The organism is Arenibacter certesii DSM 19833 (assembly GCF_000429545.1).
In the GTDB taxonomy this organism is placed as follows: Bacteria; Bacteroidota; Bacteroidia; order Flavobacteriales; family Flavobacteriaceae; genus Arenibacter; species Arenibacter certesii.
Genome location: NZ_AUCB01000019.1, coordinates 1 through 102,004, shown reverse-complemented (window position 1 = coordinate 102,004; position 102,004 = coordinate 1). Strand labels below are relative to the sequence as shown.

The window sequence follows — 102,004 nt, the reverse complement described above, 5'->3', positions numbered from 1 at the left end:
CATAAGGGCAAGTTTGCCCTTGGCGCAGAAGATGCACCTTGGGCCCTTTTTGGCTTCCTTCAGACCAAGGGCCGCTACCAGTTCGTCCCAAGGGATGGCGATATAGATCTTGCCAAGATCGCTTTCGAGAAACCGGGCGTAAAACGCATCGAACTCTTCGGTCTGGGAGGAAAATGTAAAACTGTGCTGGAAATCGTGGATTCTTCGTATCTTGGACATAGACATTAAGATAAAAACCCCGTTTTTTGAGCTAGAGACTCGTTTTCGGGGTTTTATTATATCTAAATATACGAATTAAATACCTGATAAACAAGCAGTTGCGTCAATTCTGAATGCGCCTTATTAGCTGCTCTCACTGTAAAAAAACCTATTTTGAAGACGAATTTACTGAAGTGTTACAACAACAAGGTTATACCAAAGAGAAAATCCGATTGGTCTTGAAAAATGATTCTTAAAATGAAAATATTATGATTTATTTTTTTCGATCTACCACATAATTCACCATCAAGATCAGTGAATTTTTATAGTCAGATTCAGGATAGGATTCCAATAAGGCCAATGCCTCTTCCTTATAGGCAAGCATCTTCTCTACGGCGTAATCCAAACCACCATTTTCTTTCACAAAAGTGATCACCTTTTTCACTCGTTTCTTGTCCTTATTGTGATTTTTAACGGAATTGATCAGCCATTTCCTTTCTTCCTTGGAACAATTATTAAGCACATAAATTAGGGGCAGTGTCATTTTCTGCTCTTTAATATCGATACCTGTAGGCTTTCCTATGCGCTCTTCGCCATAATCGAACAAGTCGTCCTTAATTTGGAAGGCCATTCCAATAAGTTCTCCAAATTTCCTAAAAGTCTCCACATCTGTGGAATCGGGCTTTACTGCGCATGCCCCTAAACTGCAACATGCGGCAATAAGGGTCGCTGTTTTTTGCCTAATGATCTCGTAGTAAATTTCTTCGGTAATATCTAGCCTTCTTGCCTTTTCTATCTGCAGCAGTTCTCCTTCGCTCATTTCACGAACGGCGACAGAGATAATCCTCAATAAATCAAAATCCCCATGGTCTATAGAAAGCAACAACCCTTTGGAAAGAAGGTAATCTCCTACCAATACGGCAATCTTATTTTTCCACAAGGCATTTATAGAGAAAAAACCTCTTCGCTTATTACTATCATCCACCACATCATCATGGACAAGAGTAGCAGTATGGATCAATTCTATAACCGCTGCTCCCCTATAAGTCCTTTCATTTACCTCACCACTGTTAAGCATCTTTGCGGTTAGGAATACAAACATGGGCCGCATTTGCTTTCCCTTACGGTTAACAATATAATAGGTAATCCTATTTAGCAATGCCACTTTAGAGGACATGGATTCATAGAACTTTTTTTCGAAAAGTTCCATTTCCATATTTATCGGTTCCTTTATCTGGGATACAATTTTCAAAGGGTAGATAGGGCTAATATTTTTTGGTGATTCTATAGTGTAAAATTAGGGAAAAAAAATAGCAAAAGGTAGTCCTTTACCAATAATAGAACATTAATCAGTCTTCGATGATCAAATTTCAAAACCACATTCCAAGAATACCTTTATCCCTTACGATTTATTGGCCAATTGCCCACAGGCTGCATCTATATCCTTCCCGCGAGACCTCCGAACGGTAACTGTAATACCATTTCTCTCTAAGGTATTCACATACATATCAATAGCATTGCCATTAGCTTGTCTAAAATCACCATCATCAATAGGGTTATACTCTATTAGATTAACTTTTGAAGGGGCAAATCTGCAGAACTCCACCAAGGCATCTACATCCTTTTGTTTATCGTTAATTCCTTCCCACACTACATACTCATAAGTAACCCTACTTTTGGTTTTCTGATACCAGTATTCCAATGCTGCACGAAGATCAGTTAGTGTAAAGGTGGCATTAAATGGCATTATGGATGTTCTTATCTCATCTATAGCAGAGTGCAATGATACGGCCAAATTAAATTTGACCTCTTCATCTGCCATTTTCCTAATCATTTTAGGCACTCCAGAAGTAGATACCGTTATTCTCTTGGGAGACATCCCTAATCCTTCTGGGGAAGTTATTTTATCTATAGCCTTTAGTACATTGTTATAGTTCATTAAAGGCTCGCCCATCCCCATAAAAACGATATTGGTCAAAGGCCTATCAAAGTACAATCTACTTTCATTGTCAATGGCCACAACTTGATCGTAGATTTCATCTGGATTAAGGTTTCTCATGCGTTTAAGACGAGAGGTAGCACAGAACCTACAGTCCAAACTGCATCCCACCTGACTGGATACACAGGCAGTAGTCCTTGTTTTGGTAGGAATCAATACCGACTCTACTATAAGGTCATCGTGAAGACGAACGGCATTTTTAATGGTGCCATCGCTGCTACGCTGCATCTGATCTACCTTAATGTGATTGATCACAAAATTATCTTTCAGCATCTGTCTGGTTTCTTTGGATATATTGGTCATATCCTCAAAACTATGCGCCGATTTTTGCCAAAGCCATTCATAGACCTGATTCCCCCTAAAGGGTTGATCCCCTTGCGATGTAAAGAATTCGCGAAGCTGTTCTTTGGTAAACGCTCTTATATCTCTTTTGTTCTTTGCTATTTCCACGGCACAAAGGTAATTGATTAAATAAAAGAATCCCGTCAATCCAGATTATTCTGCATTAGGACGGGATTCCAAATAATTGTAATGCCTATTATATAATTAGCATGGCATCCCCATAAGAATAAAACTTATATCCTTCAGCAATAGCCTCTTTATATGCTTCTTTCATAAGGTCGTGCCCCATAAAGGCAGACACCATCATTAAAAGTGTTGATTTTGGCAAGTGAAAATTGGTTACCATCGCATTTGCAATACTAAAATCGTAAGGTGGAAAAACAAATTTGTTAGTCCAGCCATTAAAAGTGTTTAGGGTATGTTGCGTAGAAACAGCACTTTCCAATCCTCGCATGGCGGTAGTACCTACTGCACAAATTCTACGTTTTTCAAGTTTAGCGTTGTTTACGATTTCGGTAGCCTTTTCATCTATAACTAGCTCTTCGCTATCCATTTTATGTTTAGAAAGATCTTCTACCTCTACTGGGTTAAACGTTCCCAAGCCTACATGTAGGGTCAGCTCAGCAAAATCTATACCTTTAATTTCTAATCTTTTCAACAAATGCTTGGAGAAATGCAGTCCTGCAGTTGGTGCCGCTACAGCTCCCTCATGCTTAGCATAAATGGTCTGGTATCGCTTTGCATCCTCTGGCTCCACCATTCTCTTAATATATTTTGGCAATGGGGTTTCACCCAATTCCTTTAATTTTCTTCTAAAGTCAAAATAGGAACCATCATATAAGAATCGCAATGTACGTCCTCTAGAGGTAGTATTATCGATTACCTCCGCAACCAAAGACTCATCTTCTCCAAAATACAGCTTATTACCTATCCTTATTTTACGCGCCGGATCTACTAAAACGTCCCACAGCCTTTGCTCCTCATTTAGTTCTCGCAATAGAAAAACTTCTATCCTAGCTCCAGTTTTTTCTTTGTTACCGTATAATCTCGCTGGAAATACTTTAGTGTTATTGAGCACCATTACATCGCCCTCATCAAAGTAATCTATTAGGTCTTTAAACAGCTTGTGTTCTATTTTACCAGTTTCTCTGTGTACTACCATTAATTTGGACTCGTCCCTATTCTCTGCAGGGTACTCAGCCAATAATTCATCTGGAAGTTCAAAATTGAAGTGCGATAATTTCATTTAGTATTTACCTTATTTAAAGTTAAACTTTTTGCGGTTGCAAATATACGATGTTGACATAGGGGTTGTCAAGTAAATCGGCATTTAAATAATAATCAGCTATTTTTTACTTGAAATTTTAAGCTTTCCAAATCTTTCCAAAAATCGGGGTAAGATTTAGAAACTACCTCCGCATCATTTATAAACAGGGAGGTTTTCAGTGCCAAAGGCGCAAATGCCATAGCCATTCTATGGTCATTATAAGTATCAATGGCGACATCTTTATTTATTTGATCTGATGGCTTAAGAGTCAAGGACTTGTCGGTAACGTAAATTGGCGCCCCCAATTTGCCCAACTCGGTCTTTAAAGCTTCCAACCTATCGGTTTCCTTAATTTTAAGGGTATGCAGACCTGTTAGATGACATCCAATTCCCAGACCAAAACAGCTTACCACTATAGTTTGCGCAATATCCGGAGCGTTGGCAAGATCTATTTCAATTTCTTTGTTGGTTTCTGATGCTATTTTACGAAGCAACACTTCATGCTCTCCATAGCTGGTTTCTACACCAAAATCTTTATAAATTTCCGCTAGCACACTATCCCCTTGCAGGCTATTTTTGTTATAAGAAGACAAGGTTAGTTCTGTTCCTACATCACAAAGCGAAACAATACTGTAGAAATAAGACGCAGAACTCCAATCTGACTCAACCACTTGCGTGCTACTCGGAACTGTTTCTTGCGGAAGCACCTTAATGGTATTACCCTCAAAGGAACTTTCAACTCCAATCTGGGAAAGGAGTCCCAAGGTCATTTTAATATATGGCACGGAAGTAATTTCCCCTATCAGTTCCAACTCCAGTCCGTTTTCTAGATTGGGAGCAATCAACAACAATGCTGATATATATTGGCTACTTATATTCGCAGGTAGACTTACCTTGTTTTTTACTAATTTTTTTCCTTTAACTTTTATTGGGGGGTAACCCTCATTATTTTCATAACTAATATCTGCTCCTAACTCTTTTAAAGCATCTACCAAAACTTTTATTGGCCGTTCTGTCATACGTTTAGAGCCAGTTAATATCACTTCTTTATTCTCTTGTGATGCAAAATAGGCGGTTAAAAATCGCATGGCGGTACCGGCATGGTGAATATCTACAATCCCATTTTCTATCTGTAAACCTTTTTCCATTACATCGGCATCATCCGAATTAGAAAGATTCTCTATAGCGATAGTGGGATAAAGAGCTTGTAAAAGCAATAACCGATTAGATTCACTTTTAGATCCCGTTATTTTTACTGTAGCTTTTAGCAATGAATTGGACGGGGCAGATAAATGTAGTTTCAAATTCTATGGGATTTATAATAGTATTAATTTTCTCGTTCTTTGACTATGCTTAAAAAGCACAAGCTACAAATATACTATTATTTCAGCTTTTTATTGCTGTGATGACGATCGTGATCTCTTGCTGCTTTTAGATCCAATTTTTTATCAAAAGATTCCTGAAGATTAATGCCCGTTTGATTTGCCAAACACAACACCACAAAAAGCACGTCTGCCAATTCTTCCCCGAGATCTTTATCCTTATCCGATTCTTTTTCGCTTTGCTCTCCATACCTCCTTGCGATGATACGGGCCACTTCTCCGACCTCTTCGGTGAGTTGGGCCATATTGGTAAGCTCATTAAAATATCGGACCCCATGGGCCTTAATCCAATCGTCTACCGCTAACTGTGCGTCTTTTATATTCATTATTTAGCATTTTTTACTAAAACCACTTTCTCATTTATTCCCCGACCATAATTGCAGCTCCCTATTCCTTGTTCTTTGTATCTATCTGAATGGTCACCGGCCCATCGTTTAACAAAGCTACTTTCATGTCTGCACCAAAAACTCCCGCCCCTACTTTCTTTCCAAGGTCTTTTTCTATTTGAGCTATAAAACGCTCATATAATGGGATAGCCGTATCGGGTTTGGCCGCCTTAAGATAACTAGGCCTATTCCCCTTTTTAGTAGCGGCATGAAGAGTAAACTGACTCACCACTATCAATTCTCCATCTTGCTGCAGTAAGGATTGGTTCATAATTCCTTCTGCATCATTAAAAATCCGTAAGTTTACTATTTTCTTGGAAAGCCAAACAATATCTTCCTCCCCATCTGCTTCCTCAATTCCCAAAAGCACTAAAAGCCCATTAGAAATCTCTGATATTAATTCTCCGTCTACGGTAACACTGGCTTGAGCTACCCTTTGTATTACTGCCCTCATTTTTTCTCTCCGTAAACATCTGTTCTGTAATTCTCCTCCTCTCCCGAGATCATCTGCAAATAGCTCCTATACCTGCTCCACGCCACCAGATCCTTATCTAAGGCTTCCTTCACGGCACATTGTGGCTCATCTACATGCAAACAATTATTAAACTTACATTCGCCTTGAAGTTTAAAAAATTCTGGAAAATAACCACCTATCTCTTCCTTCTCCATATCAACAATCCCAAAACCTTTAATCCCTGGAGTATCTATTATTTGCGCCCCTATATTTAGATCAAACATCTCTGCAAATGTAGTGGTATGTTGCCCTTGCAAATGCTGAACAGATATATCTTTGGTCTTTAGGTTCAACTCTGGCTCAATAGCATTAACCAACGTAGATTTACCTACCCCAGAGTGCCCAGAGAACATACTGGTCTTACCTAACATCAATTCTTTAACCTGATCTACATTTTTACCGGTAGCAGCAGATATCCCAATACACTTATATCCTATTACCCTATACAGCGATGCCAAGTATCTAATCTCATCGAGCTCTTCAGAATTATAGGTGTCAATCTTATTGAAAAGTAAAATTGCAGGGATATTATAAGCCTCTGCCGTAACCAAAAATCGATCTATAAAAGTCGTAAAAGTAGTGGGATTATTAAGCGTCACAATTAAGAAGACCTGATCTAAATTACTCGCAATAATATGGGTCTGCTTGGAAAGATTAACCGATTTCCTAATTATATAGTTCTTACGATCCTGTATGTCCGTAATTACCCCTTGCGCCTCTTCAGAAGAAGGGTCCTCATCAAAAATCACCACATCTCCTACTGCAATAGGGTTGGTACTCTTTATTCCCTTAAGCCGGAATCTTCCTTTAATCCTACAGTTATAGAACACCCCCTCTTTGGTCTTTACGGTATACCAGCTGCCAGTAGATTTGTAAACGGTTCCCTTCATGAATTCATTCGTCTTTATATTTGCAAAGAAACAACTTTAGTTTAACAAAACCACGGGTTACAGTGCAACGATCAACACCTTAAATCTAAAATACCTTATCCTTGTGAATTCTTAAAAAGATTATTAAGCTGTATCCCAAATTACCATAATGGTTAAACCCGTAAAACTTCTATCTCTTCTCTGTGGAAATAAGCTGTAAAACCTCCTTTGAAAACGCATTACGTACAAAATTAAAAACCCCAATTTCTTGGGGTTTTATTTCTTATAATTTCAAAAAGGATTTAGCACATAAGCCTAGTTCCTTTATGATTTTTAAGTTAGTTTAGTTCATCACTTTTACTCTTCCCCCAGCAAAAGTATTCTGCTTTACTTCCTTTGGGTTACCGTAAATAAGAACATCACCACCTATTCTCATGTGTACATCCACTATTTCGGAAGCATACACTTCTGCCTCCCCTGCAGCGGTGATTTTAACGTTAGCATCCTCGCTTTGCAACGACTTACCTCCAAATATACCCCCAGTAGTGAGTACAACATTTAGGTTTTTCGTTGTGCCCGAAGCTTCTATAATTCCACCAGTTACCGATCTTGAGTCTACTCTTCTAACGTCTAATCCCACTTTAATCTGCGCGCCTTCCTGTGCCTTTAAGGTTATGGAATTTTGAGTTAAGGTTTCATTTACCGTAATTTTCGCCCCTTCATTGGCATCGATCAGATCTATTTCTTTAAAATATACCTCAACAAAGGTATTCTCCCCATGGAATTTCTTATTCAATGCCATTTTTATTCTAAGCGTCCCATTTCTGTTGACCACCTGTAAATCGTCCACGTTATCACCTTTAACCAGCACTTTATTCTCATTAGATTTAATGAGGTTCACCTCAATTAAATCGTACACTTTTATTTCATTAAAATCACCAACGGCCCTCTCAGATGTCTGCTGGGACATCATTGTAAAGGATAGCAATAACGCTCCTAGAGCAACTATATTTTTCACTTTCATATTGTTCTTTTTATCCGTCATAGAAGTTAATCTAGACGGTTATTGTTCTTAATATTTTCAATAAAGATGGGGCAAAACCTAGTTTGTTACACTTGATTAAGGAAAATTTTAACTTTTCATTGGATTCAGGACTCCTTCCTCATCAGCTGTAAAACCTATTCTTTTTAACAGTTAAAGTTCAGCGCTCCTTTTAAGGCTGACGTTAAACCAATTTGCGGTCTCCCTCTTTTAGACCAGTACCATTGAAAAATAAAACCCGCGTAAAGCGGGTTTTATTTTTCAATATTTTTTTAATCAACATCTTACCCATTAATAATCTTTTCCTGATGGTTAATGGATTCTTGGTGGATTGCTTTAAACATTTTTAGAATAAATTCTTCGCTCAATCCTCTAGCTTCTCCTTCCAAGATCATATTCCCTAAAATAGCATTCCATCTATTACTTTGTAATACGGCAACGTTCTTTTGCTTTTTCAAGGCTCCGATGCTATCGGAAATCTTCATTCTTTTTCCAAGAATATCAATCACCTGATTATCTATTATGTCTATCTGAGCTCTTAGATTATTCAGGTTATTTGTGTATTCCATCTCCTCGTTGGATTCTTTTCTAATTTTAAGATCCCTCATAATCTGGATCAATTTCTCAGGGGTAACTTGCTGGGCAGCATCACTCCAAGCATTATCCGGATCATAGTGAGTTTCAATCATCAATCCATCAAAATTAAGGTCTAATGCGGTTTGAGAAACATCAAAAATCATATCTCTATTACCCGTAATATGGGAAGGATCGTTGATTATTGGCAGATCTGGAAATTTGGTCTGTAGTTCAATAGCCATTTGCCATTCCGGGATATTTCTATACTTAGATTTCTCATAAGTAGAAAACCCTCTATGAATTACCCCTAAATTTTTAATATTAGCAGTATGCAAACGCTCTACAGCACCTAACCACAATGCTAAATCTGGGTTTACAGGGTTTTTAATCAATACTATCTTATCGGTTCCTTCCAAAGCATCTGCAATTTCCTGAACGATAAATGGACTTACTGTAGAGCGTGCCCCAATCCAAAGTAAATCTATATCATGCTCCAAAGCCAATTCTACATGTGCTCTGTTAGCCACTTCGGTAGCCGTTTTTAATCCAGTTTCTTTTTTTACCTTCTGCAACCATTTTAATCCTAATGCGCCTACCCCTTCAAACATACCAGGTCTAGTCCTTGGCTTCCAGATTCCAGCCCTATAGTAATTAACATCGGTATCCTTTAACTCATTTGCAATTCGCATTACCTGCTCTTCTGTCTCCGCACTACATGGTCCGGCAATCACTAATGGATGGTCCAATTTCATATCGTCCAACCAAGTTCTCATTTGTTTTGAATTTTCCATTTCTATACTCATTATTTATTAAGTGGTATTCCGTTTAATATTCCCTTTATTTTATTGGTATTGTTCATTTCGTCATATATGCCTTCATAATCGTCTGCTTCCAGCATTTGCTTAAAAGTTTCAAGGTTCCCTATATATTCGCCTAGGGTCTCAATAACATTCTCCTTGTTCTGTTTAAAAATTGGTGTCCACATTGCCGGCGAGCTTTTTGCCAACCGCACAGTACTCTCAAATCCACTTCCCGCCATGTCAAAAATATCACGTTCATTTCTTTCTTTATCTATAACCGTCTTTCCTAACATAAAAGAGCTTATATGTGATAAATGGGAAACATAAGCAATATGTTTATCATGCGCCTCAGGATTCATATATCTAATTCTCATTCCCAACTGCTGAAACAGATCCAATGCACGCTCCTGTAATTTGAATGCTGTCTTCTCTATCTCACAAATAATATTTGTTTTGCCTTTGTACAAACCTTCAATTGCCGCAGAGGGTCCAGAGAATTCAGTTCCCGCAATGGGGTGACAAGCTAAAAAATTACGTCTTTTATCATGGTTGACCAAAGTTTTGCAGATCAATGATTTCGTTGATCCCGCATCCATTACAACTGCTTCATCATTAACAGCATCCAAAATAAGTGGCAGCTCTCGCACCATAACATCAACAGGAATACAAACAATTACAAGATCTGCTTGGGGAAGCAAACTATAATCAGCCTTCTCATCAATTATGGAAAGAGAAAGTGCTTCTTCCAAATGATTAGGATTGGCATCCACCCCAAAGATGCGAACATTGGGTTGTGTCCTTTTTATATCTCTTGCAAAAGAGCCTCCGATTAATCCTACCCCTATTATAAATACATTCATGATTACGCTACTTATATACTTATCAAATAGAACTGGAGTATCAACATTTACCTCTTTCTAAACCAGCCTTATCTATTCTTACTATATTAAAATCTATCTATTGCTTCTTTTATTTGATCGGCTTTTACGCAGAGTGAGAATCTTATATATCCCTCCCCATTACTCCCAAATATTGTACCTGGAGTAATAAATATATTTTTATCGTAGAGCACCTCATCAATAAAGTTTTCTGCCGAGATTATCCCCTCTGGTAGTTTGGCCCAAACAAACATTCCAACGGCAGTCCTATCATAAACACAGTTCAACTTATCGGCCAATTTAAATATTAACTCCCTTCGCTTGTTATACACCCTACTAAGCTCTTTAAACCAAGCATCATCACTATTCAAAGCGGCTATAGCTCCTTTTTGGATACCGTAGAACATTCCCGAATCCATATTGCTCTTCACTTTTAATATAGCATCAATATGCTGGGCATTCCCCAGCACCATACCTACTCTCCAACCAGCCATATTAAAGGTTTTACTAAGCGAATTTAATTCGAGCGCCACATCCATAGCACCGTCTATTCCTAAAATACTGATGGGGTGATCGTTCAACACAAAACTATAAGGATTGTCGTTCACTAATAGAATATCATTTCTTTTAGCAAAGGAAACCAGCTCCTCCAATTGCGCAACAGTTGCTGTAGCGCCAGTAGGCATGTGGGGATAACTAGTCCACATTACCTTTACCCTTGAAAGGTCCTGCGCCTCTAACGCCTTTACATCTGGAAACCAACCATTATCTTCTTTAAGGTCATAATATCTAGGCACCGCCTCTACCAGTTTTGTAACCGAAGTATACGTAGGATATCCTGGATTTGGAATTAATGCTTCATCCCCCTTATTTAAAAAGGCCATACTAATATGCATGATACCCTCTTTAGACCCCATTAACGGCAAAACTTCAGTTTGGGGATTAATTGTCACATTAAACTTATTCCTATAAAATGCAACAAAAGCTTCCCTCAGTTCGGGCAATCCCTGATAACTTTGATATTGATGCGCCCCATCATGGGCAATTGCCTCCGTAACGGCACTTAAAACCTCTTGGGAGGGCGCCAAATCCGGACTCCCTATTCCCATGTTGATTACAGGTCTTCCTTCTGCCATTAATCCTCTTACCTCTCTCAATTTTTTAGAGAAGTAATACTCTTCCACCGTATTTAATCTATCTGCGATTTTCATATTCTTTTGGCTTTTTTATATTCTCCCAACACTTTAAATTCCTCCGTCATAATTCCGAGCAGGGATTTTGCTTTTTCAAAGTGCTGATATTCTTCAAAAGTTACATCCACAAAAAAGGAATACTTCCAAGGCATTTCTATAACCGGCAAGGATTGAATTTTGGTAAGGTTTAAATTGCAATCGCTCATCACATTCAACACTGTAGCCAAGCTACCCCTCTTGTGATCTGTAAGAAAACGTATAGATGCTTTATTTATCTCCTCCTTGGGCCAAACTTTATTCTGTGTTTTAACAATAATAAACCGAGTGGAATTCTCCTTAATGGTTTGAATGTTACTCTGTATAATATCTAGATCATAGAGTTCTGCAGCTACTTTTGGCGCAATTGCAGCAATACCTACTAATTGGTTTTCCTGGATTCTTTTGGCTGTTTCGGCCGTATCTATATCCTCTACCAACTTTATATGACTATAATCCCTAAAAAACTCCTTGCACTGCAGCAAAGCCATGGGATGAGAATGTACCTCTTTAATATCTTCCATTGTCTGGCCTTTTAAGACCATTAAATGGTGGTGAATATTTAAATACTGCTCTCCTATAATGTGCAAATTTTTGCTGTATACCAGTGCGTAATTTGGAATAATTGATCCTGCTATGGAATTCTCAATAGCCATTACCCCTGTATCAACAGTTTTCAGCAACAATTGATCTACTAAATTATCAAAGGAGCGACATTCCACATACTGAACATCATCTCCAAAATAGTTCTTTGCTACCTGATGGTGATTAGAACCCTTTATACCTTGAATTGCTATTTTTAACCCCATTTATATTATTCTTCGAAGAGAATTTACCTTAGTTTAATCCAAAAAAAAAGTCCCTGTTTACACGGGACTTTTATCTATATATACGTTTAAAATATGTTAGAACAGCCCCATGCCTCTTTGAAAAAAGAAGTAAAAATAGAATCCGTTCCAGAAATATTGCTTTGTCATTTTCTTTTAAAACTGGGGCTAATGTAATAATTAATTCCAAAACTTTCACTAAAAATTATTATTATTTTATTTTTTACAATTTTACACCCTTCTATTTATGGAATCGCCCTTGAAAGCCTCCCCTCATTACGAATCTCACACTCGCAAAGGCTTGTAAATCACAAACTTCCCTATACCTCACGACAATGTCAATAAAAATTAATACCACTACAAGCACAAGAAAACACATATTACCTAATTTACCTTATTTTTGGTAAAAAGTAACCCATGTCCATTGTCGCAAAAAATATTATAAAATCCTTCGGTGATCAAACCGTGTTGAATGATGTTTCTTTCACCATAAACAAAGGAGAAATTGTTGGATTTTTAGGCCCTAACGGTGCTGGCAAGTCCACCATGATGAAAATATTAACCACTTATCACACCCCTGACCAAGGCAGTGCAGCGGTAAATTCCCATGATGTGCTTGAAGAACCAAAAGAGGTTCAAAAAAGCATTGGATACCTTCCCGAGCACAATCCTCTTTACCTAGATATGTATGTAAAAGAATATCTGGATTTTAATGCCTCCGTGTACAAAGTGGGCAAAGAAAGAATAGCTAAAGTAATAGAGCAGACCGGATTAACGCCAGAAGCCCATAAAAAAATAGGACAGCTCTCCAAAGGATACCGACAAAGAGTGGGCCTAGCGGCTGCCTTACTGCACGATCCCGAGGTACTAATCTTGGACGAACCTACTACAGGACTAGATCCTAATCAATTGCTAGACATAAGAAATCTAATAAGGGAAATAGGTAAGGACAAAACCATTCTATTATCTACACATATTATGAAAGAGGTAGAAGCGGTATGTGATAGAGTACTGATAATTAATAAGGGGAACATAGTGGCGGATAAAACGCTATCGGAACTGCGAAAGGAGGAAAAACAAGTGTTGATAGTAGAGTTCGACTTTAGAGTGGAAGAAGTTTTTTTAAAGAATCTGGAATACGCTACTACCGTAAAAAATATAGGTGGTTTTGTTTATGAGATTACATTTGACACCCAAAAGGATATGCGATCGTCAGTGTTCGATTTCGCTTATGATAACCAGCTAAAAACTTTGCAACTCAGCAGAAAAAACAAAAATTTAGAAAACCTTTTCTCGGAATTGACACAGGCATAAATCCGCCTAAAATTGAAACTGCTAATTCATGGTTTATCAACCAATAGAGAGGTAATATAATTGGCTACATCTAGATTAGACCTCTAATCTGGTTAGCATCCTTTCTCCTTTAAAAGTTTGCCTACTCCTACCCAAAATATGCGCAAGGTTGCCGAAGTTGTATCTGAAAGCTCGGAAAGCAGCATTAAATTTTGCTCAAAAGCCTTTATATTTTCACCATCTCTACCCTCATTAGTAGAGTCAAAATACCCCATGCACCAATCATTAAAGCTACGTTCTTCAAATTTTCCTTCCCATAACAAGCGTATATTATTATGTCTACTATCCCGTTTAATATCTTGAAACAAGGATTTCACTTGTTTCTTTTTGCCTTCTACAATTTGAATAAAACAAGAATTATGAAATACCAGACAGCCAGTAATTCCAATTTCCTTATTCCGAGCTCTAGCGGTTTGTAATATCGTTTGAATATCATCTGGAGAAATCCCATGAGTAGCCGTGGACTGATATGAAAGTTGATACATGATTGTCGTTTGCTGCAAATTACAATAAAAATAGTTAGGGATTTTGGCATTCCATTTTACTGATAAAGGAGGAACCCTTGTCTCGATCTGCCAATAATTTTTGCGTTTAACAAGTACATTGATCCTACTGTTTCAAGGAAATAATAAAAAAAAGCTTGGCAGACCCCATAATAAAGAAGTTCACCAAGCTTTTAATATTTAAAATATGCTGTCTTTTAAAAATCCCGATAAGGGGCATCTAAGAATTTATTCGCCTCTTCTTCCGAGAATTTAGCAGCTTTACTATCCCAATGCAGGGTTTTATTAGGAAAACGACCGGCAATTACACCCAGTAATATCGTTTCTGTAAGTCGGGCCGAATACTCAAAAGGGGCACTGCATTCCGCCTTGCCCAAGCAAGCATCTACAAATTCGTGATAATGCTTCTCTCCTTCTTCATCATAACTCTTAACAGGTTCGCCCAGATTATCGGATTCCTTTATAACAGACAGATCAAGTTCCTGATATTTACCATCCACAATATGCCTTGGTAGTTCCATAAAATGAGGCAACAATAGCCTTCCTTTTTCACCTATGAACATAGCTCCCTGCTCTGGTAACTTTTCGTTATTAGGCAGTAAAAGGTCCTTGTGTTTTTCGGGGGCACCTACACCGTCATACCAAACCCATTTTAAGGTTTCTGTTGTATATGGGGTTTTAGGAAAGGTATACGTAACTGTATTTTTCTCTGGGAATCCAAATCCATTAGGTTTTCTACATTTATTTGTAATAGTCATGGGAACATCTAATTGCAAGGCATTGTAAGGCGTATCAAAAATATGTACTCCCATATCTCCCAAGGTACCACAACCGTAATCCATTAACTTTCTCCAATTACCAGGGTGGTAGTACCCTTCTTTATAAGGCCGTTCTGCAGAAGTCCCCAACCAAAGGTTCCAATCCAAAGTCTCAGGAACGGGATCCGACCCTGTAGGTTCTGGACCATCATAACCCCAGTTTTTAGGTGACCAAGCTCTAACCGTACTTACTTTCCCTATTATCCCAGATTGAATTAACAAGGTTGCCAATTTATAATCGTAGAAAGAATGCACCTGGATACCCATTTGGGTTACCAAATTCTTCTCTTTTGCTTTTTTACGCATAGCTCTTGCTTCAACCACATGGTGTGTTAAGGGTTTTTGACAATAGACTGGCTTGCCCATGTCCATAGCCATCATAGAAGCTGGTGCATGGGTGTGATCTGGAGTAGATACAATAACGGCATCAATACCGCTCTTCATCTCCTTTAACATCACCCTATAGTCCTTATAAGTAGCTGCATTTGGATGTAATTTCTTAGCTTGGGCGAGAGCATTTGAATCTACATCGCACAGGGCTACTACATCTACCAATGGGTGCGAGGAGATAGCAGCCAAATCTGCTCCCCCCATACTACTCACCCCTATATGAGCTGTACGTAATCGACCGTTTTTGGACAAGGCCCAAATTGAAGTAGGCAAAAGTGCGGTTAATCCCAGTGCCGCGGTACTTTTTAGAAAGTCTCTTTTTTTCATTTCTTGTGTTTATTAGTGGTCTTCCATGATAGTCAAAACCTTGGTCTCTCACCCAACTTTAGGGAATCATTAGTCTTTCCATGAAGTGGTTATTTACCAGATTAAACTATACTGAACAACCTGAAAGTGGTGGTTATAATTTTTTAATTTTAATATTCTTGAACCAAATAGGACTGGAGTGATCTTGTAAGCCTATATAACCGGTTTTAAATCGACCATAGTTTTCGGCATCCTTCCACTTACCCGTATTTTTCTTCTCGTACCAGTCCTCTGACCATGGAACAAAAGACAATACTTTCTGACCGTTAAGCCAGTGCTCTACTTTTTCTGGAGTAAAAACTATTTTGGTAGTGTTCCATTCCCCTACTGGGTGCAACACTTTTTTTGAAGGGTCTGCAGCATGCATTGCGTAATCCGAAGCGGTCTGCTGTAGCGGCTGAAGTGCTTCTGGATTTTCTGTATTCCCCAAATTTAAGTTATAGGAAGTTAGGTCGTGAATGGACGCATAGTTCTCATCATCAATAAGCTGATATTCTGGTGAAATGGTTGCAGGCCCCTCATTGGGTATATTCTCCTTTAAGTGATAAAAAACACCACTATTCCCACCTTTTGGTAGTTTCCATTCCAAATACAATTCAAAATTGTCAAATTCTTCGGCACCGTAGATAATATCAGTTCCACCTGTATAATCTTGCTCCATGCCCAATTCGGTATCGAACGTTAATGTGCTATCTTTAATGGTCCAACCTGGTGGCAAGGCATCGCCATTATAGGCACGCCATCCTTCAGTAGAGGTTCCGTCAAAAAGATAAATCCAATCCTCGGAATCGGTTGTTGCTGTAGATTTCACTTCATCAATGGAAGCATCTACTTTCTCCGAATCTGATTTTTGATTCATTTTACATGATGTCAACGCAATGGCGAAGACAAAAAGAGCAATAGTTTTTTTCATTTCTTTTCTATTAATTTAACCAAGCTATGAAGATAAATAATTTACCCCAATTACCTAACCTATGGATGCGTTAAATTAATTCCCCAGTAAATCATACCTCCCAGTTTTTTTTAAAATAAAGAAATATTAATACCTTAAGAACGACCACCTATTAGCATAGAAACCACTTCTTCCAAGGTTTCTTGAATTCTAGGATTAGTAGAGTTGGTAAGTATAGAAAACACCATATCTTCTTCTGGATATACATAAAACACGGCATAGCCACCTACCCCATTGCCCACATGGCCAAAATACGGTCTGTTCAATTTATCTTCGCTCACCTGCCAACCCAAGCCGTAATAGGTAGCACCACCCTCAATAACAGTCGATGTAAGGAATTGGGACATATCCGGAACCACCTCTGAAGAAGAATCTAAAAATGCTTGCCCAAAATTTGCTATATCAACCGCTGTAGATAAATAGCCACCTCCGGCCAATTTATAACGATTATCTACGGGGATAGCCGCTCTAAATCCTGATCTGCTCCTAGAATAGAAACTAGACATATTGGCAATGGCTTCCTCTGGTATTTCCGGAACGGTATTCTTTAGTCCAAAGGGTTTCAATACTTTTATCTGAACATAGTCTGCAAAAGGGACACCACTAATTTCCTCTATAGCCAAAGAAATTAAAACCCAAGCAAAACTTGTATATAAATATTGTGTGCCTGGCTTAAAAACTAGTGGATCATCTTTAAATATCTTAAGGCTTTCTTTAATTCCCATGGGAAGATTCAACCCATATTCCACTCCTTTATACCCCCTAATTCCAGCGGTGTGACTTGCCAATTGACGAATGGTAAAATCATATTCCTTTTTAGGATAATAAGGCACGTATTGATAAAAGGAAGCATCTAAATCCAATTGTCCTTCCGCTACCATAACGGCCAAGGCCGTTGCTGCAATAGGCTTGGATACACTTGCTATCCTAAAAATAGTTTCTTCGGGATTTATAGGCGTCTGACGCTCCACATTGGAAAACCCATACCCTTTTTGGAAGAACACCTGGTTATTCTTACGGACGCTAATTGCCAATCCGGGAACCTTTTTATCATCTATAAGCTGTTGTAGCAAATGATCTGCCCCCACCTTTCCAGACAATTGGACATCCCGTCCCACTACCCTACGGGAAGCTAAAAAATCACGCACATACTTTAAAATAGGATTCATGGGACAACAGATGCGTTATTCATTTATCTTAAACTCATATTCCAACATTAAAGTGGCTATATTTTAAAACAGACTTCTTGGTTCCATGCAGCAGTTGTTCTAGACAACCAGCTTAAAGATAGGACTAGCCAAGGTTTACATCACATAACCAATGTCTTACTCCATAAAGATAAGCCTTCCTTTATATAATTGTTCTACGGCTACTTCGGTCGGTCTGTTAAAACTAACGACATCTCCCGTACCCCGTAAAACACCTTTTAAAGAGGCTTGGGGATTAATCCGCATATCATTGGAACCTCTATGGTTTACACTTATATTATCCGCTAAGAACAACTCCGCTTCTAAGCGCGAATCACCAGCAGCAAACATGATATTAAAACTAGTTGCTTTTCCCCGCAAATTAAAATAGGAAAGTCCGTTAGAGACAATGCTTACCTTTTCAGAATCCAACTCTAGATTAAATTCCCCACTGGTAAATTTAGCCTCAGGATCGTTAAAGCTCTCCGATATAAGATCTAGATTCGGAAAAGATAGCACACCTTCACTGTTGATGGCCAGACCTGTACTGCTTCTTATTTCTGTAATATTGGGCACAGTAACATACACATGGGTAATTCCGTATTTACGGGTGAAATTACAGGAATTGGTATCACGGAGCAGTAATCTACCTTCCTCTACGGTAATCGACACCTCATTGCGCAAATATTTTCCAGTTTCCACTTCCACCTTAGTAACTGCTCCCTCTTTAATGGTTAGTTGTACATTTTCGTAGACCGTTATTTTTGTGAAATTGGGAACCACCACTGTCTCCCTGCTAATGGTACCCGCATTCTGAAAACAATCTGGCGCATTTTCACTATTGCAGTTCCATAGTAGCAGCGGGAGGAACATTAGCAGCCCTAATTTTAAAAAATCGACCATATTTAAATTCTCCATATTATCTAAACATCACATTCTTATCCCAACTCCAAATTCTACGGCTTCGGCTTTAGCACCATGTGATTTTAACGTAATTGCGCCATAAATTTTATCTGAAAAATATCGTTTTAGCCCTATCCTATTATACACCCTACCCTCAAAATCATAGGGATAATAGACATAATAGCCTAATTGTGAAATAATCGATATTTTATTGATAAACAATTCGTGTCCCACAACTACACCAACACGCTTATAATCATCGGTAGCCTTAACATTATATTCCGGAAATGAAATGGACCTATATCGTATCAACTCCTTTAAAAAATTAGAAAAATACAGGTCAGCCCCAATTTGCAAGGCACTAATTCTTCCAAATCGTTTATCTGCATAGGCAGAAAATATATAAAATGGAAACTGACCAGAACCTACTATATCACTCTCATTTATCCCTGTCCTAAAAGCCAAATTAAACCTCACTGGCTCAGTCACTTTTTTCCTGTTTTCAATTTTTATATAGTCCTTTTCCAAGCCCCCATCTAAATCATAGGTAAGACCTACATTTAATACTAGGGTATTGGTAGAGGTGTTTGGGGCCTTTACATTGGCATTGGAATAATGAATTACAGACAAGCCCGCCTTAAACCCTAATCCATCAATAACATTCTCCTTATGGTAATTCAACATAAGATAGGTAGAACTCAATAAATGCGTACCATAGGCATTATTCCTAAAGTTCTTATTCTTATCAAATGGATTGGTGTTATAAGCTATACCCTGCCCCAGCCTAAACTGAAGATTTCTATTTAAAAAGTAAAAATTATAATGGGCATAAATTCCAAAGTTCTCCCCCAAGGTACTATTGTTCATATTTTGGTATACAAAAGAAACCCCGGTATCAGGATAATTAAAAAGTTGATGCCATTCTTCATCTCCATAAGTCTTCCTATTGAAGCTTGCTATGAGTCCTCCGGGGTGCGAAGTAATTAAATGGGAGATGTAATTATTATGCAAGAGCACAGAACCGTAAAACTGGTTAATATCCAAGGTATACTTCTCCTTGTGGTCCTGTGAAATACAAAATGCTGTCCAAAGACAGCATAATAGAAATAAACGTTGTTTCATGAACAGCAAATGTAGGGAAAATTTGAAAAGGGGTGGATTTTTATAAATGCGCTTATAAAACATACTAGTTAACCCCTGAACCCCCAGATAAGACTGGGGGCCTTTCATTAAAATAAGGGTTCAATTAGTAGTTTTTAGAAAACAGCCTTATAGCAACTCCTGTTTTATTAATTGCATCCCAATTAAACAATATTATCTTCATTTAATAAATAGTTCTCTAGAACAACTCTTTGGCGATGGCCTTTATATTGTCCGATTTCCCCATAGAATAGTAATGTAGTACGGGAACCCCGGCCTCTTTCAGCTCCTTGGATTGCTGAATAGCCCATTCAATCCCTACCTGCCTTACAGCTGCATTATTGGCGCAAGCATCCACTGCATTTACCAAGTCCTGCGGTAAATCTATTTTAAATACTTGAGGCAATATTTGCATGTGTCTTTTAACGGCAATAGGTTTTATACCAGGGATAATTGGCACCTCTATTCCCATTTCTCTAGCTGCATTTACAAACTTAAAAAATCGATTATTATCGAAAAACATTTGAGTCACCACATAATCGGCACCTGCATCTACTTTGTCTTTCAATCTTTTGAGGTCCGATTCTAAGGAAGGAGCCTCCATGTGTTTCTCGGGATAACCAGCCACCCCAATACAGAAATCACCACAATTTTCGCTCTCCACAGTTGCATGCAAATATTTACCGGAATTAAGATCACGAATCTGCCCTACCAGTTCGGAAGCATAACAATGCCCACCTAGTGTAGGCGTGTAATATTGCTCCCCTTTACGTGCATCGCCCCTTAGAGCCATTACATTATGAATTCCTAAATAATGGCAATCCACCAATAAATACTCGGTTTCCTCCTTGGTAAAGCCCCCACAAAGTACATGGGGCACCGTATCTACGCCATATTTATGCTGTAGAGAAGCACAAATACCCACCGTTCCCGGGCGCATACGAGTCAATTTTTTATCAAACAACCCATCTTTTTCCAAATACACAATCTCCTCCCTAGAGGTGGTAACATCAATAAAAGGCGGATTAAACTCCATCAACGGATCAATGTTATCATATAATTCCTGAATATTTCTCCCTTTAACCGGCGGGATTATCTCAAACGAAAACAAGGTCTTCCCCTTGGCACTCTCCAAATGTTCTGTTACTTTCATGCTCTTTCTCAATACCCTCTAGAAGGAAGGTGTTTAATTTTAAAATTCAATACTCTCTTATTCTCCATTACCCGAAAAATGAACCAATTCTTTTTTAACGCTTACAAGCTGAATATGGATTTTGGCGTTTCCCAAAAGGGACCGGGCTATCCACTTAATTTTTTTAGGTGCAAAACCTAAAAAAGATACCGTTTCTATCCCTAACGCAGTGAAAAATCATTAAAAGGAATCATTAACTTATTTAAATTATTGATGTAATTATACGTTTTCAAATTCCCACATCTCCAAACTAACTCATCTCCAAATCAACAAATCATCAATTTAATCATCTGCAATATTGGGAGCCAACCATCTACTAGCCTCTTCCACAGGGATGTTTTTTCGTGCGGCAAAATCGTCCACCTGGTCTTCTTTAATTTTCCCTAGTCCAAAATAACGCGCCTCTTCATTAGCAAAATAGTACCCACTAACACTAGCTGCAGGCCACATAGCCAGACTATCCGTTAATTGAACACCTATTTTCTCCTCTACCTGCAGCAACTCCCAAATAGTTAATTTCTCCAAATGGTCTGGACAGGCAGGGTATCCGGGTGCAGGTCTAATTCCCTTGTACGATTCTTTAATCAACTCTTCGTTAGTTAGGCCTTCATTGGAAGCATATCCCCAATGCACCATTCTCACTTCCTTATGTAAATATTCAGCAAATGCCTCCGCAAATCTGTCCGCCAAGGCTTTCACCATAATACTGTTGTAATCGTCCAAATTCTCACGGTACTTATCGGCCAGCTCATCCGTACCAAATCCGGCAGTAACACAAAAACATCCTATATAATCTTCTATGCCACTTTCTTTTGGTGCAATAAAATCGGCTAAAGCAAAATTAGGTTTACCCACATACTTTTTTGACTGTTGCCTTAGGGTTCTAAAATGGGTCTTCTCCCCATTATGGATAAGTTCAATATCGTCATCATTGACCATATTAGCAGGAAACAGACCAAAAATCCCCTTGGCTTTGAAAAGTTTTTCATCCAAAATCTTTTGCATCATCATCTTGGCATCGGCAAAGAGCTCCTTCGCTTGTGGTCCAACCACCTCATCCTCCAATATATCTGGATATCTACCATGCAATTCCCAACTCCTAAAGAAAGGAGACCAGTCAATATAAGGTTCCAAATCTCTTAGATCTATATTCTCAATAATCTGAATCCCTAATTGATTAGGTTTCACAATAGCGGAGTTTTCCCAATCTACTTGATACTTGTTTGCCCTGGCATCTTCCAGTTTTATATATTCCCTATGTCTGCCTCTTTTTAGGAATTTCTCTCTAAAATCGGCATAATCTAGTTTAATATTTTCCTTGTATTTAGTAGATCCATCCTTTTGCAATAAATCCCCTACTACGGTCACTGCGCGAGAAGCGTCGTTCACATGCACCACCGCACTATTATACTGTGGATCTATCTTAACGGCAGTATGCGCCTTACTGGTGGTAGCTCCACCAATAAGCAGGGGCACTGTAAAGTTTTGCCGTTCCATTTCTTTTGCTAGGAAGACCATTTCATCCAATGAAGGTGTTATTAATCCACTTAAACCAATAATATCTACATTTTCTTCTTTGGCAGTTGCAATTATTTTTTCTGGCGGCACCATAACTCCAAGATCCACAATTTCGTAGTTGTTACAAGCCAAGACTACACTTACAATATTCTTACCAATATCGTGTACATCCCCTTTTACGGTTGCCATTAATATTTTTCCAGCAGAGGAGCTACTACCTTCCTGGACAGGATTCTTAAGCTTTTCTTCTTCAATAAACGGCAATAAATAGGCCACTGCCTTTTTCATTACTCGGGCAGATTTAACCACTTGCGGCAAAAACATTTTACCGCTCTGGAACAAATCCCCAACCACGTTCATTCCAATCATCAAATGACCCTCAATTACTTGAATAGGCGCATCTACACTTAATCTGGCTTCTTCTACATCCTCTACAATAAATTGATCTATTCCCTTTACTAAAGCCCTCGTAATCCTATTTTGTATAGGGTCTTCCCTCCAAGTCAGGTCTATCTTATTCTCTTTAGCTTTCCCTACTACCGATTCGGCAAAATCCAGTAACCTTTCTGTAGCATCTTCTCTTCGGTTAAGCATTACATCCTCCACATGCTCCAAAAGGTCTTTGGGAATATCGTCGTATATTTCTAGCATACTAGGGTTTACGATTCCCATATTCATACCTGCTTTTATGGCATGGTATAGAAAAACCGAATGCATAGCCTCCCGAACGGGGTTGTTGCCCCTAAAACTAAAAGACACATTACTCACCCCTCCACTAACGCTACAATAGGGCAAGTTTTTCTTCACCCAAGCCGTCGCCTTAATAAAATCTAGCGCATTTAGTTTATGCTCGTCCATCCCAGTTGCCACGGGAAAAACATTAAGGTCAAAAATAATATCCTCAGGGGGGAAGCCCACTTTGTTCACCAATATATCATAGGAACGCTTGGAAATCTCTATCCGTCTCTCATAATTATCGGCCTGGCCCACTTCATCAAAAGCCATCACGATAACAGCGGCACCATAACGTCTAATTAGTTTTGCATGACGGATAAACTCATCCTCTCCTTCTTTAAGACTTATAGAGTTTACCACACATTTTCCCTGCACCACCTGTAGACCAGCTTCTATAATATCCCATTTAGAACTGTCTATCATTATGGGGACTCTAGCAATATCGGGCTCGGAAACAATTAGGTGTAAAAATTTCACCATGGCTTCCTTACCATCAAGAAGACCATCGTCCATATTTACGTCTAAGATCTGCGCTCCATTTTCTACCTGTTCTCGAGCAATATCCAACGCTTCCTCAAATTTCTCTTCTTTAATGAGCCTAAGAAATTTTTTAGAACCAGCCACATTGGTGCGCTCCCCTACATTAACAAAATTGCTGTCCGGAGTAACCACTAATGGCTCCAACCCGGAGAGCTTTAAATATCTTTCTGCATTTTTCTGCTCAGTATAGCCCATGTATTTTTATATAATGTATTCTTTAAAATGCCCCTAGCGTTTAAAAAATGATAATTTTAATAAATCCACATTCCCTCCAGAGAGGATAATGCCAATATGTTTGTTTTTAAATTGTTCCTTCTCCCGTAAGACTGCTGCAAATGGAACAGCACTAGAGGGTTCTATTATAATTTTCATTCGTTCCCAAATCAGCCTCATAGCCTCAATAATCTCTTCCTCATCCACTCTTATAATCTCCGAGACCAGGGATTGTATAATAGGAAAATTAATATCGCCCAAATGGGTTCTTAAACCGTCGGCTATGGTATGGGTAGTTGTATTATCCACAATCTTCCCGCTCTTTAAAGACCTGTACGCATCATCTACTGCAAAAGGCTCCCCGCCAATCACCTTGCATTCTATCCCAAAATAATGGGCTGCTAGTGCGGTACCGGCAATAAGTCCACCTCCACCTACAGGAGTCATAATACAATCCAAATTTGGATAGTCTTCTAGCAACTCCAAAGCTGCGGTACCCTGACCAACAATTACATTTACGTCATTAGAGGGATGTAAAAACACCGCACCCATTTCCTTTACAATCTTGTTTGCCTCCCGCTCCCTAGCTTTCAAAGTGGGTTCAGAAATCACCACCTTCCCTCCATAGGCCTTAACGGCTTCTATTTTCACTGCCGGTGCACTGCTTGGCATAACAATATGCGCGGTAACCCCTAAATTATTCGCTGCCAATGCCAGAGCTTGACCGAAATTCCCTGAGGAATGGGTAACCACTCCCACTTTTCTTTCCTCCTCTGTTAATTGCATAATAGCATTTATGGCACCTCTCATTTTAAAGGCTCCCATTTTCTGAAGGTTCTCACATTTGAAATATAATCTTGCCCCAGAAATATCATCCAACAATCGGGACGTTAGTACCGGTGTCCTATGAACATATGGTGCTACACGCTTACCAGCCTCTAACACAATTTCTTTAGTGGGTATCATTAATTTAGTGCAATCAAAGTATTAAGCGTTCTAGGACTATAATCCTTAACTATTTCTGACATTGCCTTAATATGCTCCGGAGTTGTTCCACAGCATCCCCCAACAATATTCACCAATTTCTTTTCTGCATATTCCTTAATCTGAGCAGCCATTTGCTCTGGAGTTTCATCGTATTCCCCAAAAGCATTTGGCAATCCCGCATTGGGATGTGCAGATACGGCATGTTCCGTTTTTACAGACAGTACCTCTAAATGTGGCACTAACTGACTTGCTCCCAAAGCACAATTGAACCCCACCGATAAAATCGGAATGTGGCTAATGGAAATTAAAAATGCTTCTGCAGTTTGCCCGGACAACGTACGCCCAGAAGCATCTGTAATGGTCCCACTGACCATTATTGGAATATCTATATCCCGTTCTTCCTTAACTTCCTCTATGGCAAACAATGCTGCTTTGGCATTTAGGGTATCAAATATAGTTTCGACTAATAATATATCACAGCCACCGTCTATTAACGCTTCTACCTGCTGTTTGTAGGCCACTCGCAGTGCGTCAAATGTTATTGCCCTAAAACCAGGGTCGTTTACATCTGGAGACATACTTGCAGTTTTTGTAGTAGGCCCTATACTGCCTGCAACAAATCTTGGCTTATGAGGTTCTTTAGCTGTAAATTCATCGGCTACCTCCTTAGCTAATTTGGCCGACTCGTAATTAAGATCATATACGATCTCTTGCATCCCATAATCTGCCATACCAATGGTGGTACTGGAAAAGGTATTAGTTTCTACAATATCGGCTCCCGCTGCAAAATATTGACGGTGTATATCGGCAATAGTATCAGGTTGGGTTAGGGACAAAAGGTCATTATTCCCCTGCACTGGACTAGGCCAATCCTTAAAGCGATCTCCCCTAAAATCCTCCTCCGTAAACTTATGGCGCTGTATCATAGTACCCATTGCACCATCCAACACCAAAATCCGTTCTTTTAATACTTCCTGAATATTCTTCATCTACTTTATAAATATAATCGGCCCAAATGGGATCTAACTTAAATTGAAAACTCCCCATTTTCTTAGGAACTAAGAATGTATTCCACCTTCTATTCACCACAGTCTACACCATGATAAAAATGCATTGGAATAGTACGTAATCAAGTAAGGAGGAGTTTAGGGCGAAGGCCTTTCTTTCCGTTATCTATTCCGAATTTAAAACGGATACTATCGTCTTTCGTACGGATTAGAACGTAGCACCTTCTTTATACTTCCAAAAAGATTGGGAAAAAACAAAGGGTTGCTAAGGCTTCATTGGGTCTAGTCCCTCCGCCTTTCTTGATAACGTTTTCAAATTGATAATGAACAAAGTACAAAGTAACATAACAGTATCTGCAAAAACAAGGAAAGGTCTACTTTTTTTGAGCTATATGTGTATCTATAGAACTATAAAATCCCGTTGAATTTTAATATTCCAACGGGATTTATTTTGGTCCTCTAAAACCCTCTTTATTCAAGGGAATTATTGGTTTAAGCCAATATACTTTGCACCACTTCTTTTTTGGCCTCCTTTTTACTCCCGTCAAAGCCTTCCACTCCACCTACGGTAGTGTATTTCATTACATAACGTTTCCCTGGATTGATCAATTGGTAGGCACTTTGACACATAACCGCAGCTTCGTGAAAACCAGATAAAATCAATTTTAGTTTACCAGGGTAGGTATTTACATCTCCTATGGCATACACTCCAGGAATATTGGTCTGATAATCATAGGCGTTGTTTACCTTAATGGCGTTCTTTTCAATTTCTAACCCCCAATCTCCAATAGGACCTAATTTAGGCGACAATCCGAACAGAGGAATAAAGAAATCTGTTTCTACATAGGTTTCCCCTTTCCCCTCATCATTGTGCTTTACCACAACTGCTTCCAAATGATCATCACCATAAAGGCGGACCACTTCGGCTTGGGTAAATAATTTTATTTTTCCCAATTTTGCCAATTCTGCTGCTTTTTCTACAGAATCCAGCGCCCCCCTAAATTCGTCCCTCCTATGCACTAGGGAAACTTCGGAAGCTACATCCGCAAGAAAAATAGCCCAATCCAGTGCAGAATCGCCTCCCCCAGAAATCACTACTTTTTTATCACGATATACCTCTGGATCTTTTATCATATAGACTACGCCCTTATCCTCAAAATCAACCAAAGAGGGAATTAATGGTTTCCTAGGCTCAAAAGAACCTAATCCTCCAGCAATAACCACTACAGGAGCATGATGCTTAGTTCCTTTGTTGGTCGTAACAATAAAGGAACCATCATCCAATTTATCCAAAGTTTGTGCTCTTTCGCCCAGAGTAAAACCTGGCTCGAAAGGAGCTATCTGTTGCATAAGATTTTTCACAAGATCTCCTGCTAAAATCTCTGGGAAAGCGGGGATATCATAAATGGGTTTTTTGGGATATATTTCTGAGCATTGTCCACCGGGTTGTGGCAATGCGTCTATTAGATGCGTTTTTAATTTTAATAGTCCTGCTTCAAAAACGGTGAATAAACCTGTTGGTCCAGCTCCTATTATTAGTATATCTGTCGTTATCATCCTTTTTTGTTTAAATTTAGTTTTAGATTAAGCCAAAAGTGCTGCATAATCCAATGCATCTTTTGCCGAGTCTTGTTGGTGTTGCGAGTTACTTATTATGTTTTGGGCATGTTCCATTACTATGGACCGGTGTCTTACCACCTCACCTATAATAATGATTGCCGGATTGCTCAATTCTTTTTTGGCAACTATATCTTTAATCGTCCCTATGGTGCCCATTCCAACCTTTTCATTTTTACAGGTACCGTTTTGAATTATGGCTATCGGGAGTTCTATTTTACCCTCTTCTTTAAACAAATCCACAATCTCAGACAACTTACTCATTCCCATCAAAATAACTACAGTAGCGCTAGATTTGGCTGCCAAAGCCACTTCTGCGGACAACTTATGATCTTTGGTAGTCCCTGTGATTACCCAAAAGCTTTCCGAAGCCCCTCTTTTAGTCACCGGAATATTTTGGGAAGCTGGCACAGCCATTGAAGAGGAGATTCCTGGAACCATAGCTACCTTGAGTCCTTTACTGGCCGCGTATTCCATTTCTTCGGCACCTCTTCCAAAAACAAAAGGGTCACCACCTTTTAGCCTCACCACATGTCCATGTGTTAAAGCCCTGCTTACAATAAGTTCATTAATTTGATCTTGCTGATAAGCATAACACCCTTTTCTTTTCCCTACAAAAATATGCTCGGCATCAGGGGCATATTCCAGCAAGGAAGTATCTACAAGGGCGTCATAAAGAACTACATTAGCAGCTTTCAAAACTTTTATTGCCTTAAGCGTAATAAGTTCTACATCGCCTGGTCCCGCTCCTACTACCGTTAATTTTCCAATTCTCTTGGAACCTTCATGAGTCGAGGTATCTATATCCGTTGTTGTTTCTATTTTTCTTGTCATGATCTTAGGCTGTTGTCAGTTCCAATTGTCTATACGCTTCCACTCCACTTAAAAAAGTTTCCGCATCTTTTAAATACGCTTTGGCAAAAGCTTCTGTTGGTGCATTTTCTTTTAGCTGAAGTACAGTTTTCTCAAATCCTTTCTCTAGCTTAAATTTCCCTGTGGCTACAAACAACCTATCAAAATCCTTAATTATACTGATATGCGTATTCACTTTGGTTTTTTCTGATGTCAAAAGTGCTTTTGCGGTGTTCACCATGGAGGAATAGGAATGATAGATACTTGCCGCCCATTTTTCTTCTTCCAAATTTAATTTTGCCGTTTCCAGTTTTTCCTGACTGTCAAATAATAGGGTCGCAATTAAATCGATTACCACTCCTGCACATTCTCCTACTCCAATAGCTTGTTCATACTTTTCCGTATTGCCCCAATCAATAAAATCTGAGGAGGTAAGATCATCCAAATTGGATAACGGCTTTAAAAAGTCATAGAAATACATTTGCCCCTTTTCTTCGTAATAATCTACGAAGGACTGTCCTTCGCCATTTTCATCAAAATCATCTAAAATTAAACGTAGTGCTTGAGGTCCTCTTTTACTTGGAATTTTTATTACTTTATCTGCATAACGACCATTACCATTACCTAAATTACCTCCGCCCAATAACACTTGTAATGCTGGAGCCACTAATTTATCTTTGGTTCTGATAGACATTCCTTGGAATCCTATATTGGCCATATTATGTTGTCCACAGGCATTCATACACCCGCTTATTTTTATAATCACATCTGGATTATCAATATAATGTGGATACTCTGCCTTAATCACCTGCTCCAATTTTTCGGCAATTCCCGTGCTACTTGCAATTCCCAAGTTACAGGTATCGGTTCCAGGACAGGCGGTAATATCTACCGCTGAATTGTACCCAACTTCTACAAAACCGAGTTTTTTAAGCTCCTGATAAAAGAAAGGTAGTAAAGACTTCTTTACATAAGGTATCAATATATTTTGGCGCAAGGTCATTCTGAATTCACCAGCTGCATATTTCTCGACTAAATCTGCTAACTGCCTTGCTTTATCTATGTAAAAATCTCCCAACAAGACTTTAATTCCGATCGCCACATACCCTTTCTGTTTCTGTGGCACTAAATTAGTTGATTTCCAAAGTTCAAAATTGTTTGGATCTTCTATGATCACCTCAGGAACCTCCGCCTCTGAAACAATAACTTTTGGATATGAATCTGCATCAATTTCATAGGATTTGAATGGAATTGCCAACTGCTCTTCTTCCAATAATGTTTTAAATCCGTCCAAACCAACATCCTTCAGCAAGAATTTCATTCTTGCCTTAGCGCGACTTTTGCGTTCCCCATAGCGATCAAAAACGCGCACTACACCATCCATTAAGGGAATAATCTGGTCTGCTGGCAAGAAAGAATACATTTCATCGGCATGCCTTGGTTGGGAACCCAGACCACCGCCCAACATCACTTTAAATCCCCTTATACCATTTTCAATTTTAGCGATGAAACCAAGATCATGCATATAAGAAAGACCGGTATCCGCATCCGAAGCGGAAAAAGAAACCTTAAACTTTCTTCCCATCTCCTGACTTATGGGGTTTCTTAAAAAGTACTGAAACAAAGCATGGGCATAGGGAGAAACATCAAAAGGTTCGTTTACATCTATACCTGCCGTTTCGCTGGCCGTTACATTACGTACCGTATTACCGCAAGCTTCACGTATGGTAATAGCATCCCTTTCTAACTGGGCCCATAGTTCTGGAGTTCGATTAATATCTACATAATGGATTTGAATATCTTGTCGTGTAGTTATATGCAAACGTCCAGTAGAATATTCTTCGGAAACCTCACAAATTCTTCTTAGCTGCTGGGAAGAAACCTTTCCATAAGGTAACTTAATTCTAATCATTTGGACCCCTGGTTGCCTCTGGCCATAAATTCCCCGGGCTAAACGTAGACTACGGAACTTTTCCTCGTCTAGCTTTCCTCCATTAAATTCATGGATTTTTTCGGCTAGGGCAATGATGTCCTTTTCTACTACCGGATTTTCCAATTCTGTCCTGAAACTTTGCATGATCCTAAATTTATATATTCAAATAATTAATATTTTCAATATTACTGTTATCCTATAGACTTAATAGATTTATGAGACAACAACTTCGACCTTGAGATTAGGCTTAGAGTAACAGTTACTCAATAAACCCTACCCCCGCCGTATTGTTGGTCTGATTATCTATAAGGATGAAAGAGCCATTGGTACGGTGCTCCTTAAAGGTATCGTAGAAAATAGGCTTGTTCAATCTAAATGTTACCTGCGCAATATCATTCATTGCCAAACCACTTACTTCGGTATCTACACCCGAATAGTCAGGTTTTATTTTGTGATGGATATTCTCTACTTTGGCCAATACTTTATTCACTCCGTGCTGTAATACGTATTTATTACCAAGGTTTAAGTTTTGGGAATCCATCCAAGAAACCGTCGCTGTAAATTGTTTATCTATTGTAGGCAAGTCACCAACTTTTACCAACATATCTCCCCTACTCACATTCACCTCATCTTCCAAGGTTATGGTTACGGAAGACCTTCTTGTAGCGGTTTGGTACTTCTTATCATAGAAGTAAATCTCTTTTATTTTAGATCTGGTCATAGATGGCAAAACTACCACTTCGTCCCCCACGCTTAATTCACCTCCATAAACCTTTCCTGCAAACCCTCTAAAGTCGTGAAATTCTTCTGTTTTAGGTCGAATTACATATTGTACCGGAAATCTTGGTGTACCCACATTGTACACATCCTCCTTATCCAAGTCTTCAAAATGCTCCAGCAAGGTCTGCCCTTTATACCATGGCATATTAATAGAAGGATTCACCACATTATCGCCTTTTAGCGCACTAACAGGAATAAAGGTGATCTTCTGATCCTGATAATCACGTTTCCCCATCAATTCTTCAAAATCGGCCTTAATTTCTTGGTAGCGTTCCTCTGAAAAATCCACCAAATCCATCTTATTGATCGCCACGATTACCTCTTTAATCCTTAAAAGATTATTGATAAAGAAGTGTCTATTAGTCTGATCTATCACCCCTTTTCTTGCATCTATCAAGATAATTGCGGCCTGCGATGTAGAGGCTCCAGTAACCATGTTTCTAGTATACTCCAAATGACCAGGAGTATCCGCTATTATATAACTCTTAGTTGGGGTGGAAAAATAGATATGTGCCACATCAATAGTAATCCCTTGTTCTCTCTCTGCCACCAGTCCGTCAGTGACCAAGGAGAAATCCAAATAATCGTATCCTTTTTGTTTACTGGTTTTTTCAATTGCTTCCAACTTATCGTCAGTAAGCGATTTTGTATCGTACAACAAACGTCCAATAAGGGTGCTTTTCCCGTCATCTACGCTTCCCGCTGTTGCTATTTTTAGTACTTCCATTTTTTAGTATTATGTATTGAGTATTTAGTGTCGAGGGCTTAAAAGTATCCTTGTTGCTTTCTTTTTTCCATTGCAGCCTCGGATCGTTTATCATCTATTCTGGCCCCGCGTTCCGAAATCTTGGACGCTCTAATTTCTCCTACCACTTTTTCTATGGTATCCGCATCAGAAAGCACGGCTGCGGTACAGCTCATATCCCCCACTGTTCTAAAGCGAACCATTCTTTCTTCCACTACTTCATCTTCGGCACGGAAAACCACGTCATCCTCAGCTGACCATATAAAGCCATCTCTTAAAAATATTTTTCGCTTATGAGCAAAATAAATAGACGGTATCTCTATAGCTTCTTTCTGGATATAGCTCCAAACATCCAATTCTGTCCAGTTGCTTATAGGAAATACCCTAACATTTTGGCCCAGCTCAATTTGCCCATTCAGCATATCGAATACTTCTGGACGTTGGTTTTTTTCGTCCCATTGACCAAAATCATCACGTACCGAAAATATACGTTCTTTAGCGCGTGCTTTTTCCTCGTCCCTTCTAGCCCCACCTATACAAGCATCAAACTTAAATTCTTCAATAGCATCCAACAAGGTGGTAGTCTGCAGGATATTCCTACTGGCGTACTTCCCTGATTCTTCTACTACCTTCCCTTGATCTATGGAATCTTGTACATTTCTCACTATCAATTCCAAATCCAGTTCTTGCACCAATTTATCTCTAAAGGCAATAGTTTCAGGGAAATTATGCCCTGTGTCTATATGCATTAGTGGAAATGGGATTTTGGCAGGATAAAATGCTTTTTGCGCCAACCTAACCAAGGTAATGGAGTCCTTACCTCCTGAAAAAAGTAGAACAGGCCTTTCAAATTGGGCAGCTACTTCTCTAAAAATGTAGATTGCCTCATTCTCCAAGTCGTTATTTCTAAGAGCCCCAAGCACCTTAGATTGCTCAACGTCTAATACTGTGTCCAAATCTGTTTCTATTATGCTCAAAATAATATTGTTAAATGTTTGATTCTAAATCTTTAAAAATACAATCAACCGTTATTAATATTTTATTAGGTATGCAACCCACATTCTCTGTGCTCCAACACTTTGGTTGGATCAAAGTACTTATGTTCATTGGGGAGGTTTCTCAAATTTAAATACCCATCCAACTGAATATCGCTATAATGATAAAACGGGCTAACTTTTAAAACACCATCCCTACTTAGACTTAGGATATCCAAAGAATCCCTAAGAGCTGTCTGCCCCTTTCTTAGATTGGTAAACCAAACATCGGGTCTATGCTCATTCATTGCTCTTTTAAAGGGCTCTAGTTTCACTTGTTCAGTAAAGAGGGCGTGTCTTGGATCGTCTATACCAGGAATCCCCATAATAGCATCCCTATGTGCAGATGTTTGTTTTGGAACGTATAATTTAATATTCAAATGCAATCTATCTATCAATTCCTCTGCATGCCTATAAGTATGCGGTGTATTATATCCAGTATCGCACCAGATTACCGGGATATCAGCATCTACCTCAGTAACGGCATTGAGAATAGCTACCTCATAAGGTCTAAAGTTAGTTGTCACCACAGGTCTTTCTGCATATTGTATTGCCCATGAAATGATCTCTGCTGGCGGTATTCCCTTAAATTGCAGATTTAATTTATGTAGTTGCTCCTCTGTAAATGCCATGGTCTAGTTGTTTTAACCCTTATTATCTTTTCTATATTACTTCCCCCATTGGATTTTATTCCAAATTCTTTCATGAAAAAAATATAATATCATCTTGGTAAAAAGTTCTACCACTCCAATTGAAAATGCCACCGTAAGCTCACCTGTTACTACCCATGATATTAACATGGTATCCAAGGTACCGATCAACCTCCAGCTAATGGATTTAGCAATACTCCGCTTGGGATTTTCTGATCCCTTATCTACTTTATAACTTTTTGTAACCGTCTTATTACTGGCTATTAATTGTTCTGCAATCATGTGCAAAAAAGTATTTCTTATTATCCTATCGATTTAATAGGCTAAGCAAATGTAAAATTATTTTTTAGATTGAAAACTTAAAATCCAGAAAAATTTTACTATTAACCTATAGTTTTAGTAGATTATTAAAAATGAGACATAGAAATTATAGATATTGCATTCCAAATAAGGAACCAAACCTTTATTACTTCTCAATCAATCGATTTGTATAGGAAACCCTAATTACGGCACTAGATCGGCCAGGGTATTGTTTTTGTACACTTCCAAGGCGCTATCCCTTACCTGAAGCATTAACATATGTACAGAACAACTTGCCTCATCCGGACAGTCGCTACATTTTTCGTAGAAATTTAGGCTAACGCAGGGCACCATCGCAATAGGGCCTTCCAAAACGCGCATCACCACGGTCATAGGAATATCTTTGGGCTCCTTAATAAGGTAGTAGCCACCACCCTTTCCTTTTTTTGAACCAAGAAGCCCAGATTTTCTTAGGGTAAGAAGAATACTCTCCAAAAATTTTCGCGAAATGTTCTCCTGTTTCGCAATTTCTGAAATTTGCACGGGCTGACGCCCCTTTTGAGACGCTAGAAACGTAAGGGCCTTTAATCCGTATTTAGTTTTTTTGGAAAGCATGAGGCGAAGATAAGGAAAATTGGATATTTTAATTGGTAAAAATTTAAGCACCAAAATATCCAGCTATCCTGCAAGTTGAAAATGCTATTAACTAGCCAAAGCCTGTTCAATATCCGCAATAATATCATCTATATGCTCCAGACCCACAGACACCCTTACCATTCCATCTGTAATACCTGTTGCCATCCTGTCTTTAGTAGACAGTTTGCTATGCGTTGTAGATGCAGGATGAGTAACTATACTCCTTGCATCTCCGAGGTTAGCAGACAAAGAAAGCATTTTTATAGCATCAAAAAATCTACGCCCTGCCGCTACTCCACCATCCACTTCAAATGCCACAACACAACCACCCGCTTTCATTTGCCGTTTGGCAATTTCATATTGGGGATGCGATTTTAAAAATGGGTACTTTACCCAATTTACCTTTGGATGTCCCTCTAAAAAGTCAGCTAACTTCAGTGCGTTTTCACAATGTTTGTCCACTCTGAGCGATAGTGTTTCCAAACTCTTAGAGAGTACCCAAGCATTAAAGGGTGATAAAGATGGTCCTGTAATCCTAGAAAATCGATATACTTTATCTACCAATTCTGCGCTTCCCACCGTAATTCCAGCCAAAACCCTACCTTGTCCATCCATTAATTTTGTGCCTGAATGTATTACCAAATCTGCCCCAAATTTTATGGGCTGCTGTAAATAGGGGGATGCAAAACAATTATCTACTATAAAAATAAGATTATGTTTTTTCGCAATCTTGCCCAACACGTCCAAATCTATAACATCTACGCCTGGATTGGTGGGAGTTTCGGCATAAAGAATTTTAGTTTTCGAGGTAACCAGCTCATCTATTTTATCTAGCTCATCAATCTGAAAATAACTATGATCAATATTCCACTTAGGAAAAACCTGATCAAACAGGCTATGGGTAGATCCAAAAATATTTCTGGATGAAATAATATGGTCCCCGCTATTTAATAAAGCTGCAAAAGTGGAGAATACCGCTGCCATTCCTGAAGCAAAGGCGAAGCCGTTCTCCGCACCTTCCATTTTACAAACTTTATTTATGAACTCTGTGGAATTGGGATTCCCATATCTAGAGTAAATATCACGATCTTTCTCCTCCGCAAAAGAGGCTCGCATATCTTCGGCATCTTCAAACACAAAACTAGAGGTCAGGTATAGGGGAGTGGAATGCTCTAAAAACTGACTCCTTTCTGTTTGGGTCCGTATTGCCTCTGTTTCAAATTTATGTTGATTCGCCATAATTTTATTTTTTCTTTTTCTATGCTAATATCTCCTCTTCCCTAACCGCTTTGGACTATAATCTGCTCAACAACCAAGTTAGCGTAGGAAATTATTGATAGCAGATTCGAAACGTGTATTCAATTAACCTCCTATCAACCACACCCAATATCGACTACGACTCCCTAACGGAAGGCAAGCTCAATTTCCGTAATACTAATGGCTAAAAGGTGTCTAACCTACCCTTTATCTGCTATTCGTAATATATCACCAAAAACACCTCTAGCAGTTACAGCGGCACCTGCACCAGCACCCTGGATTACCAATGGATGTTCTCCATAAGATTCGGTATATATTTCAATGATAGAATCGGAACCCTTAATCTGACCCAAGGCACTCTCCTTTGGTACTGAAACTAACTTTACATCTAATTTCCCCTTCTCCTTTTGCAAGTCTCCAGAAAGATCGCCAACATATCTCAAAACATGTCCAGGCTTTTGTGCTGCTTTAATAGCACTGAATTTCTCATCCAAAACAGACAACTGGTCCAAAAACTCGTTCACTGATCCCTTTTGCAAGGCTTCAGGAATAAGGTTTTCAATATTTATATCGGAGAACTCATTACTTAAGTCGAGCTCCCTTGCCAATATCAATAATTTTCTACCCACATCATTCCCAGAAAGGTCTTCTCGTGGATCAGGCTCGGTAAATCCTTGATCCATTGCTTCCTTTAAAATAGTCGAAAAAAGGGCTTCTTTCTCCGAAAAAGTATTAAAAATATAGCTTAAGGACCCAGAGAACACGCCTTTTATCCCAGTGATATTTTCACCAGAAAGATGCAACAGTTTAATAGTATCAATAAGTGGTAATCCTGCTCCCACGTTGGTTTCGTATAGATATTGTTTTTGATTTCTCTCCAACTCTTCCCTCAATAGCTGATAGTAATCAAAACTAAGGGTGTTGGCTATTTTATTGGATGAGACCAAATCAAACCCATTCTTTACCAAATCAACATAAAAGCTTACAAATTCTTCATTAGCGGTATTATCTACTGCTATAAGGTTTTCCAAGTGGTTATCCTTCGCATATTTAATAACATCCTCTAACTTATAAGGAACGGCCTTAGAATCCATAGAAGTTTTCCATTGTTTGGAAACCCCTTTTTTGTTTAGCAACACCTTTTGGGAATTGGCAACTGCAAAAATATTTAGGTGAATTCCTTTCCTCTTCTCTATAGATGTATTGGATTTCAAAATTTGGTCTATAAGCGTCCCTCCAACGTTCCCATGACCAAAAATTGCGATGTTCACTTTTTTACTGATTCCAAAAATCTGACCGTGCATTACATTCAATGCTTTATGCAAATCTGATTTTTTCACCACTAAACTCACGTTTTTACCAGAAATAGTGTTATTGAAAAGAAGGGGTACTATCTGGTTTTTAATCAAAGCATTGTACGGTTTATGGAATGTACTCAAGTCCTGACCTACAATTGAAATCACAGAAACCTGATCTACCAAAGTGATATTATTTATATCCTGAAGTTTAAAATCGGTTTGGAACTCTTCTTCCAAGGACGATTTTGCTAACGCAGCGTTCTTCGCATCCACCACCAATCCGATACCTCTTTCCGAAGATCCCTGCGAAATAATACTAACACTTATATTGTTGTTCCCTAAAGTCCTGAAAATACGGGCATCTACCCCTACTTTACCTAACAGACCACGTCCTTCCAAATTAATCATGGCCATGTTTTCTATAACAGAAAGTGACTTTATTCCTTCCTTACTAGTTTTAGCACTGATCAAAGTTCCCTCAGTATCGTTGTTAAAAGTATTAAGAATCCTGAGCGGAATATTTTTCTCAATTAATGGAATAATCGTTTTCGCATGTAAAATAGTGGCACCAAAATTAGCCAACTCATTGGCTTCACCATAAGAGAGCTGCTCTATACGTTGTGCTTCGGCCACCAAATCTGGGTTAGCCGTAAATATCCCATCAACATGGGTGTAATTTTGTAGTTCTTCCGCATTTAAATAATTGGCCAATAAAGCCGCAGAATAGTTACTGCCGTTCCTTCCTAAGGTCGTAGTTTCATTTAATTCGTTAGATCCAATAAAGCCAGTAGCAATAGATACGATATCTTCATCCTGATCCGCAAATTCCCGTATAACATTTTCTTTAGATAGGGAGTCAAGCACTTTTGCATCCCCAAAATTGCTATCGGTCTTTATTAACTTTCGGGTATCTACAAATCTGGCTTTTATTCCTTTGTCCAATAAAATTTGAGTCAATAATTTGGCTGATAAAATTTCACCGCAGGCCAATACCTGATCTTTTATCTTAAGACTATAATCCCCCAAAATAGCCACTCCTTCAAATAGTTTCTTCAAGCCCTTTATCTCTTCGGAAGTGTCTATATTGGTAAACTGGTGCTTTTGATATTTTTCAAATTCCTTTAAATCTTTACTATATTCAACACCTCTAGCCGCCTTATCCAAAATACTTTCTAGTTCATCCGTTGCTTTATTCCTTGCCGAGACCACTACCGCCATATTCTCACCTGCCGCCACCTTTCCAGAAATTATTCGAACAACAGAATCCAAACCTTCTCCATTTGCCAAGGATTTACCTCCAAACTTTAGAACTTTAATCTTTTTAGACCTACCATTTAGATCGAAGATTCCTTTTAGCAGTTCTTCCATCTGCTTAAATTCGATTAAGAACGCATCGTGGCCATGAAGGGACTGAATTTCTCCATAGGTTACATTACTGTTAGCTTGTGCTAATTTTTTAAAGGTATCCTTGTTCTCCCTTGCAGTAAAAAACAGATCGGAATCTACCCCAATGATATGGATATTGGTATTGCTGTTTTGCAAAGCTTCAAAAGCTTCCTCACCATTACGGGTAATATCTATGGTCTTCAGCAATTGGTTCATTAATTTATAAGCCGACAGCTGAAAACGTTCCTGTAATTTATTACCATGATGCGTTAACCAACTCTCCACATTAAATACGTTAAGTTCCTCGTTGGTACTCCTTTTAAAACGCTCTTTAAAAGATTCTGGAGTTCTATAACATAACATGGCATGCATACGGGCATCATGTACTGGCTGTTTTGAATTGATCAAAAACTGCTCTTGTATTTGGCAGTTACCAATTAACCAATCTGTAGATTTCCAATCGGATGCGACAGGAATTAAATGCTCTATTAAGTTAGGATCTAGAGCTGCCATTTCCCAAGCAATACCTCCACCCAAAGAACCGCCTATTAACGCATAAAGTCGATTTATCTTTAAGGCCTCCAAGCCCAGAAGAAATATTCTAGCAATATCCCTTGCTACAAATTCCTTATAATTATCAATAACAAATCCGTCATACCCATTCCCTGGAATATTAAAAGATAGTATTGTATATTTCTTTGTATTGATACACTTTCCATCCCCAATGAGCGTTTTCCACCATCCCTGTTCCCCAGCAACATTAGAATTTCCGGTCAAGGCATGGTTTACCATTATTATTGGCGCCGTATGCAATGGGAGTCCAAATAACTCATAAGACAAATTAATATCCAATTTGTATCCGCTATCGGTAACGTAATCCTGAATCGAAAGTTGATGTAGCATAAACTAAGGTTGAAAGTAAAATTTCTAAATAAAGCAATTTCGGAAGTTTTAAAAAAAGGGAGCGCTTTGCCATTAGACAATTACATAAGCGCTCCTTAACTTCCATTTATATTATATATAATTTCGGATGGTTAAATATTAAACCAAATGTGATTTATCGATTACGGCAAATGCCTGCTCCAAATCCGCTTTTATGTCTTCTAGGTCTTCCAATCCTACACAAATACGTATTAGATCTTTGGTAACCCCAGTGGTTTGTTGCGCATTGTCATCCAATTGCTGATGAGTGGTACTTGCTGGATGGATAATAAGTGATTTGGTATCTCCAATATTGGCTAGAAGAGAAAATAGTTTTGTCTCGTCCACAACTTTCTTGGCCGACTCATATCCTCCTTTTACCCCAAAAGTGATAATTCCACTTTGTCCTTTAGGGAGATACTCTTGTGCAAGCTTGTAGTAAGGACTTGATGGTAGTCCTGGATAATTCACCCAAGCTACTTCTTCCCTATCCTGAAGCCATTTTGCAACGGCCAAAGCATTTTCGCTGTGTTTTTTTATTCTAATTTCTAGCGTTTCCAACCCTTGGATAATCTGGAATGCATTAAATGGACTTAGCGCGGCACCAAGATCCCTTAACCCTTCTATCCTCACCTTGGCAATGAATGCAGCAGCACCCAATACGTCATGATATACCAATCCATGATACCCTGGAGATGGTTCTGTAAACTCAGGGAACTTACCACTGCTCCAATCAAAAGTTCCAGCATCCACGATTACTCCCCCCATAGATGTTCCATTTCCGTTAATGTATTTTGTAAGGGAATGGATCACTATATTGGCACCATGATCTATTGGCTTTACCAAAGCACTCGTTGCTACGGTATTATCTACAATAAACGGGATTTTGGCATTTTTAGCTACCTTGGAAATCGCTTTTAAGTCCAACACATCTAATTTTGGATTCCCTAAAGACTCCACAAAAATGGCACGGGTATTCTCCTTTATAGCTTTGCTAAAGTTCTCCTCATCTCCTGGATCTACAAAAGTGGTAGTAATCCCAAATCTAGGTAAAGTAACCGCTAACAGATTATAAGTACCTCCGTATAGACTGCTAGATGCCACAATATGATCCCCTGTCTTTAACAACACCAACAAGGCGGTAGAAATAGCAGCAGTACCAGATGCGGTGACTACACTTCCGATTCCACCCTCCAAAGCAGCTAAACGCTTTTCCAAGATATCATTAGTAGGATTATTTAATCTTGTATAAATAAATCCTGGTTCGGAAAGATTAAATCTACCAGCTGCATTGTCTGTATTATCAAAAACATACGCCGTATTCTGATAAATCGGTACAGCTCTTGTTCCTGCGGTTAAATTGGTATCGTGACCAGCGTGTAACGCGTTAGTTGCAAATTTTTGATTACTCATGATTCTTTTGTTTTTTATTAAATTATTAAATTATTAAATAAAAATCCAAAGCAAATAAAGCGGACAATGCCTTATTATAAAATCAAAGAGTTAAAAAGAAAGTCAATTACCGAAGTAATCGTTTGTGTTATCTGCCTTGACTACATTAGACGCTTATGGGTCCAATTTTTAGTTTCGGTAGAATGTAGCACCTTCATTGACATGGGGTCAAAGGGTTGCTAAGGCTTCAAAGGGTCTATTCCCTCCACCTTTCTTGATAACAATTCAATAAGTGCTTGAACTTTAGGTATGCAAATATAGTTACGGAAAATTTTAATTTCCTAATATTTTCAAAAAATTATAAATTAAAGGCTTTTTTTACTTCGTCCAAAGCATCTAATTTTTCCCACGTAAACAATTCCACTTCCTTTTCTACTCTCCCATTATATGGAGATTCATACACTTTGGTCACTATAATGGGTTCTTTACCCATATGTCCGTAGGCTGCAGTTTCCAAATATATTGGATTTCTCAGCTTCAAACGCTCTTCTATGGCAAAGGGACGCATATCAAACAGATGCGCTACTTTCTTAGCAATTTCCCCATCGGTAAGATCTACCTTGGCAGTACCGTAAGTATCCACCAATATAGAGGTTGGCTCTACTACCCCAATGGCGTAGCTCACTTGTAGTAATAGCTCATCGGCAACTCCAGCTGCAACCAAATTCTTAGCCGCATGTCTCGCTGCATAGGCAGCACTTCTATCTACCTTACTTGGATCTTTACCACTAAATGCACCACCACCATGGGCACCTTTACCACCATAAGTATCCACAATAATTTTCCTTCCTGTAAGACCAGTATCCCCATGTGGCCCACCAATTACAAATTTTCCGGTTGGATTTATATGGTATTTAATTTCATCATTAAAAAGTAGTTGAATATTTTCTGGCAATTGCTCCCTTACCCTAGGGATTAAAATAGAAATTATGTCCTTTTTAATTTTCGCCAACATCACCGCATCGTCAGCATCAAATTCATCATGCTGGGTAGAAACCACAATGGTATCTATTCTTTGCGGAACATTTTCATCAGAATATTCTATAGTCACTTGAGCTTTGGCATCGGGGCGCAAATAGCTAATCTGAGTCCCTTCCCGTCTTAGTTCTGCCAAAACTTGCAAAATCTTATGAGAAATATCCAAAGCCAATGGCATATAATTATCGGTTTCCCTAGTGGCATATCCAAACATCATCCCTTGGTCACCAGCGCCTTGATCTTCTTTAGCACCTCTATCCACTCCCTGATTGATATCTTGGGACTGCTCATGGATCAAGGAAATAACCCCGCAAGAATCCCCGCTAAACTTATATTCCCCATTGGTATAACCAATCCTATTGATTACATCCCTTGCTATCTGCTGAACGTCTAGGTAGGTGCGACTCTTAACTTCGCCAGCCAATACTACTTGCCCAGTGGTCACTAAAGTCTCACAAGCCACTTTGCTCTCCGGATCGAAGGCTAAGAAATTATCTAAAAGCGCATCACTTATCTGGTCTGCAATTTTATCGGGATGTCCCTCACTAACGGATTCTGAAGTAAATAAATATGCCATATTCGTATATATATAACTAAATAAGGGCAAGGATTTGATGAATTCTAGAGAAGAGTAGCTGCAAGAGTTACAAAAACAACAAACAACATAAACTGCTTTAGCATTTTGTTAGACCAAAATTCTTTATGGTCCTCAGAGGTTGCAATCAGTCAAATCCTTCCTCGTAAATTTTACAGGCACAAAAGTACAAGAATTACTGACGAATCAAAATAGGTTTAACAAGATTTTTTAAGGGAGCAATAAACGGCCTTTAAATTATAATTTACGTCAAACATCGTACACCCGAGCAGAATATAGCATGAAGGGACAATAAAAGTAATTCATAAGACCCATTTTTACCAGGGCAAAAAAATAAGAGAACTATGGATAAAATTGGAATTACAGTATAAAACCCTATAATTTAATTAGACTTATGGCCTCCCTCTCCTACCCTCATTTCCTGTGCGAAAACGATCTCTCATTTCGGATACTTTTTCGTTGTAAATTTTATCGTATTCCGCTTGAGTCAACTTCTTACCGCCAGCGGGGGCACTTATCTCTTTTTTCTCTACTGGGTTGAGCACTATTTTAGTACAGCGAATTACGGTAATATCATCACTGATTTCCAAGATTAATCCTGGCAACCCCCAATATTCACCGGGACCTTGGTTAACAGGTATATCCATGGTATACCAAGCAACTATCTCCACTTCCTTTTCCAAGAACAATTCTCCCTCATTTTCAGGATTATCCTCACCTCTACGAAAAGCGCCTCGCAAGTTTGGTCTTGTAATCACTTTTTTAGCAGTAGCCTTTTGAGCAGTATAATTCCCAATCTGTCTTGTTTCTGCTTCCAATCTCCAATCTAATTTAGGCAATTCATCTTCTATTAAGAACAACCTCCCCAAAAGCTCATTTTGAGCCAGATATTTACCTTCTTTTATGTCTTTGTAATAATCCTTACTTTCACCGTCCAATATACCAAATCTCATTCCACCTCTTCCTCTACCTGACTGTTGCACACGTTCTTCCTTTTTATAATTTGAGGAGAATCTGTCAAAAGTCAAAATATAGGTTCGCTCATTGGCTTCCTTCATCCTTTGTATTATTTGCTCCTTTCGCTCCTCCGGAATTTGCCTTCCACTTAAATCCATATCCACGGTGGCATTGCTCAAATAGGTAGCCTCCCCTTGAAAATCCTGAGAATAGATATTAATCGCTAACAACAACAATGGCAAAATAAATGAGATCCTCATAATAATATTATCTTGTAATTACAGCTAAGACTACTAATAAGAGATTTGGTTTAGTCTAGCTCCGAAAAAATAAGCTCGAATTCATTTTCGGGCACTTTTCATTAGATTATATTCCAAAGATTTTAGCATGCACAGTATATCTCGTATATTGCACCCATTATTTGGATAAGCCCAAAAATCAATAACCCTAATATAAATTCACCTATGCATATTGCTGTTGCTGGAAACATTGGAGCTGGTAAAACAACCTTGACCCGATTACTATCCAAACACTATAAATGGGAAGCACAATATGAAGACGTTGTGGACAATCCTTATTTAGATGACTTTTACAATCAGATGGAACGTTGGAGTTTTAATCTTCAAATATATTTCCTCAACAGTAGATACCGCCAAATTTTGGAGATTAGAAAAAGCGGCAAAGAAACCATCCAAGATAGAACAATTTATGAGGACGCCCATATTTTTGCTCCTAACTTGCATGCCATGGGCTTAATGACCAATAGGGATTTTGAAAATTACAACAGTCTTTTTCAATTGATGGAAACTTTGGTACAACCTCCGGATCTTTTAATATACCTACGAAGCACTATTCCCAATTTGGTTAACCAAATCCATAAAAGGGGAAGAGAATACGAAAATACCATTTCCATAGATTACCTAAGCCGACTTAATGAACGCTACGAAGCCTGGGCTCAAAGCTATGAGAAAGGAAACCTATTAGTAATAGACGTGGATAAGCTAGATTTCGTAGACAATCCGGAAGACTTAGGACTGGTAATCAATAAAATAGACGCTGAAATAAACGGGCTGTTTTAGGTTCTGAAAATGGGTTAATCGCTATAAAAAATTTCCAAGAAATTTAATTAGCTGTTTCACAGTGACATAATACATTGTTAGCGAATAAACCCATTTTCCCTGGCATGTATTACGGCCTCATCGGAATTTTCCACCAACAACACTGGAACGGTTTTATAGTCTGAAAATAGGCTTTTAACCCGAAACATCCTTTTCTTATGAGCCACACTTCTCAAGTAAATAGCCTTAATTCTATCTGGGAAACGTTGGGCGATATCGAGATAAATATCGGCATCCCGCTCCCCACTATCCCCAATTAAGATAAAGGAAAGTTCAGGATACATATCCAAAATATTGAGTATTTCATGGGGCTTATGCGATAAGCTTTCTCCATTTACAACCTTATTCTTTTTAAAAAAAGAACTTAAGCTCCTCAATAGAATGGGGCCTTTAGGAAAATTATTGTTTTTTAAAAAGAATTCTAGATAGCGGTACAAATTCCAGGGGCTATTGCTCACGTAAAAAATAGGGTTTGCCGCTTTCCCGGTTGGCCCTCTGTGCAAAAGATGATAAAAGTCTGCCGCACCGGCAAAAGGCAATCGCTTTCCAGGGGTTTTAAACAACGTGTTATAGATAACGCGCCACTTTAGTAGAGAAACTATTCCTGTATGTAAAATAGTGTCATCTATATCGCTAATCACCCCATAATTCGACTTTAGAGATGGCACCAACATCTTTCCGGGGAACCTATTTTCTAGCTGAATTTTTCGCTCAAGTTCAACATCTGCATAGGAAAGTTCATAAATCAACCACCCTTCTTCATTACATTCGGGAGGCTGACCTTCTAGTTGGAGTCTCACCAAGAAATACCCTTCCTTGTCCGTTTTAAACTCATGCTTAAATCCATTGGAAAGAGTCAACTCTAGTTTAGCATTACCCACCACATCGGTTTTAAATCGCTTCCAAGAATTGACCACTAGATGAAAAATATTTTTTTTAGACAAGTCAATATCCTCATCTTCCAAAGCACGACCTTTTATATATAAATTACGGGAAGTACCGTAAGTCTGAAAAGCGATGATCTGCAAGGGATCTCTACTGAACCAACCCATAACCTAAAAGTGCCAATTTGTTGGCCATAGCCAAATTAATAATACCCCAGCAACAACAGCAACGCCAAAGGAATAGGCTATCCATTTTGTTAATTCCCTTGTTCCCATCACAGCAGCCACTATTCCCTTAAAAACTAAATTAGAGAGCGAAGCCAATAATATTAACCTCCATCCTGTTGTAGTTTCCAGAGAACCTCCCTTAACTAGCTGGGACAATGAAAGCGTAATTGCATCTACATCTGTGAGCCCACTAATAATAGCTACTGCATACAGTGCTTCATTACCAAACTCTTCTTTAGCAAAAGCCACAGCTAATAAAATAAGCCCATAGAGCAACCCAAATAGCAATGCACTCTTAAATTGTGCAGGATTACTAGGTTCTGGCATCTTTTCATCGGAACTGTCCTTGGTTATCGTATAAAACAGCACCACACACACCAAGGCCATTACTACGAATTGAAACAATAAAGGCAATAGCATTTCAGGAATTTTCTCCGGTATTACTACAATTACCTCTACCATAACCCTTGCCAAGGCAATTGTAGAAGCTGTAGTAATTACAAACGCCGCCAACTTACCTATCCCAGCGGTATCTGCTGTTTTCTTGGCGTAACTGACCGTTGTAGCCGTACTACTGATTAGGCCGCCTAAAACTCCGTTAGAAATAATTCCTACTTTCTTTCCTACAAATTTGTATATAAAATACCCCAATACACTTAACCCTACAATAAGGGTAACCATCAACCATATATTCTGCGGATTTAATACCTGGTAGGGCCCAAAGGTCTTGTTTGGCAAAATGGGCAGCACCACCAATGAAATACCTACAAAGGTCATTATAGCGGCGATATCCTTATCCTTTAACCGATCTATAAAGCTGTGAAGCCAGTCCTTTAAGTGAAGTAGCACCGCCATAGAGGCTCCCATTATCACCCCTAAAACTCTATCCCCCATTACTAAATATGCTCCAATGGCAAACATTAACAAGGCCGCTACCTCTGTAGTCTGACCAACATCGGGATGGGTAAGCTTCTTTAGTTTAACAAAGTTCGCAATAACCAAGAGAGCAGTTACTGCAATCCCCAATATTGGTAAAATATAGGGATTACCATAGTCTCTGGTTAAAAATCCTGATAGTACTCCAAGGATTCCTATTAAGGTAAATGTCCTAACCCCAGCCATTTCATCATTGGCCTTCTGACGCTGAAGTCCAACAAGAAGCCCCAATCCAAAGGCGATACCTAAAGTCACCAGATCATTATAGTTCATTTTCCATCAAAATTACTTTTAAAAAAGCAAAAACCCCGTCTTTTAAACGAGGTTTTAATATAGTATTAAAATATTAATTCTGTAAATTATTTTCCAATTTCCACCTTATCGACAATAACTTTAATATCAACATCATCTCCGTTGACGGTAGTTTTCTCAAAAGCTTTCAACTGCGCTTCTACCTCTTCTCGAGTTCCTTTAAAGGTTATCTCTTCTTTTACTGATTTATCATTTTTAATGGTAGTATAATTTATGACAGCCTGCGCCACATCTTCAGAATCCGATGTCATTTCCACCTTTATTTCTTCCTTGGCAACCCCAGATTCCAGTTCATGTCCACCCAAAATAGGCGCAATCACCAATCCAATTAAACAGGTAAGCTTTATTAGGATGTTCATAGAAGGACCAGATGTGTCTTTAAAGGGATCTCCTACGGTATCCCCAGTAATAGCAGCCTTATGTGCATCGGATCCTTTATAGGTCATTTCTCCATTAATCTCTACTCCTGCTTCAAATGATTTTTTAGCATTATCCCATGCTCCACCTGCGTTGTTCTGGAAAATTGCCCATAACACACCCGATACGGTAACCCCAGCCATATATCCACCTAACATTTCTGCAATCAATTGGTTATCGCTTCCATACACCAATTTCCCTAAAAGAACTATGGCTATAGGGAATCCGATAGTCAATATTCCTGGCAGCATCATTTCTCGTAATGCAGCTTTGGTTGATATATCTACACATTTGGCATAGTCAGGCTTACCTGTCCCTTCCATAATACCAGGAATCTCTTTAAACTGTCTCCTCACTTCATATACCATGTCCATAGCTGCCTTCCCAACGGAATTCATAGCCAATGCAGAAAAGACAACAGGAATCATTCCACCTACAAAAAGCATAGCCAAAACAGGCGCTTTAAAAATATTTATTCCATCTATTCCAGTAAAAGTTACATAGGCTGCAAATAAGGCCAGTGAGGTTAACGCCGCTGAAGCAATTGCAAATCCTTTCCCGGTTGCTGCAGTTGTATTCCCTACAGAATCCAAAATATCTGTACGCTCCCTTACAATTGGGTCCTGCTCACTCATCTCGGCAATACCCCCTGCGTTATCTGCAATAGGCCCAAAGGCATCGATCGCCAACTGCATAGCAGTAGTAGCCATCATAGCTGAAGCCGCTAATGCCACACCATAGAAACCTGCTAAAGCATAGGAAGACCAGATCGCTGCAGCAAATACCAACACAGTAGGAAAGGTAGAAATCATACCCGTGGCCAAACCTGCAATCACATTTGTTCCTGCCCCAGTACTAGATTTTTGCACTATAGCCAATACAGGCTTGGTGCCTAAACCGGTATAATATTCGGTAATGGAAGAAATAACACCTCCTACAACCAATCCGATCACTGTAGCATAGAATACTCTTATTGAGGAAATATCTTTTAAACCTTCGCCAAAGAATTCCATTTTCATAGTTTCTGGTAACATATAGATAACTAAAACATAACAAGCAATTAAGGTTAGCCCTATAGAAACCCAGTTTCCTATGTTTAACGCACCTTGCACTTCTTTTTCTTTAGCATCATTGCTTTTGATTTTAACCAACATGGTTCCGATTACAGAAAACAAAATTCCAAAACCAGCAATAGTCATTGGCAATAAAATTGGCCCTATTCCATTAAAGGCATCATCAATAGCGCCTCCCATATCCCTTATCACGTAATTACCCAATACCATAGCCGCCAAAACGGTAGCTACATACGAACCGAATAAATCTGCACCCATACCGGCAACATCTCCCACGTTATCCCCAACATTATCTGCAATAGTCGCGGGGTTACGAGGGTCATCTTCTGGAATCCCAGCTTCTACTTTACCCACTAAATCTGCCCCTACATCAGCAGCTTTGGTATAGATTCCGCCTCCCACTCTTGCGAAAAGGGCAATAGATTCTGCACCTAAGGAAAATCCTGCTAAGGTTTCCAACACTATGGTCATATCATCCGTGGAGCTCCAAGTACCGTTCATAAAATATTGGAACAAAAGAATAAAGGCTGCTGTTAGCCCAAGCACAGCTAGACCAGCAACGCCAAGTCCCATTACGGTACCTCCACCAAACGAGACCTTTAGTGCCTGTGGTAAACTTGTACGGGCCGCCTGGGTGGTCCTCACATTGGTCTTAGTAGCTATTTTCATCCCCATATTTCCTGCAAGGGCAGAGAAAAAGGCTCCAAATATAAAGGCCACTACGATAAGAATATGAGTTGTTGGTACAATGAAGGAGACTACCGCCAAGGCAATACTTGCACCTATCACAAAAAATGTCAATAATCTATATTCTGCTTTTAAAAACGCTAAGGCCCCCTCATAGATGTAATCTGAAATTTCTTTCATTCTACCATCCCCAGCATCTTGTTTTAATACCCAAGACCTTTTAACCGCCATAAAAGCGAGGCCGATAAGTGCCATAATTATTGGCACATAAATAATTATTGATTCCATTTAATGTGTTTTAGTTGATTGTTTAGGTTGCTAAATGTAGTAAAATAAGACAGAATAAAAAAAGCAATATTATCTGTATAATATTGCTTTAAAATTAATTCTAAAAAATAAAAGGCCTAATACTTAATGCTCACGTCTTTTGCAGGCACATCGCTGTCTTGATACCTTTTGATACATTTAGCTACAATTTCCTTAGCAGCCTCTAATTGGCCCCATCCGCCAACATCTACTTTTTTCTTCTCTAGGTCCTTGTACACCTTAAAGAAGTGCTCTATCTCCATTATTAAATGCGGGTTTAACTCGGAAAGATCGTTAATCCTATTCCATACTGGATCAGAAACAGGCACACAGATTACTTTTTCATCGGGACCTTTTTCATCGGCCATATGAAACACCCCAATAGGTTTTACTTCCATCACACATCCAGGGAAGGTTGCCTCGGTCACCAACACAAGCACATCCAATGGATCTCCGTCTAAAGCAAGTGTTTCCGGTATAAAACCATAATCCGCAGGATACATCATAGATGAAAAAATCATCCTATCATAACGTATTTTCTTTAATTCAAAATCGTATTCATACTTGTTTCTGCTACCCTTTGGTATTTCGATCAATACATCGAACGAAGTAATTTCATCGTTACTCATAAATTTGTTTTTATACTAATTCAACTTTCAATTTAATAAATTTTTCCTTTGCAATCACCAAAATTCATTTAGAAATAAAATCCAAAGGATCCGGTCACTCCAAAAGGCCTTGCTTCGGGAGCATCTAAATAATTGCCCCTAAAGTTAAAATCGATCCTCAATATTTTAAAGATATTCCCTACTCCAACAGAATACTCCCAATAAGGAGTACCCGAGGGTGCCATAAGTGGGATATTTGCTGGCGCACTTAATGACTTATTTTCGTTAGACAACTCTCCCCACACTCCCCTAATCCCTATAATCTCTCTTAAATTCCAGCTTCTAATCACGGGAAGCCGAGAAAAAAGTCGCCCATTAAAATTATGTTCCAAATGCACTGAAGCATAGGTATCGGTAACAAATTCATAAAAATTAAGATTGGAAAAGGTATTATATACGGAGAAAAATGTTTGATTCCCCGGAATTGCGTTTAAGAGCCCTAAGGGCACTTCACCATAGGTCTTCCCTATTTCCACTGTACTTAAAAGCCTACCAAATCCACCTACCTGCCAAGGTTGGGTATAGCTAAACTGAATTTTCTTATAATCAAAATCACTCTCCAGAATATCTTTAACACCAGTGGTATAGGCCAAAAACAGGGTACTGTAATTGTCATTGATATTCTTTCTTTCTACCCCATTTCCAATAGTGCGTTTCCCTGGGGTATAGATCAATGTAGTATTGATATCAAATTGCTTCACCTCCGATGTAACCCCTGTTGGAGACGATAGGTCTACATAATCCAGATTAAACTTCTCTGGCAATGCGGAGCTTAGCGTTCTAAAACTACTTCCCACACCTACTCTTAGATTAGTAACCGGCTCCATTTCCAAATTAAACGTAGCTAGGTTAATATTGGTCAGCCTATCATTAGACCCTACCGTAAAAACCGATGAAGAAGCGATACTACGCCCTAATACGTCATTTGTAGCGGTTAGACTAAGCCCTAATTGCTCCACATCCCTTCGAGTGCCCCCGGAAATAATTAAACGACTTCCTTTATCCACCAAGAATTTTGCCGATATTCCATATTTAAACTTATCGTCCCCAAACCCATACGCCATATACCCTTCTAAACGCCAGGGGTCGTTCTGCCCAAAGTAAGTCCGCGCACCAGCCCTGAGTCGCACACCTTCTGCCTCATTGTATCCAAATACACTGAACACCTCACCCAGATCCAAGTTCCATTTATCAATCTCAACATATCCTGACCCCAATATACTTACCAAATTATAGTAGGACTTAAATTTGGGTACCGTTTTTAAAGTGTCCAATAATTTATAGATACCTCTTTCATCTTTATTTAAAGATTCTAAACGATTATTTTCCCAAAAGACATCCTCCCTATTTAAAACTAAGGGATCAAATGGATCTGTTTTGGTCTTATAAAAGTCTTTTGGTTTAGCTTCATTAAAACGGTAATTATCATAAACGGTAGTACGCTTCCCATATACCCCGCGAGACTCTTCCTTTTTAGAAAAACTGAAATCCGACAACATGTAGTCTCTTTTTAAAAGAAACACAGAATCGTTTACCACATCAAATTCCTGTTCTATATATATCTCCTTAACCCAGTTAATATTAGCACTCTTGGTTGCGGCTAGATTTATATTTTTAACCGCATAGGTGGTATCGTTTACCCAAAAATTCCCCTTAAAGGTTAGTTCATTTTTTCTTCTTGGATAGTAAACAATATTATAACACCATTTATTGTCAATATAAGCACTATCGGAAAGCACATAATTATAGGTATCCACACCTGTTTTAGACAAGGGACTTGTAAAACTCTTATCAAAAAATTTTAGGTAGTTGTTATAGATATCATAATCCGAATACAGATCCTCTACAAAGGCGATGATAGCTTGATTATTTTCGAAGCCCGAGTTTTTACTGCCCAAGACGTCCTCCTTAGCTAATTTAGAAATATTGTCACCATAGACCTTAGAAAAGGTTTCATCCAAAAATATGGGCAAATAAGTTTTCCCTGTTATTCTGGAAGTGTCCAAATCCTTAAATACAAATTCGAGTCCCTTAAACACCCTACTCTTCATCAGGGCGCTATCTATTGTATTTAAATCAAATTGTATCTTTTCGTACTTATCATATTGGTACTGTTCAAACATATACAATCCATTGTTTCGCTTTTTCGCCCAAATTTTCTTCAGAATATCTATAGCTGGATTGTTCTTTTTGTCCGTCTTCCCAAAATAAAGGACCACTTCATTGAGTTGCTCGCTGGCTTCCAGCATTACAACTTTCATATTAACAGTAGTCTTTGTGGTTAAGGGAATCTCCTGTGATTCAAACCCTATAAATGAAATTAGTAGTGTATCATGGGTTTTGCTAGATTCTATATAGAACCTACCGTCGTCATTGGTAATAGTTCCCTCACTAGAATTCTTAAACAATATATTAGCAAATGCCACAGGACTCCCGACTTCATCAATAACCACTCCCCCCACCTTAGTCTGGGAGAAGGCATATTGAAGCGTACCAAAAAGTAGGAGTAAAAGGAATGTTCTCATGGTCTTATTTGTAAAACCTGCCTAAATTTAACTTTTAGTATTAAAAGCACGAAAAATCGTAACCACCTACTTTATACTACTATAGGGTTTTAACATAAAAGCTTCGTTAACAGTAAGATAACGTTAACGAAGCTCAAAGAATTTTGTTTTGCTTTTTACTTGTACATCACCTTTTTAACAGCCTTAATCACATCTTCGTGATCTGGCAACCATTCTGCAAATAGTACTGGAGAATAGGGTGCTGGTGCGTCAGCAGTATTAATTTTGGCAATCGGCGCATCTAAGTAATCAAACGCATTTGCCTGGATATAATACGTAATTTCGGTTGCTACGTTGCCAAAAGGCCATGCTTCTTCCAAAATAACCAATCTGTTAGTTTTCTTTACCGAATTTAATATACACTCGTAATCCATAGGCTTAACTGTGCGCAAGTCTATTATCTCGATACTTATACCTTCTTTTGCCAATTCATCGGCAGCCTTATCTGCTTCTTTAATAATCTTTCCAAAAGAAACCACGGTTACATCTGTACCTTCTCTTCTTATATCAGCAACACCCAATGGGATAGTATATTCTCCTTCAGGAACTTCTCCCTTATCACCATACATCTGCTCAGATTCCATAAAAATAACAGGATCATTATCACGGATAGCAGATTTCAACAATCCTTTGGCATCCTTAGGATTAGAAGGAACCACTACTTTTAAACCAGGGCAATTTGCAAACCAGCTTTCAAAAGCTTGTGAATGCGTTGCCCCCAATTGACCCGCAGAACCTGTTGGCCCACGGAAAACAATAGGACAATTGAACTGTCCACCAGACATTTGCCTAATTTTAGCGGCATTGTTAATAATTTGATCTATTCCTACCAAGGAGAAGTTAAAGGTCATAAACTCAATAATAGGTCTATTACCGGTCATAGCAGAGCCTACACCCACTCCTGCAAAACCTAGTTCCGAAATAGGTGTGTCAATTACTCTTTCTGGACCAAACTCATCCAACATTCCTTTAGAAGCTTTATAGGCTCCATTATATTCCGCAACTTCCTCTCCCATTAAGTAAATGGACTCGTCCCTTCTCATTTCTTCGGACATTGCTTCCTGAATAGCTTCCCTAAACTGTATTGTTTTCATCTGTAAACTGGAATTCTTTTGTTAAATTCTAAAAGTGCAAGCAAAAATAGGAAATATTATATCAATACTAAGAGGTAAATAATTAAAAAAACCCCAAAAACATATTATGCATGCATAGTATTTTGAAATTTAATGAGTATCTTAGCTGTGATTCTAAAAAAAACGATTTAAAAAATATATTTATATGAAGATTTTAGTGTGCATCAGCAACGTTCCCGATACGACGTCTAAAATTAATTTCACCGAAGGCAATACCAAGTTTGATAGTAATGGTGTTCAATTTGTGATTAACCCCAATGATGAATTTGGTCTTACCAGAGCAATGTGGTTTAAAGAGAAGCAGGGCGCTACCGTGCATGTAGCCACTGTTGGCGGACCTGCCACAGAACCCACTATAAGAAAAGCACTGGCCATTGGTGCGGACGAAGCCATAAGGGTGAACGCGGACCCTTTGGACGGGTATTTTGTAGCGGAACAACTGGCTGCTATTGTTAAAGACGGTGGATACGATTTAGTCATTGCCGGAAGGGAATCCATAGATTACAATGGCGGGATGGTTCCTGGTATTCTTGCTACCTTATTAGGTATGAATTTTGTGAATTCCTGCATTAGCTTAGAAATTGAAGGAGAAAACGCTACAGCAGTAAGAGAAATTGATGGCGGAAAAGAAAAATTGACTACTACTCTTCCGTTAGTTATTGGAGGACAAAAAGGTTTGGTTTCTGAAAGCGACCTTAAGATTCCAAATATGAGAGGAATTATGATGGCAAGACAAAAAAAGCTAAATGTTGTAGAACCGGTGGATGCCCATAGTACAACAGAAGATGTTGCTTTTGACAAACCAGCCCCTAAAGGGAGTATCAAAATGGTAGATGCCGATAATTTGGACGAATTAATCAGCCTTTTGCACAACGAAGCCAAAGTAATCTAAGTAAAGGGACTACCAAATGGTTCTTTTCGAAAATCGATTTAAAAACAAAAATGATCAATTGCCCCTCTATTTTTTAATAAATGGTATAGCAACGATCTATAAATAACAAAACAACTATGTCAGTTTTAGTATATACGGAGTCCGAAAACGGAAAGTTTAAAAAAAACGCTGCTGAAGTAGCCTCTTATGCCTATGAGGTAGCCCAACAAATGAATACTACCGCCACCGCAATAGCCATCAATACTGGTGATTCAGAATCAATTGGCGACTACGGGATTTCCAAGGTTTTAAATGTCACGGATGAAAAGTTAAAAACTTTCAACGCCCAAGCCTACGCACATGTTCTTAAGCAAGCGGCAGAAAAAGAAGGCGCTAAAGTAATCATTTTGAGCTCCAGTACAGATGCCAAATATTTGGCTCCTATGGTAACGGCACTACTAAAAGGAGGGTATGTTCCAAATGTAGTAGCGGCACCAGACAGTATTTCCCCTTTTAAGGTGAAGCGCACCGTATTCAGCAACAAAGGTTTTGCCCATTCAAAACTTAAATCCGAGATCAAAGTTATTGGAGTTTCAAATAATTCATTTGGAAATAAGGAAAACAAGACTACTGCCAACGTAGCGGCTTTTAGCCCTTCTTTAGACGGAAATATATTTGGCACTACCTCTGTTGAAATAGACAAAGTAGCTGGTAAAGCTACTATTGCCGATGCAGATATTGTAGTTTCTGGCGGTCGCGGTCTTAAAGGCCCGGAGAATTGGGGTATGATTGAAGAACTAGCTGAAGTCCTAGGTGCAGCAACTGCGTGTTCCAAACCAGTTTCCGATCTTGGGTGGAGACCACATGGGGAACATGTAGGACAAACAGGAAAACCAGTAGCAACCAATTTATACATAGCCATAGGCATTTCTGGTGCTATTCAGCATTTGGCTGGGGTTAGCGCTTCTAAAGTAAAGGTGGTAATTAACTCCGACCCAGAAGCTCCATTTTTTAAGGCAGCGGACTACGGTGTTGTAGGCGATGCTTTTGAAGTAGTTCCCAAACTAATCGAAAAATTAAAGGAATTTAAGAGTCAAAGCACTTAATTTTTGTTAAATTGTGCCCCTAAAGGGCTGTGCAAGTCAACGTGGTCCTTCCAGTTATTTGTACAGCCTTTTTTAGTTTAAAAATACGTATGAGTTTAGTTAGATTAAAAATTAAGGGAATATCCTATAGCCAAACGCAAAATGGCGCATATGCCCTTATATTGAATGAAGTTGAAGGTGACCGAAAACTACCTATAGTTATTGGTGCGTTTGAAGCCCAATCCATCGCTATTGCTTTGGAAAAGGAAATTAAACCGCCTCGCCCCTTAACCCATGATCTTTTCAAAAATTTTGCAGACCGATTTGATATTGTTATCAAACAGGTAATTATCCATAAACTGGTAGATGGGGTCTTTTACTCCAGTATTATTTGTGAGCGGGACAAAATCGAGGAAATTATAGATGCAAGGACTAGCGACGCAATTGCTTTAGCGCTTCGGTTTAATGCACCTATTTTTACCTATAAGACCATCTTGGACAAGGCTGGTATTTTCCTTAAATTCTCTTCCAAGGAAAAGGATAAGGAAGAAACTGACGATAGTATCATGGTAGACGAGATCTTACAAGAGGGTGAAACAATTGAAATTAATCCAGGTTCCGCAGACATGTACAAAGAACTCAGTATGGAAGAATTGAATACAGAGCTAGACAAGGCCGTTGCCAGCGAGGATTACGAAAAGGCCGCAAAACTTAGGGATGAAATTTCCAAACGCAAATAAACATAATTCAAATCAAGTGCTGCTGGATGAAAAATAAGTTTTGGATTATTTTAATTTTATTGTTGATTACATTCCCTTCCGTAGCTCAAGAACTTAATGTTACCGCCAACGCTGCTTCCCCCGATATCATCCCCAATGAGGGAGTTTCTTTTTATAGTATCGGAAGAGGGGTTCTGGGCATGGCAGCATTACTATTTATCTCATACCTCTTTAGCGCCAATAGAAAAGCAATTAACTGGCGTACTGTAGGTATCGGTTTATTTATTCAGCTTCTCTTAGCCATTTTCATATTGATTGGCAACAGAATTGGATTTAATGCTTTTGGGTACAGGTTTGACCTAGGTTTTGTATCAAAAATCTTTGAATTTGGAGGACAGCTCTTTGTAAGCGTACTAGATTACACCCGAGCTGGCAGTAAGTTTCTCTTTGAGGGCTTGGTAATTGATATGGACACTTTCGGTTTTATATTTGCCTTTCAAGTTCTGCCTACTATTATATTCTTTTCGGCACTCACCTCTCTACTTTTCTATTTAGGGGTCATTCAGAAGGTGGTTAAGGCCTTGGCATGGTTATTATCTAAATCTATGGGTATTTCTGGAGCGGAGAGCCTTAGTGTAGCTGGGAATATTTTCCTTGGACAAACCGAAGCCCCTCTATTGATCAAAGCTTACTTAGAAAAAATGAGCCGCTCAGAAATCCTTTTGGTAATGATTGGCGGAATGGCAACGGTGGCCGGAGCAGTATTGGCAGCCTACATTGGCTTCCTAGGCGGTGACGACCCTTTATTGCGACTTCAGTTTGCCAAACACTTATTAGCAGCATCGGTGATGGCAGCACCAGGAGCCATAGTCGTCTCAAAAATATTATATCCTCAAATAGAAGCGGTAAATACTGAAGTACATGTATCTACATCAAAAATTGGATCCAATATTCTTGATTCTATAGCTAACGGTACCACCGAAGGTCTTAAACTTGCAGTAAATGTGGGTGCCATGCTTCTTGTTTTTGTAGCATTCATCGCTATGATCAATGGGATATTAAACTGGACCGGAGATGTGACTAATTTAAACTCATGGATTGCAGCGAGCTCCCCTTATCAAAAGTTATCGTTAGAAGCTCTTTTAGGGACAATATTTGCCCCTTTAATGTGGCTTATAGGTGTAGAATCTACGGATATGATGTTGATGGGCCAATTATTGGGAATTAAGTTAGCTGCCAGTGAATTTGTAGGCTATATACAATTAGCAGGACTAAAAGATGTTGCCAATGCCACACATTTCACATACAACAAGTCGATTATCATGGCTACTTATATGCTATGTGGATTTGCTAATTTTGCCTCAATAGGAATACAAATAGGTGGTATAGGCTCCTTGGCCCCTGGGCAACGCAAAACCCTTTCCGAGTTTGGAATGAAAGCCGTATTAGGTGGATCTTTAGCATCCCTACTTTCCGCAGCTATTGCAGGTATGATTCTTGGCTAGATAATAACGTTTATGAATTCTTGGAAATAAAAGGTAAACGCTAGACAAATACTAGTTACACCTTAATTAATTGGAGTTCATTAAGTGACCACCAGGAATCTCACATATTTTCATTAAACAATTGAGATATGTTTTAGCATCAACATTATATACTCATTTTAGTCGTTCTTTCCCCAATAGCAATTATCTTTATATATAATCATTAGGAAATGAAAGAGAAGGAAACGATAATTGTAGTAGGGGGTGGCTTTGCAGGCCTAGAATTTGTAAAACGACTAGGGAATTCTAGTAAATATGAATTAATTCTCGTGGATTGCAATAACTATAATTTTTTTCCACCACTAATTTATCAGGTATCTACAGGCTTTATGGAACCTTCTGCTATCAGCTATCCTTTTCGTAAAATTTTAAGGGATAAAAAAAATGTTCACTTTAGACTTGGCGCACTTAAAGAGGTTGTACCCTCAGAAAATAAAATTATACTTAACAATGGCATTTTAAGGTATGATATATTGGTAATGGCGACAGGAGCAGAAACTAACTTTTTTGGCAACAAGAATATTGAGAAAAAGAGTTTGCCAATGAAAACAATTAGTGATGCCCTTTCCCTTAGGAATGTGATCCTTACCAGATTAGATCGCGCCACCCGTTTAAAAGACACACAGGAACGCAAAAAACTTCTAACTTTCGTAGTTGCCGGTGCCGGACCTACAGGAGTTGAACTCTCTGGGATTTTAGCAGAAATGAGATCTTTTATAATTACAAAGGATTATCCTGAATTAAGCATAGAAGATCTTGGTGACATTTATGTAATAGATGGTCTGGATGCAGTTTTGGCTCCAATGTCTAAACAATCACAAACCTATACCCATAAACAACTTAGTAAACTAAACGTAAAAATTAAGCTTAACACTTTGGTCAAGGATTTTAAGGATGAAACCGTATACCTATCAGACGGTACACAAATTCCTACCAAAAACTTAATCTGGGCCGCAGGTGTATCTGCAAAGATTTTCAAGGGTTTTACCAAGGAAAGCTATGGTCACGGAAAACGCTTAAAGACAAATGCTTTTAATTTAGTTAGTGGCTACGAGAATATATACGCCTTGGGAGATAGCGCCTTGGTCTCTGGAGATAAGAATTTTCCGGAAGGACACCCTCAACTTGCCCAACCAGCTCTTCAACAGGCTAAAAACTTAGCCCACAACCTTAATCTGGACACCCAGGATTGGAAACCTTTTTCCTATAATGACAAAGGCTCTTTAGCAATTATTGGAAGAAATAAGGCGGTAATGGATTCTCCTAAACACAAATATCATCTAAACGGATTTATCGCTTGGTTTATTTGGATATTCGTTCATATAATGGGCCTGGTCAATTTTAAGAACAAAGTACGCACCCTCTATAATTGGATCGGATATTACATTTATAAGGATCAATCCTTTAGAATGATCATTAAACCCAGTGATAGGGATTCCTAATTCCATTAAGTCAATTACATGAAGCCAAACTTGTGTGGTATTATATTAAAACTACTCATCACATTCGGAACTCAGGGCTGGAGCATTCAAATGCTACAATCACACAATATGCTTTAACCATTCCGTTAATAATTTATGATAACTTAAGGGAATCATAATCTCCCATATGAGCAGATTTCATTAATTTGCGGCGTGTAGCCAAAAGACACAAACATAGGTTTTCTGATGGCTCCTTAAAGCATAATTAGGATAGGAATATGAAACAGTACCACGATTTACTTAAACATGTTTTGGATAATGGGACCCAAAAAGGGGATCGCACAGGAACAGGCACAAAAAGCGTGTTTGGATATCAGATGCGGTTCAATTTAGCTGAAGGTTTTCCCCTGATTACCACTAAAAAATTACATCTAAAATCCATTGTACATGAACTACTATGGTTTTTAAAAGGAGACACAAATATTTCCTATTTACAGGAAAATGGGGTACGGATCTGGAATGAGTGGGCTGATGAAGATGGGAATTTAGGTCCTGTTTATGGTTACCAATGGCGAAATTGGAATGGAGAAGAAATAGATCAGATAAAAGAAATTGTCCACTCCCTCAAAAACAATCCAAATAGCAGACGCATGTTAGTTTCTGCATGGAACCCTAGTGTATTGCCAGATACCAATGTTACCTTTTCAGAAAATGTGGCCAACGGAAAAGTCGCGCTCCCTCCATGCCATGCATTTTTTCAATTTTATGTAGCAGACGGAAAATTATCTTGCCAGTTATATCAGCGCAGTGCCGACATATTTTTAGGAGTTCCTTTCAATATTGCTTCCTACGCTTTGTTTACATTAATGCTAGCCCAGGTATGTGATCTAGAGCCAGGGGAATTTATTCACACCTTTGGAGACGCACATATTTACAACAACCACATGGAACAGGTGGAGCTTCAACTAAAACGTACTCCAAATCCACTTCCAAAAATGGTACTTAACCCAGAAGTAAAAGATATTTTTGATTTTAAATTTGAGGATTTCACTCTAGAAGATTACGATCCTTACCCTCATATAAAAGGCGCCGTAGCTGTATAGAACTACGAATTAAAAATACCTTTTTCAAGCAAAATGGGTCATTATCAATTTAACGGATAATGACCCATTTTTTGTTGATTTGAGTTAATACATTTACCTATAGGTTAATTTTGTATGCTAATTATTGCGTAATTTTAGTGGACTAACAGTAACAATATGTTTTAGTTATCATTATGGATATCACTGCTTTTTTCCTACAAACAAGGACCCATACAAAAAATTTGTGCAAACCTTTAGAAATTGAGGATTATGTAGTACAACCCATCGTTGATGTCTCCCCTCCAAAATGGCACTTAGGCCATACCACCTGGTTTTTTGAGGAGTTTATCTTAAAAAAGCACTTAATAGACTATACCGTTTTTGACCCTAATTTTTCCTATATTTTTAACAGCTATTATGAAAGTATAGGCAAACGAGTGGTAAGGGCAGATCGTGGCAATCTATCTAGGCCTTCCGTAAACAAGGTATATGAATATCGTGAATTTGTCACTTTACATATGGAGGCGCTTTTAAACAATAACCCAAGTAAGGAAATAGTACAGCTTACCGAAATAGGAATTCACCACGAAAAACAACATCAAGAATTATTACTTACCGATATAAAATACATATTGGGCAACAACCCCTTGCTCCCAATCTACGACGCTTCGTTTAAGGAACATAGCACTGAAGACCATAAACAAGAATGGCTATCTCTCCCAGAAGGAATTTATGAAATTGGTCACTTGGGTGAAGAATTCTGCTATGACAATGAGTTGGGAAGGCATAAAGTTTATCTATCACCATATTCAATATCCAACAAGCTGGTTACCAATCAGGAATATTTGGAATTTATTAATGATGGTGGGTATGAAAGATTTGATCTTTGGCATTCGGAAGGTTGGGAATGGATAAAAACCAACAAGATAGAATCACCTTTGCATTGGCATCAGATTAATGGTGAGTGGCACCATTACACTTTAGGAGGCTTAAATAAATTGGAGCGAGAGCATCCAGTGACCCATATCTCATATTTTGAGGCTTTTGCCTTTGCACAATGGAAGGGCTGTAGATTACCCACCGAATTTGAATGGGAAATAGCAGCCCCGAAATTTAAATGGGGAGCGCGATGGGAATGGACAGAAAGCGCATACCTCCCCTATCCCCAATATAAAAAGGCTGATGGAGCGCTAGGGGAATACAATGGTAAATTTATGGTAAACCAAAAAGTTCTAAGAGGCAGTTCTGTTGCTACACCTAATTACCACGCAAGAATTACCTATCGCAATTTCTTCCAGACCAATCTCAGGTGGCAATATACAGGAATAAGATTAGCCCAATAAACTAACCAAAATTAACTTAAACTACCCATTTATGGAAGCAGATACCTTAACCAAAATTCAAGCTCAATTTGCTCACGATGTACATGAAGGACTCACGGCCTCCCCAAAACATTTGGCCTCAAAATATATCTACGACCATAAAGGAGACCTGCTATTTGAGCAGATTATGAATCTTCCTGAATATTATTTAACCGAATGTGAGTTAGCTATACTGAAAAATAACAGGAAAGAGATTGCCAACCTATTCTTACAAAATACCGCCTCCTTAAACTTAGTAGAACTCGGGGCTGGAAACGGAAAAAAGACAAAGATACTTTTGGAGCAACTCCAAAAACAAAGTCCCAACTTTCGCTATGTCCCTATAGATATTAGTGGCAATGCACTACTCCAACTAAAAAACTCCCTATCCATAGAATTTCCAAGTCTTACTGTAACCCCTAAGCAGGGCACCTATTTTAATATGCTGGAAACCATTGAATCTTCTGAATCCGTAAAGAATGTAATTCTTTTTTTAGGTTCTAATATTGGAAATCTATCCCACAGCCAAGCTATTACCTTTTTATCCCAACTGGCCTCAGGAATGCACAGTAATGATATGATCTTTGTTGGCTGTGACCAGAAAAAAAACCCCCAGACCATATTAAATGCGTATAATGATCCAAAGGGTGTCACAGAAGCATTTAATAAAAATCTACTACACCGTATCAATAGTGAATTAAATGCAAACTTTATTCTAGACAACTTTTTACATTGGGAGTCTTACAACCCACAGAGTGGGACTGCAAAAAGCTTTTTAGTCTCTAAAATTAACCAGAAGGTGCAGATTGCCGCTTTAGACCTTGAGGTTGATTTTAAAGCTTGGGAAACCATTCATACAGAGATATCGCAAAAGTACGATGATGGGCTAATATCTGATTTAGTCAAAGCCGCAGGATTACAGATTACTGCTCAATTCTCGGATAAGAAGAATTATTTTAAAAACTACATCCTTACTAAGGCAACATCCTTTGATTGAAACGTGTTTGCGTTTCGGATGGAGAAGCGCATTTTATGTAAAAAGCATTAAATTTAGACGTCCTCCAACTTTACTAGCTTATAAGGACGGCAGAGCATCTCCTACTATACCTAGATCTGGAATGGGGGGGAAATTCCAGCATTTTAGGTTATTCCTGCTACTAGTCATTCATGACCTTAACGATAATATATTGTACTATTTTCGGTGAATTACACCTTTAATACTGAATTCTCAGCACCTGCGTAATCATTCCACTGCAAACCATCTCCTTCCAACTCATTTACAAATTCACCATCTATAAGATACTTAAACTCATACGAATGATCTTTAGGAAAATTAAGGGTTCCTTTAAAAGTGCCGTTCTTCAACTTCTTTAAAGCACTCCCTTTAGGATCCCAATTATTAAAATCACCTACAACAGCTACTTTTTTCGCTTCTTTAGCCTCCACTGAAAATGTAACTTTACAAACTGGTTTACTCTTTAAATATTGTTTTGAAATTGCCATAATTCTCGTATTTAATTTTTTACAAACTTACATTATTAAATGCCTCATTAACAATGATCAATGTCATTTTGCCAATTTCATAAAAATTGAATAACTACAGTACACACATCTTTAAATTAAGAAGCCCAATTTCATAATACAATGATTAATCATCTTTATTTTAGGATTTTTATAATGCTATCTATTTCATTTTCCGTATTATAGAAATGAAAAGAGAGTCTAATACCACTACCCCGTTGTGCAAGGAGCACTTTGTTCTGCATTAATTTTGTATATCCCTTCTCGCCCACCGCGATATTAAATATTGTACTATGGTCCTTTCTCTTTATAACACAGGGTTCTAAAAGCCCCAAGTTGCCAAATTCAGTTAGGGCCATAACGGAGAGCTTTTTTATCTGTTCTTCTATCACTTCCATCCCTATGCTGGTAAGAAACTTCAAAGAATAATTGAGACTTCCAAAAGACAAACTATCCAAGTGTCCAGGCTCAAATCTATTCGAAAATGAAATTCCATCCCTACCTCCTAAATCCCCCTTAGCAGCATTAAATCCAATAGCAGCACATTTAAAGCGATGTACTACCTCATCCGAAAACAGCATAAAGCCGTTCCCATGTCCTCCCAACATCCATTTATAGCCACTTGCTCCAAGTACATCTATTCCTGAGCGATCAAAATTAAAATTTTCAGTGCCACAGAATTGAGTACCATCCGCTATAATGATAAGGTCTGGAAATTCTTTTTTTAGTGATTTAAGGAACTCAATATCTATTTTGATCCCATTTAACCATTGCACCAGACTTAAGGCAAGTATTGTAATCTTTTCCGACTTTATTTTTTCAAAAATTTGATTTTCTATATCCTCCGAAAGATCTACAAAGTTAATCTTTAGATTTCTAGACTCAAATGGCCAATTTACCGAAGGATAATCTCCTTCTAACAACAACACGTTTTCCTTATCCCCTATCCCTTCCAACAATAGATTTATACCAATGGAAAAATTAGGTACCAACGCGACATTCTCTTTTTTACAGCTGAAAAATTCCGACACGGTAATTCTAGTCTCTGATATTATTTTGCCTTGCTTGGAGCCTAGCTTTCTGCCTCCGATCAGCACATCCAAATCGTGTTCTTGCCTCCAATCCAACAACCCTTCGTACAGCAATCCCGCGGTAGCCGTATCTGCATAAATATATTGACTTAAGACAGGAAATTGTTTAATGATGTTTTTCATAATCTTATTGATGAAGATTTGTATTTTGGTATCTTTACCCTAAAGATACTTATTAGGATGTTTACCAGAAATAAAAATAAGTCTAAAATAGATTTGGAGCACCACCAAATGCTGGAAGATGCCCAGACTAGGATAAAACAAAAAAAACGATTGTTTTCCCATTTCGTCATCTTTTTTATAGGCAGTATTTTTATGATCGTAATCAATAAAATCCTTGGCTATGGTAAAACGCATGACTGGTTTATCTGGGTCATTCTTGCCTGGTTCTTTCTATTTATCATCCATGCCTTTAACGTATTTATAACCTCTAAATTTATGGGCCCTGAATGGGAAAGGTCACAAAGAGAAAAATTGGTTTTAAAACAAAAACAGAAGATTGCCCAATTACAAAAAGAAATAGAAACGGACTTCCCACTGTCCCGTATCAATAAAAGTAAAGAGTAATGCAGATTATATCAATGATTGCCGCAGCAGGGGAAAATAATGCCTTAGGAAAAGACAACGACCTTTTATGGCATTTGCCAGATGACTTTAAGTATTTTAAAAAGCGAACCTCTGGCCATACGATTATAATGGGAAGAAAAACTTTTGAAAGCTTCCCAAAACCCTTACCAAATCGCGTACATATTGTCATTACTAGGGACCCAGACTATCAAATTCCCTATGCAGATTGTATTGTAGTTCATTCTCTGGAAGAAGCCTTAGATCTGGTGAAAGATGATTCCTTGGCTTTTATTATTGGAGGTGGGGAAATTTATCGACTTGGATTAAAGCATGCCAATCAATTGGAATTGACTCGCGTTCATGAGCGTTTTGAGGCAGATACATTTTTTCCCAATTTTGACGAGAAAGATTGGATGCTTATAAAAGAGGAATTCCATCCGAAAGATGAACGGCACGACTATGACTTCACCTATCTAACCTACATAAGGAAGCTTTAGGGTATGGTTCCATTGAAGCTATAAGTTAAAGTGCAGCCGACTCGGTAAAGCGATTGCAAAGCGAGGATAGCGAAATCTCTGAACGACAAGGCTACAATTACAAAATACAGTTATCGTTAAAACTCTAAAAAGGAGACTTCAAAAGGTACACCTGCATCTTTTATAAAGCCCTCTAAAACGGATACCTCTTTATTGGTGAAAAATTGAAATTCTCCTTTGGATGTTGGAGGGGCATTTATATTATATTTTTCTAAAATATTTTTAGTTTGCTTGGCGACTCCCTCTCCAGAATCGATAATCTTAACATTATCGGGTAATATATCCGTAAGCAATGGAATTAAATACGGGTAATGTGTGCATCCCAACACCAGTTGATCAATACCCTCTTTTACCATATGAGACAAATAACGCTCTAAAAGCGCCTTTGTTTTCATGGTATTAAGCTCCCCGTTTTCTATTAATTCAACCAGACCAGTACCTTTTTGCTCCATTATCTGTATACCATTGGCATGACTAATGGAGGTACTATGAAAAAGACTGCTAGACAGGGTGCCTTTTGTAGCCAAGACCCCAATCTTTTTCGACTTCGAATTAAGGGCTGCAGTTTTTATAGCTGGTTCTATTCCAATAAACGGTAATTCATACTTTTCCCGGAGTTCTTTAATGGCATTGGTAGTGGCTGTATTGCAGGCTACCACAATTAGTTTACATCCTTTACTGATAAGAAATTCTACATTCTTAATGCTTAGTCGCAGAATCTCTTCCTGTGATTTTTCACCATAAGGGGCATTTTTACTATCCGCTAAATAGATGGTGGATTCTTGGGGCAACAACCTATTTATCTCACGCCATATAGAAGTGCCTCCAATACCAGAATCAAAAATACCTATAGGACCTTTACTCATTCAACGAAATTTAAGTCCTAAAGTTACATTATTATTGCTTTTCCCAAAATGATGTTACTATTAATCGGATTCCAAGAAGTTAGTTTTTGCTGTTAGAATAGGCAACAATCCGTAATGGGCAACTTTTGAAAGTGCGAATAATGAATAAAAAAAGAGCTACGCGACTGCATAGCTCTTTTTAAAATATTATAACGTTATTTTTTAGAAACCTAATTGCTTCTTAACTGCGGGTAAAAGGTCTTTTCCTTTCGCTACAATAAGTCCGCCACCTTGGGTAGCATCAATTACGTATTCTATTCCTTGAGCAGCCGCAACGGCCTCAATAGCTTTTTTAGCTTTTTCTGTAATAGGACCTAAAAGTTCTGCTTGTTTCTTTTGTAATTCTTGCTGAGCAGTTTGTTGTGCCTCTCCAATGTTCTTTTCGAATCCTTGCAATTCTAATGCTCTCTTCTGGTTTTCTTCATCAGATTTAGAAGCAGATTCATTCTGATATTGCGTGTACTTGTTTCTGAGCTCGGTCATAGAACTTTCAATATCGGCCCTATATGTTTCGGATAGTTTTTTAAGTTCCGCATCTGCCGCTTTCATCTCTGGCATAGAAGATAGTAATTCCTGAACGTCTATGTGTGCAATCTTAGCTTGGGCGTTTACAAACCCAGTTGCTGCTACGAACAAAACTATGGCTACCGCAATTTTCTTTATTTGTTTCATGTTTCTCATTAATGTTTGAATGTTAATTTTAAATTTAGTTATATATAATGATTGTAATTATTCCTAATACTAACTTCCTGTTTCCTCGTCATCCTTTTTGCCACTTCTTTTTTCTCCTTCTTTCTGTCTCTTTGCTTCTCTTTCTTCTAACAGTTGTTTTCTTCTGGCCTCATACGCTTTCTTCCGCTCTTCTCTAATCCTTAACTGCTCAGCTCTTCTTTCATCAGCAGTTTTATTCCTTGCTTCCTCTGCCTGTTTAGCTCGCTCCTGACGATCCAATAGCGCGCCACTAACCTCCTCTTCTTCATCCTCAAAATCATTAAAATCTGTTCTGGAATCCTTCTTTTCTGGAGCGCTTATTTTTCTCGTTCTAGAGATACCTCTCAATACTAAGTCGCTAATATCGTGCCTTTTTTCTGAATACAACATTACAACATCTGCAGATTTATCAAAAATAAAATCATATTTTTTATTGGCACCTATTTTCTGCACCTCATTAAAAACCTGATCTTGTATTGGCTGAATCAATCTTCTTTTTTGCAAGACTAGGTCACCTGATGGGCCAAATCTATTTTGTTGGTATTCCAACATCTCCTTTTCCAGGATCTGTATTTCTTCTTCACGCTCCGCAATTAGTTCTGCAGTCAGAAGCACCTTCTCTGCCATTAGGTCCTTCTTCATCTGCTCAATTTCGGACTTCTCCTTCTCCAACTCCTGCTTCCAGCGCTGTACTCTATTAGCCAATTGCTCGTTAGCCTCTCTATACTCATCAACATTCTCAAGTATATATTCCATATCCACATACCCTATCCTAACTCCTCTTTGAGCAGTAAGATTAGCCGTGGTTAAGGCTATAAAAAGGACTACAAGTAATTTTCCGTTTATCTTCATAATATCTTCGTTTTATATTATAGAAAATATCGTGCCAAAAATAATGTTTCATTCTTAAACGCACAGTACACTGTATAAAACTGCAAAATAATTTTATCAATTAAAACTGTTGTCCAATAATAAAGTGGGTTTGCCATCCGCTAGGCCCAACGGAGTTTGGGTTATAATCTTTATCAAATCCATATCCAAAATCAATTCCTAGAAGTCCAAATGCAGGCATAAAGATTCGCAGTCCCACTCCGGCCGATCTTTTTATTTCAAACGGGTTAAAGCTCTGAAAATTGTTGAAAGCATTACCAGCTTCCAAAAATGCCAGTCCATATATAGATGCAGAAGGCTTAAGTGTAAGTGGGTATCTAAGCTCTAAGGAGTACTTATTATAAACCACTCCACCATCTTGTATCTGTTGTCCAGAAACAGGATCTACACTATAGGGTGTTAAGGACTGATTTTCATATCCCCTTAACTGGACCACATCCCTGCCATCCAAGGTATAGGTTCCCAATCCGTCTCCTCCAACATAAAATCGTTCAAACGGTACCTTTCCCACCTTTTCGTTATAGCTACCCAAAAATCCAAATTCGGCATTGGTTCTAAGTACTAATTTATCTACTAGGGTAGTATACCAGTCTCCTTTAAAGTTAACCTTGTAAAATTCTAACCATTTAAATCGCTCTTGATCTATGCGTTCTATTTCTGCGTTGTTCTTTTCAGCAACGGCCACCTCAAGATCAGAATTCAACTTATCATAGTCCTTATTATTGAATAAAGAAAATGGTGGTGTAAATTTAGCTGTTATCTCAAAGTTAGATCCAGATCTAGGGAAAATACGCCCTCCCCCGGTAGCATTCCTAGCAATCCCTAAACTATATGCTATGGAATTGGACTGTCCGTTACCAAAATTGAAAAGACCTAAGTTATAATTTTTAAAATCGTACAACTGATACCCTACGGAGTGCGAAATGGTAAAGAAATCATCTGGCCATTGCACCCTTTTTGCTAATCCAGCAGATATTCCAGTAATAGAGAATGTTCTGTTTTTATCTGGTCTTCTACTTACGTAAGGGTTGTAATAAAATTGTTGTGTTCTAGAGAGGGACATATTAAAACGAACCGGTTTCTTACCCCCCAACCAAGGCTCAGAAAAGTTAAGGCTATACACCCTATAGGTTCTACTGGCCTGCAAACGCAAGGCAAATGTTTGTCCATCTCCCATAGGAACCGGCTTATAGGCCTCTCCATTAAATAAATTCTTAACAGAGAAGTTGCTAAAGGATAGTCCAAGGGTACCAATAAATCCACCACCCCCGTAGCCTCCTTGCAATTCTATTTGGCTAGAACCAGATTCTACTAAACTATAGGCAAGATCTACTGTTCCCTCATTAGGATTAGGGTTTTGTATATCCGGCTTAATTTGTTCGGCATCAAAGAAACCTAACTGACCTAATTCCCTAATACTTCTTATGATGTCTGATTTATTATAGCGTTGTCCTGGTCTGGTACGCAATTCCCTAAAGATCACGTGATCATTAGTCTTGTCGTTCCCTACTACAGTTACGTGGTTAAGAAAAGTCTCTTTCCCCTCAATGATCCTGATCTCAAAATCGATGGTATCATTTTCAGCAGACATTTCTACTGGATTAATACTAGAAAATAAATATCCGTTATTTTGATAGAGGTTGGTAAGGTCATTAGCATCCGGATCGGAAGCATCCGCTATACGCTTTCTTAAAAGTACTCCATTATAAGTATCCCCTTTCTTCAGTCCCAAGACACTAGCCATTTGGCGATCAGAATACACGGTATTACCAACAAAATTTATATCCCCAAAGTAGTATTTATCTCCTTCTTCCACTTTTATTTTCAGGTCGATAAGCTTATCTCCTGTCCTAACAAAAGTATCCGAAACCACTCTGGCATCCCTAAATCCTTTTTCGGCATATTTATCTACCAAAGAAACTAGGTCTTCCTTATAATCTTCCTCTATGTATTTAGATTTTTTCCAAAAACGATAGAATTTTTTCTTCTTCGTATTCTTTAAGGCTTTTCTCAGCTGCTTATCGGACAACTGTTCGTTTCCTTCAAAAACAATATCATTGATCTTTACCTTTTCACCTTGTTTAATATTGATCACCATACTCTGGGTATTGGTATCCACAGTATCTTTTGCCGTAGCAATATTTACGGTGGCATTGAGATAGCCCTTCTTTTTATATTTGTTTTGAAGGTAATTTTTGGTGTTGGCAATTAAGCTCTCGGTGATTTTCTTGCCTTTTTTAAGATCTGCGTCTTTAAGAATTTCAGGAACCTTTTTAGGCTTAACTCCATAGACGGTGACATCTGTAAGTGTGGGTCGCTCAATAATGTTTAGTTCTAGGTATACATTTTCACCCTCTATATTAGTGATATAAAAGCTAATGTCTGTAAAAAGCTCTAGCCCCCATAATTTATTGATAACCGCACTGATTTCGTCCCCAGGAACCGTAATAGGTTGCCCTATCCTTAGTCCGGTATAGGTCTTAACCGTCTGCTCGTTATAGCTTTGAAGACCGGTAACCTCCAAACCGGCAAGAGTGTATTGTTTCCCATCCTCATAGGAGGGGTCCTGTGCGTAGTTTATGGATGTAAAAAAAAAGAAGGTAAGTGCAGTAAAAAAGTGTAGGGTCATGATTCTTCCCATGCCTCTAGATAAGTTGTTCGCTTGTTTTTCCAAATCGTCGTTCTCTGTTCTGGTAATTTTTAATGGCTTCCAATAAATGATGCTCCGTAAAATCGGGCCAAAATACATCAATAAAATATAATTCCGCATATGCAATCTGCCAAAGTAGAAAATTACTGATCCTTTGCTCACCACTAGTGCGAATTAGGAGATCTACATCTGGTAAATTATGCGTGTAAAGATGGTTATTTATAATGGTTTCATCAATATTTTCAGGAATAATTATATTATTTTTAACTTTGGCTGCAATCTGCTGAACGGCATGCTTTAATTCTTCCCGAGCACCATAACTTAACGCCAAGGTTAAGACCATTCCGGTATTTTCCCCGGTTTTATCCATCACATCCAATAATTCCCTATGGGCTCTTTTGGGCAAGGTGCTAATATTACCAATAGTATTTAACCTAATATTATTCTTGTTAAGCGTTACCAATTCTTTTTTTAACGAAGATACCAATAGACGCATTAGGGTATCCACTTCCAATTTGGGTCTGTTCCAATTTTCGGTGGAAAAAGTATAAAGGGTAAGAAACTCAATCCCCATTTTTGCACAATCCTCCACAGTTCTTCTTACAGTCTTCACACCATGCTCATGGCCAAAAACTCGAAGTTTACCCTGCTTTTTGGCCCATCTCCCATTACCATCCATGATGATGGCAATATGCTTGGGCAATTGTTTTTTGTTTCCTGTAGTGATATCCATATATGTATTATCGGAAGGAATCCTGACATGGTTTTCGGCCAAAGGTATACGTAAGTGTTATACCTGAAAAAACATACCAATCATCACTTAAACTATTTCCAAATTTAAAGTCTTGAAAATTAGAGCCGGAAGGATTACTAGCATCTAGATTATCCGTAAAGGTATATCTAGCCCCAATCTCTGCCCCCGCAATCAAAAACTGATTCAACCTGAGTTTTGCACCTACCGTCATCGGAATCGCAAAAGCTCCGTCTTTCTGACCAGCATCCTGTAGGTGCCCTAAATCATCAAAATAATGATATCCATATCTAAAATAAGTGACCCCTGTATATAGATAAGGTGTAAATGCCGGACCTAACCTATGTAAATTATACTCTACAAAATTAAATTCTAGTCCTGCAGATACCTCAAGTACGTTGTTATCCATCTTATAGCCCCTATCCATCCTGGACGACATATTCGATTTGGAATCATCGGCAGTAAATTCACCATAAATTATACTTCCCCGCCAAGCGTACCGTTGACTCACATTCCATTTAAAAATTCCGCCAAAAGCGGGCCCCGAAGGCATTATAAAATTAGTCCTTCCCACATCACCAATATTATTAGCTCCACCCGCAAACAACCCCACTTCATAAGTTTGGCCATTTACTCCGGAATATACTAACGCAAGAAGTACTGCAAGAAAAAACCTCATTATTTTAAAAGTTTGCAAATATAACCAATTCAATCACTATGCCCGATTTTTTATTATATTCTTGTTCTATCCTGATAAACAGGTTTCGCACTTTATTATTGTGCTACCAACAAAGAATCAATTACGCTTATCTTCCCCCCACAACAATTTATTCCTCAAAGTTTTCAGAAAACTCTCTGAGGTATATTCTATCATTTTTATTGTAAAGGGAGCCTTTCGAACCAAAATCTCCTTTCCGTTGGCCACTGCGGCGATGCGGGAATCCAAGGAAACTAAATGACTTTCTGCCCTACCTGATACCTTAAGTCGTATAACCGTATCATCAGAAATAACCAAAGGTCTGGCGTTAAGATTATGGGGCGCAATTGGAGTTAAAATAAAAGATTTAACCGTGGGCGCCATTACAGGACCACCACAGCTTAAAGAATATCCAGTAGAACCAGTTGGGGTAGACACTATAAACCCATCTGCCCAATACGAAGTTAAATACTCATCATTAAGATAGGTCTCTATGGTTATCATGGAAGTAGTATCCTTTCTACTTACCGTAATTTCGTTCAAGGCAAAATTCAATTCTTTAAATTCTGGAATATCGGAAGACTCGGCAATTTCTACCAAGCTCCTCTCCTCAATAGTATATGCCCCCGCAACAAACTCACGCACCACCTTTCTAACATCTTCCTTCTTAAAGGTAGACAAAAAACCAAGGCGACCCGTATTGACACCTACTATAGGAATATCTAAATCCCTTACATAAGTGGTAGCCCTTAAAATAGTACCATCTCCACCAAAGCTAATGAACATATCAAAACTTCGGTCTAACCCCTCCGAATTTGTAAAAGTGGCATATTCTCCCACTTTCCCACGCAATCTTATAAAGTGATAGTATTCTTTCTCGAAATAAATCTCTGCATTTTCATTTTGTAGCTCTTCAATAAGCTGCAAAACATATTCTACTGCAGTCTCTTGGTAAGCAATTCCATAAATGGCTACCTTCATAACTATTATACGTTAAGGTATTTATCCAAGTAATCGGATCTTTCTTTTAAGTCCTCCAAAAATTGATCATCGTCATTACCATATAGAATGGTATAATTGTAACGCCTAAAAGATTGTATCACTTCATTAAGATGCGTTGCACCAATTTTTATGGTTATCTGTATAACATCATTCCTACTATCAGTAATAAAGGCTCCAATTAGCTTTAGATTATTACTCTCCACAATCTGTGCAATTTCACTAAAAGAATAATCTTTAATTCCTTTGGCAAGCACTAAAATACCTCCTGGCTCAGTAAAAAAGGGGGTGTCAATAAATAGATTTACCACATCAATCAAATCATAATGACCTACCACCTTACCTTCATTATTTACTATTGGCAATACATTGGCTTCATTTTTAGAGAATAATTCCAACACATCTAACCAAGAAGCCTCGGGTCTCGCAAAAAAAGTAGCGAGTTGACACCTATATTCCTCAATTATCTTATCTGCTCCATAATTATCTACGTCATTTTTCTCCAGCATTCCTATATACAATCCATCATCCTCTACCGCCACATGCGAATAGGCAGTCTGATTAAAGTACTGGATCACCTCTTTTAAAGAGTCCGTCACTTTAAAAACAGGAACTGTTGTTAATATACTGTCTTGGATTTGCATGACTTTGTTTTCTATTATAACGCAAATTACTAATAAAATATTCTTAGCACCAAAATTGGAACAAGTATTATCGCTTAAGAAACTGACTTAACTCTTATTTAGTATTGACTGCGTCCTATTATTAACTGGCCTGGTAATCTACTTGCTACACGTAGCCCAAAATGCAACAACTACTATTGAACGAGATAAATTCTTTCCCTATATAAATTACAAAAGGCATGCCTAATTTGTACTTTTGTCATTTAAACTTACAAGAAAGATATGACAAAGCTTAGCGTTAACGTAAATAAAATTGCAACAATTAGGAATTCTAGAGGAGGAAATGTCCCCAACCTAGTAAAAGCAGCCCAGGATATTGAAGAATTTGGCGCACAAGGAATAACTATACACCCAAGACCAGATGAAAGACATATCACTTATCAAGATGCCAGGGATCTAAAAAAGGTGGTAACAACAGAATTCAATATTGAAGGTAATCCTATTCCCAAATTTATTGAACTGGTCCTAGAAGTGAAACCCACCCAAGTTACTTTGGTACCAGATGGCGTAGACGCCATCACCTCCAATGAAGGATGGGATACCATAAAACACAAAGACTTCCTTAAAGAAGTTATTCAAATCTTTAAAAACAATGGAATCCGAACCTCTATTTTTGTGGATCCAGATCCAAAAATGGTAGAAGGCGCGGCGTTAACTGGAACAGACCGCATTGAATTGTACACTGAGAGCTATGCCATTGCATACGAGAACGGAAACAAAGAAGGGGTACTTCCCTTTGTAGAGGCAGCTAAACTTGCACATGAATTAGGATTAGGAATTAATGCAGGACACGATTTAAGCCTAAACAACATTCAGTTTTTCAAAGAAAGTGTTCCTCATCTTCTAGAAGTTTCCATAGGTCACGCCTTAATTTCAGAATCGCTTTACCTAGGATTGGAAAACGTTGTAAATATGTATCTAAACAAATTAAAATAACTCATGGAAATACTACATTCCAATATTATTGGCGAAGGAGAACCTATTCTTATCCTACACGGATTTTTAGGAATGCTCGACAATTGGAAAACGATAGGCACTAAATATGCTGACGAAGGTTTCCAGGTTCATTTGATAGACCAGCGAAACCATGGAAAAAGTTTCCACTCCCCCCAGTTCAACTATGATGTAATGGTAGCGGATCTAAATCGCTACATGTCCCATCATAACATCCCTAGCGCTACAGTCCTAGGCCACAGCATGGGCGGGAAGGTTGCCATGTTATTTGCATGCAAGCACCCAGAAAAAGTTGAAAAATTATTGGTTGCAGATATAGCACCAAAATACTACCCACCCCACCACCAGGATATACTTAACGGACTGAACGCTATAAAAATCCGCGAGATCGCTTCTAGACAAGAGGCAGACAAACGATTAGCAGCATATATAGGACAAGTTGGTGTAAGACAATTTCTGCTCAAAAATTTATATTGGGTAGAAAAAGGAGTACTCGATTTTAGGTTTAATCTGGAGGTACTAAGCGAACGCATGGAGGAGGTAGGAGAAAATATTGGCACCACGGATTTTTATGCCGGACCCACCCTGTTTTTAAGAGGAGACAAATCCGAATATATCACCGATTCCGATATGATGGAAATAAAAAAGCACTTTCCTAATGCCACCTTAGAAACTATTAGTAATGCTGGACATTGGTTACATGCGGAGAACCCAAAACAGTTCTTGTCAAAATCCATCCCTTTCATAAAAGAGTAACGATTTACTCCTAATGATTTTACCATCAATAAAAATTATTTTAATTTAACGAAACTATTTAAATCACAACCAAAAAAAATCAACACCAATGAAATTACTATTAAGAGTACTCCTTAGCGCAATTGCGGTAGTCATCCTGGCCAATATTTTACCTGGAGTGGGCGTAGACAGTTACGGAACCGCTATAATCGTAGCCATAGTGTTAGGACTACTAAACTATATTGTAAAACCCATCCTAGTTATTTTCACTTTACCGGTAACCATTCTTACTCTAGGACTTTTCCTTCTAATAATTAATGCCATAATTATTCTTTTGGCCGACAGTTTAGTTGGAGGGTTTACCGTAGATAATATATGGTGGGCGCTCCTTTTTAGTCTATTGCTTTCCTTTCTTCAATCGCTATTTTACAGCCTCCTTAACGACGACAAATAGCTTTAAGATACCTTTATGACAATCAGTGGTTTAAAAACTTGTTGAAGATTATAAAATATAGTACTTTTGCGTCCCATTTTATTTTAGCAAAATACAGATAACAAATGAATATCACTAAAGAGCAGATAGACGAACTAAATGCAGTAGTTAAAGTTGCGGTAACCAAGGAGGATTATTTCGACAAGGTAGAATCCATCTTAAAGGATTACAGAAAGCAAGCCAATATCCCTGGTTTCAGAAAAGGTCAGGTTCCTATGGGATTGATCAAGAAGCAATACGGAAAAGCTGTTTTGGTAGATGAGGTTAACAAACTTTTGCAAGACAATTTAAACAAATATCTTACAGAAGAAAAACTTGACGTCTTAGGAAATCCCATTCCAAAACAACAAGACAATTTTGATTGGGATGCGGAAAATTTTGCATTCGAATTTGAATTGGGACTTGCCCCTAAATTTGAGGTAGATCTAAAAACCAAAGAGGCCTTAACTCATTACAAGATCGTTGCTGATGACAAGATGATTAACGAGCAAGTAGAGCGTATTCAGAAACAATACGGAAAATTGATCAGCAAATCCGAAGTAGGCAAGAAAGATGAAGTTAATGGTACCTTCACTAACGAAGCTGAGGAAATTGACAACAAGACCGTTGTAGAGATCGAAAAAATAAAGAACAAAAAAGCCGTGGATAGCCTTTTGGGCAAAAAAGTTGGGGATGTAGTTACCCTTAACACCAAAGACCTATTTAAGGAAGACTATTTACTGGGAAGTGCTTTGGGCATTGAAACAGGAAAAGCCAAGGAATTGGATATAGAGGTATCTTTCACTATTGAAGAAATTAACGAAAAAGAACCGGCCAAATTAGACCAGGAGCTTTTTGATAAGTTATTCGGAGAAGGGAAAGTAACTTCTGAAGAAGAACTAAAAACAAGGATCAAAGAAGATTCCGAAAAGCAGTTTGAGCAACAATCAGATCAAAAGTTGTTAAATGACATTACGGAACATTTTATAGAAACTATTAAGTTTGACCTTCCTACGGAATTCTTAACTAAATGGATTCAGACTACTGGAGAAACACCTTTAACAGAGGAAGAAGCAGCAGAAGAATTTGAAAAATCCGAAAAAGGATTGCGTTATCAGTTGATTGAAGGAAAAATCATTGAAGCAAATGAGATCCAGATCCAATTTGATGAACTTAAGGAGTTTGCCAAAGGATTTATCAAACAACAAATGGCTCAATTTGGTCAATTAGACCCTAAAGAAGAGGAATTAGACAACATTGCTGCAAGAGTACTTTCGAATCAAGACGAGGTAAAAAGATTGAGCGAGCAACTTATGAGTCAAAAATTATTGACCCTATATAAGGAAAAAGCTAATCTAAAGCCAAAGGAAGTTACTTACGAAGATTTTGTAAAAGAAGTATACGGGTAATTTACCCCAATACTGATAAAAACTAAAGCTGCAGGCAGGAGCGGCCATTTATGCAATAATATTTGGCCCTTCCTTAACAGCCGTTAAAGTTAAGTTACACGAAAAATAAGTATATTTACAGTGTCGGAGAATTTATTTTCGACACTTTTTTTATCTTATAAAACCTCGATTAAAAATATGGATTACGGGAAAGAATTTAAAAACTACGCTATTAAGCATCAAGGGATCAATAGCATGTACTATGACAGCATTCTAAGTAGCATGTACCCTACTAACCTAACCCCGAACATTATTGAGGAAAGACAGCTAAATGCAGTAGCAATGGATGTTTTTTCTAGACTGATGATGGACAGGATTATATTCTTGGGCACAGGCATTAACGACCAAGTTGCGAACATAGTACAAGCACAATTGCTTTTTCTAGAAAGTACCGATGCATCCAAGGATATTCAAATATACATCAACTCTCCAGGAGGTAGCGTATATGCCGGATTAGGCATTTATGACACTATGCAATTTATTAAACCAGACGTTGCAACCATTTGTACAGGAATGGCAGCTTCTATGGGCGCTGTACTATTATGTGCCGGTGAAAAAGGCAAGCGAAGTGGTCTTACCCATTCCAGAGTGATGATTCATCAACCATTGGGTGGTGCGCAAGGTCAAGCCAGCGATATTGAAATTACCGCAAGGGAAATTATAAAATTAAAAGATGAGCTTTACCAAATTATTGCAAAACATTCTGGACAGCCTCTAGAAAAAGTAAGTGATGATAGTGATAGAGACTATTGGATGAAAGCTAACGAAGCTAAAGAATATGGCATGATTGATGAAATCCTGGTAAGGGATACCGAATAGCAACGACTAAGCCCTATGAAATGGTGGTATTGCCCCAAAAGGCATACCTAAAGAACGAATTATTTCGTTCCTATTATTGAATGTGATAAAATGATATGGCAAAAGAAAATTTAGAATGCTCTTTTTGTGGAAGAAAAAAACCGGAGACCAATTTGTTGATTGCAGGTTTAGATGCACATATCTGTGACCGTTGTATAGAACAGGCACATGGTATAGTTGCAGAAGAATCCAAGCAAACAAAAAATCAGGACCTCTCTTCCGAACTGACCCTAAAAAAGCCTTTAGAAATAAAGGAATTTTTAGACACTTATATAATTGGACAAGACAGAACTAAAAGAGTAATGTCCGTGGCAGTATACAATCACTATAAAAGATTGTTACAGCCAAAGAGCAAGGAAGACGATATTGAGATCCAAAAGAGCAATATTATAATGGCAGGGCAAACGGGGACCGGAAAGACCTTAATTGCCAAAACCATTGCAAAAATGCTTAATGTACCTCTCACCATAGTTGATGCAACGGTTCTTACCGAAGCAGGATATGTTGGGGAAGATGTAGAGAGTATTTTAACCCGTTTATTGCAAGCCGCGGATTACAATTTAGAGAAGGCGGAGCGTGGTATTGTTTTTATTGATGAAATTGATAAAATAGCCCGAAAAAGCGATAACCCTTCCATAACTAGAGACGTTTCCGGTGAAGGAGTTCAACAAGGACTTCTTAAACTTTTAGAGGGTACCGTAGTAAATGTACCGCCAAAAGGAGGTAGAAAACATCCTGACCAGAAGTTTATTGAGGTGAATACAGAAAACATCCTTTTTATTGCTGGGGGAGCCTTTGATGGTATTGAACGTATCATCACAAAAAGGTTGAATATGCAAGCCGTGGGATACAGCGCTTCCAAAGCGGAAGAAAAAGTAGACAACGAAAACATACTTCAATACATAATACCTAAAGATTTAAAGGACTTTGGTCTAATTCCAGAAATTATAGGAAGACTACCGGTACTTACGCACATGAATCCATTGGATAAGAAAACGTTGAGGGCCATTTTAACACAGCCTAAAAACGCTATTATCAAGCAATATGAGAAGTTATTCAAAATGGATGATATCTCATTTGAAATAACGGATCAGGCGTTGGATTATATCGTAGACAAGGCTATTGAATACAAATTGGGCGCAAGAGGACTTCGTTCCTTATGTGAGGCCATCTTTACGGATGCCATGTTTGAACTGCCCAGTTCAGATGAAACTACCTTTAAGGTAAGCAAATCTTATGCAGAAGAAAAGCTATCCTTTGAAACAATCAAAAAATTAAAAGCAGTCTCTTAAGACTGCTTTTTTTTATCTTTTAAGGTTTCGTAACCGAAGGGATTTCACTTTTTAAATACACCAAGGCATCAACAGCTTAGTGTAACGCTACAATCAGCAATCACCACATTTATATTACAAAAAATCTAGAGTCGTTGGTTGGAACACGTTACTTTTCATATAAGACTCCTTAGTTTATCTTTATATGGGGCGTTCCCCTGTTGGGTCGCTCTTTCCGCTATAACTTTTTTGGTTGTAGCGCTTCATCAATATGTTTGTTTTTTAGGGCATTATCACAACACCTACAAGGTTCTCTAAACCTTGCTGGATAAATGACCTCATTGGTGAAAAGTCAAAAAAAAGGTTGCCGCTGCAATAGCTAACGCAACTCAATGTGAAAATATAGAAATGTGCTAATTTGAAAATGAAATAAGAGCTAAAAAAATATGGCAGGCCCTAAAGCGAACTCGATTCAAATATTCAAACAATTTTCGGCACCCTGAGCAGTAGACTAGCGGAACCGAAGTCATACACTTTATCTCATATAAAGTTCGCTGTTTTCATTACATACAGGGGTATATGTAATCATTTGCCATAGAGTCGAATTTTAGAGGTGATACCAATCGCCTAAGAACCTTCCTTATATAATTACCATCGAATTGAAGGCTTTGCCGCTAAACTTTAGACATTTGCCTTGAACATTCAACTTTAATATTTTAGACATTGGACCTTGAACTTTTTACCCCTCAAATAAATAGTATGCGATAACAGATGAAAAGGTAAGTACAAATCCAATAATCGATTCATAGGGAATTAATTTAAGTCGATTATTAATGTTAACATTGGTTACACCGCCGGTTGCATGAAAGAAGGAACCATGTGGCAAATGATCTAATACCGTTGCTCCTGCATTAATTAAAGCGGCGCCCCAAATACCGCTTATACCGGCATTAAGAATTATTTCTGAAAATGAAGAGGACGCTATAGTAGCTCCTGCTGTAGATGAAGCTGTGGTAGCTCCCATTAAAATCCCCGACAGTGGAGCTATTAAAACTTCTCCGAAATTTGTGTTCCCCAATACACTCAGCATCACCTCTTTAAGAGTAGAAGCCTTTATTATTCCTGCAATGGTCCCCGTACCCACTAAAAGAACAGCAATTACGGACATTCTACTTAGACCATACGTCATACTTTCCTTTAAAAAGCGCACTTTACCCATCGCCATCACCCCCACAACACCACCTACTGGGAGTGCAATTAAAGGGTCTATTCCATACCCAAATAGTGGACGAAAAGAAAGCAACAATATTGTAACCCCAGGCGCCACCATACTACTTAAAAAGGAAGGGAGATTTTCCTGCTCCTTATCCAAATCTTCTTCCTGTACTAGATCTCCCATAACCGGCATAAAGCGAGCTACCACATAAACTGTGACTATTAACCCTAAAATTGCTGGTAAAATATTAGCATACATCACCGAAAATAAATCAGCATTAAAATTTTCAGCAGCGATAATGGTATTTGGATTGGGTGAAATTATATTACCACACTTCCCACCTCCGATCATTACGAGTAGCAAGACTGCTTTTCTAATGGACAACCTTTTCCCTATACTAAGTGCAACTGGCGCTACAGTAATCACCGCTACATCAATAAAAACACCTATAGCGGTAAGAAAAAAGGTGGCCAAAGCCAAAGCGAGGTACACATGTGACCTTCCTAATTTCTCAATAATTGTGTTGGAGATAGAAGACGCCGCTCCCGTTTTTATAAGAACACCGGATAAAACGCCAGCAGTCAGAATCCTTAAAATAGCCGGAGTAATATCTTTTACCCCATCCACCATGTATGTAATAGTATCTAAAAGCGTAAAACCTCCTAATAAACCACCAATAAGTGCTCCCAGAATAAGACTATAAACAGGGGATACTTTTCTAATTATCAGTATTATAGATAAGATTAACCCTAATAATGCACCTATTGCGCTCATACTATACATTTTTACTTTTATAAAACGCAATAATCCGAAGTTGCTGCTCTAAAGTACGCCTTATATTCTCCAAGGTAAATTTTGGATCCATTGCTTGCTGCAAGGTAACAGGATAGGGCAACAAAGGAAGAACTGCAAGAAAACCCGCCCTATTCAATTCTTCAACCGCCTCCACGCCTCCCCCAATAGCAATTACAGGAACTCCTTGTTTTTTTGCGGCTTTTAGAATTCCGGCCGGGGTTTTCCCCATTGCTGTTTGTGCATCCAACTTACCTTCTCCCGTAACTATAAGGTCAGCTTCTTCTATTAATTCGTTAAACCCAATTGCCTCCAAGACCACTTCAATACCCGGTTTTAAACGCGCATTTAAAAAGCCAAGAAACCCTCCACCAATTCCGCCCGCAGCCCCTGCCCCAGGGACCCCATCAATATCTCTATTATTATTCTCCTTAATTACCTTAGCAAAATTCTTCAAACCTTTATCCAATTCTAGAATCATGTGTTCGTCTGCTCCTTTTTGACGCGCATATACATAAGCGGCACCATTACTTCCAGAAAACGGATTGTTTACATCACAAGCAATAGTAAAACTAGCTTCCCTTACTTCGGGCGGAACCCCAGTGTCATCTATAGCGGTTATACTATTTAATATTTGCCCGCCGTGGCCAAGCTTTTCTCCTTTGTTGTCCAAGAAGTTATAACCTAAAGCTTGCAACATTCCAGTTCCCCCATCATTGGTGGCACTTCCCCCAATGCCTATTAAAATCTTCCTGCATCCTTTCCCTAATGCGTCTTTTATCAATTCCCCCGTTCCAAAAGTAGAGGTCAGCATGGGGTTACGCTTACCCATAGGAAGCAGGGTTAGGCCACTAGCTACTGCCATTTCAATGATTGCTGTACCATTACCCCCAATAATGCCGTATTCCGCTAAGACCGGATCAAAAAGAGGCCCATTGACCTTGCAGGTAACCAACTCACCCTTTAATTTTGAAACTAGAGCACTTAAGGTACCTTCTCCCCCATCACCAACCGCAATTTTGGTTACCATACATTCAGGATAAATCCTATGAATAGCAATTTCGGCATGTTCAGCAATTTCCATAGAAGAAACGCAACCTTTAAAAGAATCGCATGCTACTACTATTTTTTTCATATATAGAAACTATACCGCTTTATGGCCAGCATTAAAATTAATTGTGTTGTTTCATCTGCACTATTGCACTGAGGGGCAAATGATCGGAGAGCTGAACCTGATAAGTGGTATCACGTATAAGCTCCCATTTCCCTGCCGGATAGCCAAAAATATAATCGATTTTCTTTTTTGGGTTTTTGGCGGGAACCGTTGCATCTTTACCAGATAAGTCTTTCCAGCGTTTCATCCCATTCATAATTTCTTCTGCCTCAGGGATGGCATTAAAATCTCCTGCCAATAGTACCGGGTAGCTCCTATTAAGAAGCTCCTTGTTCAGTGCCTGAACTTGCAACTGTCTTTCCTGCGTATTGGTGTAGTCTAAGTGTGTACTGGCAAAGGTAATATAAGCTCCATCCCTATATTCCACATCGGCAACCAATACTGCCCTCTGCTCCTTACCGTGCGCTGACTTGGGCAAATAGATACGTTCTATGCTAGACAAGGGGTACTTACTTAAAATACCAATTCCGTAATACCCATCCATATAGGGGATCGTCTTCCCAAATGCACTTAGCATCCCTGTACGATAACCTAGTTCAGTAATAAAATCCTTGCCATTTTGCTTGGGGGCCCTTTCCCTATATGTACGTACATCCACCTCTTGAAGGGCAACTATGTCTGGATCCACACTTTTAATAAACTCCGCCAACTCTTCCAATGAAGCCAACTCGCCAAAACGCAGGTTATAACAAAGAATTTTCAATGGCTCCGGATCATTAATAGCATAAACACCAAAAGAGGAAGCAATGTAAAAAAGGAGGAACATTATTTTAAGTTTCATATTTATGATTTTGTGTGGAATTATAAATAACGCTAAGGCAGCAGTACTCTCTGAGAAAGAAAAACACCATAGTCTTATTTACGGGATATTTAATTGATTAAAAGTAATAGGGCCACTTAAGAACTGGACCCCATTTCATTTGCTCATTCAATTATACGAAAAATTTCGGTAGTGTTGTGCAGAAATGTGATACCCACGTACTTGTGTTTTAGGACCAACATATAGGAAGTTTTCCCATCTTCCAGATACTATGGCAGGCCTGTCCCTAAATAAAAAAAGCCCCCTTATAGTACAAGGCAGCTATGTTTACTTTTTCATCATGGGAAGCAGAAGCGGAGCCCATGCCCTATTATGTACTAAATTACGGTATCTTTTACCGAAACAGTAACCAACAGATCTTGGCACACTTTAATGATGATTTTTTCGTCGGTATAAAGGTCGTGTCCAAAATTCCGTACTATTTCGTTCCTAGTCCCAATACGATCCATCCACTCTTGGGAAGGCTTAAACTCATCATATTCCCCGTACAGCAACTTAACATCAACAACAGGTCGTTGGGATTCCAATCGCACCCAAGCACTAGAGATAGCATATAGCGATTCCACGGGTAGTCCTTTTAACGCGGCTTTCCAAGCAATGGTACCACCAGCACCAAAGGCCAAATAATGCCTTGGTTCTTTTTCATTCTTAAGCAAATGTGCTACTGCTGTAGCTATCCCACCACTATCAAACTCTTTTCCAACGTTTTCATCCGAATTTATGGTTAAATGAATATTTGCCAATCGCTGTGAGTCGTAGAATGTTAAATCATAATATTGCTGCAAATATCCTAAATAGGACGTTATCCACATCCCTCTTTATGCACCCCTCATGTCCGATAGTATCACTAATTTTCTAGTCATAGTCGTTGATTTAAGTTATTAAAACAGGGGTGAGGGTATTTGTGATAGAATAAATTGCACATTTTAATCGCTATACACTTTATTTATTTGTTTATGTGAAGTAATTCTTCGATATAATCCCTTTTATTGGATAATCTCGGTATTTTATGCTGACCTCCTAATTTGCCTTTAGACTTTAACCAATCATAGAATAGGTTTTCCCTGGCAACATGGACTTGGGGCAATCTCAGTGTAATATTATTGTATCTTTTTGCCTCGTAATCGGAATTTAAGGATTTAAGGGAATTATCAAGAAATTCGATAAAAACAGCTAGTTCTTCTGGTTCTTTTCTAAACTCTATAATCCATTCATGAGCCCCCTTTTCTTTGCCTACCATAAAAATAGGGGCTACGGTATAATCTTTTATTTCTGCTCCAGTTTTCTTACAGACCTGTTTTAGCGCCTCTTCCGCATTTTCTATAATCAACTCTTCTCCAAACACATTAATATGATGCTTTGTTCTTCCGGTAACCTTTATTCTATATGGATTTAGGGAGGTAAAGCGTACCGTATCCCCAATTTTATAGCGCCAAAGTCCGGCATTGGTCGTAATTACTATGGCGTAATTCGTGTTCAGCTTAACGTTCCATAGGGGAATGGTACTTTTTTCAGAATTATCATAATCATCCATGGGAATAAATTCATAAAAAATACCATAGTCCAACATCAACAATAGGTCATCAGAATTATTTCTATCCTGAATAGCAAAGAATCCCTCAGAGGCATTGTAGATTTCATAGTAATTAAAACTCTTTCGTGGTAGTAAGGCCGCATACTGTTCCTTATACGGATTAAAACTAACCCCTCCGTGAAAATATACTTCTAGATTCTCCCACACTTGAAACAAGTGCTGATTTCCTGTTTCTTCCAGCACCTTATTCAGAAGCACTAACATCCATGAGGGTACTCCTGCCAAACTCGTGACATTTTCTTGGATACTCTCTTTTATAATAGCCTGTAATTTAGACTCCCATTCACTCATAAGGGACACCTTGTTACTAGGAGTACTACTCAGTTCTGCCCAAAACGGCATATTATCTATAAGGATTGCTGAAAGGTCCCCAAAAGAAGTACCGTTATCTTGATACATTTCTGTACTCCCCCCCAGCCGAAGACTCTTCCCTGTAAAGAGTTGGGAGTTCTCATTATTATTAAGGTACAAGCAAAGTAAATCTTTTCCAGATTTAAAATGACAGTCCTCCAATGCTTCAGTACTTACTGGGATAAATTTACTTTTAGCATTGGTAGTTCCACTACTTTTTGCAAACCATTTTATACTCGTAGGCCAAAAAATATTCTGCTCCCCTCTTCTAGACCTTTCTACCATAGGTTCTATCTCCTCATATGAAGTTATGGGCACCCGCTCCACAAAGGTTTCATAATTAGGAATAGTATCAAATCCATACTTCTTACCAATCTCCGTATCTTCGGCAATTGAAAGCAATTGATGCAATACCTCATCTTGGACTTCCGCCGGATATTTTATAAAAAGCTCAATTTGATGGTATCTCTTTTTTAATAACCAAGAAGCAATTGAATTAAATAATGGTATTGGCATTTTTAGATATCTTTATCCAGATTTTTTAAGTCGGGCAGTTGTTTTTATTTTAGCTAAAAATAGTTTTAATTGAATTCATAATCAAATAGAATTTACACAAGATAATTTATATGCAGTACCAGGGAGTATTAAAAAAAATGGAAACAGAAATGGGAGACCCCATTCAATATTATTTACTTTTTGAAGGGGATTTCTTAAATGTAAACCAGGTACTTAACAAGGAAATTAAGATACAATTTATTGGTTATCAATGCTTAAATTGTGGAGCAGATAGACCAATTTACCGCCAAGGGTTCTGTCAAAGTTGCTTTTTCGATATCCCATCGGCTGGGGATTGGATTATGCGTCCCGAACTGAGTACCGCCCATTTAGGTCAGGAGGACAGGGACCTCGAATACGAAAAAAAGGTTCAATTACAGCCACATATTGTGTATTTAGCCAACTCTAGCACCATTAAGGTGGGTGTAACCCGAAAATCCCAAGTCCCCACAAGATGGATAGACCAAGGGGCACATGAAGCAATTGAGATAGTAGAAGTTCCCAATAGATATCTGGCAGGAATTACAGAGGTAGCTCTTAAAGATCACGTTGCCGATAAAACCAATTGGCGAAAGATGCTTACCAACGATGTGGTGGATGAGAATTTAGTAGAAATCCGAAATAACCTGAAGCAATATCTTCCCGACGAGGCATTGGAATATTATATAGAAAACAACAAGGAAACCCATTTAGAGTTTCCCGTTCTTCAATATCCAACAAAAGTAAAAAGCCTTAATTTAGTTAAGACCCCCAACTACCAAGGGGCCCTTAAAGGTATTAAGGGCCAGTATCTTATTTTTGAAGACAATACCGTCTTCAATATCCGCAGTAATGAAGGCACTGTAATTGCCTTAGAAATTAGTTAACAGAATCTTTCTTAGTTTCTTCAGCTTCTTTTTTCTTCCCAAAGATTCCGCCTAATATTTTCTTGGCGGCATCTTTCTGGGCCTCTTTTTGCGCCTCCTTACTTCCAGTTCCTACTGAATCTTTTTTAGAGACGGAGTCTGTTTGTTTCGCTCCACCGCCAAAAAGCCCACCCAAAACATCTTTCACTTTTTCTGCATTCTCTTTTTTGGTAGAATCGGTAGCCTTCTGATTTTTAGCCAAAATATCCCCAATAACATCCTTGGCTTTGTCCTTCCCTTTATTAATTAGCTTTTGCTTTTCTATTTCCACTAATTGAGCTGTAATATTCTTGACTCCGGTGGTAAGATCAGTAGTAATCTTAGGATTGTTATACAACCCTCCTATATTAGCCGTAACCGGAATAGTAAGTTCTTCTAAACTTGACTCATTAATCCTAGTCAGTAATTGGTTTATATCCTTACCAAGATATTTGGCCGGCACCTGAATGGTAGCCATATAATTCAAGGTTTCATCAAAAGAGTGGCTTCCCGCAACGTCAATAGCAAAATCTTTATAATTAATAGTAAATGGTTTTACTTTAACTACCCCATTTTCGAAATTCAGGTCGGTTTTTAAATCTTTCAAATTTAGATTTTCAAGATCTAGAAAGTTCAACTTACTATCTAAGGCAGAAAGCAAAGGAGCATCCTTGGCATCAATTTTACTTGTCATTAGCTCTGCCAATATATTCCCTGTTATAGTCAATAAATTAGGTGTAAAGTCATCCTTCAAATTCCCCGAAATATGCACCTCGGTATTCATAGCCCCATGAAGTACTTTAGCTATGGGCGCCAAGGTCCTAAACATCTCTAGTCCATTAAATGTTTCCGCTATACTGAAGTTGCTCATCCCTAAGTCCATGGCAAAAGTTGGAGTTTCTCCTTTGGTAGACACCTCTCCGTTAAGTGCTAATTTCCCATTAAAAAGAGAAGAGGACATATTGGAAAGCGTGGCTTTCTCATCCTTTATTGCAAGCGTCCCCTTAACATCTTTCAACCTTAGATTATCATAGACCACAGTATTCGCACTAGCATTTATAATACAGTCTAAAAACGATGGAATCTTAATCTTCTCTGCAGATGGGGCTGGCGAATTAGAAGTCGATTTCCCTCCGTCCTTACTTACTTCATCGGTATCTGGAACCATAAAATCTGCAATAGAAAAGGTGTTGGAATGTAAATTGAACCTACCTTCTACCTTTTCATTATTGAACATAAAGCCCAAAAGGTTATCAATTGTACCCGTAGCATCAAAATCTGTACTTCCAGTCTTCCCCTTAAGCTCTGTTAGGCTAACCGTAGTGGGATTAAATGACACCGCGGTTGACTGTAAAATTATAGGGTTTGGAATTTCATCGGATTTATATTCAAAATCTTTTAGCTGCATTGTCCCTTTTGTCTTGGTCTTCTCATATTCCTTGCGCTCTATAGAAGCCATATCAAAAGCAGTAGCGATATCCGCATTTAAAATCCCCTTAAGATCCATTCCAGAAGGCACAGGATACGCTTTGGAAATATTTGCCAAGTTCATTCTTCCGTCCATTTGTGCATCTACCTTAGTGTTGCCCATTAGATCACGAATTTTTGCTACCATATTAAATTTGTCCTCGTCAATCATAAAGGACAACCTTCTAATATCTACAAAGGTATCTTCAGTTATTCCGGTAGTATTGGATATTTCCGTATCTATAAAGACATTCCTAACCGATTTTGGCAGATCCGGATATTTAAAAGAAGCATTATCAGAATTTATATCGATTTTAAATTTAGGAATATGAAGATCATCAACGATACCCTTAAATTCACCTGCAACTGTAAAGTTCCCGGTAGTGGTAACATTTTCTATGTTTTTGGAATAGACCTCCGGAATTACAGCCAAAAAGTTTTTGAAGTCCGATGAGGGAGTCTTAAATGAAATAGCTACTTCTTGATTGTCCTCGTTCAATTTTACAAACCCCTCAAAAACCAAGGGCAATTGATTTACAAGCGCTTCGTTCTTTAGGAAAGTATATTTGCTCTCGTTAAGATCTACCCCTATTAGCGCTTTAAGTTTAACGGGATTGCGATTTAAATATTGGGTACTGTCCATCATAAAAGATACCCTACCACTGGTTTCCGTATCTAGCTCGGACGTATCCAAGGAAAGGTCTCCCTTACCTTTATGATCCATTTCATCTATAGTAAGATATATTCCCGAAGAAGCGTCCCCATAATTTATTATAGCATCATTAATTTCATAAGATTCAAGAGATAAGGTAAATTCACCAGATGAATCGGTGCTAACCACTTCCTGATCTCCATCATCTGCCAAGGTTATATCATAATTAGCATTTTCTTCCTTATCTACTTTTATATTTAATCGGCCACCATCAACCTTAAGGCTCTTAAGTATTATGGGCTCCGAAGCGTCTTTCAATAATTCTTTGACCGACATATTAAGTGACACCCCCTTTGCAGCAAACAAGGTGTCTCCTTCAAAAGGAGCTCTATTAATTAATGTGATGTCCTTCATGGTAACCCTAGCATACGGGAAACTACTAAATAAGGTAAGGTCTGCATCGGAAAAATCGAAGGACGCATTAATACTATTATTTACTTTATTCCTAATGATGTCCGCAATTTTACCCTTTAAGAAAAATGGGGTTGCAATAAGCAACAAAACCACTACCAAAAGAAAACCTCCTATAATTTTTAAAACTTTATTTTTCATTCTGCAATTCTATTTTTTTAGCAATATAAATTTCAACGATCAACCTTATGATCTATAATCAATCTTATTTTGGCTCATTCCACTTTCCCATCATTCCGTATATACCCTTATCTTCATATTAAATTAATCTTCTCAGCATAACCAACGTTATAATAAGTTATACGTTTTATTTCCAACTTCTTACCAGCACTATGAAATAACCCAAAACACTATATCTTATACTCTTTAAATCTGTATTTCTTGATTTAACCCCAACTTAAATCGCCTTCTAAATAGATATACGAAAAAATAGAGAAAAGGGGTGTCCAAAACTGCTATGATTACCTTAAAAACAAATCCGCTGACCACTAGGCCATAAAACATATGCCAAGGTAGTACGCCAAAAACACATAAAAGCCCTACTACGGTAAAGGTGTCTATAAACTGAGAAAGAAAGGTGGAAAAATTATTTCGCAACCACAGGTGCTTTCCGTTAGTTAGTTTTTTCCAAAAGTGAAAGATTCCTATATCTATATACTGAGCGAATAGATAGGCCATCATAGAAGCAACTACCGCAATGGGAGACAGTGAAAACACCTTATTAAACAGCTCATCATTTACAGGAGAACCTTCTATGGCTGGTACAACGTTTGAGATCAACACAATGCCCATAGAGAATACAGAAGCGAAAATACCAGCCGTTACCACTTGGTTTGCTTTTTTCCTCCCATACATCTCAGAAATAAGATCTGTTATTAGAAAGGTAATAGGATAAGGCAATACTCCCACCGAAATCTCAAAAAGCGGGGCCCCAAATACAGTGAAGTCCCCAAACGGATTCCAATAAAAAAATTTTTGAAATATAAGGTTGGACACTACCAATGAGGTAATGAACAAAGCACCTAAATAGAGGTATATTTTAAAGGCAAGTTTTCTATCGCCTTCCTTTAAGATGTGATCCTCCATTGTACTTGTAACATTTTTAATATCAAGTTATACTTTAATAGTCACCGGTTTATCGGACATCCACTATTTCCACAAAAACCAAAGGTACACAACCCCAATCAAATAGATGCAACATACAATTAATCCTACCAATCGGAAGTTAAGAAAACCATAGGTGCCGGCTGATTTTAAGGAAGCAAAAATCAGTTACGATAGCCTTTACTGCTTTTATTGGATCCGTAGCGTAAAAGGCATACGTGCCTGCACACCTTTATTTTCCATTACAGCACGCACTTCTTTTAATATACCATACGCCTCTGCCCCAATTTCTTTTTCAATCATGGCCTCCCTTGCTTTTGCGCCGGCACCTCCATAATCTTCCATGAATTTTTCCAGTCCCGTTTTATATTTAGGCAAATTCTGGATGCTGTATTTTTCAATTCCCGCCATTTCTGCCGCTCCAGCAATAGCATCATCCAATCCCCCCAATTCATCTACCAGTCCTAAGCGTTTTGCATCTACTCCACTCCATACGCGTCCTTGGGCCAAACTATCGGCCTGGGCAATGGTAATCCCCCTACCTTCTGCCACACGATCTAAAAAAGTAGTATACACCTGCTCAATGCTCTCTTGCACATTACCTCTAAACGTGTCTTGCATAGGCTTAAACAGGGAATATTCTACCGCATTTTTATTGGTTCCCACCTGCTCTGCATTTACGCCTATATTTTCTGCTAGCTCACTTAAATTAGGAACCGCACCAAAGACTCCAATTGAGCCCGTAATTGTAGTAGGTTCTGCGTAGATTTTATCGGCACCTGCAGCAATATAATATCCTCCCGAGGCCGCTACGTCTCCCATGGAGACCAACACTGGCTTCACTTTCTTTGTAAGTTCTACTTCCCTCCAGATAATATCGGAAGCAAGAGCACTACCCCCTGGAGAATTCACTCTAAGCACGATGGCCTTCACATCCTCATCCTTCCTTGCTTTTATCAAAGCTTCATTAATAATCCCCTGCCCAATAACGTTTGGTCCACCTTCACCGTACATAATCTCTCCTTGAGCGTATATCACTGCTACCTTATCTTTCCCTCTGTTAAGCTTCTTCTTATTAGCTGCCTTAATATAGTCGCTAATACCCACATAATTTATATCCTCATCCATTTCCACCCCAAGGGTTTCCTTGATCATTGTCTCATATTCATCATAATAAGCTACCTGGTCTATTAATCCAGACTGCAAGGCATAATCGGTAGTCCTAGCCCCTAAAGTATCTGCAATTTGATTTAGGTTTTCTACTGCAAGTCCTCTACTCTCGGAAATATCAGAAAGCAGGGAAGCCCAAAGAGCATCTAACAGTTCCTTAATTTGGCTCCTATTAGCATCACTCATTTCATTAGATAAGAAAGGCTCTACTGCACTTTTATATTTCCCGTGCCTAATTACTTCCATCTTAATACCAGATTTTTCCTGTAAATCCTTAAAAAACAGAACTTCGGTAGATAACCCTCTAAAGTCCATAGCCCCTACTGGGTTTAGGTAGACATCACTCGCTACACTAGCGAGATAATAATCTTGCTGGGTAAAGAAATCCCCATAGGCATATATAAATTTTCCACTTTCTTGGAACTCTTTTAAGGCATTACGTATCGCATGGGTTTGAGAAAGTCCGGCCATTAACATGCTGTTACTTATACTGATCCCTTTAATCTTATCATCCTCTTTAGCAACGCGGATGGCGTGCAAAATCTCATCCAATCCTTGATTTATATTGAAAAGTCCGGCAAACGGATCAGATTTATCCATTCCCACATAATCATTAATCGGGTATTCCAACTGCAATTCCAAGACAGAATTGTCTTTCACTGCAACGGTACCATCGGCATTTCCGATCAATGCAGCAAAAATAAAAAACATCACTAACAAGATCCCGAATGCTATTAATCCTCCTATAATGGAGGCCAATAAATTTCTTAAAAACTTCATTTAAATATGAATTAATTATAACTCACAAAGATAGTCAATAGGAGTTTTAAGTTATTACAAATTTTTACTTAATATTTCCGTGTTTATTTTTTAAATCACAAAAGTATATTTTGCAAATACCGTACTGATCAAAGCACTTTCCGTAATAAAACTAACTTTCATTTCTTAATATTTGGATTTTGTTCATAACATTCCCTTTATCAAGTTGATTTCTTTTATTTACTTTGCCACCCTATTATGAACCCAAGCACAACAACATACGTATCCTTAGGAAGTAATCTAGGAGACCGGCTTAATCACTTACAAGAAGGCATCTTTCAGATTAACGCCCGTATAGGCAAGGTTACGAAGACCTCTCATGTATACGAAACTCCAGCTTGGGGTTTTGAAGGAGAGCCATTTTACAATGCTTGTGTTACGGTTGAAACTCAACTATCACCTTCCGAACTACTGGAGGAGTTATTAAAAATAGAAGTATTTCTAGGTAGGGAACGAAAGCAAAGTAGCGGTTATGCTTCTAGGACCTTAGATCTTGATATTCTATACTATAATACAGAAATTAGTAAAACAGATAGCCTAGAAATCCCCCATCCCAACATTTCTAAAAGAAGGTTTGTACTTAAGCCGTTAGCCGATATAGCACCTCAGTTTTACCATCCTATTTTTAATAAGGATACCAGAAACCTACTTCAGGAATGCCAGGACAAGAGTGAAATAATACGAGCTCCCCACAAACTGTATACCAACAGGCTTCAGCTTTTCTCTCAGCTTCATTTTATCTCCATTGAAGGAAATATAGGTGCTGGAAAGACCACATTAGCTACAATGATTGGGCAAGATTACAATGCTAAGTTGGTTTTGGAACGATTTGCGGACAACGCTTTCCTTCCCAAATTCTATGAGGATCAAGCACGATTTGCTTTCCCACTAGAGATGTCTTTCCTAGCCGATAGGTACCAACAATTTATGGACGATACTTCCCAGTATGATTTGTTCAAGAATTTTATGGTAAGTGATTATGACATTCACAAATCCTTGATTTTCGCAAAGGTAACTCTCCAAGAAGAGGAATTTAAACTATACCGAAAGCTATTCAATATGATGTACAAGGAGACACAAAGACCTAGAATGCTTGTTTTCCTACACCAGAATACGGAAAGGCTTATAGAAAATATCAAAAAAAGAGGGAGAAGTTATGAACAAAATATTGAGACCGCTTATTTAGATAAAATCAATCGTGGGTATTTAGATTATATTAAAAGCTTTCCGGAACAGAACAATCTGATTATCGATATCAGTGAGATGGATTTTGTTAAAAATAAGCAGGATTACGAAAAAATCCTACAAAAGATTCAGGCCGCTGCGTTACAGCTTCCCCTTTAGGCCAAGCTATAAATTATTCTTGCAATTTTGCCCAAAGGTCCCAGACCACAATTCCGACACTAACAGAGATATTTAGGGAATGTTTTGTCCCGTATTGAGGAATTTCTAAAACGCCATCACCTCGGGAGACTATTTTCTGAGAAACGCCTTTTACCTCATTCCCAAATACCAACGCGTACTTTTTTTCTTTTTCACATTTAAAATCGTTCAGCATTTGCGCATCCTCTGCTTGCTCAACTGAGTACACAGCATATCCTTCGTATTGCAATTTCTCCACCACTTGAAGGGCATCTTCAGCATATTCCCAGGCCACACTGTCCGTAGCCCCAAGGGCAGTCTTATGAATTTCTTTATGTGGCGGCGTTGCCGTAATGCCACAGAGATAAATTTTTTCGATCAAAAAAGCATCGGCAGTCCTAAAAACAGATCCTATATTATTAAGACTCCTGACATTATCCAGCACTATGCAAATAGGGGTCTTTTTGTGCTTCCTAAACTCCTCTACATTCAGACGGTCTAATTCACTATTTTCAAGTTTACGCATTCCAATTTTTATATTATCATTCTATTTCACCACTTCCCAGAGATGAAAACGATTCGTTTTTTCACAAAGTTGTCCTCAAAATATCAACAAAAGTAGGCATTCCAATAGATAAACCTTAATTTCGTTCCTTTAGAGAGATTGCAAAAATAAGTTAATAAAATCGCTTTTGGGAGACACAGGAAAGACAAAAAAGGTAACACCTTTAATGAAGCAGTACAATACCATAAAGGGGAAATATCCAGATGCCCTACTATTGTTCAGAGTAGGCGACTTTTACGAAACTTTTGGTCAAGATGCCATTAAGGCATCACAGATTTTGGGAATAATTCTTACCCATAGGAACAATGGCGGTGACAAAACCGAATTGGCAGGATTTCCTCATCATTCCTTAAACACTTATCTACCTAAGTTAGTAAAAGCAGGGCAACGGGTTGCTATTTGCGATCAACTAGAAGATCCAAAACTCACCAAAACTATTGTAAAAAGAGGTGTTACAGAATTGGTGACTCCCGGCGTAGCCATGAATGATGATATTCTAACGGCTAAAAACAACAACTTTCTTTGTGCGGTACATTTTGGTAGAAAGCGATTGGGCATTGCTTTTGTAGACATTTCTACAGGAGAGTTCCTTACTTCGGAGGGCAATGAAGAACAAATTGACAAACTTTTACAGAATTTTTCTCCAAACGAAGTATTGGTTTCCAAGTCCAACAGAAAAGAGTTTGCAGCTGTTTTTGGAACCCAATACCACACTTTCTTTACAGAGGATTGGGTCTTTCAGGACGATTATGCCTTAGAATCCCTCACCAATCATTTTAAAACTAAGAGCTTAAAAGGTTTTGGGGTAGATCATTTATGCCATGGAATAGTGGCGGCTGGGGTAATTATGCATTATCTATCCGACACCCAACATAAGCAGCTACAACACATAAGCAGTTTACAGCGTATTGCGGAAGAGGAGCATATTTGGATGGATCGCTTTACCATCCGGAATTTGGAACTTTACCATTCCAACAATCAGAATGCGGTAACCCTAATAGACGTAATAGATAAAACCCTATCCCCTATGGGTGGTCGGATGCTTAAACGATGGTTAGCACTTCCGCTTAAAAATATAGAAAAAATAAGAAGAAGGCATCAGGTTATTTCTCATTTAAAGGAGAACAATAATGTGTTGCAGGAACTGAGAAACACTATTAAAACTATAGGAGACCTAGAAAGATTAATTTCCAAGGTGGCTACGGGCAAAATTAACCCTAAGGAGGTAGTGCAGTTAAAAAACTCCTTAGAAGCTATTGTTCCCATTAAACAACTTACCGTCAATACCAAGAACGAATCGCTCGCTTTATTAGGCGATCAGTTACACAGCTGCGAATTGCTACGCAGCAAGATTACGGAAATGCTGAATGAAGAGGCTCCAGTTAATATGTTAAAGGGGAAAACTATTGCAGAAGGCTATTCCCAAGAGTTGGACGAGCTTAGGAGTTTGGCCTTTTCAGGAAAGGATTACTTGGATAAAATGCTACAACGCGAATCCGAACGCACTGGCATTACCTCTCTAAAAATTGCATCCAACAACGTTTTTGGATACTATATAGAAGTCCGTAACACGCATAAAGACAAGGTTCCGCAAGAATGGATCCGCAAGCAGACCTTGGTAAACGCTGAACGCTATATTACAGAGGAACTGAAAGAATACGAAGCCAAAATATTGGGGGCAGAAGAGCGCATCCTCGACTTAGAGCAGCAATTATTCTCCCAACTCGTGGTGTGGATGCAAGAGTACATAGCACCGGTACAGAATAATGCCCATTTGGTAGCTCAGTTAGATTGCCTATGTGGTTTTACCCAATTGGCACTAGACAATAATTACATTGAACCGGCTATGGATGACTCTACGGAATTATCTATTGTTGGCGGCAGGCATCCAGTAATTGAAAAACAGCTGCCTTTGGGGGAGGAATATATTGCAAACGATCTTGTTTTAAACAGGGACGAACAACAAATCATAATGATTACTGGTCCCAACATGAGTGGTAAATCGGCAATTTTAAGACAAACCGCCCTTATTGTACTCTTGGCACAGATGGGTTGTTTTGTTCCGGCCACCTCGGCCAAAATTGGTTATGTAGATAAGATATTCACCCGTGTAGGTGCCAGTGATAATATATCTATGGGAGAATCTACTTTTATGGTAGAGATGAATGAGACTGCTTCGATTCTAAACAACTTATCGGAGCGTAGTCTAGTACTCTTAGATGAGATTGGGAGAGGTACAAGCACCTATGACGGTATTTCCATAGCTTGGGCCATTTCGGAATATTTACATGAGCATCCAGCACAGGCTAAAACACTTTTCGCTACGCATTATCACGAGCTAAACGAAATGACGAATACTTTTGACCGTATAAAAAACTACAACGTATCGGTAAAAGAACTGGAGGACAATGTGCTTTTTTTACGCAAACTAACGCCAGGGGGCAGCGAACATAGTTTCGGGATCCATGTAGCCAAGATGGCAGGAATGCCACAACAGGTAATCCACAAAGCAAATAAGATTCTAAAGAAATTAGAAAAATCACATTCCAGCGAAGAGCTTACGGATAAATTGCAATTGGTACAGAATGAGATGCAGCTTAGCTTCTTCAATTTAGACGATCCTCTTTTGGAACAGATAAAAGAAGAGATCACTCACTTGGACATCAATACTTTAACTCCGGTAGAAGCCTTGATGAAGCTTAATGAAATAAAGCGATTACTCACTAGGCAGAAGAATGCTTAAGACTTTTGATCAGCGTTGGAACAAAAGTTTTTTATTTACAAATCATTCAGCCTGCGATAATTATAAAGAATAAAATACTTTTTAATAAAAAAGGCTTTGCATTTTAAAGAATTGTATTAAATTTGCTCCCGCATTCGAGAAGGATGTGAAGTTCTTAAAAACCTTACGCGAAAATAGCTCAGTTGGTAGAGCGCCACCTTGCCAAGGTGGAGGTCGCGGGTTCGAATCCCGTTTTTCGCTCACTTACAATCCACGTACTACCAGATGTGGAAACGCTGTATAACGCAGAGGCTCGAGTGGTGGAATTGGTAGACACGTTGGACTTAAAATCCAATGGCCATTATGGCCGTGCGGGTTCAAGTCCCGCCTCGAGTACGAAGACCCTTGTTAATCAATAGATTTTCAAGGGTTTTTAATTTAACAAACCATCCATTTACATTAGCTTCCTCCTCCTTGCTTTTAATTACAAGTGAAAAATATAAAAGAAGCTACCACGTAGACTATTTCTCATTAATCCAATCAGTATTTAATTTTGTAATATCTGTAACTGAAAGGCCTGTACCCGAAGGCCTATCGCCAGCACAATATCCTAGTAACACATTCTCACTACCTTCTATAAAATGAACTGCGATATAACAATACCAACCATCGGGGTCGTCTTCTATATTTTTTACATATTTCCAACTAATTCCTTTATCATTTGATATTGCTACTGTTAAAGGTGTTCGTTTACCTTCTAACTTAATGTCCCTACCGTCGTTGTTATTCCATACTATTAACCAATCTCCCGTAGACGGAAGTTTTTCGATGGTTGCTGGTGACAAAGGGGAAGGAATATTACTGGCCTCAATTGGACTCCAAGATTCACCTCGGTCTAAAGGAAATGACAATTGCTGAACACCACCACTGGTTCTAATGTACATCATTACTCTCCCATCCTCCATTTCTAATAGACCAGGTTCCTGAGTAACTATATCAGTTGCATTAGGCACTTTCATACTAGAAGTCCAAGTCACCCCATTATCATCAGAATAATAGGCATACAAATCACTTTTGTTCACAAACTCTCCTCCAGGAATTCTATGAAGCGCCACAGCCATCATTAGTCTTCCGTCTTTAAGCTGTATTACCCGGTCATTATTAAGCACAAAATACCCTTGTTTATCTTGGATACATTTAACAGGATTACTCCAAGTTTTCGCCTCATCCTTTGAAATTCGCATTATAGGAACACAATCTTCAGTAGAATTCTTTAACAAGTAGAAAAGAGCAATATTTCCGTTTTGTAAACGAAGCAATGAAACTGACATTACATTCAAACCCCCTTCATTCTACACTATGGTTCTGTCTTCCGCGGACCATGTATTCCCCTGATCTTTTGAATATCTAGCTGCCAAGGAGGCGGGAGCATGATCACTTGTAGATTCTCCATAGTACTTACTATACACAAACATATTAGGACCCTCTTTCAGGGCGATAAAATCTCCTTCACTATTTCGTGGATTATCTAAACCAGGATTTAGGGATAAGACTTTTTTAGGCTCATCTACTTTTGAAGATTGTGAGCTTGCAGCAAAAGCAAACGATAAACAAATTAGCAGATTAAATAGCGCTTTAAATTTCATTTTCACATTGTTTAGAGCTAACATTAACTATTCTTTATAATTTCTAAAATTCTCACAGATCCATTATCCTTAGCTGGCGCGAGCCTACCTATTTCGGCCGGCAAAGTTACCCTTGTGCCTAATTACAATTGTAAAAAAACAACTAGATTTCAATTCTTTATTATTAAAATCAGTAAGTTACACTGACAAGGAATCGAATTGATTGACCTTACGTTATTTACCTTAAATTTAAAGAATCTATTCCTAACACAACTAAATTAATAGCGCAACTAAAAGCATGAACTCTCTAAAAACAACTTTTTCCATCACCTTACTAGCCCTTATTCTTATACTTTCCTCTTGCCAAGAAAAAGCCTCTAAAAAAGAGCGTTTAAAAAAGACCATTAAGACTCAGATTGACACTATAGATGGAACTGTGGCTATTGCATTTTACAGCTTATCGGAACCCAAAGACAGTTTATATATTAATGTTGATGAAAAATTTCATGCGGCCAGCACCATGAAAGTGCCCGTGATGATAGAATTATTTAAACAGGCCAACGAAGGAAAAATAAACCTGAATGATTCTATTGTCTTAAAAAATGAATTTAAAAGTATTGTTGATGGTAGTTTATATAGCATGGATATAAACGAGGACAGTGACGATATTATTTACCAACAAATAGACACTAAAGTGGCGCTTAAAGATTTAATGCATAGCATGATCACCATTAGCAGCAATCTTGCTACCAATGTTCTTATTGAACTTGTGGATGCTAAAAAAGTAACGGCAACGATGCGGGAATTAGGCGCAGAAAAAATTGAGGTATTGCGAGGCGTAGAAGACCTAAAAGCGTATGAAAAAGGGCTAAGCAATTCTACCACCGCCAGGGACTTAATGATTATTATGAAATCTATTGCCAATACCAATGCGGGCAATCAAAAAGATTGCGAAGCGATGATTGCCATTTTAAAAGATCAGCAACACAAGAATGTCATCCCTTTTTACTTGCCTAAGGAAGTAAAAGTGGCTCATAAAACCGGTTCTATAACGGGAGTTCATCACGACGCGGGAATTGTGTATTTACCTGATGGCCGTTCTTATGTATTAGTGCTACTCTCAAAGAATCTAAAAGACTTTGACAAAGGAACCGTTCAATTGGCCAAAATATCTAAAACCGTTTATGATTATGTAAGTAGTAATTAACCAGTTTAAACACTATCCCTACGATAGCTACTGTAGGGATTAGCTAGCTGGAATTACAAGGAGAAAAAATCTAACTTAATGCCATATTGAAGCAACATCCAATTAGCCTATCTTTGCCGTATTAATTAATAAGATGGCTTCTACTCTACTTTCATCACCTTTACAAGGATTTACAGATTTCAGGTTTCGCAATGCCTTTAACCATTATTTTGGTGGTATTGATACTTTTTACGCACCCTATATTAGACTAAATGGAAAGCTAAAAATTAAGCAATCCTACCAAAACGATCTATTACCAGAAAACAACAATACCTTAGAGGTTATTCCACAAGTGATAACCAATGACCCAGAGGAGTTTTTATTTGTCGCCAAATATGTGCAAAGTTTAGGCTACAAGGAATTAAACTGGAATCTAGGTTGTCCTTATCCTATGGTGACAAAATCTGGCATGGGCTCTGGCTTAATTTGCAACCCCAATAGAATTAATGAAGTCCTACACAGAGCACACAACGAAACCGATATTTTGGTCTCTATGAAAATGAGGATGGGCTACGAAAATGCAGAAGAAATTCTATACGCCTTTCCTATTTTAGATCAATACCCCCTTAAAAACATTGCAATTCATGCCAGAATTGGCAAGCAACTCTATAAAGGCCCAGTAGATTTGGATGCTTTTGAAAAATGTATCGATCGTACCAAACACAAGCTGTACTATAACGGGGATATTACAAGTGTTGCAGCTTTTAAAGACATCCAAAAACGTTTTCCAACTATTGACCACTTTATGATTGGTCGCGGATTAATTGCCGATCCCTTTTTACCTAATATGATAAAAAACAACACTACGGAATATCCTAAAAACCGTTGGGCTATATTTTCGGAGTTCCATGACACCATTTACAGGCAATATGACGCATATTTGTCGGGACCAACACCTATAAAAATGAAAATGCTAGGGTTTTGGGAGTTCTTTTCCCAAACTACTTCAAACCCACAAAAAACCTACAAAGTCATAAAAAAAGCTTCCAATCCAGTAAAATATAGGCATGCGGTTGATCAAATTATTAATACGGAAATGAAAGTGGATAGCGCTTTATAACTGTAATGCATAAAAGGTTAACACGATACATTTTGGCTATTTTATTTTTTAATGGAAGGGATTAGTTTTGTTCATTAATTAAAAAATATGAACATGAAGAAATCATTTAAATTCCTGAGCTTACTATTTATCACGACTGTTCTAATCGCATCTTGCAGTAAGGACAATGACCCTACGGATGACAATGTTTTTGTTGGAACATACAAGGGGTCTGTAGGGTATACTGATTCTGAAGGCGATACAGCCATCTCCACAGAAAATGGGAGTGTCACCCTCGTTAAAGTAGGAAACACGTATAATTTTGATTTTTCTGATGGAATTCCAAGTTTAAAAGGTATTAAAATGGAAAAGAATCAGAGTGTATTAATTTCTTTGGATGGTGCTATTAAAATTGACGAAGGAACATTAATTATCGGCTATAATAAAGACAACGAAACGTGGACAGCCAATTGCGATAGATAATTTTAATCTGACATGAATTAGGGATATTCGGGAGTAGGCCGATTTTCACTAAAAACTGGACAGAACGAATCCTGGAACATCGATGTTTCCGGGATTTTTTTTATGGTTTATTTTCGAAGTGGATTTTCGTCCGGTTTAAGAGGGCTTTTTGGTCGTTTTAGTGAGGTTCTGGCATACCTTTCCCATCGAAGTTTCGGATCGCTAGTCCCTATGCCGCTTTTTCCAGCGCCATGGCCGACA

At 38.4% G+C, this 102,004-nt stretch carries 87 protein-coding genes, 2 tRNA genes and 2 riboswitches; of the genes, 26 read left to right on the top strand and 63 right to left on the bottom strand.

Features of this window, described 5'->3' with window-relative positions:
• From G466_RS23890 to G466_RS0111405, 13 genes are all read right to left on the bottom strand, one after another.
• Window positions 1-219 (bottom strand): hypothetical protein (locus G466_RS23890; protein WP_157373859.1); only part of this gene is annotated, 219 nt, incomplete at its 3' end.
• A 253-nt stretch (window positions 220-472) separates the two neighbouring features.
• A complete protein-coding gene (locus G466_RS0111465; RefSeq protein WP_026813796.1) occupies window positions 473-1,450 on the bottom strand; it encodes a polyprenyl synthetase family protein in 978 nt (325 codons plus the stop codon).
• A 150-nt stretch (window positions 1,451-1,600) separates the two neighbouring features.
• Entirely contained in the window at window positions 1,601-2,641 is a 1,041-nt protein-coding gene (gene rlmN, locus G466_RS0111460; protein WP_189356693.1) for a 23S rRNA (adenine(2503)-C(2))-methyltransferase RlmN, read from the bottom strand.
• 94 nt (window positions 2,642-2,735) lie between these two features.
• Window positions 2,736-3,785: a tRNA preQ1(34) S-adenosylmethionine ribosyltransferase-isomerase QueA gene (gene queA / locus G466_RS0111455; RefSeq protein ID WP_026813794.1), complete on the bottom strand. Its 1,050-nt coding sequence runs from the start codon at window positions 3,783-3,785 to the stop codon at window positions 2,736-2,738.
• 95 nt (window positions 3,786-3,880) lie between these two features.
• On the bottom strand, window positions 3,881-5,110 hold the full coding sequence (locus tag G466_RS0111450) for a 3-phosphoshikimate 1-carboxyvinyltransferase (protein WP_026813793.1): 1,230 nt from the start codon (window positions 5,108-5,110) through the stop codon (window positions 3,881-3,883).
• A 77-nt stretch (window positions 5,111-5,187) separates the two neighbouring features.
• Window positions 5,188-5,514: a nucleotide pyrophosphohydrolase gene (locus G466_RS0111445; RefSeq protein WP_026813792.1), complete on the bottom strand. Its 327-nt coding sequence runs from the start codon at window positions 5,512-5,514 to the stop codon at window positions 5,188-5,190.
• Window positions 5,515-5,575: 61 nt separating this feature from the next.
• A complete protein-coding gene (gene dtd / locus G466_RS0111440) occupies window positions 5,576-6,028 on the bottom strand; it encodes a D-aminoacyl-tRNA deacylase (RefSeq protein WP_026813791.1) in 453 nt (150 codons plus the stop codon).
• On the bottom strand, window positions 6,025-6,978 hold the full coding sequence (gene rsgA / locus G466_RS0111435) for a ribosome small subunit-dependent GTPase A (RefSeq protein ID WP_026813790.1): 954 nt from the start codon (window positions 6,976-6,978) through the stop codon (window positions 6,025-6,027). The genes dtd and rsgA overlap by 4 nt, the downstream gene beginning before the upstream one ends.
• 322 nt (window positions 6,979-7,300) lie before the next feature.
• Window positions 7,301-7,981, bottom strand: a complete 681-nt coding sequence (locus tag G466_RS0111430) for a head GIN domain-containing protein (protein ID WP_205622029.1) — start codon at window positions 7,979-7,981, stop codon at window positions 7,301-7,303.
• Window positions 7,982-8,283: 302 nt separating this feature from the next.
• Window positions 8,284-9,366 (bottom strand): bifunctional 3-deoxy-7-phosphoheptulonate synthase/chorismate mutase type II, encoded by a 1,083-nt coding sequence (locus G466_RS0111420; protein WP_026813788.1) that lies wholly within the window; start codon window positions 9,364-9,366, stop codon window positions 8,284-8,286.
• Window positions 9,367-9,377: 11 nt separating this feature from the next.
• Entirely contained in the window at window positions 9,378-10,235 is an 858-nt protein-coding gene (locus tag G466_RS0111415) for a prephenate dehydrogenase (RefSeq protein WP_026813787.1), read from the bottom strand.
• An 86-nt stretch (window positions 10,236-10,321) separates the two neighbouring features.
• Window positions 10,322-11,464, bottom strand: a complete 1,143-nt coding sequence (locus G466_RS0111410) for a pyridoxal phosphate-dependent aminotransferase (protein ID WP_026813786.1) — start codon at window positions 11,462-11,464, stop codon at window positions 10,322-10,324.
• On the bottom strand, window positions 11,461-12,291 hold the full coding sequence (locus G466_RS0111405) for a prephenate dehydratase (RefSeq protein ID WP_026813785.1): 831 nt from the start codon (window positions 12,289-12,291) through the stop codon (window positions 11,461-11,463). Before G466_RS0111405 ends, G466_RS0111410 begins: the two co-directional genes overlap by 4 nt.
• A 435-nt stretch (window positions 12,292-12,726) precedes the next feature.
• Between G466_RS0111405 and gldA the strand changes: the two genes are divergently transcribed.
• Complete coding sequence (gene gldA, locus G466_RS0111395) at window positions 12,727-13,623, top strand: gliding motility-associated ABC transporter ATP-binding subunit GldA (protein WP_026813784.1); 897 nt, start codon at window positions 12,727-12,729, stop codon at window positions 13,621-13,623.
• A gap of 92 nt (window positions 13,624-13,715) precedes the next feature.
• Here the strand turns inward: gldA and G466_RS23155 are convergent, their stop codons facing one another.
• The 23 genes from G466_RS23155 to G466_RS0111280 form a co-directional block, all read right to left on the bottom strand.
• Window positions 13,716-14,147, bottom strand: a complete 432-nt coding sequence (locus G466_RS23155; RefSeq protein ID WP_051315621.1) for a BLUF domain-containing protein — start codon at window positions 14,145-14,147, stop codon at window positions 13,716-13,718.
• 215 nt (window positions 14,148-14,362) lie between these two features.
• Window positions 14,363-15,700, bottom strand: a complete 1,338-nt coding sequence (locus tag G466_RS0111385; RefSeq protein ID WP_026813783.1) for a Gfo/Idh/MocA family protein — start codon at window positions 15,698-15,700, stop codon at window positions 14,363-14,365.
• A 133-nt stretch (window positions 15,701-15,833) separates the two neighbouring features.
• Window positions 15,834-16,652 carry a 3-keto-disaccharide hydrolase gene (locus G466_RS0111380; protein WP_026813782.1) on the bottom strand — a complete coding sequence of 273 codons (819 nt, stop codon included), beginning with the start codon at window positions 16,650-16,652 and terminating at the stop codon, window positions 15,834-15,836.
• Window positions 16,653-16,786: 134 nt separating this feature from the next.
• Complete coding sequence (locus tag G466_RS0111375) at window positions 16,787-17,860, bottom strand: serine hydrolase domain-containing protein (protein ID WP_026813781.1); 1,074 nt, start codon at window positions 17,858-17,860, stop codon at window positions 16,787-16,789.
• Between the two features lie 156 nt (window positions 17,861-18,016).
• Entirely contained in the window at window positions 18,017-18,796 is a 780-nt protein-coding gene (locus G466_RS0111370; RefSeq protein WP_229797203.1) for a head GIN domain-containing protein, read from the bottom strand.
• A gap of 12 nt (window positions 18,797-18,808) precedes the next feature.
• Complete coding sequence (locus G466_RS0111365; protein WP_026813779.1) at window positions 18,809-19,903, bottom strand: acyloxyacyl hydrolase; 1,095 nt, start codon at window positions 19,901-19,903, stop codon at window positions 18,809-18,811.
• 217 nt (window positions 19,904-20,120) lie between these two features.
• Window positions 20,121-21,074: a methylenetetrahydrofolate reductase [NAD(P)H] gene (gene metF / locus G466_RS0111360; protein WP_026813778.1), complete on the bottom strand. Its 954-nt coding sequence runs from the start codon at window positions 21,072-21,074 to the stop codon at window positions 20,121-20,123.
• 321 nt (window positions 21,075-21,395) lie between these two features.
• On the bottom strand, window positions 21,396-24,101 hold the full coding sequence (metH, locus tag G466_RS21850; RefSeq protein WP_084418809.1) for a methionine synthase: 2,706 nt from the start codon (window positions 24,099-24,101) through the stop codon (window positions 21,396-21,398).
• Window positions 24,102-24,134: 33 nt separating this feature from the next.
• On the bottom strand, window positions 24,135-25,085 hold the full coding sequence (locus G466_RS0111350) for a threonine ammonia-lyase (protein ID WP_051315620.1): 951 nt from the start codon (window positions 25,083-25,085) through the stop codon (window positions 24,135-24,137).
• On the bottom strand, window positions 25,085-26,095 hold the full coding sequence (locus G466_RS0111345) for a homocysteine S-methyltransferase family protein (RefSeq protein WP_026813776.1): 1,011 nt from the start codon (window positions 26,093-26,095) through the stop codon (window positions 25,085-25,087). The genes G466_RS0111350 and G466_RS0111345 overlap by 1 nt, the downstream gene beginning before the upstream one ends.
• A gap of 177 nt (window positions 26,096-26,272) precedes the next feature.
• Window positions 26,273-26,423, bottom strand: a riboswitch (SAM riboswitch).
• A gap of 182 nt (window positions 26,424-26,605) precedes the next feature.
• Window positions 26,606-27,670 carry an NAD(P)/FAD-dependent oxidoreductase gene (locus G466_RS0111340; protein ID WP_026813775.1) on the bottom strand — a complete coding sequence of 355 codons (1,065 nt, stop codon included), beginning with the start codon at window positions 27,668-27,670 and terminating at the stop codon, window positions 26,606-26,608.
• Window positions 27,671-27,697: 27 nt separating this feature from the next.
• Window positions 27,698-28,564: a uroporphyrinogen-III C-methyltransferase gene (gene cobA, locus G466_RS21845; protein ID WP_051315619.1), complete on the bottom strand. Its 867-nt coding sequence runs from the start codon at window positions 28,562-28,564 to the stop codon at window positions 27,698-27,700.
• 4 nt (window positions 28,565-28,568) lie between these two features.
• Window positions 28,569-30,659 (bottom strand): HEPN domain-containing protein, encoded by a 2,091-nt coding sequence (locus tag G466_RS0111330; protein WP_026813774.1) that lies wholly within the window; start codon window positions 30,657-30,659, stop codon window positions 28,569-28,571.
• Between the two features lie 115 nt (window positions 30,660-30,774).
• Complete coding sequence (locus tag G466_RS0111325) at window positions 30,775-32,022, bottom strand: sulfate adenylyltransferase subunit 1 (RefSeq protein WP_026813773.1); 1,248 nt, start codon at window positions 32,020-32,022, stop codon at window positions 30,775-30,777.
• 38 nt (window positions 32,023-32,060) lie between these two features.
• Window positions 32,061-32,963, bottom strand: coding sequence for a sulfate adenylyltransferase subunit CysD (gene cysD, locus G466_RS0111320; RefSeq protein WP_026813772.1), 903 nt, complete (start codon window positions 32,961-32,963; stop codon window positions 32,061-32,063).
• A gap of 119 nt (window positions 32,964-33,082) precedes the next feature.
• Window positions 33,083-33,706, bottom strand: coding sequence for a phosphoadenosine phosphosulfate reductase domain-containing protein (locus tag G466_RS0111315; RefSeq protein WP_026813771.1), 624 nt, complete (start codon window positions 33,704-33,706; stop codon window positions 33,083-33,085).
• Between the two features lie 36 nt (window positions 33,707-33,742).
• Window positions 33,743-34,006 carry a DUF2061 domain-containing protein gene (locus G466_RS0111310; RefSeq protein ID WP_026813770.1) on the bottom strand — a complete coding sequence of 88 codons (264 nt, stop codon included), beginning with the start codon at window positions 34,004-34,006 and terminating at the stop codon, window positions 33,743-33,745.
• A 222-nt stretch (window positions 34,007-34,228) separates the two neighbouring features.
• Window positions 34,229-34,639 carry an RrF2 family transcriptional regulator gene (locus G466_RS0111305; RefSeq protein ID WP_026813769.1) on the bottom strand — a complete coding sequence of 137 codons (411 nt, stop codon included), beginning with the start codon at window positions 34,637-34,639 and terminating at the stop codon, window positions 34,229-34,231.
• 87 nt (window positions 34,640-34,726) lie between these two features.
• Window positions 34,727-35,899: a trans-sulfuration enzyme family protein gene (locus tag G466_RS0111300; RefSeq protein WP_026813768.1), complete on the bottom strand. Its 1,173-nt coding sequence runs from the start codon at window positions 35,897-35,899 to the stop codon at window positions 34,727-34,729.
• Window positions 35,900-36,117: 218 nt separating this feature from the next.
• Window positions 36,118-39,504, bottom strand: coding sequence for a bifunctional aspartate kinase/homoserine dehydrogenase I (thrA, locus tag G466_RS0111295; RefSeq protein WP_026813767.1), 3,387 nt, complete (start codon window positions 39,502-39,504; stop codon window positions 36,118-36,120).
• A 138-nt stretch (window positions 39,505-39,642) separates the two neighbouring features.
• Window positions 39,643-40,935, bottom strand: coding sequence for an O-acetylhomoserine aminocarboxypropyltransferase/cysteine synthase family protein (locus tag G466_RS0111290; protein WP_026813766.1), 1,293 nt, complete (start codon window positions 40,933-40,935; stop codon window positions 39,643-39,645).
• Between the two features lie 150 nt (window positions 40,936-41,085).
• Window positions 41,086-41,198: riboswitch (SAM riboswitch) on the bottom strand.
• Between the two features lie 74 nt (window positions 41,199-41,272).
• Window positions 41,273-42,529 carry a methionine adenosyltransferase gene (gene metK / locus G466_RS0111285; protein ID WP_026813765.1) on the bottom strand — a complete coding sequence of 419 codons (1,257 nt, stop codon included), beginning with the start codon at window positions 42,527-42,529 and terminating at the stop codon, window positions 41,273-41,275.
• A gap of 410 nt (window positions 42,530-42,939) precedes the next feature.
• Window positions 42,940-43,764, bottom strand: a complete 825-nt coding sequence (locus tag G466_RS0111280) for a GLPGLI family protein (protein WP_026813764.1) — start codon at window positions 43,762-43,764, stop codon at window positions 42,940-42,942.
• A 204-nt stretch (window positions 43,765-43,968) separates the two neighbouring features.
• Here G466_RS0111280 and G466_RS0111275 point away from each other — a divergent pair, with 204 nt between their 5' ends.
• Window positions 43,969-44,583 (top strand): deoxynucleoside kinase, encoded by a 615-nt coding sequence (locus G466_RS0111275; protein ID WP_026813763.1) that lies wholly within the window; start codon window positions 43,969-43,971, stop codon window positions 44,581-44,583.
• Window positions 44,584-44,660: 77 nt separating this feature from the next.
• Here the strand turns inward: G466_RS0111275 and G466_RS0111270 are convergent, their stop codons facing one another.
• The 6 genes from G466_RS0111270 to G466_RS0111245 form a co-directional block, all read right to left on the bottom strand.
• The gene (locus tag G466_RS0111270) at window positions 44,661-45,674 is read right to left on the bottom strand and encodes an App1 family protein (protein ID WP_026813762.1); all 1,014 of its coding nucleotides are present in this window, start codon (window positions 45,672-45,674) and stop codon (window positions 44,661-44,663) included.
• A 3-nt stretch (window positions 45,675-45,677) separates the two neighbouring features.
• Window positions 45,678-46,943, bottom strand: coding sequence for an MgtC/SapB family protein (locus G466_RS0111265; protein WP_026813761.1), 1,266 nt, complete (start codon window positions 46,941-46,943; stop codon window positions 45,678-45,680).
• An 86-nt stretch (window positions 46,944-47,029) separates the two neighbouring features.
• The gene (locus tag G466_RS0111260) at window positions 47,030-49,447 is read right to left on the bottom strand and encodes a sodium-translocating pyrophosphatase (protein WP_026813760.1); all 2,418 of its coding nucleotides are present in this window, start codon (window positions 49,445-49,447) and stop codon (window positions 47,030-47,032) included.
• A gap of 116 nt (window positions 49,448-49,563) precedes the next feature.
• Complete coding sequence (locus tag G466_RS0111255; protein ID WP_026813759.1) at window positions 49,564-50,094, bottom strand: inorganic diphosphatase; 531 nt, start codon at window positions 50,092-50,094, stop codon at window positions 49,564-49,566.
• A gap of 68 nt (window positions 50,095-50,162) precedes the next feature.
• On the bottom strand, window positions 50,163-52,658 hold the full coding sequence (locus G466_RS0111250; protein WP_026813758.1) for a DUF5686 family protein: 2,496 nt from the start codon (window positions 52,656-52,658) through the stop codon (window positions 50,163-50,165).
• 155 nt (window positions 52,659-52,813) lie between these two features.
• Entirely contained in the window at window positions 52,814-53,791 is a 978-nt protein-coding gene (locus G466_RS0111245) for a pyruvate dehydrogenase complex E1 component subunit beta (RefSeq protein ID WP_026813757.1), read from the bottom strand.
• A gap of 184 nt (window positions 53,792-53,975) precedes the next feature.
• On the opposite strand from G466_RS0111245, the gene G466_RS0111240 reads away from it, so the two are divergent.
• From G466_RS0111240 to egtD, 8 genes are all read left to right on the top strand, one after another.
• Window positions 53,976-54,722, top strand: a complete 747-nt coding sequence (locus G466_RS0111240; protein ID WP_026813756.1) for an electron transfer flavoprotein subunit beta/FixA family protein — start codon at window positions 53,976-53,978, stop codon at window positions 54,720-54,722.
• Window positions 54,723-54,838: 116 nt separating this feature from the next.
• Window positions 54,839-55,807, top strand: a complete 969-nt coding sequence (locus G466_RS0111235) for an electron transfer flavoprotein subunit alpha/FixB family protein (protein WP_026813755.1) — start codon at window positions 54,839-54,841, stop codon at window positions 55,805-55,807.
• 89 nt (window positions 55,808-55,896) lie between these two features.
• On the top strand, window positions 55,897-56,526 hold the full coding sequence (locus G466_RS0111230) for a bifunctional nuclease family protein (protein ID WP_026813754.1): 630 nt from the start codon (window positions 55,897-55,899) through the stop codon (window positions 56,524-56,526).
• 26 nt (window positions 56,527-56,552) lie between these two features.
• The gene (locus G466_RS0111225) at window positions 56,553-58,010 is read left to right on the top strand and encodes a NupC/NupG family nucleoside CNT transporter (RefSeq protein ID WP_026813753.1); all 1,458 of its coding nucleotides are present in this window, start codon (window positions 56,553-56,555) and stop codon (window positions 58,008-58,010) included.
• Between the two features lie 209 nt (window positions 58,011-58,219).
• Complete coding sequence (locus G466_RS0111220; protein ID WP_026813752.1) at window positions 58,220-59,491, top strand: NAD(P)/FAD-dependent oxidoreductase; 1,272 nt, start codon at window positions 58,220-58,222, stop codon at window positions 59,489-59,491.
• 257 nt (window positions 59,492-59,748) lie between these two features.
• On the top strand, window positions 59,749-60,573 hold the full coding sequence (locus G466_RS0111215) for a thymidylate synthase (RefSeq protein ID WP_026813751.1): 825 nt from the start codon (window positions 59,749-59,751) through the stop codon (window positions 60,571-60,573).
• A gap of 173 nt (window positions 60,574-60,746) precedes the next feature.
• Window positions 60,747-61,895, top strand: a complete 1,149-nt coding sequence (gene egtB, locus G466_RS0111210; RefSeq protein WP_026813750.1) for an ergothioneine biosynthesis protein EgtB — start codon at window positions 60,747-60,749, stop codon at window positions 61,893-61,895.
• A 31-nt stretch (window positions 61,896-61,926) separates the two neighbouring features.
• On the top strand, window positions 61,927-62,910 hold the full coding sequence (gene egtD / locus G466_RS0111205) for an L-histidine N(alpha)-methyltransferase (RefSeq protein WP_034235369.1): 984 nt from the start codon (window positions 61,927-61,929) through the stop codon (window positions 62,908-62,910).
• Window positions 62,911-63,119: 209 nt separating this feature from the next.
• Here the strand turns inward: egtD and G466_RS0111200 are convergent, their stop codons facing one another.
• Both G466_RS0111200 and G466_RS0111195 read right to left on the bottom strand, forming a co-directional pair.
• Complete coding sequence (locus tag G466_RS0111200) at window positions 63,120-63,416, bottom strand: isoamylase early set domain-containing protein (protein ID WP_026813748.1); 297 nt, start codon at window positions 63,414-63,416, stop codon at window positions 63,120-63,122.
• A gap of 155 nt (window positions 63,417-63,571) precedes the next feature.
• The gene (locus G466_RS0111195; RefSeq protein ID WP_026813747.1) at window positions 63,572-64,648 is read right to left on the bottom strand and encodes an aminotransferase class V-fold PLP-dependent enzyme; all 1,077 of its coding nucleotides are present in this window, start codon (window positions 64,646-64,648) and stop codon (window positions 63,572-63,574) included.
• A 57-nt stretch (window positions 64,649-64,705) separates the two neighbouring features.
• Here G466_RS0111195 and G466_RS0111190 point away from each other — a divergent pair, with 57 nt between their 5' ends.
• Together G466_RS0111190 and G466_RS0111185 are read left to right on the top strand one after the other, a co-directional pair.
• Entirely contained in the window at window positions 64,706-65,092 is a 387-nt protein-coding gene (locus G466_RS0111190) for a 2TM domain-containing protein (protein ID WP_026813746.1), read from the top strand.
• Window positions 65,092-65,589 (top strand): dihydrofolate reductase, encoded by a 498-nt coding sequence (locus G466_RS0111185; protein WP_189356691.1) that lies wholly within the window; start codon window positions 65,092-65,094, stop codon window positions 65,587-65,589. The genes G466_RS0111190 and G466_RS0111185 overlap by 1 nt, the downstream gene beginning before the upstream one ends.
• A 116-nt stretch (window positions 65,590-65,705) precedes the next feature.
• Here the strand turns inward: G466_RS0111185 and murI are convergent, their stop codons facing one another.
• From murI to G466_RS0111145, 8 genes are all read right to left on the bottom strand, one after another.
• A complete protein-coding gene (murI, locus tag G466_RS0111180) occupies window positions 65,706-66,494 on the bottom strand; it encodes a glutamate racemase (protein ID WP_026813744.1) in 789 nt (262 codons plus the stop codon).
• A gap of 201 nt (window positions 66,495-66,695) precedes the next feature.
• Entirely contained in the window at window positions 66,696-67,205 is a 510-nt protein-coding gene (locus G466_RS0111175; RefSeq protein ID WP_026813743.1) for an OmpH family outer membrane protein, read from the bottom strand.
• Window positions 67,206-67,274: 69 nt separating this feature from the next.
• A complete protein-coding gene (locus G466_RS0111170; RefSeq protein ID WP_373296609.1) occupies window positions 67,275-68,090 on the bottom strand; it encodes an OmpH family outer membrane protein in 816 nt (271 codons plus the stop codon).
• A 106-nt stretch (window positions 68,091-68,196) separates the two neighbouring features.
• Window positions 68,197-70,776: a BamA/OMP85 family outer membrane protein gene (locus tag G466_RS0111165; RefSeq protein ID WP_084418807.1), complete on the bottom strand. Its 2,580-nt coding sequence runs from the start codon at window positions 70,774-70,776 to the stop codon at window positions 68,197-68,199.
• 4 nt (window positions 70,777-70,780) lie between these two features.
• Complete coding sequence (locus G466_RS0111160) at window positions 70,781-71,518, bottom strand: isoprenyl transferase (RefSeq protein ID WP_026813740.1); 738 nt, start codon at window positions 71,516-71,518, stop codon at window positions 70,781-70,783.
• A 7-nt stretch (window positions 71,519-71,525) separates the two neighbouring features.
• Complete coding sequence (porG, locus tag G466_RS0111155) at window positions 71,526-72,215, bottom strand: type IX secretion system protein PorG (RefSeq protein WP_026813739.1); 690 nt, start codon at window positions 72,213-72,215, stop codon at window positions 71,526-71,528.
• A 117-nt stretch (window positions 72,216-72,332) separates the two neighbouring features.
• Window positions 72,333-73,214 (bottom strand): NAD kinase, encoded by an 882-nt coding sequence (locus tag G466_RS0111150; protein ID WP_026813738.1) that lies wholly within the window; start codon window positions 73,212-73,214, stop codon window positions 72,333-72,335.
• Window positions 73,215-73,219: 5 nt separating this feature from the next.
• Window positions 73,220-73,876 carry a CBS domain-containing protein gene (locus G466_RS0111145; RefSeq protein WP_026813737.1) on the bottom strand — a complete coding sequence of 219 codons (657 nt, stop codon included), beginning with the start codon at window positions 73,874-73,876 and terminating at the stop codon, window positions 73,220-73,222.
• A gap of 261 nt (window positions 73,877-74,137) precedes the next feature.
• On the opposite strand from G466_RS0111145, the gene G466_RS0111140 reads away from it, so the two are divergent.
• The 6 genes from G466_RS0111140 to clpX all read left to right on the top strand — a co-directional run bounded on the left by G466_RS0111140 (window position 74,138) and on the right by clpX (window position 79,674).
• A complete protein-coding gene (locus G466_RS0111140) occupies window positions 74,138-74,851 on the top strand; it encodes a pyridoxine 5'-phosphate synthase (RefSeq protein WP_026813736.1) in 714 nt (237 codons plus the stop codon).
• A gap of 3 nt (window positions 74,852-74,854) precedes the next feature.
• Entirely contained in the window at window positions 74,855-75,625 is a 771-nt protein-coding gene (locus G466_RS0111135; RefSeq protein ID WP_026813735.1) for an alpha/beta fold hydrolase, read from the top strand.
• Window positions 75,626-75,713: 88 nt separating this feature from the next.
• The gene (locus G466_RS0111130; RefSeq protein WP_026813734.1) at window positions 75,714-76,058 is read left to right on the top strand and encodes a phage holin family protein; all 345 of its coding nucleotides are present in this window, start codon (window positions 75,714-75,716) and stop codon (window positions 76,056-76,058) included.
• A 104-nt stretch (window positions 76,059-76,162) separates the two neighbouring features.
• The gene (tig, locus tag G466_RS0111125) at window positions 76,163-77,485 is read left to right on the top strand and encodes a trigger factor (RefSeq protein ID WP_026813733.1); all 1,323 of its coding nucleotides are present in this window, start codon (window positions 76,163-76,165) and stop codon (window positions 77,483-77,485) included.
• Between the two features lie 177 nt (window positions 77,486-77,662).
• Complete coding sequence (clpP, locus tag G466_RS0111120) at window positions 77,663-78,343, top strand: ATP-dependent Clp endopeptidase proteolytic subunit ClpP (protein ID WP_026813732.1); 681 nt, start codon at window positions 77,663-77,665, stop codon at window positions 78,341-78,343.
• Window positions 78,344-78,438: 95 nt separating this feature from the next.
• Window positions 78,439-79,674 carry an ATP-dependent Clp protease ATP-binding subunit ClpX gene (clpX, locus tag G466_RS0111115; protein WP_026813731.1) on the top strand — a complete coding sequence of 412 codons (1,236 nt, stop codon included), beginning with the start codon at window positions 78,439-78,441 and terminating at the stop codon, window positions 79,672-79,674.
• A gap of 718 nt (window positions 79,675-80,392) precedes the next feature.
• On the opposite strand, the gene G466_RS0111110 is transcribed toward clpX, so the two are convergent.
• The 5 genes from G466_RS0111110 to G466_RS0111090 form a co-directional block, all read right to left on the bottom strand.
• Entirely contained in the window at window positions 80,393-81,643 is a 1,251-nt protein-coding gene (locus tag G466_RS0111110; RefSeq protein ID WP_026813730.1) for a GntP family permease, read from the bottom strand.
• Between the two features lies 1 nt (window position 81,644).
• Window positions 81,645-82,796, bottom strand: a complete 1,152-nt coding sequence (locus G466_RS0111105) for a glycerate kinase family protein (protein WP_026813729.1) — start codon at window positions 82,794-82,796, stop codon at window positions 81,645-81,647.
• 37 nt (window positions 82,797-82,833) lie between these two features.
• Window positions 82,834-83,616: an endonuclease/exonuclease/phosphatase family protein gene (locus G466_RS0111100; protein ID WP_034235365.1), complete on the bottom strand. Its 783-nt coding sequence runs from the start codon at window positions 83,614-83,616 to the stop codon at window positions 82,834-82,836.
• Window positions 83,617-83,972: 356 nt separating this feature from the next.
• Window positions 83,973-84,467 carry a hypothetical protein gene (locus G466_RS21840; RefSeq protein ID WP_229797204.1) on the bottom strand — a complete coding sequence of 165 codons (495 nt, stop codon included), beginning with the start codon at window positions 84,465-84,467 and terminating at the stop codon, window positions 83,973-83,975.
• Window positions 84,468-84,601: 134 nt separating this feature from the next.
• Window positions 84,602-86,116: a GH3 auxin-responsive promoter family protein gene (locus G466_RS0111090; RefSeq protein WP_026813727.1), complete on the bottom strand. Its 1,515-nt coding sequence runs from the start codon at window positions 86,114-86,116 to the stop codon at window positions 84,602-84,604.
• 110 nt (window positions 86,117-86,226) lie between these two features.
• Between G466_RS0111090 and G466_RS0111085 the strand changes: the two genes are divergently transcribed.
• Entirely contained in the window at window positions 86,227-87,021 is a 795-nt protein-coding gene (locus G466_RS0111085) for a DUF2797 domain-containing protein (protein ID WP_026813726.1), read from the top strand.
• Here G466_RS0111085 and G466_RS0111080 read toward each other — a convergent pair.
• The 3 genes from G466_RS0111080 to sppA form a co-directional block, all read right to left on the bottom strand.
• Window positions 87,014-89,770 carry an AsmA family protein gene (locus G466_RS0111080; protein ID WP_026813725.1) on the bottom strand — a complete coding sequence of 919 codons (2,757 nt, stop codon included), beginning with the start codon at window positions 89,768-89,770 and terminating at the stop codon, window positions 87,014-87,016. The two genes, G466_RS0111085 and G466_RS0111080, sit on opposite strands and share 8 nt — an antisense overlap.
• 225 nt (window positions 89,771-89,995) lie before the next feature.
• A complete protein-coding gene (locus tag G466_RS0111075; protein WP_026813724.1) occupies window positions 89,996-90,715 on the bottom strand; it encodes a queuosine precursor transporter in 720 nt (239 codons plus the stop codon).
• Between the two features lie 207 nt (window positions 90,716-90,922).
• Complete coding sequence (gene sppA, locus G466_RS0111070) at window positions 90,923-92,683, bottom strand: signal peptide peptidase SppA (RefSeq protein WP_026813723.1); 1,761 nt, start codon at window positions 92,681-92,683, stop codon at window positions 90,923-90,925.
• Between the two features lie 237 nt (window positions 92,684-92,920).
• On the opposite strand from sppA, the gene folK reads away from it, so the two are divergent.
• Window positions 92,921-94,066 (top strand): 2-amino-4-hydroxy-6-hydroxymethyldihydropteridine diphosphokinase, encoded by a 1,146-nt coding sequence (gene folK / locus G466_RS0111065; RefSeq protein WP_026813722.1) that lies wholly within the window; start codon window positions 92,921-92,923, stop codon window positions 94,064-94,066.
• Between the two features lie 13 nt (window positions 94,067-94,079).
• Here the strand turns inward: folK and G466_RS0111060 are convergent, their stop codons facing one another.
• Window positions 94,080-94,610 carry an RNA methyltransferase gene (locus G466_RS0111060; RefSeq protein ID WP_026813721.1) on the bottom strand — a complete coding sequence of 177 codons (531 nt, stop codon included), beginning with the start codon at window positions 94,608-94,610 and terminating at the stop codon, window positions 94,080-94,082.
• A 205-nt stretch (window positions 94,611-94,815) separates the two neighbouring features.
• On the opposite strand from G466_RS0111060, the gene mutS reads away from it, so the two are divergent.
• The 3 genes from mutS (at window position 94,816) to G466_RS0111045 (ending at window position 97,767) form a co-directional block, all read left to right on the top strand.
• Window positions 94,816-97,392, top strand: a complete 2,577-nt coding sequence (gene mutS / locus G466_RS0111055; RefSeq protein WP_034235377.1) for a DNA mismatch repair protein MutS — start codon at window positions 94,816-94,818, stop codon at window positions 97,390-97,392.
• 167 nt (window positions 97,393-97,559) lie between these two features.
• Window positions 97,560-97,632, top strand: a tRNA-Gly gene (locus tag G466_RS0111050).
• Window positions 97,633-97,682: 50 nt separating this feature from the next.
• Window positions 97,683-97,767 (top strand) — tRNA-Leu (locus G466_RS0111045).
• A 125-nt stretch (window positions 97,768-97,892) separates the two neighbouring features.
• On the opposite strand, the gene G466_RS21835 is transcribed toward G466_RS0111045, so the two are convergent.
• Both G466_RS21835 and G466_RS24240 read right to left on the bottom strand, forming a co-directional pair.
• The gene (locus G466_RS21835; RefSeq protein WP_051315618.1) at window positions 97,893-98,702 is read right to left on the bottom strand and encodes a sialidase family protein; all 810 of its coding nucleotides are present in this window, start codon (window positions 98,700-98,702) and stop codon (window positions 97,893-97,895) included.
• 21 nt (window positions 98,703-98,723) lie between these two features.
• Entirely contained in the window at window positions 98,724-99,017 is a 294-nt protein-coding gene (locus G466_RS24240; RefSeq protein WP_205622028.1) for a hypothetical protein, read from the bottom strand.
• Between the two features lie 277 nt (window positions 99,018-99,294).
• On the opposite strand from G466_RS24240, the gene G466_RS0111035 reads away from it, so the two are divergent.
• The 3 genes from G466_RS0111035 to G466_RS0111025 all read left to right on the top strand — a co-directional run bounded on the left by G466_RS0111035 (window position 99,295) and on the right by G466_RS0111025 (window position 101,764).
• Window positions 99,295-100,203, top strand: coding sequence for a serine hydrolase (locus G466_RS0111035; protein ID WP_026813719.1), 909 nt, complete (start codon window positions 99,295-99,297; stop codon window positions 100,201-100,203).
• Window positions 100,204-100,336: 133 nt separating this feature from the next.
• Window positions 100,337-101,302 carry a tRNA dihydrouridine synthase gene (locus G466_RS0111030; RefSeq protein WP_026813718.1) on the top strand — a complete coding sequence of 322 codons (966 nt, stop codon included), beginning with the start codon at window positions 100,337-100,339 and terminating at the stop codon, window positions 101,300-101,302.
• 93 nt (window positions 101,303-101,395) lie between these two features.
• Complete coding sequence (locus tag G466_RS0111025; RefSeq protein WP_026813717.1) at window positions 101,396-101,764, top strand: hypothetical protein; 369 nt, start codon at window positions 101,396-101,398, stop codon at window positions 101,762-101,764.
• Window positions 101,765-102,004 lie beyond the last annotated feature (240 nt).

Coding starts and splice junctions, on each gene's coding strand:
- egtD (WP_034235369.1), top strand. CDS start 61,927: ATGGAAGCAGATACCTTAACCAAAATTCAAGCTCAATTTGCTCACGAT.
- G466_RS0111300 (WP_026813768.1), bottom strand. CDS start 35,899: ATGGCGAATCAACATAAATTTGAAACAGAGGCAATACGGACCCAAACA.
- metH (WP_084418809.1), bottom strand. CDS start 24,101: ATGGGCTATACTGAGCAGAAAAATGCAGAAAGATATTTAAAGCTCTCC.
- queA (WP_026813794.1), bottom strand. CDS start 3,785: ATGAAATTATCGCACTTCAATTTTGAACTTCCAGATGAATTATTGGCT.
- G466_RS0111275 (WP_026813763.1), top strand. CDS start 43,969: ATGCATATTGCTGTTGCTGGAAACATTGGAGCTGGTAAAACAACCTTG.
- G466_RS0111160 (WP_026813740.1), bottom strand. CDS start 71,518: ATGGATATCACTACAGGAAACAAAAAACAATTGCCCAAGCATATTGCC.
- dtd (WP_026813791.1), bottom strand. CDS start 6,028: ATGAGGGCAGTAATACAAAGGGTAGCTCAAGCCAGTGTTACCGTAGAC.
- G466_RS0111340 (WP_026813775.1), bottom strand. CDS start 27,670: ATGATAACGACAGATATACTAATAATAGGAGCTGGACCAACAGGTTTA.
- G466_RS0111105 (WP_026813729.1), bottom strand. CDS start 82,796: ATGAAAAAAATAGTAGTAGCATGCGATTCTTTTAAAGGTTGCGTTTCT.
- G466_RS0111410 (WP_026813786.1), bottom strand. CDS start 11,464: ATGAAAATCGCAGATAGATTAAATACGGTGGAAGAGTATTACTTCTCT.
- G466_RS0111305 (WP_026813769.1), bottom strand. CDS start 34,639: ATGCTTTCCAAAAAAACTAAATACGGATTAAAGGCCCTTACGTTTCTA.
- G466_RS0111140 (WP_026813736.1), top strand. CDS start 74,138: ATGACAAAGCTTAGCGTTAACGTAAATAAAATTGCAACAATTAGGAAT.
- G466_RS0111100 (WP_034235365.1), bottom strand. CDS start 83,616: ATGAAACTTAAAATAATGTTCCTCCTTTTTTACATTGCTTCCTCTTTT.
- G466_RS0111255 (WP_026813759.1), bottom strand. CDS start 50,094: ATGAGTAACGATGAAATTACTTCGTTCGATGTATTGATCGAAATACCA.
- gldA (WP_026813784.1), top strand. CDS start 12,727: ATGTCCATTGTCGCAAAAAATATTATAAAATCCTTCGGTGATCAAACC.
- G466_RS0111220 (WP_026813752.1), top strand. CDS start 58,220: ATGAAAGAGAAGGAAACGATAATTGTAGTAGGGGGTGGCTTTGCAGGC.
- murI (WP_026813744.1), bottom strand. CDS start 66,494: ATGAGTAAAGGTCCTATAGGTATTTTTGATTCTGGTATTGGAGGCACT.
- G466_RS0111135 (WP_026813735.1), top strand. CDS start 74,855: ATGGAAATACTACATTCCAATATTATTGGCGAAGGAGAACCTATTCTT.
- G466_RS0111370 (WP_229797203.1), bottom strand. CDS start 18,796: ATGGAGAATTTAAATATGGTCGATTTTTTAAAATTAGGGCTGCTAATG.
- tig (WP_026813733.1), top strand. CDS start 76,163: ATGAATATCACTAAAGAGCAGATAGACGAACTAAATGCAGTAGTTAAA.
- G466_RS0111380 (WP_026813782.1), bottom strand. CDS start 16,652: ATGAAAAAAACTATTGCTCTTTTTGTCTTCGCCATTGCGTTGACATCA.
- G466_RS0111445 (WP_026813792.1), bottom strand. CDS start 5,514: ATGAATATAAAAGACGCACAGTTAGCGGTAGACGATTGGATTAAGGCC.
- G466_RS0111175 (WP_026813743.1), bottom strand. CDS start 67,205: ATGAAACAAATAAAGAAAATTGCGGTAGCCATAGTTTTGTTCGTAGCA.
- G466_RS0111195 (WP_026813747.1), bottom strand. CDS start 64,648: ATGAAAAACATCATTAAACAATTTCCTGTCTTAAGTCAATATATTTAT.
- G466_RS0111080 (WP_026813725.1), bottom strand. CDS start 89,770: ATGAAAAATAAAGTTTTAAAAATTATAGGAGGTTTTCTTTTGGTAGTG.
- cobA (WP_051315619.1), bottom strand. CDS start 28,564: ATGACAAGAAAAATAGAAACAACAACGGATATAGATACCTCGACTCAT.
- rsgA (WP_026813790.1), bottom strand. CDS start 6,978: ATGAAGGGAACCGTTTACAAATCTACTGGCAGCTGGTATACCGTAAAG.
- G466_RS0111260 (WP_026813760.1), bottom strand. CDS start 49,447: ATGGAATCAATAATTATTTATGTGCCAATAATTATGGCACTTATCGGC.
- G466_RS0111225 (WP_026813753.1), top strand. CDS start 56,553: ATGAAAAATAAGTTTTGGATTATTTTAATTTTATTGTTGATTACATTC.
- G466_RS23155 (WP_051315621.1), bottom strand. CDS start 14,147: ATGTATCAACTTTCATATCAGTCCACGGCTACTCATGGGATTTCTCCA.
- G466_RS0111215 (WP_026813751.1), top strand. CDS start 59,749: ATGAAACAGTACCACGATTTACTTAAACATGTTTTGGATAATGGGACC.
- G466_RS0111270 (WP_026813762.1), bottom strand. CDS start 45,674: ATGGGTTGGTTCAGTAGAGATCCCTTGCAGATCATCGCTTTTCAGACT.
- G466_RS21840 (WP_229797204.1), bottom strand. CDS start 84,467: ATGTGGATAACGTCCTATTTAGGATATTTGCAGCAATATTATGATTTA.
- G466_RS21835 (WP_051315618.1), bottom strand. CDS start 98,702: ATGTCAGTTTCATTGCTTCGTTTACAAAACGGAAATATTGCTCTTTTC.
- G466_RS0111240 (WP_026813756.1), top strand. CDS start 53,976: ATGAAGATTTTAGTGTGCATCAGCAACGTTCCCGATACGACGTCTAAA.
- clpX (WP_026813731.1), top strand. CDS start 78,439: ATGGCAAAAGAAAATTTAGAATGCTCTTTTTGTGGAAGAAAAAAACCG.
- G466_RS0111365 (WP_026813779.1), bottom strand. CDS start 19,903: ATGAAACAACGTTTATTTCTATTATGCTGTCTTTGGACAGCATTTTGT.
- G466_RS0111385 (WP_026813783.1), bottom strand. CDS start 15,700: ATGAAAAAAAGAGACTTTCTAAAAAGTACCGCGGCACTGGGATTAACC.
- G466_RS24240 (WP_205622028.1), bottom strand. CDS start 99,017: ATGAAATTTAAAGCGCTATTTAATCTGCTAATTTGTTTATCGTTTGCT.
- G466_RS0111130 (WP_026813734.1), top strand. CDS start 75,714: ATGAAATTACTATTAAGAGTACTCCTTAGCGCAATTGCGGTAGTCATC.
- mutS (WP_034235377.1), top strand. CDS start 94,816: ATGAAGCAGTACAATACCATAAAGGGGAAATATCCAGATGCCCTACTA.
- metK (WP_026813765.1), bottom strand. CDS start 42,529: ATGGCATATTTATTTACTTCAGAATCCGTTAGTGAGGGACATCCCGAT.
- G466_RS0111315 (WP_026813771.1), bottom strand. CDS start 33,706: ATGGCATTTACAGAGGAGCAACTACATAAATTAAATCTGCAATTTAAG.
- G466_RS0111280 (WP_026813764.1), bottom strand. CDS start 43,764: ATGAGGATCTCATTTATTTTGCCATTGTTGTTGTTAGCGATTAATATC.
- G466_RS0111110 (WP_026813730.1), bottom strand. CDS start 81,643: ATGAGCGCAATAGGTGCATTATTAGGGTTAATCTTATCTATAATACTG.
- metF (WP_026813778.1), bottom strand. CDS start 21,074: ATGAAAGTAACAGAACATTTGGAGAGTGCCAAGGGGAAGACCTTGTTT.
- G466_RS0111265 (WP_026813761.1), bottom strand. CDS start 46,943: ATGAACTATAATGATCTGGTGACTTTAGGTATCGCCTTTGGATTGGGG.
- porG (WP_026813739.1), bottom strand. CDS start 72,215: ATGAGGTTTTTTCTTGCAGTACTTCTTGCGTTAGTATATTCCGGAGTA.
- G466_RS0111030 (WP_026813718.1), top strand. CDS start 100,337: ATGGCTTCTACTCTACTTTCATCACCTTTACAAGGATTTACAGATTTC.
- G466_RS0111290 (WP_026813766.1), bottom strand. CDS start 40,935: ATGAGTAATCAAAAATTTGCAACTAACGCGTTACACGCTGGTCACGAT.
- G466_RS0111025 (WP_026813717.1), top strand. CDS start 101,396: ATGAAGAAATCATTTAAATTCCTGAGCTTACTATTTATCACGACTGTT.
- G466_RS0111420 (WP_026813788.1), bottom strand. CDS start 9,366: ATGGAAAATTCAAAACAAATGAGAACTTGGTTGGACGATATGAAATTG.
- folK (WP_026813722.1), top strand. CDS start 92,921: ATGAACCCAAGCACAACAACATACGTATCCTTAGGAAGTAATCTAGGA.
- G466_RS0111165 (WP_084418807.1), bottom strand. CDS start 70,776: ATGGGAAGAATCATGACCCTACACTTTTTTACTGCACTTACCTTCTTT.
- sppA (WP_026813723.1), bottom strand. CDS start 92,683: ATGAAGTTTTTAAGAAATTTATTGGCCTCCATTATAGGAGGATTAATA.
- G466_RS0111185 (WP_189356691.1), top strand. CDS start 65,092: ATGCAGATTATATCAATGATTGCCGCAGCAGGGGAAAATAATGCCTTA.
- G466_RS0111145 (WP_026813737.1), bottom strand. CDS start 73,876: ATGCAAATCCAAGACAGTATATTAACAACAGTTCCTGTTTTTAAAGTG.
- G466_RS0111200 (WP_026813748.1), bottom strand. CDS start 63,416: ATGGCAATTTCAAAACAATATTTAAAGAGTAAACCAGTTTGTAAAGTT.
- G466_RS0111325 (WP_026813773.1), bottom strand. CDS start 32,022: ATGGAAGTACTAAAAATAGCAACAGCGGGAAGCGTAGATGACGGGAAA.
- G466_RS0111235 (WP_026813755.1), top strand. CDS start 54,839: ATGTCAGTTTTAGTATATACGGAGTCCGAAAACGGAAAGTTTAAAAAA.
- G466_RS0111330 (WP_026813774.1), bottom strand. CDS start 30,659: ATGCAAAGTTTCAGGACAGAATTGGAAAATCCGGTAGTAGAAAAGGAC.
- G466_RS0111345 (WP_026813776.1), bottom strand. CDS start 26,095: ATGAAGAATATTCAGGAAGTATTAAAAGAACGGATTTTGGTGTTGGAT.
- G466_RS0111375 (WP_026813781.1), bottom strand. CDS start 17,860: ATGAATCCTATTTTAAAGTATGTGCGTGATTTTTTAGCTTCCCGTAGG.
- G466_RS0111060 (WP_026813721.1), bottom strand. CDS start 94,610: ATGCGTAAACTTGAAAATAGTGAATTAGACCGTCTGAATGTAGAGGAG.
- G466_RS0111310 (WP_026813770.1), bottom strand. CDS start 34,006: ATGATTGCAGAACAATTAATAGCCAGTAATAAGACGGTTACAAAAAGT.
- G466_RS0111035 (WP_026813719.1), top strand. CDS start 99,295: ATGAACTCTCTAAAAACAACTTTTTCCATCACCTTACTAGCCCTTATT.
- G466_RS0111415 (WP_026813787.1), bottom strand. CDS start 10,235: ATGAATGTATTTATAATAGGGGTAGGATTAATCGGAGGCTCTTTTGCA.
- G466_RS0111085 (WP_026813726.1), top strand. CDS start 86,227: ATGCAGTACCAGGGAGTATTAAAAAAAATGGAAACAGAAATGGGAGAC.
- G466_RS0111075 (WP_026813724.1), bottom strand. CDS start 90,715: ATGGAGGATCACATCTTAAAGGAAGGCGATAGAAAACTTGCCTTTAAA.
- thrA (WP_026813767.1), bottom strand. CDS start 39,504: ATGCTACATCAACTTTCGATTCAGGATTACGTTACCGATAGCGGATAC.
- G466_RS0111350 (WP_051315620.1), bottom strand. CDS start 25,085: ATGATACCCACTAAAGAAATTGTGTTAGAGGCTGGTAAGCGTGTAGCA.
- G466_RS0111430 (WP_205622029.1), bottom strand. CDS start 7,981: ATGAAAGTGAAAAATATAGTTGCTCTAGGAGCGTTATTGCTATCCTTT.
- G466_RS0111190 (WP_026813746.1), top strand. CDS start 64,706: ATGTTTACCAGAAATAAAAATAAGTCTAAAATAGATTTGGAGCACCAC.
- G466_RS0111090 (WP_026813727.1), bottom strand. CDS start 86,116: ATGCCAATACCATTATTTAATTCAATTGCTTCTTGGTTATTAAAAAAG.
- G466_RS0111230 (WP_026813754.1), top strand. CDS start 55,897: ATGAGTTTAGTTAGATTAAAAATTAAGGGAATATCCTATAGCCAAACG.
- G466_RS0111405 (WP_026813785.1), bottom strand. CDS start 12,291: ATGGGGTTAAAAATAGCAATTCAAGGTATAAAGGGTTCTAATCACCAT.
- G466_RS0111150 (WP_026813738.1), bottom strand. CDS start 73,214: ATGAAGGTAGCCATTTATGGAATTGCTTACCAAGAGACTGCAGTAGAA.
- G466_RS0111250 (WP_026813758.1), bottom strand. CDS start 52,658: ATGAGAACATTCCTTTTACTCCTACTTTTTGGTACGCTTCAATATGCC.
- egtB (WP_026813750.1), top strand. CDS start 60,747: ATGGATATCACTGCTTTTTTCCTACAAACAAGGACCCATACAAAAAAT.
- G466_RS0111245 (WP_026813757.1), bottom strand. CDS start 53,791: ATGAAAACAATACAGTTTAGGGAAGCTATTCAGGAAGCAATGTCCGAA.
- clpP (WP_026813732.1), top strand. CDS start 77,663: ATGGATTACGGGAAAGAATTTAAAAACTACGCTATTAAGCATCAAGGG.